This is a genomic window from Uliginosibacterium sp. TH139 (assembly GCF_002855595.1).
In the GTDB taxonomy this organism is placed as follows: Bacteria; Pseudomonadota; Gammaproteobacteria; order Burkholderiales; family Rhodocyclaceae; genus Uliginosibacterium; species Uliginosibacterium aquaticum.
Genome location: NZ_PKRR01000003.1, coordinates 1 through 109,863, shown reverse-complemented (window position 1 = coordinate 109,863; position 109,863 = coordinate 1). Strand labels below are relative to the sequence as shown.

The 109,863-nt window shown below is 61.0% G+C and carries 112 protein-coding genes, 4 tRNA genes and 1 pseudogene (1 of these 117 only partly in view); 82 read left to right on the top strand and 35 right to left on the bottom strand.

Features of this window, described 5'->3' with window-relative positions:
- Positions 1–165, bottom strand: partial view of a hydroxyisourate hydrolase gene (gene uraH / locus C0V76_RS07615; protein ID WP_101941797.1) — the beginning only. The gene continues 183 nt to the left of window position 1, outside the view; the window shows 165 of its 348 coding nt (coding positions 1–165); its start codon is at positions 163–165; its stop codon lies beyond the left edge, outside the window.
- 140 nt (positions 166–305) lie between these two features.
- Here uraH and uraD point away from each other — a divergent pair, with 140 nt between their 5' ends.
- Positions 306–836, top strand: coding sequence for a 2-oxo-4-hydroxy-4-carboxy-5-ureidoimidazoline decarboxylase (uraD, locus tag C0V76_RS07610; protein ID WP_101941796.1), 531 nt, complete (start codon positions 306–308; stop codon positions 834–836).
- Here the strand turns inward: uraD and C0V76_RS07605 are convergent.
- Positions 825–1,820 carry a LysR family transcriptional regulator gene (locus C0V76_RS07605; RefSeq protein WP_101941795.1) on the bottom strand — a complete coding sequence of 332 codons (996 nt, stop codon included), beginning with the start codon at positions 1,818–1,820 and terminating at the stop codon, positions 825–827. The genes uraD and C0V76_RS07605 overlap by 12 nt on opposite strands.
- Before the next feature lie 336 nt (positions 1,821–2,156).
- Here C0V76_RS07605 and C0V76_RS07600 point away from each other — a divergent pair, with 336 nt between their 5' ends.
- From C0V76_RS07600 to C0V76_RS07590, 3 genes are all read left to right on the top strand, one after another.
- Positions 2,157–3,188 carry an ABC transporter substrate-binding protein gene (locus C0V76_RS07600; RefSeq protein ID WP_101941794.1) on the top strand — a complete coding sequence of 344 codons (1,032 nt, stop codon included), beginning with the start codon at positions 2,157–2,159 and terminating at the stop codon, positions 3,186–3,188.
- Between the two features lie 88 nt (positions 3,189–3,276).
- Positions 3,277–4,056 (top strand): ABC transporter ATP-binding protein, encoded by a 780-nt coding sequence (locus tag C0V76_RS07595; protein WP_101941793.1) that lies wholly within the window; start codon positions 3,277–3,279, stop codon positions 4,054–4,056.
- Position 4,057: 1 nt separating this feature from the next.
- Positions 4,058–4,837 carry an ABC transporter permease gene (locus C0V76_RS07590; protein WP_101941792.1) on the top strand — a complete coding sequence of 260 codons (780 nt, stop codon included), beginning with the start codon at positions 4,058–4,060 and terminating at the stop codon, positions 4,835–4,837.
- A 58-nt stretch (positions 4,838–4,895) separates the two neighbouring features.
- Here the strand turns inward: C0V76_RS07590 and C0V76_RS07585 are convergent, their stop codons facing one another.
- The 4 genes from C0V76_RS07585 to C0V76_RS07570 are packed head-to-tail and all read right to left on the bottom strand — an operon-like array spanning position 4,896 to position 9,224.
- Positions 4,896–5,984 carry an FIST N-terminal domain-containing protein gene (locus tag C0V76_RS07585; RefSeq protein WP_101941791.1) on the bottom strand — a complete coding sequence of 363 codons (1,089 nt, stop codon included), beginning with the start codon at positions 5,982–5,984 and terminating at the stop codon, positions 4,896–4,898.
- The gene (locus C0V76_RS07580) at positions 5,981–6,391 is read right to left on the bottom strand and encodes a PhaM family polyhydroxyalkanoate granule multifunctional regulatory protein (RefSeq protein ID WP_101941790.1); all 411 of its coding nucleotides are present in this window, start codon (positions 6,389–6,391) and stop codon (positions 5,981–5,983) included. The genes C0V76_RS07585 and C0V76_RS07580 overlap by 4 nt, the downstream gene beginning before the upstream one ends.
- A gap of 29 nt (positions 6,392–6,420) precedes the next feature.
- Positions 6,421–8,367, bottom strand: a complete 1,947-nt coding sequence (locus C0V76_RS07575) for a response regulator (RefSeq protein ID WP_101941789.1) — start codon at positions 8,365–8,367, stop codon at positions 6,421–6,423.
- Positions 8,364–9,224 (bottom strand): ABC transporter substrate-binding protein, encoded by an 861-nt coding sequence (locus C0V76_RS07570; protein ID WP_101941788.1) that lies wholly within the window; start codon positions 9,222–9,224, stop codon positions 8,364–8,366. Before C0V76_RS07570 ends, C0V76_RS07575 begins: the two co-directional genes overlap by 4 nt.
- Positions 9,225–9,556: 332 nt before the next feature.
- Here C0V76_RS07570 and C0V76_RS07565 point away from each other — a divergent pair, with 332 nt between their 5' ends.
- On the top strand, positions 9,557–10,210 hold the full coding sequence (locus C0V76_RS07565) for a response regulator transcription factor (RefSeq protein ID WP_101941787.1): 654 nt from the start codon (positions 9,557–9,559) through the stop codon (positions 10,208–10,210).
- A 17-nt stretch (positions 10,211–10,227) separates the two neighbouring features.
- On the opposite strand, the gene C0V76_RS07560 is transcribed toward C0V76_RS07565, so the two are convergent.
- Together C0V76_RS07560 and C0V76_RS07555 are read right to left on the bottom strand one after the other, a co-directional pair.
- Entirely contained in the window at positions 10,228–10,926 is a 699-nt protein-coding gene (locus C0V76_RS07560) for a ParA family protein (RefSeq protein ID WP_101941786.1), read from the bottom strand.
- 105 nt (positions 10,927–11,031) lie between these two features.
- Positions 11,032–11,796, bottom strand: a complete 765-nt coding sequence (locus C0V76_RS07555) for a trans-aconitate 2-methyltransferase (protein ID WP_101941785.1) — start codon at positions 11,794–11,796, stop codon at positions 11,032–11,034.
- 138 nt (positions 11,797–11,934) lie between these two features.
- Here C0V76_RS07555 and C0V76_RS07550 point away from each other — a divergent pair.
- From C0V76_RS07550 to rplQ, 46 genes are all read left to right on the top strand, one after another.
- Positions 11,935–12,020, top strand: a tRNA-Tyr gene (locus C0V76_RS07550).
- 73 nt (positions 12,021–12,093) lie between these two features.
- Positions 12,094–12,167: transfer RNA gene (locus tag C0V76_RS07545), tRNA-Gly, on the top strand.
- Positions 12,168–12,187: 20 nt separating this feature from the next.
- Positions 12,188–12,262: transfer RNA gene (locus C0V76_RS07540), tRNA-Thr, on the top strand.
- 42 nt (positions 12,263–12,304) lie between these two features.
- Positions 12,305–13,495, top strand: coding sequence for an elongation factor Tu (tuf, locus tag C0V76_RS07535; RefSeq protein ID WP_101941773.1), 1,191 nt, complete (start codon positions 12,305–12,307; stop codon positions 13,493–13,495).
- Positions 13,496–13,572: 77 nt separating this feature from the next.
- A tRNA-Trp gene (locus tag C0V76_RS07530) sits at positions 13,573–13,648 on the top strand.
- Between the two features lie 24 nt (positions 13,649–13,672).
- Entirely contained in the window at positions 13,673–14,017 is a 345-nt protein-coding gene (secE, locus tag C0V76_RS07525) for a preprotein translocase subunit SecE (protein ID WP_101941784.1), read from the top strand.
- Positions 14,017–14,550 carry a transcription termination/antitermination protein NusG gene (gene nusG, locus C0V76_RS07520; protein WP_101941783.1) on the top strand — a complete coding sequence of 178 codons (534 nt, stop codon included), beginning with the start codon at positions 14,017–14,019 and terminating at the stop codon, positions 14,548–14,550. The genes secE and nusG overlap by 1 nt, the downstream gene beginning before the upstream one ends.
- 97 nt (positions 14,551–14,647) lie before the next feature.
- On the top strand, positions 14,648–15,079 hold the full coding sequence (gene rplK / locus C0V76_RS07515) for a 50S ribosomal protein L11 (protein ID WP_101941782.1): 432 nt from the start codon (positions 14,648–14,650) through the stop codon (positions 15,077–15,079).
- A 1-nt stretch (position 15,080) separates the two neighbouring features.
- Positions 15,081–15,779 (top strand): 50S ribosomal protein L1, encoded by a 699-nt coding sequence (rplA, locus tag C0V76_RS07510; protein ID WP_101941781.1) that lies wholly within the window; start codon positions 15,081–15,083, stop codon positions 15,777–15,779.
- Between the two features lie 264 nt (positions 15,780–16,043).
- Entirely contained in the window at positions 16,044–16,565 is a 522-nt protein-coding gene (gene rplJ, locus C0V76_RS07505; protein WP_216821689.1) for a 50S ribosomal protein L10, read from the top strand.
- Positions 16,566–16,611: 46 nt separating this feature from the next.
- A complete protein-coding gene (gene rplL, locus C0V76_RS07500; RefSeq protein WP_101941779.1) occupies positions 16,612–16,983 on the top strand; it encodes a 50S ribosomal protein L7/L12 in 372 nt (123 codons plus the stop codon).
- 169 nt (positions 16,984–17,152) lie between these two features.
- Positions 17,153–21,286, top strand: a complete 4,134-nt coding sequence (gene rpoB / locus C0V76_RS07495; protein WP_101941778.1) for a DNA-directed RNA polymerase subunit beta — start codon at positions 17,153–17,155, stop codon at positions 21,284–21,286.
- 27 nt (positions 21,287–21,313) lie between these two features.
- A complete protein-coding gene (gene rpoC / locus C0V76_RS07490) occupies positions 21,314–25,525 on the top strand; it encodes a DNA-directed RNA polymerase subunit beta' (RefSeq protein WP_101941777.1) in 4,212 nt (1,403 codons plus the stop codon).
- A 129-nt stretch (positions 25,526–25,654) separates the two neighbouring features.
- Positions 25,655–26,032, top strand: a complete 378-nt coding sequence (gene rpsL, locus C0V76_RS07485) for a 30S ribosomal protein S12 (RefSeq protein ID WP_101941776.1) — start codon at positions 25,655–25,657, stop codon at positions 26,030–26,032.
- A 22-nt stretch (positions 26,033–26,054) separates the two neighbouring features.
- Positions 26,055–26,525, top strand: coding sequence for a 30S ribosomal protein S7 (gene rpsG, locus C0V76_RS07480; RefSeq protein WP_101941775.1), 471 nt, complete (start codon positions 26,055–26,057; stop codon positions 26,523–26,525).
- A gap of 120 nt (positions 26,526–26,645) precedes the next feature.
- On the top strand, positions 26,646–28,742 hold the full coding sequence (fusA, locus tag C0V76_RS07475) for an elongation factor G (RefSeq protein ID WP_101941774.1): 2,097 nt from the start codon (positions 26,646–26,648) through the stop codon (positions 28,740–28,742).
- A 32-nt stretch (positions 28,743–28,774) separates the two neighbouring features.
- The gene (gene tuf, locus C0V76_RS07470) at positions 28,775–29,965 is read left to right on the top strand and encodes an elongation factor Tu (RefSeq protein WP_101941773.1); all 1,191 of its coding nucleotides are present in this window, start codon (positions 28,775–28,777) and stop codon (positions 29,963–29,965) included.
- A 74-nt stretch (positions 29,966–30,039) separates the two neighbouring features.
- Positions 30,040–30,351 carry a 30S ribosomal protein S10 gene (rpsJ, locus tag C0V76_RS07465; RefSeq protein WP_101941772.1) on the top strand — a complete coding sequence of 104 codons (312 nt, stop codon included), beginning with the start codon at positions 30,040–30,042 and terminating at the stop codon, positions 30,349–30,351.
- Between the two features lie 130 nt (positions 30,352–30,481).
- Positions 30,482–31,123: a 50S ribosomal protein L3 gene (gene rplC, locus C0V76_RS07460; RefSeq protein WP_101941771.1), complete on the top strand. Its 642-nt coding sequence runs from the start codon at positions 30,482–30,484 to the stop codon at positions 31,121–31,123.
- An 11-nt stretch (positions 31,124–31,134) separates the two neighbouring features.
- Positions 31,135–31,755: a 50S ribosomal protein L4 gene (rplD, locus tag C0V76_RS07455; protein ID WP_101941770.1), complete on the top strand. Its 621-nt coding sequence runs from the start codon at positions 31,135–31,137 to the stop codon at positions 31,753–31,755.
- Entirely contained in the window at positions 31,752–32,060 is a 309-nt protein-coding gene (rplW, locus tag C0V76_RS07450; protein ID WP_101941769.1) for a 50S ribosomal protein L23, read from the top strand. The genes rplD and rplW overlap by 4 nt, the downstream gene beginning before the upstream one ends.
- On the top strand, positions 32,057–32,884 hold the full coding sequence (gene rplB, locus C0V76_RS07445) for a 50S ribosomal protein L2 (protein WP_101941768.1): 828 nt from the start codon (positions 32,057–32,059) through the stop codon (positions 32,882–32,884). Before rplW ends, rplB begins: the two co-directional genes overlap by 4 nt.
- Positions 32,885–32,893: 9 nt before the next feature.
- A complete protein-coding gene (rpsS, locus tag C0V76_RS07440) occupies positions 32,894–33,169 on the top strand; it encodes a 30S ribosomal protein S19 (protein ID WP_101941767.1) in 276 nt (91 codons plus the stop codon).
- Positions 33,170–33,178: 9 nt separating this feature from the next.
- Positions 33,179–33,508, top strand: coding sequence for a 50S ribosomal protein L22 (gene rplV / locus C0V76_RS07435; protein WP_101941766.1), 330 nt, complete (start codon positions 33,179–33,181; stop codon positions 33,506–33,508).
- A 9-nt stretch (positions 33,509–33,517) separates the two neighbouring features.
- On the top strand, positions 33,518–34,309 hold the full coding sequence (gene rpsC / locus C0V76_RS07430) for a 30S ribosomal protein S3 (protein ID WP_101941765.1): 792 nt from the start codon (positions 33,518–33,520) through the stop codon (positions 34,307–34,309).
- A complete protein-coding gene (gene rplP, locus C0V76_RS07425; protein WP_095524569.1) occupies positions 34,293–34,706 on the top strand; it encodes a 50S ribosomal protein L16 in 414 nt (137 codons plus the stop codon). Before rpsC ends, rplP begins: the two co-directional genes overlap by 17 nt.
- Before the next feature lie 5 nt (positions 34,707–34,711).
- A complete protein-coding gene (gene rpmC / locus C0V76_RS07420; RefSeq protein ID WP_101941764.1) occupies positions 34,712–34,903 on the top strand; it encodes a 50S ribosomal protein L29 in 192 nt (63 codons plus the stop codon).
- A complete protein-coding gene (gene rpsQ / locus C0V76_RS07415) occupies positions 34,903–35,169 on the top strand; it encodes a 30S ribosomal protein S17 (protein WP_101941763.1) in 267 nt (88 codons plus the stop codon). Before rpmC ends, rpsQ begins: the two co-directional genes overlap by 1 nt.
- 146 nt (positions 35,170–35,315) lie before the next feature.
- Complete coding sequence (gene rplN / locus C0V76_RS07410) at positions 35,316–35,684, top strand: 50S ribosomal protein L14 (RefSeq protein WP_101941762.1); 369 nt, start codon at positions 35,316–35,318, stop codon at positions 35,682–35,684.
- A 9-nt stretch (positions 35,685–35,693) separates the two neighbouring features.
- Entirely contained in the window at positions 35,694–36,008 is a 315-nt protein-coding gene (rplX, locus tag C0V76_RS07405) for a 50S ribosomal protein L24 (protein WP_101941761.1), read from the top strand.
- A 9-nt stretch (positions 36,009–36,017) separates the two neighbouring features.
- Complete coding sequence (gene rplE / locus C0V76_RS07400; RefSeq protein ID WP_101941760.1) at positions 36,018–36,557, top strand: 50S ribosomal protein L5; 540 nt, start codon at positions 36,018–36,020, stop codon at positions 36,555–36,557.
- Between the two features lie 7 nt (positions 36,558–36,564).
- Positions 36,565–36,870, top strand: coding sequence for a 30S ribosomal protein S14 (rpsN, locus tag C0V76_RS07395; protein ID WP_101941759.1), 306 nt, complete (start codon positions 36,565–36,567; stop codon positions 36,868–36,870).
- 10 nt (positions 36,871–36,880) lie between these two features.
- Entirely contained in the window at positions 36,881–37,276 is a 396-nt protein-coding gene (gene rpsH / locus C0V76_RS07390; protein WP_101941758.1) for a 30S ribosomal protein S8, read from the top strand.
- A 12-nt stretch (positions 37,277–37,288) separates the two neighbouring features.
- Positions 37,289–37,822: a 50S ribosomal protein L6 gene (rplF, locus tag C0V76_RS07385; protein ID WP_101941757.1), complete on the top strand. Its 534-nt coding sequence runs from the start codon at positions 37,289–37,291 to the stop codon at positions 37,820–37,822.
- 12 nt (positions 37,823–37,834) lie between these two features.
- Positions 37,835–38,188: a 50S ribosomal protein L18 gene (rplR, locus tag C0V76_RS07380; protein ID WP_101941756.1), complete on the top strand. Its 354-nt coding sequence runs from the start codon at positions 37,835–37,837 to the stop codon at positions 38,186–38,188.
- A gap of 11 nt (positions 38,189–38,199) precedes the next feature.
- Positions 38,200–38,724, top strand: coding sequence for a 30S ribosomal protein S5 (gene rpsE / locus C0V76_RS07375; RefSeq protein WP_101941755.1), 525 nt, complete (start codon positions 38,200–38,202; stop codon positions 38,722–38,724).
- Positions 38,725–38,726: 2 nt separating this feature from the next.
- Positions 38,727–38,909 (top strand): 50S ribosomal protein L30, encoded by a 183-nt coding sequence (gene rpmD, locus C0V76_RS07370; protein ID WP_101941754.1) that lies wholly within the window; start codon positions 38,727–38,729, stop codon positions 38,907–38,909.
- Between the two features lie 2 nt (positions 38,910–38,911).
- Complete coding sequence (gene rplO, locus C0V76_RS07365; RefSeq protein ID WP_101941753.1) at positions 38,912–39,346, top strand: 50S ribosomal protein L15; 435 nt, start codon at positions 38,912–38,914, stop codon at positions 39,344–39,346.
- Positions 39,347–39,366: 20 nt separating this feature from the next.
- A complete protein-coding gene (gene secY, locus C0V76_RS07360) occupies positions 39,367–40,692 on the top strand; it encodes a preprotein translocase subunit SecY (protein WP_101941752.1) in 1,326 nt (441 codons plus the stop codon).
- 8 nt (positions 40,693–40,700) lie between these two features.
- Positions 40,701–40,919 (top strand): translation initiation factor IF-1, encoded by a 219-nt coding sequence (infA, locus tag C0V76_RS07355; protein WP_101941751.1) that lies wholly within the window; start codon positions 40,701–40,703, stop codon positions 40,917–40,919.
- Between the two features lie 26 nt (positions 40,920–40,945).
- Positions 40,946–41,059, top strand: coding sequence for a 50S ribosomal protein L36 (gene rpmJ / locus C0V76_RS07350; protein ID WP_083917609.1), 114 nt, complete (start codon positions 40,946–40,948; stop codon positions 41,057–41,059).
- 62 nt (positions 41,060–41,121) lie between these two features.
- On the top strand, positions 41,122–41,484 hold the full coding sequence (gene rpsM / locus C0V76_RS07345) for a 30S ribosomal protein S13 (RefSeq protein ID WP_101941750.1): 363 nt from the start codon (positions 41,122–41,124) through the stop codon (positions 41,482–41,484).
- A gap of 13 nt (positions 41,485–41,497) precedes the next feature.
- Positions 41,498–41,887: a 30S ribosomal protein S11 gene (gene rpsK / locus C0V76_RS07340; protein ID WP_101941749.1), complete on the top strand. Its 390-nt coding sequence runs from the start codon at positions 41,498–41,500 to the stop codon at positions 41,885–41,887.
- 16 nt (positions 41,888–41,903) lie between these two features.
- A complete protein-coding gene (rpsD, locus tag C0V76_RS07335; RefSeq protein ID WP_101941748.1) occupies positions 41,904–42,533 on the top strand; it encodes a 30S ribosomal protein S4 in 630 nt (209 codons plus the stop codon).
- Between the two features lie 38 nt (positions 42,534–42,571).
- Positions 42,572–43,552: a DNA-directed RNA polymerase subunit alpha gene (rpoA, locus tag C0V76_RS07330; RefSeq protein ID WP_101941747.1), complete on the top strand. Its 981-nt coding sequence runs from the start codon at positions 42,572–42,574 to the stop codon at positions 43,550–43,552.
- Between the two features lie 26 nt (positions 43,553–43,578).
- Positions 43,579–43,965, top strand: coding sequence for a 50S ribosomal protein L17 (gene rplQ, locus C0V76_RS07325; RefSeq protein WP_101941746.1), 387 nt, complete (start codon positions 43,579–43,581; stop codon positions 43,963–43,965).
- A 192-nt stretch (positions 43,966–44,157) separates the two neighbouring features.
- Here the strand turns inward: rplQ and uvrA are convergent, their stop codons facing one another.
- Entirely contained in the window at positions 44,158–46,974 is a 2,817-nt protein-coding gene (gene uvrA / locus C0V76_RS07320; RefSeq protein ID WP_101941745.1) for an excinuclease ABC subunit UvrA, read from the bottom strand.
- A 231-nt stretch (positions 46,975–47,205) separates the two neighbouring features.
- Between uvrA and ssb the strand changes: the two genes are divergently transcribed.
- A complete protein-coding gene (gene ssb / locus C0V76_RS07315) occupies positions 47,206–47,709 on the top strand; it encodes a single-stranded DNA-binding protein (protein ID WP_101941744.1) in 504 nt (167 codons plus the stop codon).
- A 171-nt stretch (positions 47,710–47,880) separates the two neighbouring features.
- Positions 47,881–48,729, top strand: coding sequence for an RNA polymerase sigma factor RpoH (gene rpoH / locus C0V76_RS07310; RefSeq protein WP_101941743.1), 849 nt, complete (start codon positions 47,881–47,883; stop codon positions 48,727–48,729).
- Between the two features lie 66 nt (positions 48,730–48,795).
- On the opposite strand, the gene C0V76_RS07305 is transcribed toward rpoH, so the two are convergent.
- Entirely contained in the window at positions 48,796–49,500 is a 705-nt protein-coding gene (locus C0V76_RS07305; protein ID WP_101941742.1) for a mobilization protein, read from the bottom strand.
- Between the two features lie 136 nt (positions 49,501–49,636).
- The gene (locus tag C0V76_RS07300) at positions 49,637–50,542 is read right to left on the bottom strand and encodes a LysR family transcriptional regulator (protein ID WP_101941741.1); all 906 of its coding nucleotides are present in this window, start codon (positions 50,540–50,542) and stop codon (positions 49,637–49,639) included.
- A gap of 117 nt (positions 50,543–50,659) precedes the next feature.
- On the opposite strand from C0V76_RS07300, the gene C0V76_RS07295 reads away from it, so the two are divergent.
- The 3 genes from C0V76_RS07295 to C0V76_RS07285 all read left to right on the top strand — a co-directional run bounded on the left by C0V76_RS07295 (position 50,660) and on the right by C0V76_RS07285 (position 53,986).
- A complete protein-coding gene (locus tag C0V76_RS07295; protein WP_101941740.1) occupies positions 50,660–51,253 on the top strand; it encodes an FMN-dependent NADH-azoreductase in 594 nt (197 codons plus the stop codon).
- 94 nt (positions 51,254–51,347) lie between these two features.
- Positions 51,348–52,241 (top strand): pirin family protein, encoded by an 894-nt coding sequence (locus tag C0V76_RS07290; protein ID WP_101941739.1) that lies wholly within the window; start codon positions 51,348–51,350, stop codon positions 52,239–52,241.
- A gap of 122 nt (positions 52,242–52,363) precedes the next feature.
- Complete coding sequence (locus C0V76_RS07285) at positions 52,364–53,986, top strand: methyl-accepting chemotaxis protein (protein ID WP_101941738.1); 1,623 nt, start codon at positions 52,364–52,366, stop codon at positions 53,984–53,986.
- Positions 53,987–54,280: 294 nt separating this feature from the next.
- On the opposite strand, the gene C0V76_RS07280 is transcribed toward C0V76_RS07285, so the two are convergent.
- From C0V76_RS07280 to folD, 5 genes are read right to left on the bottom strand one after another with little or no spacing between them, the layout of a single operon-like run.
- Complete coding sequence (locus C0V76_RS07280; protein ID WP_101941737.1) at positions 54,281–55,258, bottom strand: L-threonylcarbamoyladenylate synthase; 978 nt, start codon at positions 55,256–55,258, stop codon at positions 54,281–54,283.
- Positions 55,255–56,112 (bottom strand): dienelactone hydrolase family protein, encoded by an 858-nt coding sequence (locus C0V76_RS07275; RefSeq protein ID WP_158239172.1) that lies wholly within the window; start codon positions 56,110–56,112, stop codon positions 55,255–55,257. Before C0V76_RS07275 ends, C0V76_RS07280 begins: the two co-directional genes overlap by 4 nt.
- Position 56,113: 1 nt before the next feature.
- Positions 56,114–57,280 carry a 5-(carboxyamino)imidazole ribonucleotide synthase gene (locus C0V76_RS07270; RefSeq protein WP_101942222.1) on the bottom strand — a complete coding sequence of 389 codons (1,167 nt, stop codon included), beginning with the start codon at positions 57,278–57,280 and terminating at the stop codon, positions 56,114–56,116.
- Positions 57,281–57,285: 5 nt separating this feature from the next.
- Positions 57,286–57,786 carry a 5-(carboxyamino)imidazole ribonucleotide mutase gene (gene purE, locus C0V76_RS07265; RefSeq protein WP_101941735.1) on the bottom strand — a complete coding sequence of 167 codons (501 nt, stop codon included), beginning with the start codon at positions 57,784–57,786 and terminating at the stop codon, positions 57,286–57,288.
- The gene (folD, locus tag C0V76_RS07260) at positions 57,783–58,661 is read right to left on the bottom strand and encodes a bifunctional methylenetetrahydrofolate dehydrogenase/methenyltetrahydrofolate cyclohydrolase FolD (protein WP_101941734.1); all 879 of its coding nucleotides are present in this window, start codon (positions 58,659–58,661) and stop codon (positions 57,783–57,785) included. Before folD ends, purE begins: the two co-directional genes overlap by 4 nt.
- A 266-nt stretch (positions 58,662–58,927) precedes the next feature.
- Here folD and C0V76_RS07255 point away from each other — a divergent pair, with 266 nt between their 5' ends.
- The 3 genes from C0V76_RS07255 (at position 58,928) to C0V76_RS07245 (ending at position 65,831) form a co-directional block, all read left to right on the top strand.
- Positions 58,928–62,263 (top strand): DUF2126 domain-containing protein, encoded by a 3,336-nt coding sequence (locus tag C0V76_RS07255; RefSeq protein ID WP_101941733.1) that lies wholly within the window; start codon positions 58,928–58,930, stop codon positions 62,261–62,263.
- Between the two features lie 131 nt (positions 62,264–62,394).
- Positions 62,395–64,863: a circularly permuted type 2 ATP-grasp protein gene (locus C0V76_RS07250; protein WP_101941732.1), complete on the top strand. Its 2,469-nt coding sequence runs from the start codon at positions 62,395–62,397 to the stop codon at positions 64,861–64,863.
- Entirely contained in the window at positions 64,860–65,831 is a 972-nt protein-coding gene (locus tag C0V76_RS07245) for a transglutaminase family protein (protein ID WP_101941731.1), read from the top strand. The genes C0V76_RS07250 and C0V76_RS07245 overlap by 4 nt, the downstream gene beginning before the upstream one ends.
- 90 nt (positions 65,832–65,921) lie before the next feature.
- Here the strand turns inward: C0V76_RS07245 and C0V76_RS07240 are convergent, their stop codons facing one another.
- On the bottom strand, positions 65,922–66,794 hold the full coding sequence (locus C0V76_RS07240; RefSeq protein WP_101941730.1) for an NAD(P)-dependent oxidoreductase: 873 nt from the start codon (positions 66,792–66,794) through the stop codon (positions 65,922–65,924).
- Positions 66,795–67,037: 243 nt separating this feature from the next.
- Between C0V76_RS07240 and C0V76_RS19885 the strand changes: the two genes are divergently transcribed.
- Positions 67,038–67,184 carry a hypothetical protein gene (locus tag C0V76_RS19885; RefSeq protein ID WP_158239171.1) on the top strand — a complete coding sequence of 49 codons (147 nt, stop codon included), beginning with the start codon at positions 67,038–67,040 and terminating at the stop codon, positions 67,182–67,184.
- An 11-nt stretch (positions 67,185–67,195) separates the two neighbouring features.
- Here C0V76_RS19885 and C0V76_RS07235 read toward each other — a convergent pair whose 3' ends face one another.
- The 4 genes from C0V76_RS07235 to C0V76_RS07220 form a co-directional block, all read right to left on the bottom strand.
- Positions 67,196–67,984 (bottom strand): YbaY family lipoprotein, encoded by a 789-nt coding sequence (locus C0V76_RS07235; RefSeq protein ID WP_101941729.1) that lies wholly within the window; start codon positions 67,982–67,984, stop codon positions 67,196–67,198.
- 104 nt (positions 67,985–68,088) lie between these two features.
- Complete coding sequence (locus C0V76_RS07230; protein ID WP_101941728.1) at positions 68,089–68,874, bottom strand: transglutaminase family protein; 786 nt, start codon at positions 68,872–68,874, stop codon at positions 68,089–68,091.
- A 52-nt stretch (positions 68,875–68,926) separates the two neighbouring features.
- Complete coding sequence (locus tag C0V76_RS07225) at positions 68,927–69,874, bottom strand: alpha-E domain-containing protein (protein WP_101942221.1); 948 nt, start codon at positions 69,872–69,874, stop codon at positions 68,927–68,929.
- 15 nt (positions 69,875–69,889) lie between these two features.
- Positions 69,890–71,281 (bottom strand): circularly permuted type 2 ATP-grasp protein, encoded by a 1,392-nt coding sequence (locus tag C0V76_RS07220; RefSeq protein ID WP_101942220.1) that lies wholly within the window; start codon positions 71,279–71,281, stop codon positions 69,890–69,892.
- Positions 71,282–71,785: 504 nt separating this feature from the next.
- On the opposite strand from C0V76_RS07220, the gene C0V76_RS07215 reads away from it, so the two are divergent.
- Positions 71,786–73,126 carry a GGDEF domain-containing phosphodiesterase gene (locus C0V76_RS07215; RefSeq protein WP_101941727.1) on the top strand — a complete coding sequence of 447 codons (1,341 nt, stop codon included), beginning with the start codon at positions 71,786–71,788 and terminating at the stop codon, positions 73,124–73,126.
- 56 nt (positions 73,127–73,182) lie between these two features.
- Complete coding sequence (locus C0V76_RS07210) at positions 73,183–73,599, top strand: hypothetical protein (RefSeq protein ID WP_101941726.1); 417 nt, start codon at positions 73,183–73,185, stop codon at positions 73,597–73,599.
- A 178-nt stretch (positions 73,600–73,777) separates the two neighbouring features.
- On the opposite strand, the gene C0V76_RS07205 is transcribed toward C0V76_RS07210, so the two are convergent.
- Positions 73,778–74,212, bottom strand: a complete 435-nt coding sequence (locus C0V76_RS07205; RefSeq protein ID WP_101941725.1) for a helix-turn-helix domain-containing protein — start codon at positions 74,210–74,212, stop codon at positions 73,778–73,780.
- An 87-nt stretch (positions 74,213–74,299) separates the two neighbouring features.
- On the opposite strand from C0V76_RS07205, the gene C0V76_RS07200 reads away from it, so the two are divergent.
- Positions 74,300–75,151 carry an SDR family oxidoreductase gene (locus tag C0V76_RS07200; RefSeq protein ID WP_101941724.1) on the top strand — a complete coding sequence of 284 codons (852 nt, stop codon included), beginning with the start codon at positions 74,300–74,302 and terminating at the stop codon, positions 75,149–75,151.
- A gap of 122 nt (positions 75,152–75,273) precedes the next feature.
- Here C0V76_RS07200 and C0V76_RS07195 read toward each other — a convergent pair whose 3' ends face one another.
- A complete protein-coding gene (locus C0V76_RS07195; RefSeq protein ID WP_101941723.1) occupies positions 75,274–76,890 on the bottom strand; it encodes a methyl-accepting chemotaxis protein in 1,617 nt (538 codons plus the stop codon).
- 157 nt (positions 76,891–77,047) lie between these two features.
- Here C0V76_RS07195 and C0V76_RS07190 point away from each other — a divergent pair.
- The 4 genes and pseudogenes from C0V76_RS07190 (at position 77,048) to C0V76_RS07180 (ending at position 80,514) form a co-directional block, all read left to right on the top strand.
- Positions 77,048–77,662 (top strand): annotated as a pseudogene (locus tag C0V76_RS07190) (IS5/IS1182 family transposase).
- A gap of 130 nt (positions 77,663–77,792) precedes the next feature.
- A complete protein-coding gene (locus tag C0V76_RS19880; RefSeq protein WP_158239170.1) occupies positions 77,793–77,957 on the top strand; it encodes a hypothetical protein in 165 nt (54 codons plus the stop codon).
- A gap of 165 nt (positions 77,958–78,122) precedes the next feature.
- Positions 78,123–79,760, top strand: a complete 1,638-nt coding sequence (locus tag C0V76_RS07185; protein WP_254048208.1) for a right-handed parallel beta-helix repeat-containing protein — start codon at positions 78,123–78,125, stop codon at positions 79,758–79,760.
- Between the two features lie 151 nt (positions 79,761–79,911).
- A complete protein-coding gene (locus C0V76_RS07180) occupies positions 79,912–80,514 on the top strand; it encodes a YigZ family protein (protein ID WP_101941722.1) in 603 nt (200 codons plus the stop codon).
- Here the strand turns inward: C0V76_RS07180 and C0V76_RS07175 are convergent.
- From C0V76_RS07175 to C0V76_RS07165, 3 genes are read right to left on the bottom strand one after another with little or no spacing between them, the layout of a single operon-like run.
- The gene (locus C0V76_RS07175) at positions 80,503–80,868 is read right to left on the bottom strand and encodes a hypothetical protein (protein WP_101941721.1); all 366 of its coding nucleotides are present in this window, start codon (positions 80,866–80,868) and stop codon (positions 80,503–80,505) included. The two genes, C0V76_RS07180 and C0V76_RS07175, sit on opposite strands and share 12 nt — an antisense overlap.
- 53 nt (positions 80,869–80,921) lie before the next feature.
- Entirely contained in the window at positions 80,922–82,340 is a 1,419-nt protein-coding gene (locus tag C0V76_RS07170; RefSeq protein WP_101941720.1) for a cell wall metabolism sensor histidine kinase WalK, read from the bottom strand.
- Positions 82,337–83,047, bottom strand: a complete 711-nt coding sequence (locus C0V76_RS07165; protein WP_101942218.1) for a response regulator — start codon at positions 83,045–83,047, stop codon at positions 82,337–82,339. Before C0V76_RS07165 ends, C0V76_RS07170 begins: the two co-directional genes overlap by 4 nt.
- Positions 83,048–83,235: 188 nt before the next feature.
- Here C0V76_RS07165 and C0V76_RS07160 point away from each other — a divergent pair, with 188 nt between their 5' ends.
- The 5 genes from C0V76_RS07160 to C0V76_RS07140 are packed head-to-tail and all read left to right on the top strand — an operon-like array spanning position 83,236 to position 87,855.
- Positions 83,236–84,132 (top strand): PepSY-associated TM helix domain-containing protein, encoded by an 897-nt coding sequence (locus C0V76_RS07160; RefSeq protein WP_158239169.1) that lies wholly within the window; start codon positions 83,236–83,238, stop codon positions 84,130–84,132.
- Positions 84,133–84,162: 30 nt separating this feature from the next.
- Positions 84,163–84,837 (top strand): PepSY-associated TM helix domain-containing protein, encoded by a 675-nt coding sequence (locus C0V76_RS07155; protein ID WP_101941718.1) that lies wholly within the window; start codon positions 84,163–84,165, stop codon positions 84,835–84,837.
- Positions 84,838–84,867: 30 nt separating this feature from the next.
- Positions 84,868–85,395 (top strand): DUF2271 domain-containing protein, encoded by a 528-nt coding sequence (locus C0V76_RS07150; protein WP_101941717.1) that lies wholly within the window; start codon positions 84,868–84,870, stop codon positions 85,393–85,395.
- Between the two features lie 10 nt (positions 85,396–85,405).
- Positions 85,406–86,413: an FAD:protein FMN transferase gene (locus C0V76_RS07145; RefSeq protein ID WP_101941716.1), complete on the top strand. Its 1,008-nt coding sequence runs from the start codon at positions 85,406–85,408 to the stop codon at positions 86,411–86,413.
- Between the two features lie 26 nt (positions 86,414–86,439).
- Positions 86,440–87,855 carry a sulfite reductase subunit alpha gene (locus C0V76_RS07140; RefSeq protein ID WP_101941715.1) on the top strand — a complete coding sequence of 472 codons (1,416 nt, stop codon included), beginning with the start codon at positions 86,440–86,442 and terminating at the stop codon, positions 87,853–87,855.
- A gap of 46 nt (positions 87,856–87,901) precedes the next feature.
- Here the strand turns inward: C0V76_RS07140 and C0V76_RS07135 are convergent, their stop codons facing one another.
- The gene (locus tag C0V76_RS07135; protein WP_158239168.1) at positions 87,902–88,249 is read right to left on the bottom strand and encodes a NirD/YgiW/YdeI family stress tolerance protein; all 348 of its coding nucleotides are present in this window, start codon (positions 88,247–88,249) and stop codon (positions 87,902–87,904) included.
- Positions 88,250–88,476: 227 nt separating this feature from the next.
- On the opposite strand from C0V76_RS07135, the gene C0V76_RS07130 reads away from it, so the two are divergent.
- The 6 genes from C0V76_RS07130 (at position 88,477) to C0V76_RS07105 (ending at position 96,360) form a co-directional block, all read left to right on the top strand.
- Positions 88,477–88,809, top strand: a complete 333-nt coding sequence (locus C0V76_RS07130; RefSeq protein ID WP_101941713.1) for a PepSY domain-containing protein — start codon at positions 88,477–88,479, stop codon at positions 88,807–88,809.
- Positions 88,810–88,821: 12 nt separating this feature from the next.
- Complete coding sequence (locus C0V76_RS07125; RefSeq protein ID WP_101941712.1) at positions 88,822–89,493, top strand: response regulator transcription factor; 672 nt, start codon at positions 88,822–88,824, stop codon at positions 89,491–89,493.
- A complete protein-coding gene (locus C0V76_RS07120) occupies positions 89,477–90,904 on the top strand; it encodes a sensor histidine kinase (protein WP_101941711.1) in 1,428 nt (475 codons plus the stop codon). The genes C0V76_RS07125 and C0V76_RS07120 overlap by 17 nt, the downstream gene beginning before the upstream one ends.
- 124 nt (positions 90,905–91,028) lie before the next feature.
- Entirely contained in the window at positions 91,029–92,714 is a 1,686-nt protein-coding gene (locus C0V76_RS07115) for a tannase/feruloyl esterase family alpha/beta hydrolase (RefSeq protein ID WP_101941710.1), read from the top strand.
- A gap of 639 nt (positions 92,715–93,353) precedes the next feature.
- The gene (locus tag C0V76_RS07110) at positions 93,354–94,148 is read left to right on the top strand and encodes a pectate lyase (RefSeq protein ID WP_158239167.1); all 795 of its coding nucleotides are present in this window, start codon (positions 93,354–93,356) and stop codon (positions 94,146–94,148) included.
- A 91-nt stretch (positions 94,149–94,239) separates the two neighbouring features.
- Positions 94,240–96,360, top strand: a complete 2,121-nt coding sequence (locus tag C0V76_RS07105; RefSeq protein ID WP_143707372.1) for a YCF48-related protein — start codon at positions 94,240–94,242, stop codon at positions 96,358–96,360.
- A gap of 4 nt (positions 96,361–96,364) precedes the next feature.
- Here the strand turns inward: C0V76_RS07105 and C0V76_RS07100 are convergent, their stop codons facing one another.
- On the bottom strand, positions 96,365–96,637 hold the full coding sequence (locus C0V76_RS07100) for a hypothetical protein (RefSeq protein ID WP_101941707.1): 273 nt from the start codon (positions 96,635–96,637) through the stop codon (positions 96,365–96,367).
- Between the two features lie 109 nt (positions 96,638–96,746).
- Between C0V76_RS07100 and C0V76_RS07095 the strand changes: the two genes are divergently transcribed.
- On the top strand, positions 96,747–97,631 hold the full coding sequence (locus C0V76_RS07095) for a LysR substrate-binding domain-containing protein (RefSeq protein ID WP_101941706.1): 885 nt from the start codon (positions 96,747–96,749) through the stop codon (positions 97,629–97,631).
- Between the two features lie 384 nt (positions 97,632–98,015).
- Here C0V76_RS07095 and C0V76_RS19875 read toward each other — a convergent pair whose 3' ends face one another.
- Positions 98,016–98,678 carry a TetR/AcrR family transcriptional regulator gene (locus tag C0V76_RS19875; protein WP_101941705.1) on the bottom strand — a complete coding sequence of 221 codons (663 nt, stop codon included), beginning with the start codon at positions 98,676–98,678 and terminating at the stop codon, positions 98,016–98,018.
- An 81-nt stretch (positions 98,679–98,759) separates the two neighbouring features.
- Between C0V76_RS19875 and C0V76_RS07085 the strand changes: the two genes are divergently transcribed.
- Positions 98,760–99,701, top strand: a complete 942-nt coding sequence (locus tag C0V76_RS07085; RefSeq protein ID WP_101941704.1) for an NmrA/HSCARG family protein — start codon at positions 98,760–98,762, stop codon at positions 99,699–99,701.
- Positions 99,702–99,884: 183 nt separating this feature from the next.
- Here C0V76_RS07085 and C0V76_RS07080 read toward each other — a convergent pair whose 3' ends face one another.
- The gene (locus C0V76_RS07080) at positions 99,885–100,808 is read right to left on the bottom strand and encodes an AraC family transcriptional regulator (protein WP_101941703.1); all 924 of its coding nucleotides are present in this window, start codon (positions 100,806–100,808) and stop codon (positions 99,885–99,887) included.
- A gap of 219 nt (positions 100,809–101,027) precedes the next feature.
- Between C0V76_RS07080 and C0V76_RS07075 the strand changes: the two genes are divergently transcribed.
- Positions 101,028–102,182, top strand: coding sequence for an NADH-dependent flavin oxidoreductase (locus C0V76_RS07075; protein ID WP_101941702.1), 1,155 nt, complete (start codon positions 101,028–101,030; stop codon positions 102,180–102,182).
- Positions 102,183–102,421: 239 nt separating this feature from the next.
- Here C0V76_RS07075 and C0V76_RS07070 read toward each other — a convergent pair whose 3' ends face one another.
- The 3 genes from C0V76_RS07070 to C0V76_RS07060 all read right to left on the bottom strand — a co-directional run bounded on the left by C0V76_RS07070 (position 102,422) and on the right by C0V76_RS07060 (position 105,808).
- Positions 102,422–102,772: a TfoX/Sxy family protein gene (locus tag C0V76_RS07070; RefSeq protein ID WP_101942217.1), complete on the bottom strand. Its 351-nt coding sequence runs from the start codon at positions 102,770–102,772 to the stop codon at positions 102,422–102,424.
- A 699-nt stretch (positions 102,773–103,471) separates the two neighbouring features.
- The gene (locus C0V76_RS07065; RefSeq protein ID WP_101941701.1) at positions 103,472–104,989 is read right to left on the bottom strand and encodes a methyl-accepting chemotaxis protein; all 1,518 of its coding nucleotides are present in this window, start codon (positions 104,987–104,989) and stop codon (positions 103,472–103,474) included.
- Positions 104,990–105,034: 45 nt separating this feature from the next.
- Positions 105,035–105,808, bottom strand: a complete 774-nt coding sequence (locus tag C0V76_RS07060) for an ABC transporter substrate-binding protein (protein WP_101941700.1) — start codon at positions 105,806–105,808, stop codon at positions 105,035–105,037.
- Positions 105,809–107,002: 1,194 nt separating this feature from the next.
- On the opposite strand from C0V76_RS07060, the gene C0V76_RS07050 reads away from it, so the two are divergent.
- Positions 107,003–107,677, top strand: coding sequence for a hypothetical protein (locus C0V76_RS07050; protein ID WP_101941698.1), 675 nt, complete (start codon positions 107,003–107,005; stop codon positions 107,675–107,677).
- A 413-nt stretch (positions 107,678–108,090) separates the two neighbouring features.
- On the opposite strand, the gene C0V76_RS19550 is transcribed toward C0V76_RS07050, so the two are convergent.
- The gene (locus C0V76_RS19550) at positions 108,091–108,477 is read right to left on the bottom strand and encodes a hypothetical protein (RefSeq protein ID WP_143707371.1); all 387 of its coding nucleotides are present in this window, start codon (positions 108,475–108,477) and stop codon (positions 108,091–108,093) included.
- A 714-nt stretch (positions 108,478–109,191) separates the two neighbouring features.
- Positions 109,192–109,764 carry a tyrosine-type recombinase/integrase gene (locus C0V76_RS07045; RefSeq protein ID WP_256376401.1) on the bottom strand — a complete coding sequence of 191 codons (573 nt, stop codon included), beginning with the start codon at positions 109,762–109,764 and terminating at the stop codon, positions 109,192–109,194.
- Positions 109,765–109,863: the final 99 nt, after the last annotated feature.

Here is a 109,863-nt window from a genome sequence, read left to right as displayed (position 1 = left end):
CTGCAGCGCGTCGCCGCTGAGCAGGGGCGAGTCACAGCGGCCATCACTGTTGGTCATGCTGGTGAATAGCGGGCTGGGGTCACCGGCCTTGTGCAGGCTGAAAGCCACGCCGGCGGCTGGGCAGCCGTGGGCAGTGTCGAGTACGTGGGTGCTGAGGCGGCCCATGGGCATGCTCCGTAATATTTGCAGTCGATTATAGGAAGGAGGCCGGAGCGAACGGTCGCATACCGGGTATTCACGCCGGCACATTGCCGCAGCGTTTCCCTGCCGCATAAGCTGGAAGTGAACTCTTGTGTGATGACGCCATGCCGACGCTCAGCCTTTCTGCCCTCTCCGCGCTCGACCAACCCGCCTTCGTGGCGGCGCTGGAGGGCATCTTTGAACACACGCCTTGGATCGCCGCCCGTGCCTGGCAACAGCGCCCCTTCACCAGTCTGGTGGCGCTGGAGAAAAGCCTCGCGGCCGTGCTGCTTGCAGCCAGCGAAGCGGAGCAGCTGGCGCTGATCCGTGCCCACCCGGAGCTGGCCGGCAGGGCTGCGATTGCCGGTGAGCTGACGGCCGAATCGACGCGCGAGCAGGCAGGGGCCCGGCTCGACGCCTGCAGCCCCGAAGAGTTTGCCCGGCTGCAGGCGCTCAACGCTACCTACAACGCCCAGTTCGGCTTTCCCTTCATCCTCGCCGTGCGAGGCTTTGATCGCGCCGCGATCATCGAGCGTTTTGCTGCGCGGGTGCTGCACAGCCGCGAAGATGAGTTCGCTGAAGCCTTGCGACAGATCCTGAGGATTGCCTCGCTGCGCCTGCAGGAGCGGTTTCCAGCGCACCGTTCAGACCAGTGAGGGCAGGCGCTGCGGCGCCGTCGGGATGCTCGGCAGGGCACGCGAGGGCGGCTGACCGGCGTAGTTGCTGCGGATCAGGCTGACCAGCTGTTCGCGGAACCAGCGGCATTCTTCGGCCTGGTGGCTGCGTTCGTGCCATAGCAGCGAGAAGGCCATCAGCGGGTACTCCATCGGCGCGCGGGCGAGGGCCAGCGGCAGCCGACGCGCGAAGTGCTCGGCAAAGCTGCGCGGGCAGGTGAACAGCATGTCGGACTCCAGCAGCATGTAAGGCGCAAAGCTGAAGTAGGGCACCCAGGCCACCACGTTGCGCTTGAGCCGCTCGCGGGCCAGATAGGTATCGATCACACCACGCTGGCCCACCGAGTAGGGTGTGGGCGCCAGATGCTCGGCCTCCAGGTAGCCCTTGGCCGTGAGCGGGCGGGCGGCCAGCGGATGGTCCTCGCGCATCATGCATACCACTTCATCTTCAAACAGCGGGGCGAGGCGCAGCTGCTCGGGCGGATGCGGCCAGTTGCCGATCACCACATCCAGCCGGCCTTCGGCCAGCGAGCTGGCGAAATCCTGCTCCGGGCTGAAGGAGTGGAACACGACCTGGGCTTGCGGGGCGAGGGTGTGAAAGCGCGAGAGGATGTGGCCCAGCAGGGTCGGGTCGAGGTAGTCGGGCGTGGCCACATTGAACGTGCGGCGGGTGCTGGCCGGATCGAAACGGTCCGGGTTGGTGGCGATCTGCTCGATGCTGGCGAGGGCCTGACGCACCGGTTCGAGCAGCGCTGCACCACGTTCGGTCGGTGTCATACCGTTCTTGCTGCGCACCAGCAGCGGATCGCCGGTCAGATCACGCAGGCGGCGCAGGGCCGTGCTGACGGCGGGCTGGGACTGGTTCAGGCGCCGTGCAGCCTGAGAAACGCTGCATTCGGTGAGCAAGAGATGCAGCACGCGCAGCAGATGAACGTCGATGGAATCCCACAGATGGGTGTTGGACATGAGCTTTCTCCTTGGCTATGCCCTCACCAAGGCAATCTGCGTGCCATGTTCCGCACAGACTTGGCTTGAACCCGCGCTTTCGGGCACCCGGCGCAGCTTCTGGCGCTATAAAGGCTGCCGCATAGGGTTCATGTCCCTGCGCGCATCCCGCCCTCGGATTGCGCCGGGCTGGCACCAGTCTGGCACGCAGGCAGGCCTGTTTGCGCGGGGATACGCTGCCGCATGCACCAAGTTGGTGTGTGTGTCCGGCGCTAAAGCCCCGCAGCCTGCGGCTCGGGCGTGGCACAGCGATTGCTGAAGGAGTGGTGTTGTCTTTTCAATCCACCGGAGTGCCCCATGAACAAGTCTTTTTCCCGCCTGGCCCGTCACGCTGTCGTGGCTCTGGCTCTCGGCTGTGTGGCCGGCAGTGCCCTTGCCCAGGATCTCACCAAGCTCAAATTCACGCTCGACTGGCGCTTTGAAGGTCCGGCAGCGCCCTTCCTGCTGGCCAAGGCCAAGGGTTACTTCGCCGCTGAAGGCCTGGACGTGACCATTGATGCCGGCGCGGGCTCCGCCGGGGCGTTCACTCGCGTGGCAACGGGCGCGTACGACATGGGCTTCACCGATTTCAATGCCCTGGTCGAGTACGACGCCAAGAACCCGGAGTCGAAGCTGCAGGCGTTGTACATGGTGTACAACTACACGCCGGCGGCCGTGGTGACGCTCAAGAAGTCCGGCATCACCAAGCCCGCCGATCTGGTTGGCAAGACGCTGGCCGCACCGGTTTTTGACGCTGGCCGCAAGGCTTTCCCGGCGTTCGCCAAGTCCAACAAGTTCGATCCGGCCAGTGTGAAGTGGCAGACCGTGGATCCGGCGATCCGCGAAACCCTGCTGGCCAAGGGCGAGGTGGATGGCATCACCGGCTTCTCCTTCACCAGCGTGCTGAACATGGAAGCGCGCGGCGTGAAGGAATCGGACCTGTCCGTGATGCTCTACAACGATTACGGCGTGGAACTGTACGGCAACGCCATCATCGCTTCGCCGAAGTTCCTGGCCGAGAAGCCCAAGGCGGTCGAAGGCTTCCTGCGTGCTTTCAACAAGGCGCTCAAGGAAGCCATCGCCAACCCGGATGAGGCAGCTACTTACGTCAAGAAGCAGGATGCCCTGGTTGATCTGGCGCTCGAGACGCGTCGCCTGAAAATGGCGCTGAACTCGGTGGTGGTGACGCCCGAAGCCAAGGCTAATGGTCTGGGCAGCGTGACCGAGGAGCGCATGCGCAAGTCGGTGGCCGAGACGGTTGCTGCATATGACCTCAAGACCACGCCGGATGCCAAGGAACTCTTCAACCCCGCTTTCCTGCCGGCCAAGGCCGAGCGCATGGTGAAGTAAGGCAGTACCCGCAAGACCTCATCACAACAAGGGCGGGGCGCGCTGCAACGTGACCCGCCCATCTATCCAGAATACAGAGAGCCCGATCATGAGTTTCGTGGAGTTCGAGAATGTCAGCCTGCGCTACAGCGAAGGCGGTCCGAAGGCCATCGAGGATGTCAGCCTGCAGATCGAGGAGGGTGAGTTCGTTGCCGTCGTCGGTCCCTCCGGTTGCGGCAAGTCCACCCTGATGAAGTTGATTTCGGGGCTCAAACCGCCCTCCGAGGGCTATGTGTACGTGAATGGCCGCCAGGTCGGTGGCCCGCTGGGCATCGTCGGCATGGCCTTTCAGGCGGCCAATCTGCTTCCCTGGCGCACCACGCTCGAGAACGTGATGTTGCCGATGGAAATTGTTGAGCCCTATCGTGGCCAGCTGCGCGCTCGCCGCAAGGAATTCGAGGAAATGGCCCGCGAGCAGCTCAAACGCGTGGGCCTGGGGGGCTTCGAGGACAAATATCCGTGGGAGCTCTCCGGCGGCATGCAACAGCGCGCCTCGATCTGCCGCGCATTGATCCACAAGCCGCGCCTCTTGATGCTCGATGAGCCCTTTGGCGCGCTGGACGCCTTCACCCGTGAAGAGCTGTGGTGCATGTTGCGTGATCTGTGGCAGCAGCAGCCCTTCACCGTGATCCTGGTGACTCACGATTTGCGCGAGGCGGTGTTCCTGGCTGACACCGTGTACGTGATGAGCAAGCGCCCGGGGCGCATCCTGGTCAAACGCCAGATCGACCTGCCCCGCCCGCGGGAGCTTGAAGTGACCTATACCGACGCTTTTTCGGCCCACGTCCATGTGCTGCGCGAGGCTATCGGCCGCGTGCGGGAGAGCTGAGATGAAAAAACTATCCCCCAAGACCATCAGCCGTCTGGCCCCCTGGCTGCTGACCCTTTTCGTGTTGGTGTGCTGGGAAGCCATCTGCCGCGGTTTCTCTATCCCGACCTATCTGATGCCGGCACCGAGCCAGATCTATACCACTGGGATTGAGCTCGCCGGACCGATCATGGAGCACGCCACCCATACCCTGCTGACCACGCTGGCGGGCTTTGCCGTGGCCGTGGTGGTAGGGGCCGTGCTGGGCATGATCGTCGGCTCCTCGCCGGTTATCTACAAGGCGGTTTATCCGATGCTGGTGGGCTTCAACAGCGTGCCCAAGGTAGCCTTCGTGCCGGTGCTGGTGGTGTGGTTCGGCATTGGCACCGTGCCGGCCATCCTGACGGCCTTTCTGATCTCTTTCTTCCCGGTGGTAGTGAACGTCGCCGCTGGTCTGTCCACCTTGGAGCCCGAGCTGGAAGATGTGCTGCGCTCGCTGGGTGCCTCGCGCCTGGACATCTTGCGCAAGGTCGGCCTGCCACGCTCGATGCCCTTCTTTTTTGCGTCCTTGAAGGTGGCGATTACGCTGGCCTTCGTTGGCTCGGTGATGTCCGAAACCGTGGCCTCCAACGTCGGCGTCGGCTACCTGATGATGAGCGCCAGCTCGTCGATGAACATGCCCTTGGTGTTTGCTGGCCTGATCGTGATCGGCATCATGGGCGTGATCATGTACGAGCTGTTTGCACGTCTGGAGCGGCGCCTCACCGGCTGGGCCAATCGCGGCCAGAACGCTGCCCACTGAAGTCGGCTCAGCCCACAAAAAAGCCGCCCTTGGGCGGCTTTTTTGTGGGCCTGCGGTTTCATACGAACAGGGTCAGGCTGCCGGTCTGGCCGTAGAGTCGGCTGCCGGCAATCTCGCCGGCGGCAAAGAATCCGGCCAGCGGGATATCGCCGAACACTTCTCGGATGGCGCGGATCTCGGTTTCATCGTCGTCGAACATGATGCCGCCGCGCCCGGCACAGCTGACGTAGATGCCGCCGGCAGGCGGACGCGGGCAGGCGTCGCGCAACTCCTGCAGCATGTGCTGCAGATCCTCGCGCGCGGCGGCTTCGTCGCGCTTGAGAAAGACCATGTGCTGCCCCGCATCGACCGATTCGGTGATGGCCAGGCGGCCGGTGCGGACATCCAGTGCCACGATGCGTCGGGCGGCGAACTGGCGGCGATCCGAATCATCGTCGGTGAGGCCTACCAGCAGGGTACTCACGGCGCGGCGCAGATCGGCGCCAAGGGCCGGGCCGGCGGCTTCGCGGAACACCTCAACTGCCGGGCGACCATCGATGCGCTCGATCAGGGTGTCCTGCGCGGCGGTGATGCGCCAGTTGCCTGCCAGTGGCAAGCAGCCCTGGCTCACGCCGGTGAGGGTCTGGATGTCCTTGCTGAAGGCCACGCCGGATAGGCCGCCCGTGAGCGGCTCCTCGGCGATCTGCCAAGCTTGCTGGCGCGCGCTGGCCAGACCACCGGCGAGCTGGCCGCCACGTACCTTGAGACTCATGTCCGCGACCAGCTCACCCATGTCCGGCGTTAGCGGGTCGCCATGAACCAGTGCCGCATAGGCCGCGAAATCACGCGGCAGCGGCTTGCGGCCGGAGAACACGCGGAAGGAGTCGAGCGGGAAGGCGCCTAGCATCACCGAAATGCCGGGCGCATCCAGTGCCGCGCCTTGCGTGCCCAGAACGCCAACGCCGGTGGCGCCGACCCATTCAAGCACTCCAGTGTGCTGGCGCAGGCGCGACAGGATGGGCTCCAGCGCGAAGGCGAAATGATCCGAGACGTAGAGAAAGCCAAGATTGGCCTGAGCCAGCCGGGGCAGGGCAGCGATGACGGCATGCAGCGCGTCTTCCCAGCCAGCGGCATTCGCCCAAGCACTGGCGAAACGCGGTGAATTCATGGTTTGCCGGGTTTAGCAGGTTTGGCGGTCTTTTCCGGAGTGTCTGCCGGAGCCGCTGTGGTGGAGGAGGGGGCTGCCGGGGTGGGTGTTTCGCTGTTGGCGAAAGGCCAGGACCACAGCGCCGGATTGGCGAAAGGATTGGCATTGCCCTCACCTTCGCCGGCCTTGCTCATGGCCTGCATGGCGACCAGGGTGGAACGCTGCACTTCGAGCCCCTGGATGCTCATCTGGAGCATGCCCAGATTCATCTTGAGCCAGCCTTCGACCGCCTGCAGATCCTTGATGCGGCGCTCCAGTTCATCCACGTCCAGAGTGGGGGTGACCATGCCAGGCAGACCGACGCCCATGTTGCCCCACATCTTGCGGATGAATTCGAAACCGTCTTCCTGACTGCTGTTCGTGGACATGAATATCCTCCAGGCGATCTAGCGGACGATCATAGCGCTTCGTTGCGGACTGCGGGCGTCGTGGTCTGCGTGTTGCGCGAATTGAGGAGGTGGGCGAGGGCTGCGCGCAGCTTGGCCGGGCGGACCGGCTTGTGCAGCAGCGGTACGCCGCGCGAGGTGGCTTCCTGCAGGGTTTCCGGGCCGGTATCGCCAGACAGCAGCAGGGCCGGCAGATGGGCGCCAAAGCGGGCGCGCATGTTGGCGATGATGTCCAGCCCGGTGTGCTCGCCAGGCAAACGGTAGTCGCTGACCACCACTTCCGGTTCCAGCTCCATTTCTTCCAGTGCGTCCAGAATGCCTTGCAGGCTGTCGCTGGCGACCACGAAGCAGCCCCAGGCACGCAGCAGGCCGGCCAGGCTCTCCTGGGCCAGTGCGTCGTCATCGACCATGGCGATGATGCGGCCGAGGAAGTCCTGCTCCGGCAGCGGCTGGCTGTGATAGCTGGCTTCGGCCGGCACCAGCGGGGCTACCACACCGAACACCGAGCCGCGCCCGGGCTCCGAGCGCAGGGTGATCGGGTGGTAGAGCAGGTCCGCCAGACGCCGTACGATGGCCAGACCCAGGCCGAGGCCTTTGCTGCGGTCACGCGCTGGGTTATCGAGCTGCACGAACTCCACGAAGATGCTGGCCTGATTTTCGGGTGCGATGCCCAGGCCGCTGTCGCGGACCTCGATCAGCACATGGTCGCCGCGTTTGCGGGCTGCCAGCATGATCGACCCCTTGGGCGTGTAGCGCAGGGCATTGCCGACAAGGTTGATCAGGATGCGTTCAAAGAGCAGCGGGTCGCTGTGGATCCACAGTTGAGTGGAGCGCACGCGCAGGCGCAGGCCGCGTTCCTGGGCGGCATGGGTGTAGTCATTGCCGATGCGCTCGAACAGCGGGCCGAGCGCGAAGCTGCGCGGTGCCGAACTGACCACACCGGCATCGAGCTTGGAGATGTCGAGCAGGCTGTCGAGCAGGTTCTCCATGGCTTCGGCCGAGGCCGCAATGCGCTCGATTAGCAGACGGGTGTCCGGGGTGTGTTCCTTGCGCGAGAGGTCGGCAATGAACAAGCCCAGCGCGTGCATTGGCTGGCGCAAGTCATGGCTGGCTGCTGCCAGGAAGCGGGATTTGGCCATGTTGGCGCGTTCTGCTTCCTCGGTGCGCTCGCGCAACTGCAGGGTGGCGGCAGAGATGCGCTGCTCCATGTTGCCGCGCGCCACCGCGAGGTGGCCAGCCATCTCGTTGACTCCTTCCGCCAAGCGCCGCAGCGAGCCGCGGCCCTCGATCGGCACCCTTGTGGTGAGGTTGCCGCGACCGATATCCGCCATGGCCTGGGCAATGCGCTGGATGGGCGTGCTCACTGAGCTGCTCATCAGCACTGACAGGGCGATGCTGCCCGCCAGCACCAGCACCAGCGTGGTGAACGCGGTGGCAATCTGGCTGAGCTTGCGGTTCTCCAGGGTCTCGCGCGAGATCAGCACCACCACTTCGCCGAGTGCCCGGTCCTCTGCGGGTAGCACGCCGGTCAGGGTGTAGGGATCATCCTCCAGCGAATGGCTATGGCGCACGGGTTCGGCAATCCGCAGCATCTGGCTGCTGATGGCCTGCACATCGGCTTGGCTGGGCTGTGTCGAGCTGCCTGCCGGATGGGTCTGTAGTCCGGAAACCGCCATCAGGCTGCCGTCACTGTCGTAGATCGCCACACCGTAGAGGTCGGCCGCATTGAGTGCCGAGGCGGCGAGACGCTGCAAGGCATCGCGGTTGCCGGAGAAAAGCCCGTATTCCGCGGTTGCGGCGAGCTGGCGAGCCAGCGCCTGGCCGCGCTGGGTCAGCGCCTCTTCAAGGTCGGAGATGCGCGAGAAGGTCAGCAGCGCGGTGAGCAGCACGCCCAGTACCAGTGTCGGCACGAGCGCAACGATCAGGACGCGGGTCCGGATATCCCAGTTCAGCTTCATGGCTGGCGCTCCAGTTTTTCCAGTCTTTCGCGAAGGGCGGTACTGCTGTCGAGGTTTAGCCCGAGGGAGCGGGCCACCCGGTCATTGATCCCGATGCTGAACTGGCGTGGGTATTGGGCGGGCAGTGCGGTCGAGCCGTTCAGCAGGTTGCGGGCGATGTCGGCACACTGACTGGCGAGCTGCTCGGGCGAGGAGTACAGCGAGAGCACTGCGCCTGCGCTGACGTAGGCTGCAGAGAAGCCAATTACCGGCACCTTGCGCCGGAAAGCGCCGAGTAGGATGCCGGGCAGAGTGTGGGCGTTGAAGATCGAGCTGTCCGGCGTGGCGAGCAGCACACCACCGTCCGGGAAGAGCTTCTGCAGCGCCGGCATGATGTCACTTTCGTCCGCGATCAACTCGTTGTGCCCGCGCAGGTGTTGCTCGCGTGCTGCCTGCATCAGACGCGCTACGCCATCCTGGCTGTCGCGGCTGCTGAGCATGCCGACACGCTCAAGTTCCGGCAGCGCCAGGCGGATCAGGCTGATGTAGCGTGCTGGCGGCTGGTCAATGAAAACGGCACCAACGCGTGTGCGCTGGCCGCGCAAGCGTTCGAAACTCTCGCGCGGCAGCATGCTCAGAAGTAGTGGCGGAGTGCTTTCCAAAGCGAGCAAGGCAGCAGCGGCCCGACTGCCAACGCCGACGACCAGACTGGCCTCGCTGAGTGCGTTGGCCGCCAGTTGGGCGACTTCGATCACTGAGATCTGCATACCGGGCTGGCTGCGCAATACCTGGTTGCTGAAAGTCTGGGCAAATTCCTGATGAACGTGCCCTGATTCGCTGAGCACTACTACGATTGAGGCCGCATGGGCGGCACTCATGAGCGCGCTGCACGCAAGGCAAGCAAGCAGCAGAAGGACGCGCCAGAGGCTCTTCAAGCGCAACGTGCGCACTCCCGGAGCAGACTTTTCGCAGCAGGGGGTGATACGTTGAATGGGGCGGGCATCAGCGTGGATGCCTGGATTTTGGTGGGTGTCATATTCAGTCCCGAAGGATACAAGAGTGGGGCTTGTCTGATGCTGCCGCAGAGCCGGAAATCCCTCTTCAATACCCTGCCCACTCGGGTAGTCCCGGACAAGCGGATCAGCGCGAAGTGAGGTGGGAGCGTAAGATTTGCGGTCGAACAAAATTCGCGGCCTTGCAGGGAATTGTCATGGAGTCATGTCGGGTACTGGTGATCGAAGACCATGCGCTGGTGCGCGAAGCCTTGGTGCGGGCGCTGGATCAGCTCGGCATGCCGTGCGAGCAGGCTCAGGCCGCCTGCGCGGCCGAAGCCATGGCACTGATCGAATCCGGGCAGGAGTTCGATCTGGTTCTGACCGATCTGATGCTCCCGGATATGAGTGGTTTTTCGTTGGTATCAGTGCTGGCGCACCGCTTTCCGACCATTCCGGTGGTGGTGGTTTCGGCGCTGGCGGATGAAGCGTCGGTCAAGCGCGCACTGAAAGCCGGTGCTGCCGGCTTCATTTCCAAGGCCTTGTCATCCGACAAACTGGTGGAGTCGATTCGTGCCGTGCTTGAGGGTGGAATGGTAACGCCCGAATTCCAGCAGGCTCCAGCTACCGTGCAGCGCTCCCCGCGTCGGCGTGGCATCGATTCGCTTTCCGAACAGTATGGACTTACCTCTGCGCAGACGCGGGTGATGGAGCTGATGGTCGAGGGACGGACCAATCGCGAGATAGCTGATTTGCTGGGGCTCGCCGAGGGCACCATCAAGGTGCACTGTTCGGCCATCCTGCGGGCGCTGGGCGTTCCGAATCGGGCCCAGGCACTCGTGGTGCTGGCCCGTCAGGGGCTGCGCGCCTGATTCTTGCATCCGGTCGTTCAGGCGTGGGCGGCCTGGCTTTCCCGCTGGTCGACCATGCGCTGCAGGCGGCGTGAAGCGCCAATGGCAGTCTGTGCTTCTGGCAGGGCCGCTCCCCCGTTTTCAAGGATTCCCAGTGTGTAGCGTGCGATCGCACGGCAGGCATTGTTGAGCGGCGTTGGCAGATTGTCCGCTGGCGGTTGCTGTAGGAGCAGCTTGGACGAAGAAATCGAGAATACCGGCGCCAGCACTCGACCGCGGAACTCCGCCGGGATGGATTCGAGTAGGCGTACCGACGCTTTGTATTGCCAGGGGTTTGTTGGCCATTGCGAGGGCAGGGCGTAAGCGTTCGGCAGGCGTGCCAAGTCGGCACAGACTACGCGTAGATCCTCAGCTGAGTCCCGAAAGGGGAGCAGAACCAGATCCGCCTCGGCGTGAAGGGCTGAGTCTGTATCCAGGCTGTTGGCGCCACCATCAATGACTCCAACCCAGTTATCGCGCTCGCGCAGTGTGGCAAGAATCCGGTTGCGTGCTGTGGCTGAACGTCCGTCGGCATACACATAAGGCAGGCTGTGGGCGGGCGGAGGTTCGCGGCAGATATCGGTCATCACGCAGGCTGCGCGTCGGCCAATCAGGCCAAGTCCATAACACAGCATATGGGATAGCGTGGTTTTGCCACTTCCGCCCTTACTGCCGATGATGCAGATGATGTCAGCCATATTGCTTCTCCATAGCCTGCTTAAGGCGCAGGTTTAATCAGTCTGGATCATGCCCGCCCGATGTCTAGCTCGAAGCGCCAAGCAGCGACCATTTCTTCCGCCTGATCAGGGCTTTGTGGGCTTTGCTCCTGGGATCCGGTAGCAGTAGAGGCGGGTTTGGCGTCGATCGTCGATCTTGATGATGGACTCTGGTTTGACGTCCGGGATGGCAAAGCTGTTGCTGACCAGTAGGCTGCCAGCCTTCATCTCCTTGCGCGCCTTGCGCCAAAGTGCGGGCATTGGTACGGGCGAAAGAAAGGCGTACACCAAGTCGTACTCGCCGAAGGGGTGGGCCCATATGTCGCCACGTAGCAACTGCGCTGCCGGTGTTTTGCGCGCAAGCCAGCGCGATAGCCACAGGGGGGCTGGTGCTGATTCCAGCCCACGGATTTTCCAGTCCGGTCGCAGTCGGGCCAGATGGCGCACAAAGGAGCCTGTGCCACTGCCGGCATCCAGGACCTTCAGGCTATTGCTAGAGGGGAGGCTTGCAGCCAATCGATGTACGGTGGAGCGATTGGATAGGAATAGGGGGACTTGCGTGCGGAAGCTACTCCAGTAGATCAGGCACAGGGCAAGGAAGATGATTCCATATAGCCAGGTAGGCAGGCCTGATGCAGACGCTAGAACCAAGGCTGGGCAGAAAAGAAAATGAATCGGCAGCCACCAGCGTGGTGATCTGAGTAGCAGCGCAGCGCTTGCGGCCAGCACGCCTTGCAGTAGTGCGAGGCCGATCGCAGGCAGAGCCGCAAGCCAGCCATTTTGGCCTAGCGTATAGACCAGAATCAGGCCGGCGGCCTGGGCGGCCAGCGCCTTCACGATGTGGGTCGGCATTGCCAGTTCCCCGGTTTGAGCTTGGAAAAACTACTGTAGCCGTAAGCCTGAATCAGCAAGTGCGAACAAAGAGTGGGGAATTGTTCGCAAGAAGTGCTTGACTTGCCTGAATCGGTTCTCTATAGTCTCGACCTCTCCGGAGGGGTGCCCGAGTGGCTAAAGGGGGCAGACTGTAAATCTGTTGGCTTACGCCTACGTTGGTTCGAATCCAACCTCCTCCACCAGATTCAAGTTGTGTGATGAAGTCTGTCATGCGATGGGTGATGGGCGAGTCAAGTGGTGTGATTCGTTTGTTGGGCGGGTGTAGCTCAATGGTAGAGCTGAAGCCTTCCAAGCTTAAGACGAGGGTTCGATTCCCTTCACCCGCTCCAGTTTTTGTTGTTTTTGCAGTGCCCTTGTAGCTCAGTGGTAGAGCACTCCCTTGGTAAGGGAGAGGCCACGTGTTCAATCCACGTCAAGGGCACCATCCTTTTTGTTCTTAACGCTTTGCTCGGTATTGGGGTAGATCATGGCTAAGGAAAAGTTTGAACGTACGAAGCCGCACGTGAACGTCGGCACGATTGGTCACGTTGACCACGGCAAGACCACGCTGACTGCAGCCATCACTACCGTGCTGGCCTCGAAGTTCGGTGGTTCGGCCAAGGCCTACGACCAGATCGACGCAGCGCCGGAAGAAAAGGCGCGTGGTATTACGATTAATACCGCTCACGTCGAGTACGAAACCGCGAACCGTCACTACGCCCACGTGGATTGCCCGGGTCACGCTGACTACGTGAAGAACATGATTACCGGTGCTGCCCAAATGGACGGCGCCATCCTGGTGTGTTCCGCCGCTGACGGCCCCATGCCCCAGACCCGCGAGCACATCCTGCTGGCTCGTCAAGTGGGCGTGCCTTACATCATCGTGTTCCTGAACAAGTGCGACATGGTGGATGACGCCGAGCTGCTGGAACTGGTCGAAATGGAAGTGCGCGAGCTGCTCTCCAAGTACGACTTCCCGGGCGACGACGTGCCTATCGTCAAGGGCTCTGCCCTGAAGGCGCTGGAAGGCGACAAGGGTGAGCTGGGTGAAGGCGCCATCATGGCCCTGGCTGATGCGCTGGACAGCTACATCCCGACGCCTGAGCGCGCCATCGACAAGCCCTTTCTGATGCCGATCGAAGACGTGTTCTCGATCTCGGGTCGCGGCACCGTGGTGACCGGTCGCGTTGAGCGCGGCATTGTCAAGGTCGGCGAAGAAATCGAAATCGTCGGCATTAAGGACACCGTCAAGACCACCTGTACCGGCGTGGAAATGTTCCGCAAGCTGCTGGATCAGGGTCAGGCTGGCGACAACGTGGGCGTGCTGCTGCGTGGCACCAAGCGTGAAGACGTCGAGCGCGGCCAAGTGCTGTGCAAGCCGGGTTCGATCAAGCCACACACCCACTTCACGGGCGAAGTGTACGTGCTGTCGAAGGACGAAGGTGGTCGTCACACCCCGTTCTTCAACAACTACCGTCCGCAGTTCTACTTCCGTACCACCGATGTGACGGGCGCAATCTCGCTGCCGGAAGGTGTGGAAATGGTGATGCCGGGTGACAACATCCAGATGACCGTGAAGCTGATTGCTCCGATCGCCATGGAAGAAGGTCTGCGCTTCGCAATCCGCGAAGGTGGCCGTACCGTTGGCGCCGGCGTCGTCGCCAAGATCATCGAGTAATCGATCCGAGCCCGGTTCGCCGGGTTTGAAAGGCGCCTCGAAACCGCGTTTCGGGGCGCTTTTGTAGTCTCTGCTGCAGGGGCATAGCTCAATTGGCAGAGCGTCGGTCTCCAAAACCGAAGGTTGGGGGTTCGAGACCCTCTGCCCCTGCCATTTCAATGCAAAGGCAATTTTCCCATGGCGGATAAACTGAAGTTTGTGCTCGCGCTGCTCTTGTTGGTTGCGGGCCTGACTGGTTATTACCTGCTCGCCGGTCAGCCGGTGTTCTTCCGCGTGCTGTGCGTGCTGGGTGGCTTGGCTGCTGGTGTGGCGGTGGGTTGGTTTACTGAGCCAGGGCAGCGTTTGGCGGCCTTTGGTGGTGAAGCCATCGTGGAAGCCAAGAAGGTTGTCTGGCCTACTCGCAAGGAGACCGTGCAGACCACCGGCGCTGTGTTCGCGTTTGTGGTTGTGATGGCGGTTGTGCTGTGGGTGGTTGACCTCGTGGTTGGCAAGTTGATTGGCGCACTTCTGGGGTGGAATTGATGAACAAACGCTGGTACGTCGTCCACGCCTATTCTGGTTTCGAAAAGTCGGTTCAGCGCGCTCTGGTTGAGCGCGTTGCGCGTTCCGGCATGCAGGACAAGTTCGGCCAGATTCTGGTTCCAGTTGAGGAAGTGGTTGAAATGAAGGGCGGTCAGAAGAGCGTGACTGAGCGCAAGTTCTTCCCTGGCTATGTTCTTGTTGAGATGGATATGGATGATGACTCTTGGCACTTGGTCAAGAGCACCCCGAAAGTGACTGGTTTTGTTGGCGGTACTGCCAACAAGCCCACGCCGATCTCCGAGAAGGAAGTCGACAAAATCTTGCATCAGATGCAAGAAGGGGTCGAAAAGCCGAAGCCCAAGATTCTCTTTGAGGTGGGTGAGTTCGTACGCGTCAAGGAAGGCCCTTTCACCGATTTCAATGGCTCGGTGGAGAGCGTGAACTACGAAAAGAGCCGTCTACATGTGTCTGTGACTATTTTTGGTCGCGCGACGCCAGTGGAGCTTGAGTTCAGTCAGGTTGAGAAGACCTGATCAAGTTGTGGGCGTAGCCGGAGCGCCCTTTCAAATCTCCGGTTCGAGGAGCAAGGCGCGCAAGCGCATGCGCTAACACTCATTTCAAGGAGCCATCATGGCAAAGAAAATCGTCGGCTATATCAAGCTGCAAGTGCCGGCGGGCAAGGCTAATCCCTCGCCCCCTATCGGTCCCGCTCTCGGTCAGCGCGGCCTGAACATCATGGAGTTCTGCAAAGCTTTCAATGCGCAGACTCAAGGTATGGAGCCGGGGCTGCCGATTCCGGTCGTGATTACCGCCTTTGCGGACAAGTCTTTCACGTTCATCATGAAGACCCCGCCGGCAACCGTGCTGATCAAGAAGGCCGCCGGCGTCCAAAAGGGTTCCGCCAAGCCGCATACCGACAAGGTTGGCAAGGTGACCCGTGCCCAGTTGGAAGAAATCGCCAAGACCAAGATGAAGGATCTGACTGCTGCCGACCTCGACGCAGCCGTTCGCACCATCGCCGGCTCCGCCCGCAGCATGGGCATCACCACGGAGGGTGTGTGACATGGCAAAGATTTCCAAGCGACTGAATGCGCTGCGTTCTTCTGTTGATCGCAACAAGCTCTACGCGGCTGATGAAGCTCTGAACCTGGTGAAGCAGAATGCGACCGCCAAGTTCGACGAATCGGTTGATGTGTCTGTAAACCTTGGCGTTGACGCCAAGAAGTCTGACCAAGTTGTGCGTGGTTCGGTTGTGCTGCCTGCTGGTACCGGCAAGAGCGTTCGCGTGGCTGTGTTCTGCCAAGGCCCCAAGGCTGAAGAAGCCAAGGCCGCAGGCGCCGATATCGTCGGCTTCGACGATCTGGCTGAGCAGGTCAAGGCCGGCAACATCGATTTCGATCTGTGTATCGCCACTCCCGACGCCATGCGTGTTGTGGGCGCTCTGGGTCAGATTCTTGGCCCGCGTGGTTTGATGCCGAACCCGAAGGTGGGGACCGTGACCATGGACGTGACCACTGCTGTGAAGAACGCCAAGGCTGGTCAGGTGCAGTACCGTACCGACAAGGCCGGCATTATTCACGCCACCATCGGCCGTGCTTCCTTCTCCGTCGAGGCTCTGCAGCAAAACCTGAATGCACTGGTTGGCGCTCTGGTCAAGGCCAAGCCCGCTTCGTCGAAGGGTGTGTACCTGAAGAAGGTTGCGCTGTCTTCGACCCAAGGTGCGGGTGTCCGCATTGAGCCGACGACGCTCAACGCGCAATAAGACAGATGTATGGGGAGGTCCGCAAGGGCTTCCCCTTTTGAACTTTGGGCCCGCGGCCGGAGTAGTGGTAGCGGGGTTGTCAAAGACCGTTGGGGTTTTCGCCATCCGGTGAAAGCTTAATCAGGATTCATTCCACCCAGCGCAGATGGCGTTGCCCGAAAACAGGATCCTGGCTGTTTCGCAAGAAGCAGTCCCTGAATTTGAGGTCGCCGTGGTTGGATGTGCGGAGAGATCCGCGACATTCTTTTGAGTAAGGAGCTGACCTTGAGTCTCAATCTTGATGACAAGAAGGCTGTAGTAGCCGAGGTGTCTGCACAGGTTGCGAACGCTCAAACGATCGTGGTTGCCGAGTACCGTGGCATTGAGGTGGGACACCTCACCGTGCTGCGTGCCAAGGCCCGCGAACAGGGCGTTTACCTGCGTGTGCTGAAGAACACCCTGGCAAAGCGCGCGGTGGCTGACACTGCGTTTGCTGGCCTCGCCGATCAGATGACCGGCCCGCTGATCTATTCGATCGGTGTGGACGCGGTTGCCCCGGCGCGTGTGCTGAGCGACTTCGCTAAGACCAACGACAAGTTGGTTCTGCGTGCAGGTTCGTACGGTGGCAAGGTGCTGGATAAGGCAGGCGTGCAAGCGCTGGCCTCGATCCCGAGCCGCGAAGTGCTGCTGGCACAACTGCTGGGCGTCATGCAGGCCCCGATCTCTGGCTTCGCGCGCGTTCTCGCCGCTGTTGCCGAGCAAAAGGGTGGCCCTGCTGTTGCCGCTGAAGCCGAAGCCGCTGCTTAACTGCAAGCTGAATCAAATCAATCACTTTCAAATTTAGGAAATCAAAATGGCATTCGATAAAGACGCATTCCTGGCGGCCCTCGACACCATGTCCGTGATGGAACTCAACGACCTGGTGAAGGCTGTTGAAGAGAAGTTCGGCGTGTCCGCCGCTGCTATGGCCGCTCCGGCTGCTGGTGGCGCTGCTGCTGCTGCTGTTGAAGAGCAGACCGAGTTCACCGTCATCCTGGCTGGTGCCGGCGACAAGAAGGTTGAAGTCATTAAGGTTGTCCGCGCCGTGACCGGCCTGGGCCTGAAGGAAGCCAAGGACCTCGTTGATGGTGCTCCGAAGCCCGTCAAGGAAGGCATTGCCAAGGCTGATGCAGAAGCTCTGAAGAAGCAGCTGGAAGAAGCTGGCGCAAAGGTCGAGATCAAGTAATCTCGCTTTTCGCAAGCAGGGTTGGTGGCCACGGCCGCCAACCCTTTTGTCGTTTTGTGGCATCGCCGTGAAAACGGTACGGTGCCGGCCTGCAGAGGCCAGAAGACAGCGGGTGATTTAATCCGTTTTCTTGTGTCCTCTGTTGTTGGACTCTTGACCCGGAGCTTCCATGGCGTACTCCTACACCGAGAAAAAACGCATTCGCAAGAGCTTTGCCAAGCGCGCAGCTGTTCTGGATGTGCCCTTCCTTTTGGCCACCCAATTGGAATCCTATACTTCGTTCCTGCAGACCGATCTGCTTGTAGAGGAACGGCGCAACGAAGGCCTTCAAGCCGCCTTCACTTCCATTTTTCCGATCAGCTCGCATTCAGGTAATGCGCGCCTCGAATTCGTTCACTACATTCTCGGTGAGCCCGCATTCGATGTGAAGGAGTGCCAGCAGCGCGGCCTGACCTTCGCTTCGCCTTTGCGTGCTCGCGTGCGTCTGGTGATTCTTGATCGCGAAGCGTCCAAGGAAACCATCAAGGAAGTGAAGGAGCAGGAAGTGTATATGGGCGAAATTCCGCTCATGACCACGACCGGTTCTTTCGTCATCAATGGCACCGAGCGTGTCATCGTGTCGCAGTTGCACCGCTCTCCTGGCGTGTTCTTCGAGCACGACCGTGGCAAGACCCATAGCTCGGGCAAGCTGCTGTTCTCGGCGCGTATCATTCCGTACCGCGGCTCCTGGCTGGACTTCGAGTTCGACCCCAAGGACTTCCTGTTCTTCCGCGTTGACCGTCGTCGCAAGATGCCGGTCACCATCCTGCTCAAGGCGATCGGGATGAACAACGAGGAAATCCTCTCCACTTTCCACGATTTCGAGTCTTTCGAACTGGCGGGAGAAGAGATCCGTTTCGAAGTGCTGCCCGAGCGCCTGCGTGGCGAAGTGGCCCGCTTTGACATTTTCGACCCCAAGGGCAATCTGATTGTCGGCAAGGACAAGCGCATCAATGCCAAGCATGTGCGCGACATCGCCACGGCGGGCGTGACCTCGGTTGCGGTGCCGGAAGACTTTCTGCTGGGCCGTGCCTTGGCGCATGATGTTGCTGATCCGGAAACCGGTGAAGTGCTGGCGCGTGCCAATGATGAGCTGACTGAAGACCTGCTGGCGAAGCTGTCCACTGCCGGTGTAAAGGGCTTCAAGACCCTCTACATTAACGACCTGGACCGTGGTGGTTACATCTCGCAGACCCTGCGCTCGGATGAAACCCTCGACCAGTGGCAAGCACGCGTGGCCATCTATCGCATGATGCGCCCGGGCGAGCCGCCCACCGAAGATGCCGTCGAGTCGCTTTTCAATAGCCTGTTCTACTCCGAAGACCGTTACGACCTGTCGGCCGTGGGCCGCATGAAGTTCAATCGCCGCGCCTACCCGGAAAAGATGGACGACAAGTCGCCGGAATGGCTCAAGCGCTTCTATGAGCGCGTCGGCCCGCAAGGCGAAGAGGGCTCTGGCGTTCTGGCCAACGACGACATCATGGCCGTGATCGGCGTGCTGCTCGAGTTGCGTAACGGCCGTGGCGAAATCGACGATATCGATCACCTCGGTAACCGCCGTGTGCGTTGCGTGGGCGAACTGGCCGAGAACCAGTTCCGTGCCGGTTTGGTGCGCGTAGAGCGCGCCGTCAAGGAACGCCTCGGCCAAGCCGAGAGCGACAACCTGATGCCGCACGACCTGATCAATGCCAAGCCGATTTCGGCCGCGATCAAGGAGTTCTTCGGTTCGTCCCAGCTGTCGCAGTTCATGGACCAGACCAATCCGCTGTCGGAAATTACCCACAAGCGCCGCGTGTCGGCTCTTGGCCCGGGCGGTCTGACGCGTGAGCGTGCCGGCTTTGAAGTGCGCGACGTGCACCCGACCCACTATGGTCGTGTGTGCCCGATCGAAACGCCTGAAGGTCCGAACATCGGCCTGATCAACTCGCTGGCCGTGTATGGCACGACCAACCGTCACGGCTTCCTCGAGACGCCGTATCGCCGCGTGATCGACAACAAGGTGACCGACCAGATCGATTACCTGTCGGCCATCGAAGAAGGCCAGTACATCATTGCCCAGGCCAACGCCCAGATGGGTGACGATGGCAGCTTGCAAGGCGATCTGGTTTCCGCCCGCTACAAGGGTGAAGCCATGCTGGTCGAGCCGGGTCAGGTTCAGTACATGGACGTGTCGCCGTCGCAGATCGTGTCTGTTGCGGCTTCGCTGATCCCGTTCCTTGAGCATGACGATGCGAACCGCGCCTTGATGGGTGCGAACATGCAACGTCAGGCGGTGCCTTGCCTGCGTCCGGAAAAGCCGCTGGTCGGTACCGGCATCGAGCGTACCGTGGCGGTCGACTCGGGCACGACCGTGCAGGCCTTGCGTGGCGGCGTAGTGGATTACATCGATGCCAATCGCGTGGTGATTCGTGTCAATGACGACGAAACCGTGCCGGGCGAAGTCGGTGTCGATATCTACAACCTGATCAAGTACACCCGCTCGAACCAGAACACCAACATCAACCAGCGCCCGATCGTGAAGATTGGCGATCGTCTGGCAAAGGGTGACGTGATTGCTGACGGTGCATCGACTGACCTCGGCGAACTCGCTCTGGGTCAGAACATGCTGGTCGCCTTCATGACCTGGAACGGTTACAACTTCGAAGATTCGATCCTGATCTCCGAACGCGTCGTGGCCGATGACCGCTTCACTTCGATCCATATCGAAGAGCTGACTGTCGTTGCGCGTGACACCAAGCTTGGGCCGGAAGACATTACCCGCGATATCGCTTCGCTGGGTGAGGCGCAGTTGGGTCGTCTGGATGAGTCCGGCATCGTGTACATCGGCGCGGAAGTGGAAGCCGGTGACGTGCTGGTCGGCAAGGTTACGCCTAAGGGCGAGACCCAGCTGACGCCGGAAGAGAAGCTGCTGCGCGCGATTTTCGGCGAGAAGGCTTCCGATGTGAAGGACACCTCGCTGCGCGTGCCTTCGGGCATGAATGGCACCGTCATTGACGTGCAGGTCTTCACTCGCGAAGGCATCGAGCGCGACAAGCGTGCCCAGTCCATCATCGACGACATGCTCAAGAGCTTCCGTCTTGATCTGGCGGACCAGATGCGTATCGTGGAACGCGATACCTTTGAGCGTATCGAGCGCCTGATCATTGGCCAGGCCGCCAATGGCGGCCCGAAGAAGCTTGCCAAGGGTACCAAGATCGACAAGGCCTATCTGGAAACCCTCGAGCAGTACAACTGGTTTGACATCCGCATGGCCGACGACGCCGTGGCTGTCCAGCTGGAACAACTGCGCGAAGGCCTGGAAAAGACCCGCAAGGATTTCGATCTTGCGTTCGAAGCTAAGCGCAAGAAGCTCACCCAGGGCGATGAACTGCCCCCGGGCGTGCAGAAGATGGTCAAGGTCTATCTTGCTGTAAAGCGCCGCCTGCAGCCGGGCGACAAGATGGCGGGTCGTCACGGTAACAAGGGTGTGGTTTCCAAGATCCTGCCGGTTGAAGACATGCCCTACATGGAAAACGGTCTGCCGGTTGATATCGTGCTGAACCCGCTGGGTGTGCCGTCACGGATGAACATCGGTCAGATTCTTGAGACCCACTTGGGCTGGGCTGCCAAGGGCTTGGGCGACAAGATCAGCGCCATGCTGCGTGCTGAAGCGACAGCCAAGGAAGTGCGCGCCCTGCTCGAAGAGATCTACAACAGCAGTGGCAAGGCTGAAGACATCAAGGGCCTCAAGGACGCAGAAGTCTTCGATCTGGCCGGTAATCTGCGCAAGGGCGTGCCCTTCGCAACGCCGGTGTTCGACGGTGCGACCGAAGAAGACATCGTGGGCATGCTCAAGCTGGCTGGCATGGATGCTGGCGGCCAAGTGTCGCTGTTTGATGGCCGCACGGGCGAATCCTTCGAGCGCAAGGTCACTGTCGGCTACAAGCATGTGCTGAAGCTGCATCACTTGGTGGATGACAAGATGCACGCCCGTTCGACCGGTCCGTACTCGCTTGTGACTCAGCAGCCGCTGGGTGGTAAGGCGCAGTTCGGTGGTCAGCGCTTCGGTGAAATGGAAGTGTGGGCACTGGAAGCCTACGGCGCGGCTTACACCCTGCAGGAAATGCTGACGGTGAAGTCCGATGACGTGACCGGCCGTACCAAGGTCTACGAAAACATCGTCAAGGGTGAGCACAAGATTGATGCCGGCATGCCGGAATCCTTCAACGTGCTGGTGAAGGAAATCCGTTCGCTGGCGATCGACATCGACCTCGAGCGTTACTGAACCGCGACTGGAATGGAGTAAAGATAGATGAAAAGCCTGCTCGCTGACCTGTTCAAGCAAAGCCTGCCGAACGAAGAAGAGTTCGATGCGATTACCATCGGACTCGCTTCGCCGGACAAGATCCGCTCCTGGTCCTACGGTGAAGTCAAGAAGCCCGAGACCATCAACTACCGTACCTTCAAGCCAGAGCGTGATGGTCTGTTCTGCGCCAAGATCTTCGGCCCGGTGAAGGACTATGAGTGCCTGTGCGGTAAGTACAAGCGCCTTAAGCACCGTGGCGTGATCTGCGAGAAGTGTGGCGTTGAAGTCACCCTCTCTAAGGTTCGCCGTGAGCGTATGGGCCACATCGAGCTGGCCTCGGTGGTGGCGCACATCTGGTTCCTGAAGAGCCTGCCGAGCCGTCTCGGCATGGTGCTCGACATGACCCTGCGCGATATCGAACGCGTGCTGTACTTCGAAGCCTTTGTGGTGGTCGAGCCGGGCATGACCCCGCTGACCCGCGGTCAGTTGTTGACCGAAGACGACTTCATTGCCAAGACCGAAGAGTACGGTGATGAATTCGTAGCCGTGATGGGTGCCGAAGGCATCCGTGGTCTGCTGCGCAACATCGATATCCACAAGGAAATCGAGCGTCTGCGTTCGGAGCTGGAAACCACCGGTTCGGAAGCCAAGATCAAGAAGATCGTCAAGCGCCTGAAGGTGCTGGAAGCCTTCACTCAGTCCGGTATCAAGCCGGACTGGATGATCATGGAAGTGCTGCCGGTGCTGCCGCCGGACCTGCGTCCGCTGGTGCCGCTGGACGGTGGCCGCTTCGCCACCTCCGACCTGAACGATCTGTATCGTCGCGTCATCAACCGTAACAACCGTCTGAAGCGCCTGCTGGAGCTGAAGGCCCCTGAAATCATCGTACGCAATGAAAAGCGCATGCTTCAGGAAGCCGTCGACTCGCTGCTCGACAACGGTCGTCGCGGCAAGGCCATGACCGGCGCCAACAAGCGTCCGCTGAAGTCGCTGGCCGACATGATCAAGGGTAAGGGCGGTCGTTTCCGTCAGAACCTGCTCGGTAAGCGCGTCGACTACTCCGGTCGTTCCGTGATTACCGTGGGCCCGCAGCTCAAGCTGCACCAGTGCGGCCTGCCGAAGCTGATGGCCCTTGAATTGTTCAAGCCCTTCATCTTCAACAAGCTCGAACTGATGGGCTTGGCTACCACGATCAAGCAAGCCAAGAAGCTGGTTGAATCGCAAGAGCCGGTGGTGTGGGACATCCTTGAAGAGGTGATTCGCGAGCATCCGGTGATGCTCAACCGCGCACCGACCCTGCACCGTCTGGGTATCCAGGCTTTCGAACCGACCCTGATCGAAGGCAAGGCAATCCAGTTGCATCCGCTGGTTTGTGCTGCCTTTAACGCCGACTTCGACGGTGACCAGATGGCCGTTCACGTGCCGCTGTCGCTCGAAGCACAAATGGAATGTCGCACCCTGATGCTGGCTTCCAACAACGTGCTGTCGCCCGCCAACGGCGAGCCGATCATCGTTCCGTCGCAAGACGTGGTGCTGGGCCTGTATTACGCTACTCGTGCCGGCGTGAATAGCGCTGGCGAAGGCATGCTGTTTACAGACGTGTCGGAAGTCAAGCGCGCCTACGAATCCGGTCAGATCTCGCTGCACGCCAAGATCACCGTGCGTATTCGCGAAGTGGAAGTGGATGCAGATGGCAACAAGACCGAAACGGTCAAGCGCTATCACACCACGGCTGGCCGCTCCCTGTTGTCCGAAATCCTGCCGGCAGGCCTGCCGTTCTCGGTGATCGACAAGGCGCTGAAGAAGAAAGAGATTTCTCGTCTGATCAACACCTCCTTCCGCCGCTGTGGCCTGCGCGAAACAGTGATCTTCGCCGACAAGCTGATGCAGTTCGGTTTCCGTCTGGCCACGCGTGCTGGTATTTCCATTGCGGTGAAGGACATGCTCGTCCCCGCCGAGAAGGAAACAATCATTGGCGCTGCTGAAGCTGAAGTGAAGGAAATTGCCCAGCAGTATTCGTCTGGTCTGGTGACTGACGGCGAGCGCTATAACAAGGTTGTGGATATCTGGGGCCGCACGGGTGACCAGGTGGCCAAGGCCATGATGGATCACCTGGGCAAGGAGCCGGTGGTTGACCGCGAGGGCAACAACACCAAGCAGGAGTCCTTCAACTCGATTTACATGATGGCCGACTCCGGCGCGCGCGGTTCTGCCGCGCAGATTCGTCAGCTCGCCGGCATGCGTGGCCTGATGGCCAAGCCGGATGGCTCCATCATCGAGACGCCGATCACCACGAACTTCCGTGAAGGTCTGAACGTTCTGCAGTACTTCATCTCGACCCACGGCGCACGTAAGGGCCTCGCGGATACCGCGCTGAAGACGGCTAACTCAGGCTATCTGACACGTCGCCTGGTCGATGTGACCCAGGATCTGGTCGTGACCGAGGACGATTGCGAAACCACTAACGGTTTCGTGATGAAGGCCATGATCGAAGGCGGTGAAGTGGTTGAGCCGTTGCGTGAGCGCATTCTTGGCCGCGTGGCTGCCGATGATGTGGTCAGCCCGGAAAGCCAGGAAACCGTCATCTACGCCGGCTCGCTGCTGGACGAAGATGCGTGTGACCTGATTGATGCGCTGGGGATTGACGAAGTGCGCGTGCGCGCTCCGCTGACCTGCGAAACCCGCTACGGTTTGTGCGCCAAGTGTTACGGCCGCGACCTCGGTCGTGGCAATCTGGTGAACGTCGGTGAAGCGGTGGGTGTGATCGCGGCTCAGTCGATCGGCGAGCCGGGCACCCAGCTGACCATGCGTACCTTCCACGTGGGTGGTGCCGCATCGCGAGCTGCGGTTGCAAGTTCGGTTGAAGCCAAGTCGGCGGGTATCGTGCGTTTCGCTGGCAACATGCGCTACGTCACCAATGCCAAGGGCGAGAAGATTGTTATCTCGCGTTCGGCTGAAGTCGTGGTGGCCGATGATGCAGGGCGCGAGCGTGAGCGTCACAAGCTCACCTACGGTGGCACGCTGCTGGTTGATGACGGTCAGACCGTCAAGGCCGGCGTCCAGCTGGCCGTGTGGGATCCGCACACCCGTCCGATCATCACCGAGTACTCGGGCACGATCAAGTTCGAGAATGTCGAAGAAGGCGCCACGGTTGCCAAGCAGATCGATGAAGTGACCGGTCTGTCGACCCTGGTCGTCATTGATGCCAAGCGCCGCAGTGCCAGCACCAAGGGCGTGCGCCCGCAGGTCAAGCTGATCAACGATTCTGGCGAAGAAGTGAAGATCGCCGGTACTGATCATGCGGTGACCATCACCTTCCAGGTCGGTTCGCTGATCACGGTGAAGGATGGTCAGCAGGTGTCGGTGGGTGACGTTCTGGCCAAGATCCCGCAAGAGTCTGCCAAGACCCGTGACATTACCGGTGGTCTGCCGCGCGTTGCTGAGCTGTTTGAAGCCCGTGCGCCGAAGGATGCTGGTGTGCTGGCCGAAGTGACGGGCACCCTGTCCTTCGGTAAGGACACCAAGGGCAAGCAGCGCCTGGTGATCACCGAGCCTGATGGCACGGTGCATGAGTCGCTGATTCCGAAGGACAAGCATGTGCTGGTGCACGATGGTCAGGTGGTGCAGCGCGGCGAGTTGATCGTCGATGGCCCGGCTGATCCGCACGACATCCTGCGTCTGCAGGGCGTGGAGGCGCTGGCCCGCTACATCATCGACGAAGTGCAGGATGTGTATCGACTGCAAGGTGTGAAGATCAACGACAAGCACATTGAGGTGATCGTCCGCCAGATGCTGCGCCGCGTGATCGTGAGCGAACCGGCAGAAAGCCGTTTCATTCGCGAAGAGCAAGTCGAGCGTTCCGAAGTGCTGGACGAAAACGACAAGCTCATTGCCGAAGGCAAGCTGCCTGCCAGCTACGAATATATGCTGCTGGGTATCACCAAGGCTTCGCTTTCCACCGATTCGTTCATCTCGGCGGCTTCCTTCCAGGAAACCACCCGTGTGCTGACCGAAGCGGCGATCATGGGCAAGAAGGATGATCTGCGCGGCCTGAAGGAAAACGTCATTGTCGGTCGTTTGATCCCGGCTGGTACCGGTCTGGCTTACCACCGCAACCGCCGCAATCAGACCCCGGGTCTGGATGCTGCGAATGCCTTGTTTGCTTCGCCGGAGGAAATTGCCGCAGTGGCTGAAGGCGAATCGCCCGACGTTGCTTGACGGAGTTTGCGGGAGTCGTATAGACTCCCGCGTCTTGGGATGGGCCGGCCAATCGCAGCCGGCCCTGTATTGTTTGATCGCGGCCCGTGTCGGAATTTTCCGGCTGGTGGTGAGATCCGAGGAAAAGTAATGCCAACTATCAATCAACTCGTTCGCAAGGGCCGCGAGGCTCAAGTGACGAAAAGCAAGGTGCCTGCTCTGGAAGCTTGTCCCCAGAAGCGTGGCGTATGTACCCGTGTTTACACCACGACCCCGAAGAAGCCGAACTCGGCTCTGCGTAAGGTTGCCAAGGTGCGTCTGACCAACGGTTTTGAGGTTATTTCCTACATCGGCGGTGAAGGCCACAACCTGCAGGAACACTCGGTTGTGCTGATTCGCGGTGGTCGTGTGAAGGATTTGCCGGGTGTGCGTTATCACATCGTGCGCGGCTCTCTTGACCTGCAAGGCGTCAAGGATCGCAAGCAATCCCGCTCCAAGTACGGCGCTAAGCGCCCGAAAAAATCCTGATCATTGACGAAAGGAGATAGACATGCCCCGTCGTCGCGAAGTACCGAAGCGTGAAATTCTGCCGGATCCGAAGTTTGGCTCCCAGGATGTTTCCAAGTTCATCAACGTCATCATGGATAGCGGCAAGAAGTCGGTTGCCGAAGGTATCGTGTATGGCGCCTTTGCTGTGATCTCCAGCAAGTCCAGCAAGGACCCTCTGGAGATCTTTTCCACTGCAATCGCCAACGTCAAGCCGGTGGTTGAGGTGAAGAGCCGTCGCGTGGGTGGTGCAAACTACCAGGTGCCGGTTGAAGTTCGTCCGAGCCGTCGTATGGCTCTGTCGATGCGCTGGCTGCGTGAAGCTGCCCGCAAGCGCTCCGAGAAGACCATGGCTCAGCGCCTGGCCGGCGAGCTGCTTGAGGCTTCTGAAGGCCGTGGCGCCGCCATGAAGAAGCGTGACGAAGTGCACCGTATGGCTGATGCCAACAAGGCGTTCTCGCACTTCCGCTTCTGATGACCGCGTGACAGGCAAGAGTCGGGCCCTGCAAAGGGCTCGATTTCTTTTAACGAAAGCCTGTTTGCATCTGCAAGATTTTGTTATTCAACCTGCTTCATTTGACTAGAGGCTGAAACCGTGGCACGCACTACCCCCATCGAGAGATATCGCAATATCGGTATCTCGGCACACATCGACGCCGGCAAGACCACCACCACCGAGCGTATCCTTTTCTACACCGGTGTTAATCACAAGATCGGCGAAGTGCATGATGGCGCTGCCACCATGGACTGGATGGAGCAGGAGCAGGAGCGTGGTATCACCATCACCTCTGCTGCCACCACCTGTTTCTGGAAGGGTATGGCCGGCAATTTCGCCGATCACCGCATCAACATTATCGACACCCCGGGGCACGTTGACTTCACGATTGAAGTCGAGCGCTCCATGCGTGTGCTGGATGGTGCTTGCATGGTTTATTGTGCTGTGGGTGGTGTTCAGCCCCAGTCTGAAACCGTGTGGCGCCAGGCCAATAAGTACAAGGTTCCGCGTCTGTCGTTCGTTAACAAGATGGACCGCACCGGCGCCAATTTTTTCAAAGTGTACGACCAGCTGCGTACCCGCCTGAGTGCCAATCCGGTTCCGGTTGTGTTGCCGATCGGTGCTGAGGAGAACTTCACCGGCGTTATCGACCTGATCAAGATGAAAGCGATCATCTGGGATGAGGCCAGCCAGGGCACCAAGTTCAGCTACGAAGAGATTCCGGCTGATATGGCTGATACGGCTGCCGAGTGGCGCGAGAAGATGGTTGAGGCTGCTGCCGAATCGTCTGAATCCATGATGGATAAGTATCTTGAGGCGGGCGATCTGTCTGAGGAAGAAATCATCAAGGGCTTGCGTGATCGCACCATCGCCTGTGAGATCCAGCCGATGCTGTGTGGTACTGCGTTCAAGAACAAGGGCGTGCAGCGTATGCTGGATGCTGTCATTGAATTTATGCCTTCGCCGGTGGATATCCCTCCGGTCAAGGGTTTGGATGAAGATGACAAGGAAACCGAGCGTCGGGCCGCTGATGACGAAAAGTTCTCGGCCTTGGCATTCAAGCTGATGACCGATAAGTATGTGGGTCAGCTGACCTTCATTCGTGTGTACTCCGGCGTGCTGAAGTCGGGCGACTCCGTGTATAACCCGATCAAGGGCAAGAAGGAACGTATTGGCCGTCTGGTGCAGATGCACGCCAATGACCGAAAGGAAATTGACGAAGTGCGCGCGGGCGACATTGCTGCCGCCATCGGCCTGTCTTCCGTGACCACGGGTGAAACCCTGTGTCCGCCCGATAGCATCGTGACCCTCGAGCGCATGGTGTTCCCGGATCCGGTGATTCACGTTGCTGTTGAGCCGAAGACCAAGGGCGACCAGGAAAAGATGGGTATCGCTCTGGGGCGTCTGGCTCAGGAAGATCCGTCCTTCCGCGTGCGTACTGATGAGGAGTCTGGTCAGACCATCATCTCCGGTATGGGCGAGTTGCACCTGGAAATTCTGGTGGACCGTATGAAGCGCGAGTTCGGTGTTGAAGCCAATGTGGGCGCACCGCAGGTGGCTTATCGCGAAACCATCCGCAAGGTTGTCGAAGATGCTGAAGGCAAGTTCGTCAAGCAGTCTGGTGGCCGTGGTCAGTATGGTCACGTCGTGATCAAGATCGAGCCGAACGAGCCGGGCAAGGGCTTTACTTTCGTGGATGCCATCAAGGGTGGTGTTGTGCCGCGCGAGTTCATTCCTGCTGTTGAAAAGGGCTTGATCGACAGCATTCCGAATGGTGTGCTGGCCGGTTTTCCGGTGGTGGATGTGAAGTGCACGCTGCACTTTGGTTCCTACCATGATGTGGACTCGAACGAAAACGCCTTCAAGATGGCCGCCTCGATGGCCTTCAAGGAGGGTTGTCGTCGCGCCAGTCCGGTGATTCTCGAGCCGATGATGGCTGTTGAGGTGGAAACGCCGGAAGACTTCATGGGCAACATCATGGGCGATCTTTCGGGTCGTCGCGGCATCGTGCTGGGCATGGAAGACCTGCCTGGCCAGATCAAGGCGATCAAGGCTGAAGTGCCGCTCGCTGAAATGTTTGGCTACTCGACCACGATGCGTTCGCTGTCGCAGGGTCGTGCTACGTACTCCATGGAGTTCAAGCACTACACCGAAGCGCCGAAGAACGTCGCTGACGCCATCATCAACAAGAAGTAATCCCATCCAATTCAAGATCGAAGGAGCTAGAAATGGCAAAGGAAAAGTTTGAACGTACGAAGCCGCACGTGAACGTCGGCACGATTGGTCACGTTGACCACGGCAAGACCACGCTGACTGCAGCCATCACTACCGTGCTGGCCTCGAAGTTCGGTGGTTCGGCCAAGGCCTACGACCAGATCGACGCAGCGCCGGAAGAAAAGGCGCGTGGTATTACGATTAATACCGCTCACGTCGAGTACGAAACCGCGAACCGTCACTACGCCCACGTGGATTGCCCGGGTCACGCTGACTACGTGAAGAACATGATTACCGGTGCTGCCCAAATGGACGGCGCCATCCTGGTGTGTTCCGCCGCTGACGGCCCCATGCCCCAGACCCGCGAGCACATCCTGCTGGCTCGTCAAGTGGGCGTGCCTTACATCATCGTGTTCCTGAACAAGTGCGACATGGTGGATGACGCCGAGCTGCTGGAACTGGTCGAAATGGAAGTGCGCGAGCTGCTCTCCAAGTACGACTTCCCGGGCGACGACGTGCCTATCGTCAAGGGCTCTGCCCTGAAGGCGCTGGAAGGCGACAAGGGTGAGCTGGGTGAAGGCGCCATCATGGCCCTGGCTGATGCGCTGGACAGCTACATCCCGACGCCTGAGCGCGCCATCGACAAGCCCTTTCTGATGCCGATCGAAGACGTGTTCTCGATCTCGGGTCGCGGCACCGTGGTGACCGGTCGCGTTGAGCGCGGCATTGTCAAGGTCGGCGAAGAAATCGAAATCGTCGGCATTAAGGACACCGTCAAGACCACCTGTACCGGCGTGGAAATGTTCCGCAAGCTGCTGGATCAGGGTCAGGCTGGCGACAACGTGGGCGTGCTGCTGCGTGGCACCAAGCGTGAAGACGTCGAGCGCGGCCAAGTGCTGTGCAAGCCGGGTTCGATCAAGCCACACACCCACTTCACGGGCGAAGTGTACGTGCTGTCGAAGGACGAAGGTGGTCGTCACACCCCGTTCTTCAACAACTACCGTCCGCAGTTCTACTTCCGTACCACCGATGTGACGGGCGCAATCTCGCTGCCGGAAGGTGTGGAAATGGTGATGCCGGGTGACAACATCCAGATGACCGTGAAGCTGATTGCTCCGATCGCCATGGAAGAAGGTCTGCGCTTCGCAATCCGCGAAGGTGGCCGTACCGTTGGCGCCGGCGTCGTCGCCAAGATCATCGAGTAATTCATGTTTGAGCGGCGCGCCTGAGTGGCGCGCCGTTTGTTCTTTGTGCTCTTTATCGCTCTTTTGGAAACATCATGGCAAATCAAAAAATCCGCATCCGTCTGAAGGCATTTGACTATCGCCTGATTGATCAGTCCGCCCAGGAAATCGTTGAAACCGCTAAGCGCACTGGCGCTGTGGTTCGTGGCCCCGTTCCCATGCCGACCAAGATTGAGCGCTTTGACATCCTGCGCTCGCCGCACGTGAACAAGTCTTCGCGTGACCAGTTCGAAATCCGTACCCATCTGCGCTTGATGGATATCATCGACCCGACCGACAAGACGGTTGACGCGCTGATGAAGCTGGATCTGCCGGCTGGCGTGGATGTTGAAATCAAGCTGCAATAACACTGCTGCTTGCGTAGTCGATCTGTTCTGAGTTAAACTCCCGCGCTTCGCGTTCAAATGGGCGCGTGAGTTTTCATTGCAGCACCAATTGCGATCCAGTCAATCGAAACTGGATCATAGGAGAAAAAACATGAGTCTAGGCCTTGTCGGTCGCAAGGTCGGCATGACTCGCATTTTTGCTGAGGACGGTGCTTCCGTTCCGGTGACAGTGCTTGACGTGTCGAACAATCGCGTGACCCAGATCAAGACCCCTGAGGTGGATGGTTATTCCGCTATTCAGGTTGCCTTTGGTGAGCGCCGCGCAAGCCGCGTAACCAAGGCGCTCGCCGGTCATATGGCTAAGGCGGGTGTTGAGGCGGGTAGCGTTATGCGCGAATTCCGTCTTTCCGCCGAGCAGATTGCCAGCTACAAGGCGGGTGATGTGATCAGCGTTGAAATCTTTGCTGTGGGTCAAAAGGTCGATGTTGTCGGCACTTCCATTGGTAAGGGTTTTGCTGGCGCCATCAAGCGTCACAACTTCAGCTCCCAGCGTGCGTCGCACGGCAACTCAGTCAGCCACAACGCTCCGGGTTCGATCGGTATGGCGCAAGATCCGGGTCGTGTTTTCCCGGGTAAGCGCATGGCTGGTCATCTGGGTGCGGCTAAGTCGACCGTCCAGAATCTGGAAGTGGTGCGTGTGGATGTCGAGCGTGGTCTGCTGCTCATCAAGGGCGCAGTTCCGGGGCATGATGGCGGAGACGTGATTGTGCGTCCGGCTGTCAAGGCTAACTGATCGGGGGCGTCATGGAACTCAAGCTGGTTAATGATCAGGGCCAGGCTTCCGCTACGGTGCAGGCTTCGGACGCGGTGTTTGCCCGCGAATACAACGAAGCGCTAGTGCATCAGCTGGTTGTGGCCTATCAAGCGAATGCCCGTTCTGGCAATCGCGCTCAAAAGGATCGTGGTGAAGTCAAGCACACTACGCACAAGCCTTTCAAGCAAAAGGGTACGGGTAATGCTCGTGCCGGTATGTCGTCTTCGCCGTTGTGGCGTGGTGGTGGTCGGATTTTCCCGAATCGCCCGGATGAAAACTTTACTCAGAAGGTGAACCGCAAGCAGTTCCGCGCAGGTATCGCATCGATCCTGTCGCAACTGGTTCGCGAGGATCGTTTGGTGGTGGTTGAGAGCTTCTCTGTTGATGCTCCCAAGACGCGTCTGCTGGCCCAGAAGCTCAAGGGCTTTGGTGCTGAGTCTGCGCTGGTCATTACTGACGAAATCGATGAAAACCTGTGGCTGTCTTCGCGCAACCTGCATAACGTGCTGGTGCTCGAAGCTCACGAAGCTGACCCGGTGTCGCTGGTGCGCTATCCGCGCGTTATCGTGACGCGCGCTGCGGTCGCCAAGATCGAGGAGATGTGGCAATGAGCTATAGCCAGGAACGACTCCTGCAGGTGCTGCTCGCCCCGCAGATTTCCGAGAAGGCGACCTCGGTTGCTGAAAAGCACGAGCAAGTGGTTTTCCGTGTGGCATCGGATGCCACCAAGCCGGAAATCAAGGCCGCTGTTGAGCTGCTCTTTAAGGTTCAGGTGGATTCCGTACAGGTTCTGAACGTTAAGGGTAAGGTAAAGCGCTTTGGCCGTTCGATCGGTCAGCGCAAGGGCTGGAAGAAGGCGTTTGTCTGCCTGAAGCCAGGCCAGGAGATCAATTTCGTTGAGGGAGGGGCCGCATAATGTTGGTCAAGGTCAAACCCACCTCTGCGGGTCGCCGCGGTCTGGTCAAGGTGGTGAATCCTGGTCTTCACAAGGGCAAGCCGTTGGCTAGCCTGGTGGAAAGCCAGTCGAAGAACGCCGGTCGCAATAACAATGGTCGCGTTACTGTTCGCCATCAGGGCGGCGGTCACAAGCAACACTACCGTTTGGTTGACTTCAAGCGCAACAAGGACGGCATTCCGGCCAAGGTTGAGCGTATTGAATACGATCCGAACCGTACTGCCAATATTGCTTTGCTGTGTTATGCAGATGGCGAGCGTCGTTACATCATCGCCCCGAAGGGCTTGGTGGTTGGTCAGGAAATCCTGAGCGGCTCCGAGGCTCCGATCAAGGCGGGTAACACTCTGCCGATTCGCAATATCCCGGTTGGTAGCACGATCCACTGCGTTGAAATGCTGCCTGGCAAGGGGGCTCAACTGGCTCGCGCTGCTGGTACTTCGGTTCAGCTGTTGGCTCGCGAAGGTATCTATGCTCAGCTGCGCCTGCGTTCCGGTGAAATCCGCCGCGTGCACATCGAGTGTCGCGCGACCATCGGCGAAGTGGGTAACGAAGAGAACAACCTGCGCAAGATCGGTAAGGCTGGTGCTCAGCGTTGGCGTGGTATTCGCCCGACCGTTCGCGGTACGGCGATGAACCCGGTGGATCACCCGCACGGTGGTGGTGAAGGCAAGACCGGCGAAGGCCGCGTGCCTGTCAGCCCGTGGGGTACTCCTGCCAAGGGCTATCGTACGCGTAACAACAAGCGTACTGACAGCATGATCGTTCAGCGTCGTCACAAGCGATAAGAGGTAGTCATGGCACGTTCCATTAAAAAAGGGCCGTTTGTAGACGACCATCTGATCAAGAAGGTTGAAGCTGCAGCGAATTCCACCGACAAGCGTCCGATCAAGACCTGGTCGCGTCGCTCGACGATTCTGCCCGAGTTCATCGGTCTGACCATCGCGGTGCATAACGGCAAGCAACATATTCCGGTGTTTGTGACTGAAAACATGGTCGGTCACAAACTTGGCGAGTTCGCGCTGACGCGTACCTTCAAGGGTCACGCCGCCAGCAAGAAGGCTAAGAGGTAAGGGGGGATCATGGAAACCAATGCAAGTTTGCGCGGTGTCCGCCTCTCCGCCCAGAAGGGTCGCCTTGTGGCTGACCTGGTTCGCGGCAAGCCGGTGGATCAAGCGCTGAACATTCTGACTTTCTGCCCGAAGAAGGGTGCTGGCATCATCAAAAAGGTGCTCGAGTCCGCTATTGCGAACGCCGAACACAATGATGGTGCTGACATTGATTCGCTGAAGGTCACGACGATTCACGTGGAAAAAGGTATGTCCCTCAAGCGTTTCACTGCCCGTGCTAAGGGCCGTGGTAACCGCATTGAGAAGCAGACCTGCCACATCTACCTGTCTGTTGGGGAATAAGGGGAGCACATGGGACAGAAAATCCACCCGACCGGTTTCCGCCTTGCGGTAACCCGGAACTGGAGCTCTCGCTGGTTCGCCAACAGCAAGAGTTTCGCGACGATGCTTCACGAAGACATCAAGGTTCGTGAGCATCTGAAGAAGAAGCTGGCGCACGCCTCTGTTGGCCGTGTGTTGATCGAGCGTCCGGCAAAGAATGCCCGCATCACCGTTTACAGCGCCCGTCCGGGTGTTGTGATTGGTAAGAAGGGTGAGGACATTGAGCAGCTGAAGGCTGATCTGCAGAAGATCATGGGCGTGCCTGTGCATGTCAATATCGAAGAGATTCGCAAGCCCGAGACGGATGCTCAGCTGATTGCTGATTCGATTGCGCAACAGCTCGAAAAGCGCATCATGTTCCGCCGCGCCATGAAGCGTGCGATGCAAAACGCCATGCGTCTGGGTGCTCAAGGCATCAAGATCATGAGCTCGGGTCGTCTGAACGGCGCCGAAATTGCCCGTACCGAGTGGTATCGCGAAGGCCGCGTGCCGCTGCATACCCTGCGTGCCGATATCGATTATGGCTTCTCTGAAGCCAGCACGACCTACGGCATTATCGGTATCAAGGTCTGGGTTTATAAGGGTGAAATGGTTGGCAAGGGCGAACAGCCGGCCGTCGTTGAAGCCAATGAAAATGAAGGTCGCAAGGCCCGTCGTCCCGCACGTAACGAAGGTGATGCCAAGCCGGCAGCCCGTCGTCCCGCTGCGCGCAAGACAGGCGCTGTGAAGAACGCAGGAGCTAGCGATGCTGCAGCCGAATAGAAGGAAGTACCGTAAGGAGCAGAAGGGTCGCAACACGGGTGTTGCTACCCGTGGCGCCAAAGTAAGCTTCGGCGAGTACGGCCTGAAGGCCATCGGCCGTGGTCGACTGACGGCTCGTCAAATCGAGTCTGCTCGTCGTGCCATGACCCGTCACATCAAGCGTGGCGGCCGTATCTGGATCCGTATTTTCCCGGACAAACCCATCTCCAAGAAGCCTGCCGAAGTTCGTATGGGTAACGGCAAGGGTAATCCGGAGTATTGGGTTGCCGAGATTCAACCGGGTAAGGTGCTGTACGAGATGGATGGTGTGGACGAGACTCTGGCTCGTGAAGCTTTCCGCCTGGCAGCTGCCAAGCTTCCGATTGAGACCGCGTTTGTGACGCGGCTTGTGGGGTAAGAAGAATGAAAGCCAATGAGTTGCGCTCCAAGGGTGCTACCGAGCTTCAGGATGAGCTGATCGCGCTGCTCAAGGAGCAGTTCTCCCTGCGCATGCAGATCGCTACGCAGCAGCTGAACAACACGTCCCAGTTGGGGCGTGTGCGTCGCGATATCGCTCGCGTTCGTACAATCCTGCGTGAAAAGGCGGTGGCGTAATGAGTGAGCAGAAACAAGTAGTGCGCCGTACGCTGAGCGGCCGTGTCGTGAGCGATAAGATGGACAAGACCGTTACCGTCTTGGTCGAGCGTCGCGTCAAGCATCCGCTGTACGGCAAGGTGATGGTGCAATCCAAGAAGTATCATGCTGACGTTGCTAACGACGTTGCCGCCGAAGGCGACCTGGTTGAGATTGAGGAGTGCGCTCCGATTTCCAAAACTAAAGCATGGCGTGTGACGCGAGTGCTTGAAAAAGCCCAAGGCTAATTCAAGTTTTTTCGCAAAACACTTGCATCCAGATCTCGAGCTAAGCTAGAATGCTTGGCTCGACTTCCTGCTAACCGCAGGGCCTTTTTCCCGGACGGGATCCAAGACTGAATGCCTTTGGTGTTCAAGTTGGATGGAGTAAAAAAATGATCCAAATGCAGACGATTCTTGACGTCGCCGACAACACGGGTGCGCGCGCAGTTATGTGCATCAAGGTGTTGGGTGGTTCCAAGCGCCGCTATGCCGGCGTTGGCGACATCATCAAGGTGAGTATCAAGGACGCAGCCCCGCGTGGCCGCGTGAAGAAGGGCGATGTCTATAACGCCGTGGTGGTTCGTACTGCCAAGGGTGTTCGTCGCAACGATGGTTCGTTGATTAAGTTTGACAAGAATGCAGCTGTGCTGCTGAACGCCAAGCTCGAGCCGATCGGTACGCGTATTTTCGGGCCGGTGACGCGTGAGTTGCGTACCGAGCGTTTTATGAAGATTGTTTCGCTGGCCCCTGAGGTCCTCTAAGGAGCGAAGATGAACAAGATTCGCAAAGGGGACGAAGTTATCGTCCTGGCGGGCAAAGACAAAGGCAAGCGCGGCACTGTGGTTCGTTGCGTAGATGCTGAGCGGGTGTTGGTTGAGGGTGTGAATCGCGTCAAGAAGCACACTAAGCCGAATCCGGTGAAGGGTCAGGTTGGCGGTATCGTCGAAAAAGAGATGCCGATCCAAATTTCCAATGTGGCGCTGTTTAATCCGGCGACGCAAAAGGCTGACCGTGTTGGCTTTAGGATCGAAGATGGTAAGAAGCTTCGTATCTTCAAGTCCAGCGGTGCTGTGGTCGGAGCGTAAGGAACTGTCATGGCTCGTCTTCAAGAATTCTATAAGTCTGAAGTGGTGGCTCAGTTGGGTCAGCGCTTTGGCTACAAGTCCATCATGGAAGTGCCGCGCATCACTAAAATCACTCTGAATATGGGGGTGGGTGAGGCTGTGGGCGACAAGAAGGTTTTGGATCATGCTGTGGGTGATATGACCAAAATTGCTGGTCAGCGTCCGGTGGTGACCAAGGCCAAAAAGTCGATCGCGGGTTTCAAAATTCGTGATGGTTATCCGATTGGCTGCATGGTTACCCTGCGTGGTCCGCGCATGTTCGAATTCCTGGATCGTCTGATTACTGTGGCTATGCCGCGTATTCGTGACTTCCGTGGCATCGTTGGCAAGGGTTTCGATGGTCGTGGCAACTACAATCTTGGTGTGAAAGAGCAGATTATTTTCCCAGAGATTGAGTACGACAAGATCGACGCACTTCGCGGTATGAACATCAGCATTACCACGACCGCCAAGACGGACGAAGAGGCGCGTGCGCTTCTCGTGGCGTTCAAATTCCCGTTCAAGAACTGAGGCTGACATGGCTAAACTGGCTCTTATCAACCGCGAAGACAAGCGTCGCAAGACGGTAGAGAAGTTCGCTGCCAAGCGCGCTGCTCTGCAAGCGGTGATTGAAGATGCGTCGCGTTCCGACGAGGAGCGCATGGAAGCGCGTCTGAAACTGCAGAAGCTGCCGCGTAATGCCAGCCCGAGCCGTCTTCGCAATCGTTGCGAACTGACTGGGCGTCCCCGTGGTGTGTTCCGTAAATTTGGTCTGTGCCGTAATAAGCTGCGTGAAGTGGCTTTCAAGGGCGAAGTGCCCGGCATGACCAAGGCTAGCTGGTAAGGAGATCGAGATGAGTATGTCTGATCCGGTCGCCGATATGCTGACGCGCATTCGTAATGCTCAGCAAGCTCAGAAGGGTGCTGTTTCCATGCCCTCCTCGAAGCTGAAAGTTGCGATCGCCCAAGTGTTGAAGGACGAAGGTTATATCGAGGATTTCGTGGTTCGCGGCGAAGCTGCTTCGCGTGAGCTTACCATTGGACTCAAGTATTACGCTGGTCGCCCTGTTATCGAGCGCATCGAGCGTGTGAGCAAGCCTGGTTTGCGCGTGTACCGCGGTTGCGATGAGCTGCCGAAGGTCATGAACGGTCTGGGTGTGGCTATCGTTTCCACCCCTGCTGGCGTGATGACTGATCGTCGTGCGCGTGCCGGCAAGGTTGGCGGCGAAGTTCTGTGCCTCGTGGCTTAAGGAGGAACGGAAATGTCGCGCGTAGCCAAGAATCCGATCGCATTGCCTGCTGGCGTTGAACTGACGCTGGCCTCCGGCGAAGTTACTGTCAAGGGCCCTCTGGGGTCGCTCAAGCAGCGTCTGCATCCGTCTGTCAGCCTTGTGCGTGATGGTGGTGTGGTCACGGTTGCTGCTGTTGAAGGTGCCGTGAATGCTGGCGCCATGTCGGGTACTACCCGCGCTCTGCTCAACAACATGGTTGTGGGTGTGAGCAAGGGTTTCGAGCGTAAGCTCACTTTGGTTGGCGTGGGCTATCGTGCCCAGGCTCAAGGTGACAAGCTGAACCTGACGCTGGGTTTCTCCCATCCGGTGGTGCATCAGATGCCTGCTGGAGTGAAGGTTGAGACCCCGACCCAGACGGAAATCGTCATTAAGGGTGTCGATAAGCAACAGGTTGGTCAGGTGGCCGCTGAAGTTCGCGCTTACCGCGCTCCTGAGCCCTACAAGGGCAAGGGTGTGCGCTACGCCGACGAGGTGGTAAGCCTGAAGGAAACCAAGAAGAAGTAAAGGCGGACGAATATGAACAAGAAAGAAGCGCGTTTGCGCAGGGCTCGCAAAACTCGGGCCCGCATCGCGGAGCAAAAAGTCGCTCGACTGACTGTGTTCCGTTCGAACTGCCACATTTATGCGCAAATCATCTCCGGTTGCGGTTCGCGCGTGCTGGCTGCTGCTTCCACTGTCGAAGCTTCCGTGAAGGGCGATCAGCCCAACGGTGGCAACGTGAGTGCAGCCGTGGTCGTCGGCAAGTTGATTGCCGAGCGCGCAGTTGCAGCAGGTATCCAGTCGGTAGCGTTCGATCGCGCCGGCTACCAGTATCACGGTCGCGTCAAGGCTCTTGCCGAGGCTGCCCGTGAAAATGGTCTCCAGTTCTGAGCGAGAGAGTCATGGCTAAGCAACAGACGAAAAAGGTTCAGGCTCAGGAAGAGCGTGACGATGGCCTGCGCGAGAAGATGGTGTCGGTCAATCGCGTGACCAAGGTTGTGAAGGGCGGTCGTATTCTTGGCTTCGCCGCTCTGACCGTGGTTGGCGACGGCGACGGTGGTATCGGCATGGGCAAGGGCAAGTCCCGCGAAGTGCCGGTGGCCGTGCAGAAGGCCATGAACGAAGCCCGCGCCAAGATGGCCAAGGTTTCGCTCCGCAACGGCACTCTACAGCACTCGGTGGTTGGCAAGCACGGCGCAGCTGTTGTGCTGATGCAACCGGCCCCGAGCGGTACGGGCATCATTGCTGGTGGCGCAATGCGCGCTGTCTTCGAGGTGATGGGCGTTACCGACGTGATCTGCAAGTGCCTGGGCTCCACCAATCCGTACAACGTTGTGCGCGCTACGCTGAATGGCCTCTTTGCCACCAGCACTGCCGCTGAAATTGCCGCCAAGCGTGGCAAGCGCGTTGAAGAAATTCTGGGGTAATCATGGCTGACAAGAAAATTCGCGTCACGCTCATCAAGAGCTTGATCGGCACGAAGCAGCCGCACCGCGCCACTGTACGTGGCCTCGGTCTGCGTCGTATCAATCACACCGTGGAACTTGAAGATACGCCCGCTGTACGCGGCATGATCAACAAGGTTTCCTACCTGGTTAAGAGCGAGGGGTAATCATGGAACTCAATAAGCTGCAACCCGCTGAGGGTTCCAAGAAGGCTCGTCGTCGCGTTGGTCGTGGTATCGGTAGCGGCTTGGGCAAAACTTGTGGCCGTGGTCACAAAGGCCAGAAATCTCGTGCGGGCGGTTTTCACAAAGTCGGTTTCGAAGGCGGCCAGATGCCTATGCAGCGTCGTCTGCCGAAGCGCGGCTTCGTGTCGCTGACGGCTTCGCGTAACGTCGAAGTGCGTCTGAGTGAGCTCGCTGCGCTGCCGATTGATGATATCGATCTGCTGTCGCTGAAGCAGGCTGGCATTGTGGCAATCGAAGCCTTGTCTGCAAAGGTGATCCTTTCAGGTTCCATCGAGCGCAAGGTTACTCTGCGTGGCGTTGGTGCCACCAAGGGTGCGCGCGCTGCGATTGAAGCTGCTGGCGGTTCGGTCGCTGAGTAATCACGGGACGGGATAGCTACGTGGCCACTCAATCGCCAGTGCTGGGCAAGTCGGGAAAGTTCGCCGATCTGAAGCGTCGTCTGTGGTTCCTTCTGGGGGCCCTGGTGGTGTATCGCGTCGGTGCGCATATTCCTGTCCCCGGAATTGATCCGGTCGAACTCGCCAAGTTGTTTGAAACCCAGAAAAACGGGATTCTTGGTGTCTTCAACCTGTTTTCCGGCGGTGCGTTATCTCGTTTTACGATCTTTGCGCTGGGCATAATGCCTTACATTTCCGCGTCCATCATCATGCAGTTGATGGCGATTGCGTCGCCTCAGCTCGAGGCGCTGAAAAAGGAAGGTGAGGCAGGGCGTCGTAAGATTACGCAGTACACCCGCTACGGAACCGTCGCATTGGCGATTTTCCAGTCCGTCGGTATTTCGATGATGCTGGAGCAGCAGCCGAATCTGGTTATTGATCCAGGTTTGTTGTTCCGTCTCACCGCGGTTTCGACCCTGGTGACTGGCACGATGTTCATGATGTGGCTGGGTGAGCAGATTACTGAGCGTGGTATCGGCAATGGCATCTCGATTCTGATTTTTGCTGGTATAGCGTCGGGCTTGCCTACTTCAATTGGCGGCTTGCTGGAATTGGTTCGCACAGGGGCACTGCATTCGGTCTGGGCGCTGTTCATCTGTGTGCTGGTTGTGCTGGTTACAGCTTTCGTTGTGTATGTCGAACGCGGTCAGCGCAAGATTTTGGTGAATTACGCCAAACGCCAGGTTGGTAACAAGATTTATGGTGGTCAGAGTTCGCATCTCCCGTTGAAGCTGAACATGTCGGGTGTGATACCGCCGATCTTCGCGTCGTCGATCATTCTGTTCCCGGCTACTGCAGCCCAGTGGTTTGGATCTTCTGACAGCATGCGCTGGCTCAAGGATATTGCAGCGACCCTTTCACCGGGGCAGCCTATTTACATCCTGTTGTACTGCGCAGCAATTGTGTTCTTCTGCTTCTTCTATACTGCGCTGGTCTTTAATTCGAAAGAGACTGCCGACAATCTGAAGAAGAGTGGTGCTTTCGTTCCAGGGATTCGTCCTGGTGAGCAGACTGCTCGTTACATTGACAAGATCCTGATGCGTCTGACGCTGATTGGTGCTGCTTATGTGACGCTTGTTTGCTTGCTGCCTGAATTCTTGATTTTGAAGTGGCAGGTGCCGTTCTACTTCGGTGGAACGTCGCTGCTGATCATTGTGGTGGTGACGATGGATTTTATGGCTCAAGTTCAGGCCTACGTCATGTCCCACCAGTACGAAAGCCTCCTTAAAAAGGCGAATTTCAAGGGTAGTCCAGGATTGCCCCGGTAAATAGCGTCATGTCGAAGGAAGATGCCATCGAGTTCCAGGGCGAAGTCATCGAAACTTTGCCCAACGCAACTTTCAGGGTGAAACTGGAAAATGGTCATATCGTCCTGGGCCATATTTCAGGAAAGATGCGGATGCACTATATCCGTATCCTCCCTGGCGACAAGGTCACCGTACAGCTGACGCCGTACGACCTGAGCAAGGGACGTATCACATTCCGCTCGAAGTAAGACGGAACGGTTATTAGGAGTAAGAAATGAGAGTACAAGCTTCTGTTAAGCGGATCTGCCGCAAGTGCAAGATCATCCGTCGCAAGGGCGTGGTTCGCGTTATCTGTGAAGATCCGCGTCACAAACAGCGTCAGGGTTGATTTTGAGCCCCGTTTTCTTTAAACTTATGCGTTTCGCTTTTCCGCGATAAAAGGGTAAGTTCATGGCCCGTATTGCTGGTGTCAATATTCCGAATCACAAGCACGCCGAGATCGCGCTGACTGCCATTTATGGCATCGGCCGTAACCGTGCCCAGAAGATCTGTGATGCTGCAGGTGTTACCCGCAGCGCCAAGATGAAAGACCTTACCGAAGAGCAGATGGATCGTCTGCGCGAAGAGGTAGGCAAGTTCACCGTAGAAGGTGATCTTCGCCGCGAGGTCACCATGAATATCAAGCGTCTTATGGACCTTGGTTGCTATCGTGGTGTTCGTCATCGTCGTGGTTTGCCGGTTCGCGGTCAGCGTACCCGCACCAATGCTCGTACCCGCAAGGGCCCGCGCAAGACGATGGCTGGCAAGAAGTAATCTGGGGTAGATCATGGCAAAGACCGTTGCGAAGATTCGCAAAAAAGTAAAAAAGAACGTTGCTGAAGGGATTGCGCATATCCATGCATCCTTCAACAACACCATCGTGACGATCACTGATCGTCAAGGCAACGCACTGTCGTGGGCGACCTCTGGCGGTGCTGGCTTCAAGGGCTCCCGCAAGAGCACGCCTTTTGCTGCCCAGGTGGCTGCTGAGGCTGCTGGCAAGGCAGCTCAAGAGTGCGGTGTGAAGAATCTGGAAGTGCGCATCAAGGGGCCGGGTCCGGGTCGTGAGTCTGCAGTGCGGGCATTGAACGCGCTGGGCCTCAAGATCACGTCGATTACCGACATTACCCCTGTGCCGCATAACGGTTGCCGTCCGCCGAAGCGTCGCCGCATCTAATTAGGAGCAAAAGAACGTGGCTCGCAATCTCGATCCGAAGTGCCGTCAGTGCCGCCGTGAAGGTGAAAAGCTGTTCCTGAAGGCCGAAAAATGTTTTACCGACAAGTGTGCAATCGAACGTCGTTCGTATGCGCCGGGTCAGCATGGTCAGAAGTCTGGCCAGCGTTTGTCTGGTTATGGCCAGCAACTGCGTGAAAAGCAGAAGATCCGTCGCATCTACGGTGTGCTTGAGCGCCAGTTCCGCAAGGTTTATGCCGAAGCTGATCGCCGCAAGGGACAGACCGGTGAAAACATGCTGCAGTTGCTCGAAGGCCGTCTGGATGCTGTTGCCTACCGCATGGGTTTTGGCGGTTCGCGCGCTGAAGCTCGTCAGGTTGTGCGTCACAACGGTGTGCTGGTTAACGGTAAGCGTGTGAATATCCCGTCCTACACCATGCGTCCCGGTGACGTGGTTCAGCTGACCGATGCCGCCCGTGCCCATCTGCGCACCAAGGCTGCACTCGAGGCTGCTGAAGGCCGTGGCTTCCCGGAGTGGCTCGAAGTGGATGCTAAGGCTGCCAAGGGCACCTTTAAGGCTTTCCCGCAGCGCGCCGAACTGCCTTCGACCATCAATGAAAGCCTGGTTGTCGAACTCTACTCGCGTTAATGCGGGCTCAAGCAGTTCATAACTGACAAGGATAGGACATGCAGAGTAATAGCCTCCTGAAACCCCGCATCATCGATGTGCAGAGCATCTCCCCGGTTCATGCCGTTGTGGTGATGGAGCCCTTCGAGCGTGGTTACGGGCATACCCTTGGTAACGCGCTGCGCCGCATCCTGCTCTCTTCGTTGCCGGGTTACGCCCCGACAGAAGTCTCCATCGATGGCGTGCTCCATGAGTACTCCACGCTGGATGGCGTGCGCGAAGACGTGGTCGACATCCTGCTTAATTTGAAGGGTGTCGTGCTGAAGCTGCATAACCGTGCTGAAGTGACGCTGCGTCTTTCCAAGTCCGGCGAAGGCGTGGTGAAGGCCAGCGATATCGAAGTCAGCCATGACGTCGAAATCATCAACCCGGATCATGTGATTGCTCACTTGGCTCCGGGCGGCAAGCTGGATATGCAGATCAAGGTCGAGCAAGGCCGCGGCTACGTGCCGGGTAATGTGCGTCCGCTCAATGGCGACAACAAGGTGATCGGCCGCATCGTTCTGGACGCATCGTTCAGTCCGGTTCGCCGTGTCAGCTATCAGGTCGAAAGCGCTCGCGTCGAGCAGCGCACCGATCTGGACCGTCTGGTGATCGATATCGAGACCAACGGCGCTGTGGATCCGGAAGAGTCGATCCGGTTTGCTGCTCGCGTGCTGATGGATCAGCTGTCCGTGTTTGCTGATCTGGAAGGTACTCCGGTTGCCAAGGAAGAAGCCAAGGCTCCTCAGATCGATCCGATCCTGATGCGCCCGGTTGATGACCTTGAACTGACGGTTCGTTCCGCCAATTGCCTCAAGGCTGAAAACATTTACTACATCGGCGATCTCATTCAGCGTACTGAAACTGAGCTGCTCAAGACCCCGAATCTGGGTCGCAAGTCGCTCAACGAGATCAAGGATGTGCTCGCTTCGCGTGGTCTCACGCTGGGCATGAAACTGGAAAACTGGCCGCCGGCCGGTCTTGAAAAGACCGCCTGAGCTGCAAGCAATAGGGAATAACGAAAATGCGTCACGGTAACGGCCTCCGCAAGCTCAACCGCACCAGCGCCCACCGCAAGGCTCTGCTGCAAAACCTTTCGAACGCGCTGCTGCGTCACGAAGTGATCAAGACCACTTTGCCCAAAGCAAAGGAACTTCGTCGTGTGGTGGAGCCGCTGATCACCCTCGGCAAGACTCCGTCTCTCGCCAATCACCGCTTGGCGTTTGCCCGCCTGCGTGATCGCGAAATGGTGCTGAAGGTGTTCAACGAACTGGGCCCGCGTTTTGCCAGCCGTAACGGTGGCTATCTGCGCATCCTGAAGTGCGGCTTCCGCGTCGGTGACAATGCACCGATGGCTTACGTCGAACTGCTGGATCGTCCGGAAGGTACCGAGGCTGTTGCCGCTGAGTAATCAGCTTCGCCAGTTTCATCGAAAAGCCCGCTCTTGAGCGGGCTTTTTGTTTGTGGTGCACTGAATATTCTTTGCGATAGAGCTTGTGCTTGTCTTGGGGGCTATTGCGTGAGGCGGCTAATTTGCCTGTCTGGCGCTGGCTAGGGAGCAATGCTGGAGCCGCACTTTCGGCAGAAAGCGCGGCTCCCCGTCTCAGCGCAATAATGGGGCCAGGTAGTGGCCGGTATGGCTATCTGGGTGAGCGGCGACGATTTCTGGCGTGCCGGAGACCAGGATCCGGCCGCCGCCCGCACCACCTTCCGGGCCCAGGTCGACCAGCCAGTCAGCCGTCTTGATCACATCCAGGTTGTGTTCGATCACGACGATGGTATTGCCTTGCTCGCGCAGGCGGGTAAGTACCTTCAGCAGCAGTTCGATGTCGTGAAAGTGCAGGCCGGTGGTGGGTTCGTCTAGGATATAGAGCGTGCGCCCGGTGTCGCGCTTGGAGAGCTCGAGTGCGAGTTTTACCCGCTGAGCCTCACCCCCGGAGAGCGTGGTCGCACTCTGACCAAGGCGGATGTAGCCGAGGCCAACTTCCGTCAAGGTGTCGAGCTTGCGAGCCACGGTTGGGACGGCATCAAAGAAGCGCTGGGCTTCTTCTACTGTCATTCCGAGGACTTCGGCAATATTGCGCCCCTTGTAGCGGACTTCGAGGGTTTCGCGGTTGTAGCGCTTGCCGTGGCACACGTCGCAGGGCACGAATACGTCTGGCAGGAAGTGCATTTCGACGCGCAACATGCCGTCGCCCTGACAGGCTTCGCAGCGCCCACCCTTGACGTTGAAAGAGAATCGGCCGGCGCCGTAACCGCGCGCGCGGGACTCCGGCACGCCTGCGAAGAGTTCGCGGATCGGGGTGAGCAGACCGGTGTAGGTGGCTGGGTTGGAGCGTGGAGTGCGCCCGATCGGAGCCTGATCCACGCTGATGATCTTGTCGAATTGCTCGAGGCCTTCAATCGATCGATAGGGCGCTGCTTCGATTGAACTGCCGTGAATTTCGCGCGCGACGATTGCGTAGAGGGTGTCGTTGATCAGGGTCGACTTGCCCGAGCCGGATACGCCCGTTACACAGGTCATCAGGCCGACCGGGATTTCCAGTGTGACGTCCTTGAGGTTGTTGCCTGTGGCGCCCTCCAGACGCACAAGGCGTGTGGGGTCTGGCTGGAACCGCTTCCTCGGAACCTCTATGCCGCGTCGTCCAGAAAGAAAGGCGCCGGTGATCGAGGCTTCAGCTGCGATGATATCGGCCGGGCTGCCGTGGGCGATGACTTCACCACCGTGCTCTCCGGCACCCAGACCCATGTCGACTACATGGTCGGCCATCCGGATGGCGTCTTCGTCGTGTTCGACAACGATGACGGTGTTGCCAATATCACGAAGGCGGCGCAGGGTGCCCAGGAGGCGATCGTTGTCGCGCTGGTGCAGGCCGATCGAGGGCTCATCCAACACATACATGACGCCGGTGAGCCCGGAGCCAATCTGCGAAGCGAGGCGGATACGCTGGGCTTCGCCGCCTGAAAGTGTGTCGGCCGAGCGGTTCAGGCTCAGGTAGTCCAGCCCGACGTCGATGAGGAACTGCAGGCGGGAGGCCACTTCACGCATGACCTTGTCGGCGACCTGGGCCTTGTTGCCTGCGAGTTTGGTTGTGGCGAAGTAGTGCTGACAGTCGCGGATCGAAAGGGCCCCTATTTCCGGCAGTGAACGGGTGCCAATGCGCACATAGCGTGCCTCTTTGCGCAGGCGGCTACCGGCGCAATCCGGGCAGGGGCGGGTCGAGCGGAATTTGCCGAGCTCTTCGCGCACGACGACCGAGTCTGTTTCTCGGAAGCGCCGCTCCAGATTTGGCAGGATGCCCTCGAAGCTGTGCTCCTTGCTGACCATGCGGCCCGATTCCGAGAGGTACTTGAACGGGATCTTGCGACTCCCTGAGCCGTGAAGCACCACTTCGCGGATCTCCGCGGGCAACTCATTGAAAGCGGTGTCCGTATCGAATTCGTAGAATGCCGCGAGGCTTTGCAGCATCTGAAAGTAAAACTGGTTGCGCCGATCCCAGCCGCGAATGGCCCCCGAAGCCAGCGAGAGCTCGGGATGAGCGACAACGCGGGCGGGGTCGAAGAAGTCGTGGTTGCCGAGGCCGTCGCAGCTCGGGCAAGCACCAACCGGATTGTTGAAGGAGAACAGTCGAGGTTCCAGTTCCTGCACCGCGAAGCCGCAGACGGGGCAGGCGTAGCGCGCCGAGAAGGGGTGCTCCCGGCCGCTCTCCATCTCGATGGCGATGGCACGTCCTTCGGCATGTGCCAGGGCGGTTTCGAAACTTTCGGCAAGGCGCTGACGCGAATCTGGGCGGATCTTGATGCGATCCACCACCAGATCGATGCTGTGCTTGCTCGTTTTGGAGAGTGGCGGCACCGAGTCGATCTCGCAGATCTGGCCGTTGACGCGCAGGCGTACAAAGCCCTGAGCACGCAGTTCGGCAACCAGCTCTTCGTGGCTGCCCTTGCGTTCGGTGATCAGCGGGGCGGCGATCATCAGCGGCGTGCCTTCAGGCAAGGCCAATACGTGATCAACCATCTGCGACACGGTCTGCGCTTCGAGCGGCAGTTCGTGATCAGGGCAGTGCGGCGTGCCGGCACGGGCGTAGAGCAGGCGCAGGTAGTCGTGGATCTCGGTGACGGTGCCGACTGTCGAGCGTGGGTTATGGCTGGTGGCCTTCTGTTCGATGGAGATGGCTGGCGAAAGGCCTTCGATGAGATCGACGTCCGGCTTTTCCATCAGCTGCAGGAACTGGCGTGCGTAGGCTGACAAGCTTTCCACGTAGCGCCGCTGGCCTTCCGCATAGAGCGTGTCGAAGGCCAGCGAGCTCTTGCCGGAGCCAGACAGGCCGGTAATCACGGTGAGTTTGTTACGCGGGATGTCGAGACTGATGTTCTTCAGGTTGTGGGTACGTGCCCCACGGATCTGGATCCATTCCATAGCCTGTGCCGCCAGCAAGAAAACCAACCAATATACGGGGCGGACCCTGCCCGGCCAAGTGTTTTCGCGCTGTGGCGGGTGAGGATGTGTGGCGGGAGCCTTACGTAAAGTTCTCGCTCAGGGTAGGATCGCGGGCTGTCACGCGCTCAGTGCCGCGCGGCAGAACAGACCCGAATCGGCGCCGAATGAATCGTGAATGCGGCGCCGCAACTTTATCGAAGGAGTAATCGCATGGCCTCAGTCAACAAAGTCATCATCGTCGGCAATCTGGGCAAGGACCCGGAAACGCGTTATGCCCCGAGCGGTGATGCTTTCTGCACCATTACCGTTGCCACGACGGATACCTGGAAGGACAAGCAGACCGGCGAGAAGAAGGAAGCCACCGAGTGGCACCGCGTGGTGTTCAACGGCCGCCTCGCCGAGATCGCCGGCCAGTATCTGAAGAAGGGCCGCCCGGTGTATATCGAAGGTAGCCTGCGCACCCGTAAGTGGACCAACAAGGAAGGTGTGGAGCAATACACCACCGAGATCCGCGCCGACCAGATGCAGATGCTCGGTTCGCGTGAAGATGGCGGTGCTTCCCGTGGCGGAAACGATTATGACCAGCGCGGTGGTGACGACTTCCAGCAGGCGCCACGCGCTCGTCCGGCGGCTGCGCCGGCGGCCCGTCCGGCGCCGGCAGCAGCGCCTGCGGCGGGTGGCTTTGGCGATTTCGACGACGATATCCCGTTCTGAGAACGCCTTTAAGTGAGCCCGAAGCCCCGCCTAAACAATTGTTTAGGCGGGGCTTTTGATTTTCTATGGACATGTTCATGGAACTCTCTTGCGCATTTAGCACTCAATGAGGCAGAGTGCTAACATTGAGTTGGGCGAAATGCCCGCTGAAGATTTGTGGAGGTGACAGGTATGACGCAAGCGCTGGCTTTTCCGGTTCCGAACGCTCTGGGCAACATCGACCAGTACGTGCAGGCCGTCAATCGCTACCCGCTGCTGACCGAGGAGCAGGAACACGCCTTGGCTCTGCGCCTGAAGGAAGAGAACGATCTGGACGCCGCGCGCCAACTGGTGCTGTCGCATCTGCGTTTGGTGGTGTCCATTGCCCGCAATTACCTCGGTTACGGTCTGCCGCATGCGGATCTGATCCAGGAAGGCAACATTGGCCTGATGAAGGCGGTGAAGCGTTTCGATCCGGAGCGTGGGGTGCGGCTGGTGTCTTTTGCCATGCACTGGATCAAGGCCGAGATCCACGAATACATCGTCAAGAACTGGCGTCTGGTGAAGATTGCGACCACCAAGGCCCAGCGCAAGCTGTTCTTCAACCTGCGCAGCATGCGCGGTGACAGTGCTTCACTGAGTCCTGAGGATGTACGCGGTATTGCGAGCAAGCTGGGCGTGAAGCCGGAAGAAGTGATCGAGATGGAAACGCGCTTTGCCGGTGGCGAAGTAGCGATTGATCGCGGTTCGGATGACGACGACGAGCGCATGGCGCCGATCGACTGGCTGGCAGACGAATCGGCCGAGCCGGTGGAAGTGCTGGCTACTGCGCAGAGCGAGCGCCTGGCAGACGAAGGCCTGAAGGGCGCACTGGCAAGCCTGGACGAGCGCAGCCGCGCCATCGTGCAGCGCCGCTGGCTGGTGGAGGATGATCCGGCCACCCTGCATGAGCTGGCCGCTGAGTACGGCGTGTCAGCCGAGCGGATCCGCCAGATCGAGGCCAAAGCCATGCAGAAGATGCGACTGGCCTTGTCGGCATGAAAAACTGACGTCCAGCACAGCGCCCGGCTCTTGCGAGACCGGGCGTTTTGTTTTGGGGCTGCGGGTTCAGAGTGGCAGGGTGTCGAAGATCGCGTAGTGGTTACGCAGCCAGGTCTTGACGCGCTGGCGCTCCATCATGCCCAGCACGGCATCGCCCTCACGGTTGTTGATGGCAGCCCAGAAGCTCGCATTCTGCCGATCGATTTTGTTCATGCTGGCTTCGTGCAATTCGCTCAGCGTGATCAGCTTCCCGCCCAGCTCCAGTGCCCGGCTGAGGGCTGCGGACTTTTCCAACAGTGAAAAGTCTGTGCCGCGACCTTCGTTCTTCACCACGAAGTAGTTGGGGCCCTGGCCATAGGTGTCGAGCAGGCGATTGAGCAAGTCCGTGGAGTCCTTGCCCGAATCGGCGAGGTGCCAGAAATTGACCGTCACACCCATCTCGGCCAGCAAGGACAGCAGATCAGAATCCTTGATCCAGCGCGCCAGCGGGGCCGCGGTTTGGGCGGCCAGATCGACGATGACACTGTTTTGTTGTCCGTCGGCCGTTTGTGCTTCCAGGCTGTTGGCGATCAGGTCCAGGCCTGCATAGCTGTCGACGATCACCGGCGCAGCATAGTCCGCATAGAAGCGGGTGAAGGAGGTGTGCGAGCGATCGGTATCGAAGCCAGTAAAGGCTTGGCCGCGATCTATGAAGTATTGGGCCAGCAGGCGGGCGGTGACAGACTTGCCGACGCCGCCTTTTTCGCCGCCGATGAAATTGAGAGAGCTCATGGAGTGATTCCGGGTCGTGTTGAGGTAATCAGAGGCTTGCCCGAATGATTAGCAATAAATACGCCCGGGCTCTACTCACGACATGCTCACTGGGCCACATTGCGTGGCCGTGACTCGCCGGAAGTTTCTTGCAGGCTCAGGAGGAGACTAGTCCCAGCGCGTCTTCCAGGGCGCCGAGAAAGGCCCGGGTGCGTGCCGGCAGCAGGCGGCGCCCGGGCATGACCGCCCAGACTGTCATGCTCGGCAGTTTCCAGTCGGGCAGTACACGCAGCAGCAGGCCATTCGCTACCGCGTCGGCGACGAAGCGTTCGGAGAGTGCAGCGACGCCCAGACCGTGCGAGGCCAGCAAGCGCATCAGGCTCACCGAGTTGGCGGCCAGTGGCCCGCTGGGCAAGTCCTCCCACACCTCCTGGTCGCGTGTGAGTCGCCAGCGCTGGGCTTCACCGTTGCTGCCGACCAGTTGCAGAGCGGTGTGGCGCATCAGCTCGTCTGGCCGGGTGGGGGTGCCGAAGCGCTTCAGATAAGCCGGGCTGGCGTAGAGGCCGCTTTCCAGGGTGCACAGCCGGCGCGCCACCAGGGTGGCGTCATCCGGCAGGCGGGCGGCCACGCGCAGCGCGAGATCGAACTGCTCGCCGATCAGATCGACCCGGCGCGGCGAAAGATCCAGCTCCAGCTTGACCTCGGGATAACTCGCAGCGAACTGCAGGAACAGCGGGCCGAGAATCCATTCGCCGAAGTCGGCTGGCATCGACACGCGCAGGCGCCCGCGAACGGCCGTCTGGCGGTGCAGGGCGTAGGCGCTGACTGCGTCAGCCTCTTCCTGCAGGCGGCGAGCGTGTTCAAGGATGCCCAGGCCGAACTCGGTAATCAGCAGGCGGCGTGTGCTGCGGGTGAGCAGGCGTTCGCCCAGGCGCGTTTCCAGCGCCGCAATCCGGCGCGAGACGGTGGACTTGGGCAGGCCGCTGCGCTCGGCAGCAGCGGAGAAGCTGCCGGCTTCCATGACGCGGGCGAAGAGCAGCAAGTCGTTGGCGTCCAGGTCCATGCAGCCTCCTATTGTTCCAATGGTGGAACAATGCTATCCGTTTTGAAGGCTTCCGGTGCTTGAGCTGCAGGAATAAAGTGGCGTCACTCCCTCCCCCTAACCCCAAGGAGAAACACCATGAACATCCTGCAAATCAACTCCAGCGTCCGCGGCGACGCTTCGGCTTCCACCCGTCTGGCCAACAGCATCGTGAGCCGCCTGCGTGCGCTCGATCCCTCGGCCAGCCTTACCGTGCGCGAAGCCGGCTCCCAGCCGATTCTGGATGAGGCTGCACTGGGCGCCATCTTCACCCCGGCTGAAGCACGTACGCCTGAGCAGGCTGCGCGTGCGGCGATTGATTTTGCGGCGATTGCGGAAGTGCAGGCTGCTGATGTGATCGTGATTGGCGTTCCGATGTACAACTTCGGCGTGCCGGTTCAACTGAAGGCCTGGATCGATGCGATCGCCAAAGCTGGTGTGACCTTCCAGTACACCGCCAACGGCCCGGAAGGCCTGCTCAAGGGCAAGAAGGTGTATCTGGCGCTGGCACGTGGTGGCCTCTACCGCGACACCCCGGCTGATTCGCAGACCCCGTATCTGAAGAGCGTGCTGGGCTTCCTCGGTTTGAACGACGTGAGCCTCATTCACGCCGAAGGCCTGTCGATGGGCGAAGAGGCGGCCGCCAAGGCTTTTGCCGAGGCCGAAGCGGAAATCGCAGCACTGACGGTGTAAGCATGGCGGCCGGTGGCCGCCTGCTCGATTTGCGCAGACCCGCGAGGCTGTGCGGCCAGGCGCCGCATGGCCTCGATTCATCAAGGAGTGCCTCATGAGCCAAGTCCCGCAAGTTTCTGCCCTCACTCCCGCCGCTTCGCGAGGCGTGGAGCGCCTGGTGGCCGGGCGTGCCACCTCGGATGGGGCAGGGGTTAAGCTGACCCGCGTCCTGACCCAGGATCTGCAGCGGCGTCTCGACCCCTTCCTGATGCTCGACGCTTTCCGCAACGAGAATCCGGATGACTACATCGGTGGTTTTCCCGATCATCCGCACCGCGGCTTCGAAACCGTCACCTACATGCTTGCCGGTCGCATGCGTCATCACGACAGTGCCGGCAATGCCGGCCTGCTGGGCCCTGGTGGTGCGCAGTGGATGACGGCGGGTTCCGGCCTGATCCACTCCGAACTTCCCGAGCAGGAAGAGGGCCTCATGGAAGGCTTTCAGCTGTGGGTGAATCTGCCGGCGAAGAACAAGATGATTGCGCCTTATTACCGTGACATCCCGAGCGAAGCCATCCCCGAATTCACCACGCCAGAGGGCGTGACGGTGCGCGTGATTGCTGGCGAGAGCCAGAACACGGCCGGGGCGGTACAGCGTCCGGACACCGCGCCGCTGTACCTGGATGTGCATCTGCCTGCCGGCACGCGCTTTGCGCAGGCCATTCCGGCCGGACACAACGCCTTTCTGTACACCTATCGTGGCGAAGTGACGGTAGCCGGGCGTGCGGTCGCCGATCGGTTCATGGCTATTCTGGCTAATGACGGCGCAGCCGGGGTCGTCATCGAGGCGGCTCAGGATGCGCGTGTGATCCTGGTGGCCGGGGCTCCGCTGAATGAGCCGATCGCGCAGTACGGCCCCTTCGTGATGAACACAGGCGAAGAAATCCAGCAGACCCTGAGGGATTATCGCGACGGCTTTTTCGAGGCGGCGCACGTCAAGTCCATCTGAAACAGGGGCTTGCACGGAGCTTCAAGTTCAGCCGGGGCCACGCCGTTAATTAACGGAGTGGCCTTGGGGTTTCAGGCCGACATGATTTTGATCATGAGTGGATTCTGAACGAGGAGCGCAGCATGAATTTGACGATTTCAAAGCGCCTGTGGGCAATGATCATTGCCTCCGCGCTGGCCTTGCTGGTGGTGGGGGGCGCGGGACTGGTCACGATCTCCCGATTGGTAGCAGCGGTTGACGAGGTCAACAACAATTCGATTCCCAGCTTAGGTGTCATTGATGATGCCGAGCTTTCCTTGCTGCGGGTGCGGCTGGGCATCACTCAGCACGTGATGGCGCTGGACGAGACGCGCCGGGCCGCGATCGAGAAGTCGATTGCCGCAGCGCGCGCCGATTGGAATGCGCATCTGAAAATGTATGCGAATGAGCTTGTCAGCAACGATGAAGATCGCAGGCTGCTGGATGCCGTACAAAACGCTCTGAAGCTCTACGAGACCGAGCTGGACAAAGTCCTCGATTTCTCACGTCAGAACCGGACCGACGAAGCTTTTGCGGCTTTGGGGGGCGTATTGGCTCCCGCAGGCGAAACGGCGATCAAGGCTTTGGAGGATATGGCCAGCTTCAACGAACAGAATGCCAAGGCAGCAGGAGAGGCGGCAGGGCGCTTGGGCCATACGGGCCTGGCGGTGTCAGCGGGGGTGGCCGTGCTGGCGATCATCGTGATCGGAGGCATGGGTTTCATGCTGGTAAAAAGCATCGGCGGTGCTCTGCAGGCTGTACAGGGCACGGTTTCGCGGATCCAGCGCGATCTGGATTTCACCCTGCGGATTCCGGTTCGCAGTCGTGATGAACTGGGCTTGACCTCTGAAGCGCTCAACCAGTTGCTGGTCACCATGCAGACCAATCTCAAGAGCATTGCTCAGGGGGTTCGTTCGGTGGCTGCGGCTTCCAATCGCATGGCCTCAACTTCCGATCAGGTTGCACATGCCTCGCAGGAGCAGAGTTCGGCGGCTTCAGCGATGGCGGCGGCGATGGAGGAAATGACGGTCAGCATCACCCATGTGAGCGATAGGGCCGGCGAAGCGAATGAGCTCTCGAAAGAGTCGGGTCGGCTGGCCTCATCAGGCGAAACAGTGATCACCCAGACCGTGGCGGACATCAACGAGATTGCCGGCAGCGTGGATCAGGCTTCGGGGAGTATTCGCGAACTGGGCGAGCAGACCGACCGGATTTCCTCGGTGGTTGGCGTGATTCGCGAAGTGGCGGACCAGACCAATCTGCTGGCATTGAATGCAGCGATCGAGGCCGCACGTGCCGGTGAGCAGGGGCGTGGCTTTGCGGTGGTGGCTGACGAGGTGCGCAAGCTGGCCGAGCGTACGGCGCAATCAACTCAGGAGATCTCGGCCATGGTCGAATCCGTGCGTCATGGCGCGCGCGCTGCGGTTGAGCGCATGGAGCAGGCCGTGGAGAAGGTCAGCAGTGGCGTAGGCCGGGCTCAGGGCGCCAGCGAATCGATTCGCCATATCGGCGAAGCCAACCGCAATGCGGTACAGATGGTGACGGAGATCAGTGACGCCATCCGTGAGCAGGGTACGACCAGTACCAGCATCGCGCAGCAGGTCGAGCGGATTGCCCAGATGGCAGAGGAGTCCAGCTCTGCGGCCATTGAAGGCGCGGGTTCCGCACGCGAACTGGATCGGCTGGCCGAGTCCATGCAGAGCGTGGTGGCGACTTACCGTTTGTAAGTGGCAGGCGTCGCCCGCATTGTCGGGCGCCAGATGACAAGGGCTGGGTGAGGCGGGATGGCTTGTGCAGCTCGTCATCCCCGCGAAGGCGGGAGGTCAGTGACTTTCCGCCTGTGTCTTGCTATGTCTCTGGATTCCCGCCTTCGCGGGGATGACGAATTTCCTTCTCGTTACTGCGTGATGCGGCCCTTGGCCCGTGCGCTGCAAGTGTTGTGGGCGCGGTGCTACGCGGCCTTTGCGATGTGCGATGCTTGCCTCGCTTCCATGCAAGGCCGCTTGCAGCGGATGCGGCGCCTAGGTTTCGTCGTCTTCGGCGCCGGAGCCGACCACGGCACGCCCGAGCCGATCGTGCACCGCATCCCAGGCGCTGTCATCCGGCAGGTTTTCGACGAGAATCTCGCGCGCGCCAGCGGCATCCAGCGCACGAAGGTTGGCGTAGAGATCATGGGCGTAGCCCTCTGCGTCAAAGGGCGCGTCGATGCTCATGGCGTAACGGCCGGGGTCGCTCTCACCGGCGTGGCTGAGTATTGCGCAGTCGGCCGATGCTGCGGCGATTTCTTCGCGCGAGGCCAGGCGCATCGGTGTGCGTGGCGCGTAGTGGGCGGCGAGCGCACCGGATACGCGGGGTGCCGTTTCCGTTTCCGACTTCAGCCGCACCGGGCGGCCGATGACCGCAGCCATGGCCGCGCGGCTGATCATGCCGGGTCGCAATATCACCGGCTCGCCGCGTGAGAGATCGAGAATGGTCGATTCGATTCCTACATCACAGGCGCCGCCTTCTAGGATCATCGCCACGGATTCGCCCAGTTCTTCCTGCACGTGTTGCGCGGTGGTCGGGCTGATGCGGCCGAAACGGTTGGCTGAGGGCGCCGCCACGCCGCCGCCGAAGGCGCGCAAAAGCGCCAGTGCCACCGGATGATCCGGCACGCGCAGGCCGACCGTGTCCTGCCCGCCAGTGACCACTTCGGAGACGTCTGCCTCCTTCTTCAGGATCAGGGTCAGCGGGCCCGGCCAGAAGGCGCGCGCCAGCGCGATGGCTTCCCTGGGGATCTCGCGGGCCCAGTCGGTGAGTTGCTCGCGGTCGGCCAGATGCACGATCAGCGGGTGATCGGCCGGGCGGCCCTTGGCAGCGAAGATCTGGCGCACCGCGTCGGGGTTGGCGGCATCGGCCCCAAGGCCGTAGACCGTTTCGGTGGGCAGGGCCACGAGCTTGCCGGCACGCAGCAGTTCGGTGGCGCGGGCGATGTTGTCCGGCGTGTCAGCGCAGATCATTTCAACTCTTGTGCAAAAAAAGCGAGTACGCGCTGCTGGGCGTCTTCGCGGGCTTCGGGGTTCGGCGCGGTGGTGGTGCCTTGGCCGGGATTCACGCCATTCGGCACATCCTTGCGGACGCGTTTCTGCGTCAGTGCCGGGTTGTCGAAGTCGTGATAAGTGTCGGGGTAAGTCACGATCTGCATGGCCTCCCCGCGTGCCGTCACGGCCGCCGCCAATACCTTGCAGGGTGCCGCAGGCGTCCAGTCGTCGGCCTCACCGATGAGCAGCAGCAGTGGAGCATAGGGCTTGAAGGCTTCGGCTTTTTTCGCTTTGCTGCTGCAGCCAGGATAGAAGGACACGGCCGCTGCAAAGCCGCTGCCGGCTCGGGGCGCGTGCGTGATGGTGTCGAGCGTCACGCCCCCGCCGTGAGACCAGCCCAGCAGGCCGATGCGCTGGCCATCCACATCGCTGCGGCCGCGCAGATACGCGAGGGCGGCATAGGCGTCGCCGCGTCGGTCGGCTTCCTTGAGGCTGCGCTCGGAGAATTTCTGCGTGCACAACTCCTTGATGCCGCGCGCGCCCAGGCTGTCCAGCATCAGGGCGAGATAGCCGTGGGCGGCAAGAAACTCGCCCCACATCCGGTGCCGCGCGTTGAGCGTGCCATCCTTGGCGTAGGCGCCACCGCAACCGTGCAGCATGACCACCGCCGGGTGCGGGCCGGGGCTTGCCGGCTGGAACACAAAGCCGGCAAGCGGCGCAGGGGCAGACGATAAGCCAGCCGTGGGCAGGGTGACCGGTACTGGCGCGGTGGCCTGTGCCGGGCTGCTCAGGAGCTCCAGCGTCAGCCACAGGCCTGCCAGCGCCGCGCGCACCTCACTCGTCCTTGATGCCGACGGCGGCGCGGGCGGCCAGCGCGACGGCCAGCGCCTTGGCCGGATCGGCGTCGAGTACCGTGAAGTGGCCCATCTTGCGGCCTGGGCGGGCGTGGTGCTTGCCGTAGAGGTGCAGCTTCAGGTTGGGCACGGCGTAGAGCTTCGACCAGTCCGGCTCGCGATAGGCGCCGTGCGCATCGGGGCCCGGCTGGCTGGCGTCATACCAGATGTCGCCCAAGAGGTTCACCATCACCGCAGCCGAGTGTGCGCGTGCATCGCCCAACGGCAGGCCGCACAGGGCACGTACCTGTTGCTCGTACTGGCTGGTGACGCAGGCGTCCACCGTGTAGTGGCCGCTGTTGTGCGGGCGTGGCGCCATCTCGTTTACATACAGCTCGCCGTGGGAAACGAAGAACTCCACGCCGAGGGTGCCGATGTAACCGAGCTTGGCGGCGATGTGTTCGGCGATTTCTTGCGCGCTGTCGCGTTGGCAGGCCGAGCTGCGCGCCGGCGCGATGGAAACATCAAGAATGCCGCCGGAATGCTGGTTCTCGGCGACCGGAAAACATTTCGTGTGGCCCTGCTCATCGCGCGCCAGCACGACGGAAACCTCGTAGTCCAGCTTGAGCATCTGTTCCAGCACGCAGGGCTCGTTCTTGAAGGCCTGGAAGGCGGCGATGGCTTCTTCGCGGCTGCTGACACGGGCCTGACCCTTGCCGTCGTAACCAAAGCGGGCGACCTTCAGGATGCCGGGGAAGAGCTCGGCGCCGGCCACTTCCAGATCGGCCACGCTGTTGATCGCGGCGAAGGCTGCGTGCGGAATGCCGTTGGCGCGCAGAAAGCTCTTCTCGGCAACGCGGTTCTGGCAGATGCCGACGGCATCGGCATTGGGGCGCACCGGGATGAACTTGGCAAGGTATTCGAGGGTGCCGGCTGGCACGTTCTCGAACTCGGTGGTCACCGCAGCGCAGCCGGCGGCGAACTGGTCAAGCGCCGCGAAATCGTCGTACTCCGCGCACAGATGGCGGTCGGCGGCCTTGCCGGCCGGGCTGTTGGGGTCCGGATCGAGTACCCAGACCTTGTAGCCCAGCTCATGGGCGGCGAGCACGAAGAAGCGGCCGAGCTGGCCGCCGCCGAGCATGCCCAGCGTGGCGGGCGGGAGAATCATGGTGCTCACGCGATGTCGTCCAGTTTCATGTCCAGCACGCTCTGGGTCTGGCGTGCGCGGAAGGCATCGAGCTGCGCGGCGATTTGCGGATTCTCGTTGGCCAGCATGGCCACTGCGAAGAGGCCGGCATTGGCCGCGCCGGCTTCACCGATGGCGAAGGTGGCCACCGGGATGCCCTTGGGCATCTGCACGATGGAGTGCAGCGAATCGACGCCCGAAAGCGCTTTGCTTTGCACCGGTACGCCCAGCACCGGCACGCTGGTCTTCGCGGCCAGCATGCCGGGCAGGTGGGCGGCGCCGCCGGCACCGGCGATGATGGCCTTGAGACCGCGGCCACGCGCGGCTTCGGCGTATTCGAACATCAGGTCCGGGGTGCGGTGGGCAGACACCACGCGGGCTTCATAGGGGATGCCGAATTCCTTGAGGACTTTGGCGGCAGCCTGCATGGTGGGCCAATCGGAGTTGGAGCCCATGACGATGCCGATAACAGGGGTCTGTTCGCTCATTGTGCGTTCTTTGCTTCAAGGGCGCGCTGGGCCGACTCCACGGTGTTGGCCAGCAGCATGGTGATGGTCATCGGGCCGACGCCGCCGGGCACCGGGGTGATCAGTGAGGCCACTTCACGAGCTGTGTCGAACTCCACATCGCCGCACAGCTTGCCGGCGTTGGGGCCTTCGGTGAGGCGGTTGATGCCCACGTCGATCACCACCGCGCCGGGCTTGATCATGTCGCCCTTGAGGAAGTTCGGGCGGCCCACGGCGGCGACAACGATGTCGGCACGTTTGGTGTGGAAAGCCAGATCCTTGGTCTGCGAGTGGCACACGGTGACGGTGGCGCCGCGTGAGAGCAGCATCACCGCCATCGGCTTGCCGACGATGTTGGAGCGGCCGATGACGACGGCTTCCGCGCCCTTGATCTGGACGTTTTCGGAGTCCAGCATCTTCATCACGCCCCAGGGCGTGCACGGGTAGAAACTCTTGCGGCCTTGCAGCAGCAGGCCGAAGTTCTCGGCATGGAAACCATCCACGTCTTTTTCCGGCGAGATGGCTTCGAGCACCTTGTCTTCGTCAAACTGCTTGGGCAGCGGCAGTTGCACCAGGATGCCGTGCACCGAGGCGTCGGCATTGAGTTCGGCAATCTTGGCGAAGACTTCTTCCGGAGCCACGTCGGCCGGGTATTCGAACTTGAGCGAACGGATGCCAGCCTTTTCGCAGCCGGCCACCTTGTTGCGCACATACACGGCCGAGGCCGGGTCGCCGCCGACGAGGATCACGGCGAGGCTGGGCTGCACGCCCTGGGCAGTGAGTTCAGCGGCGCGCTGGGCGATTTCACCGCGCACTTGCGCCGAGAGAGCGACGCCATCGATGTTGCGAGCAGTCATGGTGGGCCTAAGCTTTTGAAAAACCGGCAATTATAGCGCCGAGGTGGAGTTCGCGGAATGTGCCGGGGCGGATCCGGGGCGTGATTTTCTGCAACAAGGCCTTGGCAGGATTCATGCGCTGCTTTGGTGCCATGCAGCATGCCGGGTTGGATGTGTGCCCGTGCTTGGTGCCGGCACTGTGTGCAAAGGCCTGCAATTCCCATGAATAGGGCATTGCACGCTAATTGCTAAGATCTCTCAGCCCCGATCCCAACAGAAAGAAACCGATGTCGATCCATGTTGCGCTGAATCACGTCACGCATTACCGCTACGACAAGCCGATCAGCCTTGGCCCGCAGATCGTGCGTTTGCGCCCGGCGCCGCATTCGCGCACGCGGGTGTTGTCGTATTCGCTGCGGGTGACCCCCGAGGGCCACTTCATCAACTGGCAGCAGGATCCGCAATCGAACTATCTGGCGCGCCTGGTGTTCCCGGAGAAAACCCGTGAGTTCCGCGTCGAGGTGGATCTGGTCGTCGAGATGGCGGTGCTGAACCCCTTCGATTTCTTCCTCGAGCCCGAGGCAATGGCCTATCCCTTTGCCTACAACCCAGGCCTCGAGACCGAGCTGGCGCCCTATCTACTCAAACTGCCACTCGAAAAACGCTTCAAGACGCTGCTGGACTCGGTGCCGCGCGAGAAGACGCCAACCATCGATTTTCTCGTTGCGCTGAACCAGCGTCTGCAGAGTGACATCAAGTATCTGGTGCGCATGGAGCCCGGCGTGCAGACACCGGAAGAGACGCTGGCGAAGGCTTCTGGCTCCTGCCGTGACTCGGCCTGGCTGCTGGTGCAGCTCTTGCGCCACCTGGGCCTTGCCGCGCGTTTTGTGTCCGGCTACCTGATCCAGCTGAAGCCGGATGTGAAGTCGCTCGATGGGCCTTCCGGCACGGAAGTGGACTTCACCGACCTGCATGCCTGGTGCGAGGTTTATCTGCCCGGTGCGGGCTGGATCGGTTTTGACCCGACCTCGGGCCTGCTTGCCGGAGAGGGCCACATCCCGCTGGCCTGCTCGCCGGAGCCTTCGTCCGCCGCGCCGATCGAGGGCGGACTGGAAAAGTGCAAGGTCGAGTTCGAGCACCACATGCGCGTTGATCGCATCTGGGAAGCGCCGCGGGTCACCAAGCCTTATACCGAGGACGAGTGGGCGGCCATCGTCGCGCTGGGCGAGCGCATCGACGACGATCTGCTGGCCCATGACGTGCGCCTCACCCAGGGCGGCGAGCCGACCTTCGTGTCGGTGGATGACCGCGATGGCGCCGAGTGGAATACCGATGCGATGGGCCCGACCAAGCGTGGCCTGTCTGCCGAGCTGCTGGCCAAGCTGAAGGCGAAGTACGCGCCGCATGGGTTGCAGCACTTTGGCCAGGGCAAGTGGTATCCGGGTGAGCAGCTCCCGCGCTGGTCGCTGAACCTTTACTGGCGCAAGGATGGTGAGCCGCTGTGGACCAATCCGGCACTGTTTGCCGATGAGCAGCAAGACCACGCCGTCACTGACGCTCAGGCGGGCGACTTCCTGCGCGGTGTGGCCGAGCGGCTCGGGCTGGCGCCGAAGTTCGCTTTCCCGGCCTTCGAAGATGTCTGGTACTACCTGTGGCGTGAGCGCAAGCTGCCAGCCAACGTCGATCCCTTCGATGCGCGTCTGGAGGATCCGCTCGAGCGTGAGCGCCTGCGCAAGGTATTCAGCCAGGGCCTGGACAAGACGGTGGGCTGGGTGCTGCCGATCGCGCGCAACTCGGCCGGTACACACTGGCAGAGCGGGCCGTGGTTCCTGCGCGATGAGCGCTGCTACCTGATCCCCGGCGATTCACCGCTGGGTTATCGCCTGCCGCTGGATGGCCAGCCGTGGACCCGTGCGGCGGATTATCCCTGGCTGCACCAGTCTGACCCCTTGCAACGCCAGCCTCCCTTGCCCTCGTATGCTGCCCTGCGCCATCAGGAACTGGTGCGGCGCGAGATTGCTCCGGTCGGTCTGGCCGGTGCCGGCGGGCGTGGCAATGGTGACGCGGCCTGCGAGCGCCACCCGGAGGCCTTCGAGTCTGCCGGCTGGGTCACCCGCACCGCCATGTGCGCCCAGCCACGCGAGGGCAAGCTCTATCTCTTCATGCCGCCCACCGCCTTGCTGGAGGATTATCTGGAAGTGGTGGCCGCCATCGAAGCCACTGCCGAGGCGATGCAGTTGCCGGTGGTGCTGGAGGGGTACGAGCCGCCCAGGGATGCCCGTCTGCAGGTGCTGCGGGTGACGCCGGATCCGGGCGTGATCGAGGTCAATGTGCATCCGGTGGCCTCCTGGGGCGAGCTGGTCGAGCAGACCACCCATCTCTATGACGCGGCCCACCACACCCGCTTGTCTACCGAAAAGTTCATGCTCGATGGGCGCCACACCGGCACCGGCGGCGGCAACCACTTTGTGCTGGGCGGTGCCACGCCGGCCGATTCGCCCTTCCTGCGGCGGCCGGATCTGCTCGCCAGCATGGTGAGCTACTGGCACAACCATCCCTCTCTGTCCTACCTGTTCTCGGGCTTGTTCATCGGCCCGACCAGCCAGGCCCCGCGTGTCGATGAGGCACGTAACGATTCGGTCTATGAGATCGAGGTGGCGCTGCAGGAGATGCGTCGCCAGAGTGCGCAATTCGGGAACTGCCCGCCGTGGCTGATCGACCGCCTGATGCGCAATCTGCTCATTGACGTGACGGGCAATACCCACCGGGCCGAGTTCTGCATCGACAAGCTGTACTCGCCGGACGGCTCTGCCGGCCGCCTCGGCCTGCTCGAAATGCGTGGTTTCGAGATGCCGCCGCATGCCGAGATGAGTCTCGCCCAGCAACTGCTGATGCGCGCGCTGCTGTCGCGTTTCTGGCAGCAGCCCTATGAGCCGTCGCGCCTGAAGCGCTGGGGGACCGAGCTGCATGATCGATTCATGCTGCCGCACTTTGTGGAAGACGATTTCCGGGATGTGATCGAAGAGCTGCAGGATTTCGGCTACCCGCTGGAGGCGCATTGGTTTGCGCCCCATCTGGAGTTCCGCTTTCCGAAAATCGGCGATTTCGTCGCCAAGAACGTAGAGGTCGAGCTGCGCCTCGCACTGGAGCCCTGGCATGTGATGGGCGAGGAGGGGGGGGGCGGCGGCACGGTTCGCTTTGTTGATTCCTCGGTCGAGCGTCTGCAGGTGAAGGTGCGCGGCTGGGGGGATGAGCGTCATGTGCTGACTTGTAATGGCCGCGCGGTGCCCTTGCAGCCCACCGGTACGGTTGGCGAGTTCGTGGGCGGGGTGCGCTATCGTGCCTGGCAGCCACCCTCCTGCCTGCACCCGACGATTGCGCCGCATGTGCCGCTCAGCTTCGATCTGGTGGATGGCTGGATGCAGCGCTCGCTGGGAGGCTGTCAGTACCACGTGGCCCATCCGGGCGGACGCAATTACGCCACCTTCCCGGTCAATGCCTACGAGGCCGAGGCGCGGCGCTTGGCACGCTTCTTCCGCTTTGGCCATACTCCGGGGCGGATCGCGCCTGCGCTGGAAGAGCGCAACCCGGACTTCCCCTTCACGCTCGATTTACGCAAATGAGGCATCACTGAGCAGCCCGCCACGGGCATCCGTCAGCGCAGCCGGCACGCGCGCCAGTCGTGTCCGGCCGCCCCTGCTGGTGGCCGTGGCACTCTACAATGCCGGGACGCCCTCAATAACAAGAAATCCTCATGCCCCGACAATTCCTCGCCGAGTATCCGGACGATAGCGCCCGTTTCGACGAAATGTTCTCCACGCCCGGCGTGCCGCGCGCGCATTACGCTGCGCTCTATCAGCGCCTGCTGGGGCAAACCGCGCCGCAGTTGCGCGAGCTGTTCAACGATACCGATCGCCAGATTCGCGACAACGGGGTGACCTACAACGTCTATGACGACGAGGAAGGTAGCGGTCGCCCTTGGGCTATGGACCCCTTGCCGCTGATCATCCCGGCGGACGAGTGGGCCGGGATCGAGCGTGGCGTACAGCAGCGCGCACGCCTCTTCAACAGCATCCTGGCCGACCTGTATGGCCCGCAGCAGCTTTTCCACGAAGGGCGCCTGCCGCCTGCGCTGGTGCTGGGCCACCCCGGCTTCCAGCGCCCTGCGCATGGCATCCAGCCGCCGGGCGGGGTTTTCCTTCACATTCTGGCGGTGGATCTGGCGCGCTCGCCGGACGGGCAGTGGTGGGTCGTCAATGACCGTAGCCAGTCACCCTCGGGCATGGGCTACGCACTGGAAAACCGCATCATCACCGCGCGCCTGCTCCCCGAATTGTTCCGCGAGCTGCGCGTGACGCGCCTGGCCAGTTTCTTCGCTGCCCTGCGCGACTCCATCGCCAGCTATGCGCCGCATGACAATGGCCTGGTCAATACGGTGGTGCTGACGCCCGGGCCTTACAACGAAACCTATTTTGAACACGCTTACCTTGCGCGCTATCTCGGCTTTCCGCTTGTCGAGGGGCAGGATCTCACCGTGCGCGATGGCTGTGTGTGGCTCAAGACCCTGTCCGGCTTGCGCCGCGTCCACGCCATCATCCGCCGCATGGATGACGATTTCTGTGACCCACTTGAGCTGCGCGCCGATTCAGCCTTGGGTGTGCCGGGGCTGATGGATGTGGTGCGCAGAGGCAATGTGCTGTTGGCCAATGGCATCGGCGCCAGCGTGATCGAAACCGGGGCGCTGGCGGGTTTTCTGCCGGGTCTTAGCCAGCACCTGCTGGGCGAGGAGCTGGCCATGCCTGGGGTGGCCACCTGGTGGTGCGGCGAAACCTCGGCGATGGAAGATGCGCTGGAGAAAGTCGATCACCTTGTCTTCAAGAGCGCCGTGCCGCATCCGCAGGGGCGGCGCATCGAACCGGTGTTCGGCGAGGATCTGGATGAGGACGGGCGCGCCCGCCTGGCTGCTCGCGTGCGTGCCAATCCGCGCGATTATTACGCCCAGGAACTGGTCTCGATCTCGCGTGCACCGCTGCTCGATCGCAGCCACGGCCGCAAACTGTTGGCTCGCCCGGTGGGTCTGCGCGTGTTTGCAGTGGCCACGCCAGAGGGCTATATGGTGATGCCGGGTGGCCTGGCCCGTAGCGCCAGTGATCATGACACGCGAATCCTTTCGAACCAGCGTGGCGGCGGCAGCAAGGACGTATGGGTGTGCGGCGAGACGGCCGGTGCGCCCATCTCGCTGCTGCGCCGGCCGGTCGAAGCGGCCGACCTGGTGCGCAGCGGCGCCGGCCTTTCCAGCCGGGTGGTGGAAAATCTATTCTGGTTCGGCCGCTACTCCGAGCGCTGCGACAATCTCGCGCGCTATCTGCGCGTGGCACTTACCCGCGTGACCGACAACGTCGACAATCCCGGTGAGTGGAAGGCGCTCGCCGCGCTGGGCAAATCCATCGGTGTGCTGCCGGCAGACTGCAAGGAGAGCGAAGCCGTGCGCCCCTTGCTGCGCGCCACCTTTGATTCCCAGCACCACGGCGGGCTGGCCTCGCATATCCTGCATCTGTCGCGCACCGGCTTCCAGCTGCGTGAGCGCCTGTCTTCCGACAACTGGCGCACCCTCAATGCGCTGGCCCAGAAGATCGGCACGAAGCCGCATGAGCGGGTTGGAATCTTCGAGGCACTGGCGCAGATCGATGAATACATCACCAGCTTCATGACCCTGGCTGGCTTTGCGCTTGATGGCATGACGCGCGACCATGGCTGGCGATTTCTGTCGCTGGGACGGCGTATCGAGCGTTTGCAGTTCCAGACCGAAGCCATCGAGGCGGCGATGAAGATGGGCGTCAAGGGCAACCCGGAATGGCTGCTCGACGTGTCGGATTCCATCGTGACCTATCGCTCGCGCTACATGGCGCGCCCCGAGTGGATTGCGGTGTTGGATCTCCTGATCGCGGACGACACCAACCCGCGCGGCATCGTATTCCAGACCGCCGGCCTGTGCGATTACGTGGAGCGCCTCAACGCCTCGCTTGGCGACATGCCGGATAGCGGCCTGGATGCTCTGCACCGGCGCCTGCTGGCACTGGATCCGGGGTTGGACTTCCATCCCGGCTCACGCGCCCTGGGCGAGGCCATGGTCACCCTGCGCGCGGCCTCGGCCAGCCTCTCCGACCAGATCAGCCAGCACTATTTCAGTCATGCCGAAGAGCAGGCGAGGGTGATCGCATGAGCGAACATGAAGCCGAAGCGCCGATCCGCTACCACGTCATCCACGAAACGCTGTATCGCTATGCCGCGCCGGTGAGCCTGTCGCAGCATTTGCTGCACATGGTGCCGCGCGAATGTGCGTTCCAGCATGTCGAACAGAATCTGCTTGAGGTGACGCCCAGCGCCAATCGCTGTGAGCCGCTGATTGACTGGTTCGGCAATCCCGGCAGCTGGCTGGCGCTGCGCCAGCCGCATAGCATGCTGCGCCTGATTGCGGCCAGCACGGTGGAGGTTTCCCCACGCCCGCAGTGCTGGCGCGAAGTCCCGGGCCGGCCCTGGGACGAAGTAGCGGCGATGCTCTCGGCCTTCCCATCCATTGCGCCGCTGGATGCGCAGGAATGCGCGTTGGCCTCGGTGCAGGTGCCGCTGCTGGAAGAAGTGCGCGAATGGGCGCTGGCCAGTTTTACGCCGGGGCGCCCCTTGCTGGAGGCCTGCCGCCACCTGATGGGGCGTATTCACAAGGAATTCGAGTTCGACGCCAAGGCCAGCACGGTCGCTACGCCGGTGGCCGAAACCTTCCACAAGCGCCGTGGCGTGTGCCAGGACTTCGCCCAGCTGATGCTCTGTGCATTGCGCTCTCTGGGCCTGTCAGCACGCTACATGAGCGGTTACATCCTGACTCACCCAGCGCCGGGCAAGCCGCGCCTGATCGGAGCCGACGCTTCGCATGCCTGGATTGCGGTGTGGTGCCCCGACAATGACTGGGTGGGCTTTGACCCGACCAACAACCTGCAGCCGCATCTGGAGCATGTGATCCTCGGCTGGGGGCGCGACTTCAACGATGTGAGCCCGATGCGCGGGGTCATTCTCGGTGGCGCCTCCCATGAGGTGGAAGTGCAGGTCACCATGATGCCGGCCGAGACGCGCGATTTCGATGCCTTGCTGGGCGAGGTGCGCGGGCGCTCGCTGAAGAAGAAGGCGGCGGAGTAGGTCAGAAAAGCCGCAGGCGCCTTCCGACTGGGCGGCGTGGTGAGCCGTTATATTGTTGGCGTGCGTTGCGCTTTTCCGACCTACGCAGACCTACGCCGGCTTGCGCAGGCGCGGGTCGAGGTCGAAGCTGGCTGGGTTGCGGTAGTCATTGAGCATTACGCGCACGCCGCCTTGCAATGCCGGCCCTGACCCGGGCCCGGGCGGCGGGGTGGCGGCGAGTTCAGCGGCGAAGCGCGCCGAACTGTCGCGTGGCTGGTAGCCGATGCGTTCGGCATCGTCGCCGCGCCACCAGCACCCTGGGTTGTCGGACACGCCATATACCACGGCGCAGCCTGGTGCATCGGCCAGCAGCGCACAGCGCACCAGTTCGACAAAATCTCCCGGGCTCAGCCAAACCGCCATGCCGCGCATATCGGATGGGCGCTCCCGACAGGCTCCGATCCGCAGGCACACTGATTCGAGCCCATGACGATCGTGGTAGTAGGAGGCCAGCAGCTCGCCGTAGCCCTTGCTCACGGCATACAGGCTATCCGGGCGCATCGGCATGGAGGGGCTCACTGTTTCGCCGCAGGGATAGAAGCCGGTGACGTGATTGGAGCTGGCGAGTATGACTCGACTCAGACCCACTGCCAGCGCTGCATCGTAGATGTTGTACTGGCCCACGATGTTGGCGGGCAACAAGGTGTCGAAATCGCGTTCGAGCGGAATACCGCCCATATGCACCACCATCTGGGCGCCGTGCAGCAAGCGACCTAGTGCAGCGCGATCAGCGAGATCGCATGGTTGGAGGGTTTCATTGCCCGTGGGGGCCTCAGTCAGGGGAACGATGTCGCTGAGAACCAGCTCGTCGCACAGCGCACGTAGTGGTGCTCGCAGCAGGCGACCTAGGCGCCCGGCAGCGCCGGTGAGCACGATGCGCCGGAAGGGGTGCGGGTTTGCAGCAAGAGTGGCTGTCTTCAGCATGATGGCAGGGGGGCGGGACTGGGGCCGCCGCAGGAGGTTGTGTGGAGTTTGTGCTGCAGGGCACGACAATCCGTCCCCGGGCGGGGCAGCACCGTGCTGGATGCGCAGTGGCGATAGCCCGGGCACGGCAGGCGTGTTGGCAGACTCTGCAAATGGATGTGGCAGGGCGGGCGAATGTCGGCAGGGTGGACCGCTTGATGCTTGAGATTCATGTGGCCACTCCGGCCCTGCAAGGAGAACATCATGCTGATCGAACGTGACATGAGCGAATTTTCCTGGTCGCACGAAGAGCCGCAGGAAGACGCCAGCCCGGCTGCGCTGGCTGCTGTACCGGAGCCGCTTGCAGCCCTGCTGGCGCTGCAGTTGCTGACGGTGACGCCACTGGCCTGAGTGCTTCGGCCCTATTGCATGTAGCGGGCTTCGAACTCCGCCAGCAGCTTGCCCTCCGCGTCCAGCAGACTCAGCTTCTGGCCGCTCACGCGCCAGCTGCTGACCTTGCCGAGGGCGGCAAGGAAGGCCTGTTCGGGGTCGCCGTCGGCTACGCAGGCCATCATGGTGGCAGCCACCTTGCTGAATTTCAGCTGCCTGTCTTCAAGGCTGTAGGCACCCATGAAGCGATTGCAACCGGCAAAGCCACTGACGCCGGGCTCGGCCTTGTCGTTCAGCACGAAATAGGCTTCGCGGGTGCCTTCATGGCTCACGACGGCCTCGCCGTTGAGGCTGAGCAGTTTCCAGTAGGTATTGACCAGACTGGCGTCTGAGGACACGGCTGCAGGCTGGCTGCGGGCCACGCGCTTGAGCAGCAGCTCTACCGTGTCGGCATGGCCACGGGTGAGGACCGGCGCAATCGTGTCGGTGGTGAACAGCAGTTGGCCATCAAGCGTGATGCGCGCGCGCACCGTATAGCTGTGAGCGGGATTGAGGCGGCTCGGGTCGTAACGGATGGAAAAACGGAAAGGGGGCTGGCCAGCGGGGTCCAGCTTGCTGCTGCCCAGCAGTTCAGCGGGTGCGCCGACGCGGGAAATATCTTCCAGCGTGGCTTCAAAGATCGCATTGGGTGGCAGGGCGATGCGCTCGCGGTAGGTGGCGCTGCCGCTGAGGCTGGCTTCCGCCGCATGGGTGCTGACGGAAAAAAGGCTGCCAATGAGCAGCAGGGCGCCGGTCAATCGGCGCGAACATGAATTCAGCATGCGAGGACTCCTGTGCGAGGGAATGCAGATTGTATGACTCCCTCTGCCGCAGAAGTTCCATCGCGCCCGTGAGCCTGTAGGGCCCAGCGCGTACGTGCGTTGGTTCAGGCAGCGTGCACCGAGACGCGTACTTCCTCATGGCCGCCGCCGTGGTGAGCCGCACGCATCGGGCAGGCGTCGAGGTAATCGCGGCCCACCGCCAGACGGATCTGGCGACCGCTGGCGAGCTGGGCGCGGCGTGCATCGAAACTGACCCAGCCGCCCTCCTGCTCCAGCCATACATCGGCCCAGGCGTACTCGCCAACGCGCTCGCCGAGCTGGTAACCGCTCACGAAGCGAGCCGGCAGGCCGATCGAGCGGCAGGCGGCAAGGAGGATATGTACCTGGTCCGGCAGGGTGGCGGCGCCGCGCGTGAAACTGCTCTCGGCACCCCGCACCGCTTCGCCGCCGGAGGGGGCCGGCAGGAGTTGCTCGCGCAGGGCCTGCAGCAGGGTCAGCACGTCGTCGATATCCTGCGGTGGCTGGCTGAGGTGTTTGTGAGCCAGTGCGGCCAGGGCCGCTCCGGGAGTCGTGAGCTGGGTGCTGGCAAGATAGATCTGCGGAGCCAGCGGGCTTTGCTCGAGGCCGATCAGGGCCGGACTGCTGTCCGGCACGTCGACCACGCCGGTGACGACGATGCGCACGTTTTCATGCGGTTCGGTCAGGGTCAGCAGATGGGTAGTGTTGCCCCAGGCATCGACGCTGCGGCTGCTGCGCACCGGGGTGTTGACCTGCCATTGCGCGACGCGCACACCGGCTTCCTCTCGTGGGGTGATGCGCAACTGGCGGATGCTGTAACTGGCAGGGCTGTCAAAGTGGCAGCGGGTTTCGTGGCGGATGGTGTACTGCATCGTCAAAACCTCCTGTTTTTTGCAGGAGCGGTCTCCGGCCGCTCCTGGTGCGTCACGCTGTCACGGGCATCAGGAAATCGGTCGCGATGCGGTTGCCGACGTCATTGATGCGGGTAATGAATTTCGTCAGGTACTGATGCAGGCCACCTTCGAGTACGTCTTCGATGCGCCCGTAGCGCAGGCTGGCAGCGAGCTCGCCGGCACGGCGCTGCGTTTCCTGCGAGCGGGTATTGGCCACCTGCTCGAGGAAAACCAGCATTTCGTCAGTGCAATAGGCCAGCGAGCGCGGCATGTCGTTTCTCAAGACGAGCAACTCGGCCACACGCGAGGGCGTGATCTGGTCGCGATAGACCTTGCGGTAGATCTCGAAGGCCGACACCGAGTGCAGCAGCGCACTCCATTGGTAGTACTCGCCGGCATCATCGCGGCGCGGGGCTTCTGCAATGAAGTTGTACTTCACGTCGAGGATGCGGGCGGTGTTGTCGGCGCGTTCGATGAAGGTGCCCAGACGCAGGAAGCAGTTGGCTTCGTCGCGCATCATGGTGGCGAAACTCACGCCGCGGAACTGGTGCGAGCGCAGCTTCACCCACTCGAAGAAGGCGTCCAGCTCGTCGGCGCCCATCTGGCCGATGTCATAGCTCTGCAGGCTGAGCCAGGTGGCGTTGATGGTTTCCCATAGCTCGGAAGTCAGGGTGCCGCGTACGGCATGGGCATTCTCGCGGGCGCTGCGCAGGCAGGAGTAGATGCTGCCGGGATTGTTGCGGTCGAGGGCCATGAAGTGCACGACTTCGGCCGGCACTAGCTTCTCGCCATGGGTGTTGAAGTAGCTCTCCAGCACACCCACGGAATCAAGGGTTTCGCGCCACAGGCGCTCGACTTCGCGTTCGCTCTGCGGCAGCAGTTGCATGCGGTTGTTCACGTCCAGCATGCGGGCGAGATTTTCGGCGCGCTCGATGTAGCGGGCCATCCAGTACAGGTGATCGGCGGTGCGGCTGAGCATGCTCATTGTTCTCCCTCAGTTTTCCATCACCCAGGTGTCTTTCGTGCCCCCGCCTTGCGAGGAGTTCACGACCAGCGAGCCTTCCTTCAATGCCACGCGGGTGAGGCCGCCGGGCACGAAACGCACTTCGTTGCCAGAGAGCACGAAGGGGCGCAGATCGATGTGGCGCGGCGCAATGCCAGCATCCACGAAGGTTGGGCAGGTGGACAGCGACAGGGTGGGTTGGGCGATGTATTTCTCGGGTGAGGCGAGGATGCGCAGGCGGAAGTCCTCGATCTCGGCCTTGGTGGAGGCCGGGCCGACCAGCATGCCGTAGCCGCCAGCGCCATGGACTTCCTTCACCACCAGTTCGGGCAGGTGTTCGAGGGTGTAGGCGAGATCCTCGGGCTTCCTGAGCATGTAGGTGGGCACATTGTTGAGAATGGGCTCTTCACCGAGGTAGAAGCGCACCATCTCGCCAACATACGGGTAGATCGATTTGTCATCGGCCACGCCGGTGCCGACGGCATTTGAGATCGTTACGTTGCCGGCGCGGTAGGCGGAGAGGATGCCGGGGACGCCAAGCATCGAATCCGGCCGGAAGGCGAGCGGATCGAGGAAGTCGTCATCGATGCGGCGGTAGATCACGTCAACGCGTTGCGGCCCCTGCGTGGTGCGCATGAAAACCTGCTCGTCGCGCACGAAGAGATCCTGCCCTTCGACCAGCTCGACGCCCATCTGCTGGGCGAGGAAGGCGTGCTCGAAGTAGGCGCTGTTGAAGCTGCCTGGGGTGAGTACCACCACCACCGGGTCGAGCACGCCCTTGGGCGCCACGGCACGCAGGGTGTCGAGCAAGAGATCCGGGTAGTGTTCGACCGGGGCGACGCGATTCCTGGCGAAGAGTTCGGGGAAGAGCCGCATCATCATCTTGCGGTTCTCGACCATGTAGGAGACGCCGGAGGGCACGCGCAGATTGTCTTCCAGCACGTAGAACTCACCGGCGCCGGCACGCACGATATCCACCCCGGCAATCGCCGCGTAGATGTTGTTGGGCACGTCCACGCCCTGCATCTCGGGGCGGTACTGGGCATTGGAGATGACCTGCTCGGCCGGGATGCGTCCGGCCTTGAGGATTTCCTGGCCGTGGTAGATGTCGTGAATGAAGGCGTTGAGTGCTTTGACGCGCTGGCGCAGGCCGTCGGCGAGGGCCAGCCATTCGTGCGAAGGGATGATGCGCGGGATCACGTCGAAGGGGATCAGGCGCTCGGCGCCCGCCTCATCGCCATACACTGCAAAGGTGATGCCGGAGCGGCGGAACAGTGCATCGGCTTCCTGGCGCTTGCGCGTCATGCGTTCCGCACTCATCCCGTCGAACCAGTCCACATAGCCCTGGTAGTGCGTGCGCAGCTCTCCACTGGCGCTGTTCATTTCATCGTAAAACCGGGCTTGCGCCGGGCTTGCTTGGGTTTGAGCCTGAATCGGGGCCACGCGTGTCTCCTGCTGGAGCTGTTATGTCGGCACCATTGCCATTGCGAGAAGCGTGCCATGCGTGCAAAGCGCCTGTTTGCGTAAGCAGACATATAGCCATGAGCCAGATTGGTGCATGCAATCCGGGCCGTGTTCAGGCTGGTGCGTTGCAGCATGCCGGAGTGTGCCCAGAGGGTGTTGCGGCGTTGTGAAGCCTGGCCGGTGCTACTGAGCGGGAGCGTGGCGGGTTGATGGCCGCGTCCGCCTGCGGTGTCGCTGCTGCGGTGAGAAAACCGCGCTGCCGGCGAGGCTGTTGTACCCCGTAGGGAGGAGCTTGCCGTCTGGCGCGCGGGGCGGTTCATGCAGGTAAGTCCTGCTTGAAGAGATCTATCACTTTGGATTAGGGTGGCCAGTCGAATTGGCGGGATCCTGCAGCACCCGCATCAACCCTCACGCGAGTCTGAAATGATGCTCAATGCTGCCAGCGACACCGATCTGCGCAAACGCCTGCTCGACGAAGCACCACGCGCTTTCGCACCCAACCCCGCCGGGGTGCCCAGCTTGCCGGATCGCGAGGCCTTCCTGCGGCGTCTCGACATGTCGATCCGGATGGCCGAGCGCCAGCGCTCCAGTTTCGCCGTCATGCTGCTGGACCTCGGCCCCACCGAAGATCCGCTCTCCGGCCTGGCTGCCGCGGCCGCCGCACTGCGCATCACGGTACGCCTGACAGACACCGTGGCTTGGCTGGAAGGGCGCCAGTTCGCTGTGCTGCTGAATGTGGCCAATGAAGAAGGCGCGACGCGTGTCGGCGGCAAGATTTTCGAGGCGCTGAGCGAGGCGCTGGGCGAGGCCGCCGGGCGCGAGGTGCGCGCCGGCATGGCGCTCTACCCTGGCCATGGCAAGAGCGGCGATCAACTGCTGCGGGTGGTAAATAGCGCTTTGTATCAGGCCAGCCGTGGCCGCAAAGGCATCGTCATGGCGGTGCTGGCCGAGGGGGTGTTACCCGAGGTGCGCGAAACGCTGGGGCAGCGCTTTGGCATGGCCATCGAGCAGAACGAGTTCGTACTGTGCTTCCTGCCGGTGGTGAACCTCGTGAGTGGTTTGCCGGTGGGGGTCGAGGCGCTGGCGCGTTGGCGCCATCCTGATCTGGGTCTGTTGCCGCCGGCAGAATTCATGCATCTGGCCACCAATGAGTCGGCCCTTGAAGGCCTCAGCCTGCGCCTGCTCGATCAGGCCTTGCTGCAGATCCGCAACTGGCGTGAGCGGGGCGTGGCACTCAGTCTGTCCTTGAACTTTGCGCCGGTTCTGCTGGCGCGCGAGGGCCTCGATCAGCTGATTCTGGCCCGCCTGCAGGCGCAGGGCCTGTCGCCGGAATGCCTGACGTTGGAGCTGCGGGACGAAGGCTTGGCGGTGCTACCGGCCAGTGCGCTGCGCGTGCTCTTCAGCCTGGCCTCGGCTGGCGTGTGTCTGACGATCGATGATTTTGGGCGCGGTAACGGCTCCCTGCTGGCGCTGCGGGATCTGCCGGTGCAGGAATTCAAGATCGATGCAGCGTTCGTGAGCAAGGTCTGCCACAGCGAAGCGGATGCCGCCATTGTCGCGACCCTGGTCAGCCTTGGGCGGCGCCTGGGCAAAACGGTGATCGCCAAGGGAATCGAAACCGAAGAGGTACGCCAGAAACTGCGCAGCCTAGGCTGCGAATATGGCCAGGGCTTCTGTTTCGCCCAGGCCTTGCCGGCTCAGGAGCTGGAGGACTGGCGCGATCAGCGCATGGCCGCGGACGGTGCGCGCCAGACAGTGATCTGAGCGGGACGAGCCAGGCTCGACCGCGCTATGCTGCAGGAAATACTTGCGAGGATTGCATGAAATTTCCAGCCCATGGTTCGGCGCATATTCACAGGGAAGGGCAGTTCTTGATCGCCGAAATCGGTGGTCCCTGGAATGCCGAGCTGATTCATTACTACCGCGAGCTGATGGCCGAACAGGTGCCGGCCGTGGCCGCGCAAGGCCCGTGGGGGCTGATCCTCGAAATCCGCGGTGCAGCGCTGTGTCCGCCCGAGGCAGTGGAGGGCATCCGGCGCGGAGTGGTGGAGCATGCCAGCAATTGGCGGCGGATCTGCACGGCCTATGTAATTGCCCCGGATGTTGAAGGCTATGGCGTGACCGATCGCGTCTGGCGTGGCATTTACGCCGGCATCATGCCTTTCGATATTTTTGAACACATGGCGGACGCCCGCGAGTGGACCCAGCGTCATCTGGATGCACCGCCGCCCGCATGAAAAAGTCTGCTTGCCTCTGGTGCAAGGGCACGCGCCTGAGGGCCGCCAGGCGACGCTCAGCGCATACCGCCCGACTAGTGCTTGCGTCAGATTGGCGAGATGACCGGGCCGGATCTCGAGAAGACTGACGACCGTTTCCTGCGCTACGTGGCCTTGCGGCTGGAGTAGTCCGCAAGCGCTAGTCCGCGGAGGCCTGCGTGGTTTGCTTGGTTTGCTTGGTTTGGCGGGCACTGAGGATTTCGCCCAGGTTCAGTTCGATCCAGTCGGCCAGCGCCTCGACCCGCTGGCCGACCTCCAGCCCCAGCGGGGTGAGGCGGTATTCCACATGTGGTGGCACCACCGGGTAGGCGATCCGGTCGACGAAACCATCTCCTTCGAGCGATTGCAGGGTCTGCGCCAGCATCTTTTCGCTGATGCCGCGTACTTTGCGGCGCAGCTCGCTGAAGCGGTGGGTGCCGCCCAGCAGGGCGACCAGCAACAGCACGCCCCAGCGGCTGGTCACATGATTGAGCACTTCGCGCGAAGGACACAGATCGGCGAACACGTCGCCGCGCTGCATGGCTTCGGCGAGCCGGCCGCCCGCGCTGGCTGGCAATGGATCCTGTTGGTGCATCTTGCACTTACCTTTCTGTGCGTACTTACAAATAGTTAGTGTGTTGGCTATTCTGCCGCTTCCCCTCAACAAAAGGAAGTAAAGATCATGATTGCCATTACCGGAGCCTCCGGCCAGCTTGGCCGCCTCGTCATCGAATCCCTGCTGGGCAAGCTGCCGGCCGGCCAGATCGTCGCGCTTGTGCGTGATCCGGCCAAGGTGGCGGATTTCGCTGCGCGCGGCGTGGTGGTACGCCAGGCTGATTACACCCGCCCGGAAAGCTTGCTGCCGGCGCTGAGCGGCGTGGAGCGACTGCTGCTGATTTCCGGCAATGAGATCGGTCAGCGTGTGCCGCAGCACCGCGCCGTGATCGAAGCCGCCAAACAGGCCGGCATCCAGTTGCTGGCCTATACCAGCATCCTGCACGCGGATGTGTCGCCGCTGCCATTGGCCTCCGAGCACAAGGAAACCGAAGCCCTGATCCGCCATTCCGGCCTGCCTTATGCGTTCCTGCGCAATGGTTGGTACACCGAGAACTATCTCGCCAGCGCGCCGGCGGCGATCGAGCATGGGGTGCTGCTGGGCTGCGCCGGTGAGGGCCGCATTGCTTCCGCCGCGCGTGTCGACTATGCAGAGGCGGCAGCGGAAGTGCTGACGCGTGAGCATCAGGCCGGCCGTATCTATGAACTGGCGGGGGATGAGGCTTATACCCTGGGCCAGCTGGCGGCCGAGCTGGCGCGGCAGTCGGACAAGCCGGTGGTGTATCTGAATCAGTCCGAGGCGGATTTCAAGGCTGCACTGACCGGCTTTGGTTTGCCCGAGGGGCTGGCCCAATTGCTTGCCGAATCGGATACCGGCGCCTCGCGCAATGGCCTGTTCGATGCGGGCAAGCAGCTGAGCCGGCTGATCGGCCGGCCGACCACGGCCTGGACCGAGCAGGTCAAGGCGCTCGTGCGCTGAAGACCGGACCTCCCCAGCCCTGGCCTCCAGGACGGGGGCGGAGAAATGGAGAAGGCCGGCCTCAGCCGGCCATGTGACCAGATCCTTTCTTCAGCCATGCCTCGCATGGCCTCCGCCGGGGTTCAGGTGCTGAAGCGCGCTGCCGCCGTGTTCAGCTCGGTGGCGAGCGCGGCTAGCTGGCGGGCTGTATCGCTGGCGCTGCGGACGGCGGAGTCCGAGTCCTCCACCATGCGGGCGATGCGCTCCACATTGGTGGCAATGCTGTTGCTGGCTGCGGTTTGCTCCGAAGTCGCGTGCGCCACATCGTGGATCTTGGCCAAGGTCTCGCCGGTTTCGCGGTTGATGCCGTCGAGTGCCTCGGCTGCTTCAGTTGCAAGCGTCACGCCCTTCTCGACCAGAGGGCGCACGGTGTTCATGCTGTGCACCACAGAGTCAGTGTCAGCCTGCACCGCCGCGATAGTCTGGGTGATTTCGGCTGTGGCCTTGGTGGTGCGCTCGGCCAGTTTGCGCACCTCATCGGCCACTACGGCAAAGCCGCGCCCCTGCTCACCGGCGCGGGCGGCTTCGATGGCGGCATTGAGGGCCAGCAGATTGGTCTGCTCGGCGATTTCCTTGATAGTGTTGGCGATGCCGTCGATCTGCCGCGTGCGATCCGCCAGACCAACGATCTTGTCCGAGGCGTCGGCCACGGTCCCTGACACTGCATGGATCGCTTCGGCGGCGGCCGCTACACGCTGGCTACCGCTCGCCGCCAGCTCGGCCGAGCGGCCGGAGCTGCGTTCGGTTTCGTGAGCGCTGTCTGCTATCTGCCCCACGCTGACGGTCATTTCCTCGATGGCGGCGGCGGTGGCGGAGGTCGCTTCAGAAGAGTGACCGGAGGACTCACGGATCACATCCATGCGTGAAGCGATGTCATTGGCCGCCGAGTTCAGCGACTGGGCGCTGTGCTTGATGCTGGCGATCATGCTTTGCAGATTGGTCTGCATGCTTTTGAGCGCATTGAGCAGGCTGCCCTCATGGCTGTCTGGCAGATGTTGCCCAAGGTGGCCGGTCGCGATCTGGTTGGCCGCGGCGGTAGCCATGTCCGGTTCGCCACCAAGTTGGCGGTAAATGTTGCGCGCCATCACGACGGCCAGGCTGGCACTGACCGCAATGATGACCAGGCCCGCCACCAGCAGCAGCAGGGCGTAGCGCCGGAAGGCCGCATCAATATCGTCCATGAAGAAGCCGGTGCCCACTGTCCAGCTCCACGGTGCGAAGCGTGTGACGCCATTCAGCTTGGGTAGCTGTGCAGCCTTGCTGTCGCTGCCCGGGCGGGTGGTGTAGATAGTGACGAAAGCGGGGTCTGCCTTGGTGAGCGCATCACGGTAGACCTCTACCGTGGTGCGGCCATCAGGAACCTTGGAGCCGAGATCCACCTTGCCGATCCGGTCTGTTTTGACGTGTGCCACGAGCACATTCTCGTCTGTACGCGCGAACACATAGTCATTTTCGTGCTTGAGACCCTGCAGGGCCTGGCTGGCGCGGGCCTGTGCTTCCTCGCGCGAAAGCTTGCCGCTGGTTTCCATCTCATGAAAGTGCTTGAGGATCCCAACCGACAGGTTGAGCAGGGTGCGTGTCTGGTTCTCGCGCTCTGTAGCCATGGTGCTGCGGATGATCTGCAAGGCGATGCCTGCGATCAGGAGCAACCCGATGAGGGCACTGCCGATGATCAGTACCAGTCTGCTGGAGAGTTTCATGATGTATTCCTGGGCGACGGTTCGGGGGCGTGGGCCAAAAGTAGACCTCTCTGCCTGTTAGCGTCGCAAACAGCGTGAAACTTAAGCGCTATAAGCCTTTTTAGGGTTCTCCCCTTGGAGGCTGTTCACTTTTTTTTGAAACTCGTAGACCGGATGGTTGAGGAAAAGATACCTGATCGACATCAGCAAAGAGGCGTTTAAGCAGATAAAGCCGATTCTGGAGGGGGCGCAAACGGACGAAGCCGCGAGAGGTCGATCTGTACGAGGTGTTCTGTGGCGGATGCTCCCGAGCGAATCCCCAAAGTGGCGTATCGTGCATTCGTACTTTTCCAAGTGGGGTGAGCCCGGTCCTGATGGGGTGAGCGCTTTGGAGCGCGCTTTAAAAAATCAGGTTGGCGCGGCCCCTACCAGACGGGGTCGCAACGCAAAGACGAGCTTCTTGATTATTGATGCGCAAAGCTTCAAGAAACGGCGGAGCTCACGGATCGGGCAGGAGCGCTGCGCTCCCTGGTTGGATAAGGTTCGCAGCGTGCTGGTCGAGGGTAGTTACAGTGGGGCTCCGTTTGCCAGCGCCGTATAGGAGAAATTGGGGGTGGCCGTCGAGGTGGTGAAGCGCAATCAATTGCACACCTTTGCGGTTATGCCTCAGCACTGGATCGTGGAGCGCTCGTGTGCGTGGCTTGAGCAGTTTCGCCGACTCTGGAGAAACGCGGCGCGTCAGCTCAATACCAGTCTCCCGTTAGTGCTTATGGCATTCTTTCCTTGCTGCTGAAAAGACCGTGAACAGCTTCTGAGGCGGCCGGCCTCATGAAGAAACACATGAAGCACCTGCTCGAACACATTTCTTTCGAGCGTGAGCCGGTGCCGAGTCCGTCATCATCGGTGGCGCCGCGCTGGCCGGCATGGGGGAGGCGCTGGCCCGGCGCCTGCCTTTCGCGGTGATCGACAATGTGTCGGCCGCGGCCCGCGCCATCCGTACTGCGGCCTCGCGTCCGGCCGCTGCCGGCCCGGACGGGGCCGGTTATCACGGCCTCAGCCCCGAACTGCTAGCCCGCCTGCAAGCCTGATCCTTCCTCTTCGGCCTCACCCGGCACGCCTTCGGGTTGCCTTGACAGGCCTTCCCCGGGGCGACTAGATTCCGCCTTTGTTACCGATTCGTAGCAAATTTGCCTACGACGATAGTCATAGCCCTGCAGCCCCGGCGGCAGACATAAAAAAGACGAGGAGACAGAATGTTCGGCAAATTTCTGATCGGCGCAGCCGCCCTGATGCTGGGGGCCAATGCACACGCTGCGGCGGACTATCCCAGCGGCTACACGAAGTGTGCCCAGGTTGGCAGCAGTTGCAGCATGAGCGGCAGCCACACAGTGGCACTGGGCAAGTCCGGCAGCTTTGTGTACGCCACGCTGACGGGCAATTTCACCTGTGCCCAGTCGCTGTTTACCGGCGGCAGCGCCTACACCGCCTCGGCCTGGTGCTCGGTGGGGCCGGTGGTGACGGCTGCTTCGTCCTCCTCCGCTTCATCATCTTCTGCGGCAGCGTCATCGGTCGCCGCCTCCAGTGCGGCCCGTTCCAGCGTGGCAGCCAGTGTGGCCTCGAGCGCGGCTTCGAGCGCTGCGCTGTCCAGCAGTGCCGCAGTCTCCAGCAGCGCCAGCAGCAATCCCTATGTGACTGGCTGTGGCACCGAGACCAGCAATCTGGTGGCCTCCAAGGTCTATTACGTCACGCCGACGGCCGCCAGCACCGGCGCCGGCACCAGCTTCTCGGCGCCGATGAGCTTCACGGCCGCACTGTCGGCGGTCAGTGCCGGGCAGATGATCCTGCTGCAACCCGGCACCTACAGCGTGCCCTATACCGCAGGGGCTAAAAATACCCTCACCCTGGCGAAGTCTGGCAGCGCCAGCGCTCGCATCTACATGGTGGCGGCCAACTGCGGCAAGGCCGTGATCGACTTTTCCTTCCCGGAAAACACCTATGTCCAGGACTCCTACGGTTTCTACCTGACCGGCAGCTACTGGTACTTCAAGGGCATCGAGATCACCCGGGCCGGCTACCAGGGCGTCTATGTGACCGGTGGCTACAACACCTTCGAGAACGTCGCCTTCCACAACAACCGGAACAGTGGTCTCGAAATCAACAAGGGCGGCCATCACACCACCGTGATCAACTCGGATGCCTACCGTAACTACGACCCGAAGAAGAACGGCAGCATGGCCGATGGCTTTGCCTCCAAGCAGACCCAGGGGGCGGGCAATTTCTTCTACGGCTGCCGTGCCTGGGAGAACTCGGATGATGGCTGGGACACCTTTGACAGTGCCGAAACGGTGACCATCGAGAATAGCTGGACCTTCCGCAATGGCGTGGATGTGTGGGGCTATGGCAACTTTGCGGGGAACGGCAACGGCTTCAAGCTGGGTGGCAACTACAAGCTGCAGCGCAACCGGATCATCAACTCGGTTTCCTTTGGCCATCCCAACAAGGGTTTCGACCAGAACAACAATGTTGGCGGCGTCACGGTCATCAACAACACCTCCTTCCAGAACGGCATCAACTACGGCTTTGGCGGTGCGCTGACGGCGGGTGAGCAGAATGTCTTCACCAACAACGTGTCGCTCTCCGGCAAGGCTGCTGACAGCATCGCCAACGCGACTTCAAAGACCAATACCTGGAACGGTATTGCAGTGAGCAGTGCGGACTTCCTGAGCGTGGACACCAACCTCGCCAGCCGCAGCCGCAACCCGGATGGTTCGCTGGTCTACACCACCCTGTTCCGCCTGGTTGCCGGCAGCAAGCTGATCAATGCCGGCAGCAACGCAGGCCTGCCTTATCTGGGCAGCGCCCCGGATCTGGGGGCTTTCGAGCGCGAGTGATCTGCCGGCTCCGGGCGGTGCTCCGCCCGGTAACCGAGAAAAACCCACGGTCCGCGACCGTGGGTTTTTGTTCTGGCGCCCTCGGGCGTGCCCTGCAGCGCGCTGAAGGCGCGGCGTAGAATCCCTCCGCCTGCTTTCGTGTCGCCCATTCATGCCTTTCAGCATTGCCGCCCCGGTTCATAGCGAACTCCTGATCAAGAAGAGCCGTTTCATCGGCTGCGTGCAGCCGGTGGCTGATCGTGCGGCGGCGCAGAAGATCGTGGCGGCCTTGTGGGCCGAGCATCCGGGCGCTTCGCATGTCTGCTGGGCGTTGATGGCAGGCGGGCAGTCCGCTGCGGTGGATGATGGTGAGCCCAGCGGCACGGCCGGGCGGCCGATGCTCGATGTGCTGCGGCATCAGGATCTGGAAGGCGTGCTGGCGACCACCGTGCGCTATTACGGCGGCATCATGCTGGGCGCGGGTGGCCTAGTGCGGGCCTATACCGATAGCGTGGCGCAGGCTCTGCGCGGCGCGCAGAAGACGCCCATCATCCGCTTGCGCACCCTGCGCTGTGTGGCGCCCTATGCGCTGGAAGGCCTGGTGCGGCGCGCGATCGAAGCGGGTGGCGCGCAGCTGGGCGAGGTGCGCCATGGCGCGCTGGTGGAGTTCCTGATCCGCTTGCCCGAAGCGCAGGCCGAGGGCTTTGTTGCCGCGCTCGGCGAATCCGGCCAGGGGAAGATCAGCTGGTTCAAGGACGCTGCTTCAGCGCTGTGAATCTTTCAGCAGGCGCACGCACTCATCCATGATGGAGGCGCCGAGTTCGGAGACGTGGCGCGGATCGAGCGATTCCATCAGCTCATGGGCGGTGTATAGCCCGGCCTCGCGCGACAGGCTGTCCCGGATCTGGCTGGCGATCTGATCGCTCAGATCTGCCAGCAGCTTGCGCTCGGACAGCGGCAGACTCTGCTGTGCACGCGCGAGCCAGTCGCTGCACAGCGCAGCGGCCTGAGCCTGGGTGATCCAGTACTGGTGATCGTAGAAAGCGGCGAGGCGATGGGCGACCAGCGCGTAAATGGCGGCGGCGCGGGTGCCGGTGTCCGGTTCGCGGCGCGAGTCTGTTGCGGTCATGGTGGTTCCTGAAATGCCGGGCGCTGCTTCCGCCCGGCCGCCAGCATACCGAATCAGGCCGCGCGCCGGGGCAGGCGGATGCAGGCCGTGACGCCCTCGCCGGGCTTTGACTCGAGGCTCAGGCTGCCGCCGTGGGCCTCGGCAATGGCCTTGGCGATCGGCAGGCCCAGGCCGGTGCCGCCGGTATGCCGGGCACGCGAGGACTCGAGACGGAAGTAGGGCTCGAAGACTTTCTCCAGCTCGCTCTCGGGAATCCCTGGGCCCTGATCGGTGATGCGGATGCGCACCTCCGTGCCGGTGTCCTCCACGCTGACCCGGATGCCGTCACCGCCGTAGAAGCGTGCGTTGTCGAGCAGGTTGGCGATGCAGCGGCGCAGGTCGTGTGGGCGGGCCTTGAGCGGCTGGCTGCAGCGGCCCTCGCGCGTGATGCGGGCCCCCAGCTCTTCCATGTCCTCGATCACGCTGTCGAGCAGGGCATCGAGATTCACTGCTACCAGAGCTTCGGTGTCGGAGCCGGCGCGCAGGAAGTCCAGAGTGTGGCCGATCATGGCGTCCATTTCACCCAGATCGCGCTGCATCTTCTCGCGCAGCTCGGGCGCGACCTCGCCTTCCAGGCGCAGGCGCATCCGCGTGATCGGCAGGCGCAGGTCGTGCGACACGGCGGACAGGGCTTGGGCGCGCGTATCGACGAGTCGCCGGACGTCGCGCTGCATGGTGTTGAAGGCCTGCACGGCCTGGCGCACATCCTGCGGGCCGACTTCCGGCATGGGCGCCTGGTTGAGGTTCTTGGCCAGGCCCGAGGCGGCTTGTGTGAAGCGGGCCAACGGGCGGGTGAGGCGGCGCACGGCCCAGATCGAAAGGCCGGTGGTGGCGCCCCCGAGCAGCACCAGAAGCGCGATCAGGCGATAAGGTAGATCGCCGGAGGGCATTGGCAGCAGGTGATGGAATGTGACTACGACGCCGTCATGCAGCCGGATCTGCGCGACGTAGGTGCGTGCAAAGAATTTGCCGCGGGCGGACTTGCTCTCATCCTTGTCATCGTCATCATGGTCCCGCTTGTCGCGGTGGGCGAGCGGCGGCGGATGCAGGCTTAGCAGCAGCGGGTCGACGCGCTCCAGCGCCAGCATCTGCACCTGCAGGCCTGCCGCCAGCTGGCGCCGGGCCTCGCTGGCAAAGTTCTGCGCATCGATCGAGCCATCGATATTTTCGGTGGCCCATGGCAGGCTCAGCGTGAGCATGGTGGGCTGCACGCTGAGCGCCTTCACCAGCAGGGGGCGTTCGGCCGGCTCGGCCAGATCCAGCACGGTGGCGATGCCGGCCATGCGCTGGGCGGAATACTCGGCGAGCAGCTTGTAGTTGAGGCGGCCGCGGTCATCCAGCAGCAGCCACAGCCCGAGCAGCTGCACCACGACCAGCACCACGAAGAGCGCCAGCGCGATCTGGCCGAAGAGGGTGCGCGGCAGCCACTTCATGCGCGCGCCTCCACCTTTGTGGCGAGCATGTAGCCTTCGCTGCGTACCGTTTTGATCAGCTGTGGATCGCGCGCATCGTCGTTCAGGCGGCGGCGCAGGCGCGAGATCATCACGTCGATAGTGCGATCAAAGGGGCCGGCATCGCGTCCGGCGATGGCATCGGTGAGCTGATCGCGCGAGAACACGCAGTTGGGCGTTTCGGCCAGCATGTGCAGGAGGCGGAATTCGCCGGTCGACAGGGCAATGACAATGCCATCCTTGTCGAGCAGATTGTGGGCCGAGAGATCCAGCGTCCAGCCAGCAAAATGCAGGGTGCGGGCCGGGCGTTCCGCCGGGCCGTGCTCCTCGGCGCGGCGCATGATGCTGCGGATGCGGGCGAGCAGCTCACGCGGATTGAAGGGCTTGGGCAGGTAGTCGTCCGCGCCCATTTCGAGGCCGATGATGCGATCCATGTCGTCGCCGCGCGCGGTGAGCATCAGGATCGGCAGGCGCGAGCCGGCGCGCAGGTTGCGGCACAGGCTCAGGCCATCTTCGCCGGGCAGCATCAGATCGAGGATCAGCAGGTCGGGCGAGAATGCCGGAAGCATGGCGTGCATGGCTTTGCCATCATGGGCCGTCTCGACCTGGAAGCCGTTGTTGCCCAGATAGCTGCGTAGAAGTTCGGTGAGTTCCGGGTCGTCGTCGACCACCAGGATTTTCTTGCTCATGTCGGTCTGGATGAAATTCGTGTTTTTCAGCATAGCCCGGAAGCGTGTTTGGGCGTGCGGCTTTTTTGCATACGGAACATGCAGTTACAGGCATTTACACGCCATTTACAAAACCCCGCGAAAAGCCCATATCCGGTTCACACGCCGGTCGTTCAATGCAGGCATTCCCAAACCCCGGATGCTTCGACATGCGCTCCCTGATTCCCTTTCTCACCCAAGCTCACCGCTGGCTGGCCCTGCTGACCGCACCCGTGCTGCTGCTGATCATCCTCTCCGGCCTGGTGCTGGCTTTCAAGCCGGTGGTGGAGTCCGGGGCGCGGCCGCCGGTGGATGTGGCCAGCCTGAGCCGCGCACTCGAGCAGGCCGATCCGGGCCACAAGGCCGGCGTGATGAGTCTCTCCAGCGATGGCACGCGCTTCGTGCTGAGCGCGCGCGGCACCGGCGCCATGGGTGAGTTCGATGCGCAAAGCGGCGCACGGGTGGGCGCGGCTGGTTTCGATCTCTTCGGCCTGGCGCGCAATCTGCACACCAATCTGCTGGTGGGCGCAGGCTGGCTGGTGACGCTGACCACCAGCGTCACGGTGATTCTCTTCCTCTCGGGCTTCCTGCTCGGCTGGCGTCGCCTGCGCAACACCCTCAGTGGCTGGCATGCAGGGCTGGGCTGGCTAGCCTGGCCGTTGGCCGCGCTCACGCCGGTGACCGGCCTGATGATGGCTTTCCATCTGGGTACCGCCTCCCTGCCGTATTACGAAGCGGGCCGCCCCTTGCCGCTGGTGAAGGTGATCGAGATCGCGAGTCAGCAGGTGGATCTCTCCAAGCTCGCGCAAGTGCGCACCTTCCGCGGCGGAGCCGTGATGCTGACCGTGCAGGATGAGCCGCGCGCCGCCCTCTATCTCGTGACCAGTGCTGGCGAGCTGCTGCGTAGCGGCGGGCCGGGCTGGGTGCGCATGCTCCACGAAGGCACCTGGGCCGGCGCTTTCTCCGGGCTGTTCACCTTCATGTCGACGCTGCCGCTGCTGGGCTTGCTGCTCACCGGCCTGCTGACCTGGTGGCGACGCCATCGCCTGCTCAACGCCGCACTGTGAGCCTTTCCAAAGCATGACAGGAGCCTGAGCATGAACGCACGCAGCGAATTTCTGGATCAGCAAGCGCTGACCGCGAGCAGCGAAATCAAGGCCGCAAGCCGCCGTGCGGCATGGCTGAAAGTGTTGATGCAATGGCACTGGATCAGCTCGGCGGTGAGCCTGATCGGCATGCTGTTCTTTGCCGCCAGTGGCATCACGCTCAACAACGCCGATGTGTTCGAAAGCGCCAGCGCCAAAGTCACCCGGCATGCTGCCGTGCTGCCGCCTGCGCTACTCGCGGAGCTCAACGCGCAACCGGGCGCCGCCGGAGACCCAACGCCCGCCGCACTCAAGCGCTGGCTGAGTGAAAACTGGCAACTGGCGATCTATCCGAAGGCCAGCGAATGGTCAGCGGATGAAGTCTTCATCGACCTGAAGAGCCCCGGTGTGGAGGCCTGGCTGAGCGTGGATCGCCACAGCGGCGCCATCCAGTACGAAGCCAGCGATCGCGGTTGGGTGGCCTACTTCAACGATCTGCACAAGGGCAAGAACGCCGGCCGCGTGTGGGGCCGCTTCATCACCGTGTTCGGCGTGGCCTGCGTGATCTTCAGCATCACCGGCCTGCTGATCCTGCAGGTACATGCCCGCTCGCGCTGGAAGGTGTGGCCGCTGACCGGCCTGGGGCTGGTGATTCCCCTGTTGTTGATGCTGCTCTTCGTGCACTAGAAGCCCTGACCCATTTTGAAAGGAAGCAACATGAAAACTCGTCTCCTCACTTCCGCACTCTCCCTCCTCGGCCTGGGCCTGAGCTTACCGGCCCAGGCCGTGGAGGCCCAGCTCGATATCACCCTGCCGGTTATCCAGGGCGCAAAGGTGCGCCGTCCGTATGTTGCGGTGTGGCTTGAGAAGGCCGCCAGTCATGACTTCGCCGGCAATATCGCGGTCTGGTATGACATGAAGAAACCCAACAACGTGGGCGCCACCAAATGGCTGCCGGATCTGCGCAGCTGGTGGAAGGCCAGCGGCAGCCAGGCGAGCTTCCCGATTGATGGTGTATCGGGGGCAACGCGCCCGGCCGGTGAGCATGTAATCAACCTCGGTGCGAGCGAGGCGGTGAAGAAACTCGCTGCCGGCGAGTATGAGGTGGTGGTGGAAGTGGCGCGCGAGCACGGCAGCCGCGAGCTGTTGCGCCTGCCGCTGCAATGGCCGCCGCGCAGCGCCGCCAAGGCCGAGGCTACAGGGACGAGCGAGCTCGGGCTGGTGCGCCTGACGAGCAAACCCTGAGCGTGCGGCCATGAATGCACCTGCCTTCCGTGCCCTGATTCCGGCCCGCATCGATCAGCCCGCAGGCCTGCCTGAGGGGGACGTTTATAAACTTGCCGGCAACTGCATGGGCACCACCTGGAGCGTGCGCGTGGTGGTGCGCGATTGCCTCTCGCCCCGCCAGCTGCAGGCCGATATCGCGGCCCTGCTGGAAGGGCTCGAAGCGCAGATGAGTCACTTTCGCGCCAGCTCGCCGCTGCGCCGCTTTGCCACGCTGCCACCGGGTTGCTGGATGGATCTGCCGGCGGCGTTTGCGCAGGTCATGCGTACCGCATTGAAAGTGGCGCATCTCAGCGAAGGCGCTTTCGACCCCGCGCTGGGCTCGGTCATCGATGCCTGGGGCTTTGGCGCTGCGCAGCGCTTCAGCGAGGCCGGCTTCGCGCCGCCCGCTGCGCCGCTGCTGCCGGGCAGGCGCTGGCAGGCCCTGGAGCTGGACGACGCCGGTCGCCTGCGCCAGCCGGGCGGTATTGCGCTGAACCTGGCAGCCATCGCCAAGGGCTTTGCGGTGGACGCGGTGGCGGCCTTCCTGACAGGTCGGGGGCTCGACCATCATCTGGTCGAAGTCGGAGGCGAGCTGCGCGGCAGTGGCATCAAGCCCGATGGCCAGCCCTGGTGGGTGGCGCTGGAGTCCCCGGCGCAGGATTGCCCCTTGCCCGCTACGCGGGTGGCCTTGCATGGGCTGGCGGTGGCGACCTCCGGTAACTACCGGCGCTGCTATCTGCTGGATGAACGCCTGATCCAGCACACCCTCGATCCGCGCAGCGGTGAGCCGGTGACGCATGGTCTCGCCTCGGTGACGGTGATCCATGAGGAATGCATGCAGGCGGACGCCTGGGCTACCGCGCTGATGGTACTGGGCCCGCAGGCCGGCTTGCAGCGGGCCGCAGCTCAGGGCCTGCGGGCCTTGCTGCAGTGGCGGGATGAGCGTGGCGAGTGGCATGAGGCAGCGAGCCCGGCATTCGAGGCTTTGCTTGTCTGAAAATGATCTGATCCGGAAATGACAAAATGATGGACAACCTTTCCCCGGAAATCTGGCGTCTGCAGGCCGCTGTGGGCTTGATCCTGGCCTATGCGCTGATGTGCTGGCGCATGTATCGCAAGGCCGCACTGGCCGGCTTGCCGGCACCTGGGCCACAGCCCGCTGCAGCGCCGGCGGCGGCGCGGGGAAAGCCGGTGTGGATCATTCATGCCAGCCAGACCGGGCAGGCCGAAGCGCTCGCCCGCCAGGCGGCGCGGGCGCTTGAAAAGGAGGGCGTGGCGGTGATCCAGCGGCGTATCGATCAGCCCTGGCTGGAAGAGGTAAGCGCCGCCCGGCATGTGCTGTTCGTGGTCAGTACCTATGGCGAGGGCAATCCGCCCGACCATGCCATCAGCTTTGCGCGGACCCGGCTGGCGGCGGGCCCCTGCGCGGCCTTGCGCGGCCTGAGCTATGGCGTGCTGGCGCTGGGTGATCGCAGCTATCCGCAGTTCTGCGCCTTTGGCCGCCAGCTCGATCAGTGGCTGCAGCAATCCGGCGCCAGCGCCTACTTTCCGCGCATTGATGCGGATCGCCTCGATGCGCTCAGCCTCAAGCACTGGCAACAGGCCTTGCAGGGGCTCGGCGTGCACACCCCGCTGCTCACGCCGCCGCTGGATGCCGGCTATACCGAATGGCGCTTCATCCGCCGTCGTTGCCTCAACAGCGGCAGCCCCGGTGCGCCCTTGTTCAAGCTTGAATTGCAACCGCAGGCGGGCCTGCCGCCGCACTGGCAGGCGGGTGACCTGATTGATCTGATTCCCCCCGGGGGCGATGGCCGGCCGCGCAGCTATTCGATTGCCAACCTGCCGGAGGACGGTCATCTGGAGCTCATCGTGCGCAGCGTGAGTCGCGCCGATGGGCTGCCCGGCTTAGCCTCCGGCTGGCTCAACGAAACGGCCTGGGCCAATGATCGGGTGTCGCTGCGGATCCGCCGCAACCCCGGCTTCAATCTGGAGTGTGGCGCGGATACGCCGCTGATCCTGATCGGCGCCGGCAGCGGCCTCGCCGGTTTGCGCAGTCACCTGCAGGCGCGCGCCCGGGCCATTGCCGATTCGGGGCAGCCGGCGCCCGAGCGTAGTGCCTGGCTGATCTTTGGTGAGCGCTCGGAGCGCCATGACCGGCCCTGCCACAGCGAGCTCGAGGCCTGGCGCCGCAGCCGCGTGCTGAGTCGTCTCGATCTGACTTTTTCGCACGATGATCCGATCCGCGCCTATGTTCAGCACGCCCTGCTGGAAGAAGCCCAGGCTTTCCGGCAGTGGATCACCGCCGGCGCCCAGATCCTCATCTGCGGCAGTGCGCAAGGCATGGCGCAGGGCGTGGAGCAGGCTATGCGCGAGATCCTGGGAGACGAAGGCCTGGAGCAGCTGAGGGCCGCTGGGCGCATCCGGCGCGATGTGTATTGAGCCATGAGGCCATCACGGCTGGCGTCATGGCTCTGCGGCCGGCGTTTCAATTCACCGCCCGGATCGAAAGCACCTTGATCTTGGAGTAGCCGAGGATCTCGCGGTCGTATTTGCCAGCGATCTCGACGCGGGTCTTGTCGTCGATCTTCAGACCGAGCGGCCAGCGCTTGTGATCGATCTTCACCAGTACCGTGGCGCTGCCATCGGTGAATTGATAAAGATCGTCATAGGCGATACGGCCGGTGATATGCCCCTGCAGAACGACGTGGTCATGGTCGTAAGCCTGATCAAGCAGTTGTTTGACTGTCGCAGGGGCACCATTCGGGCCGAGGTACTGAGCCGAGGCGGCCGTGCAGGCAAGGGCAAGGGCGGTGGCGAGAAAGAGGGATTTCATTTTCATTCCTTTGTGATTAAAACGATGAAGGTGTCGCTCGTTTGATGTAGCGAGGAGGAGCGATGGAATGCAGTCTGAACAGGCTTGGGTGAACGGCGGCTGAACGCCCGTGGGCCGGTGCTTCGAAGTGCGCGGCCTTGTTCATCTGGCGTTCAGAAAGGGCTTGCCACACTGCGCAGCGCATTCTCCGCAGCGCCGCTGCAATTGATGTCAGGAAGTGGTTCCGCATGAAAACCAGGTGTGTCCGGCCCATTCTTCTCGCTGCTGCACTGGCCCTTGGCTGGCCGGCCGGGGCCCGTGCGGGCGACAAGTTCGAGCAGGATCGCGCGCGCGCGGCTCTGCAGTCTGGTCAGGCGATATCTTTTGCCGCCGTGCAGGAGCGTTTGCACAAGGCCTGCGACTGCCAGGTGCTGGAGGCCAAGTTGCATCCGGAGAAGGACAGTAGCGGGCTGATCTACGAGATCAAGGCGCTGCGGCCGGACGGCCAGATCCTCAAGCTCGAGATGAATGCGGCTTCCGGCGAAATCCTGCGCATGAAGAACAAGGGCTGGAAAGACTGAGCGGAGAGCGCAATGCGGATCCTGATTGCGGAAGATGAACCCCGGCTGCAACAGCAGCTCGTGAGCCTCGTCGAGGAGGCGGGCTATGTGGCCGAGGCCAGCAGCGACGGGCAGGACGCCCACTATCGCGGCAGCACCGAGGCCTTTGATGCGGTGGTGCTGGATCTGGGCCTGCCCTTGCTGGACGGGCTCAGCGTGCTCAAGCGCTGGCGCGAGGCCGGTCTGAGCCTGCCGGTGCTCGTGCTCACTGCGCGTGGCAACTGGCACGAAAAGGTCATCGGCATTGATGCCGGCGCCGATGATTACCTCGCCAAGCCCTTTCACGGGCCGGAGCTCGTGGCACGCCTGCGCGCCCTGATCCGGCGCAGCGCCGGCCTGGCCTCGGCAATCCTGCGCAGCGGCGCGTTGAGCCTGGATACCCGCAATGCCACAGTCAGTTTCGGGGGCGCGCCGGTCGCGCTGACCAGCCATGAGTACAAGCTGCTCGAATACCTGATGCATCGACAGGGCGTGATCGTTTCGCGGGCCGAACTCACCGAGCATATCTACGCGCAGGACTTCGATCGCGATTCAAACACCATCGAAGTCTTTGTCGGCCGCCTGCGCAAGAAACTTGAACCCGGCGTGATCCAGACCGTGCGTGGCCTCGGCTACCGCATCGCGAGCCATGAGCAAGTCAGCTGAGCACGCCCAACCGCCCACCCGGGCGCCGCGCTCCTTGCGGGTGCGCCTGCTGTGGGGCACCCTGGGCGGACTCACCCTGGCCCTGTTGCTCACCGGGGTTGCGCTGACGACCCTGTTCAAGGATCACGTGGTCAACCAGTTCCAGGCCGCACTGGAGCGCCAGCTCGATCAGTTGATCGTCGAGCTCGAGTTCGGGCCGGATGGCCAGCTCACGGTGGATGACGCAGCCATGCTCGATCCGCGTCTGCAGAAGCCTTACTCCGGTCTCTACTGGCAGATCGACGAACTCGCGGCCGGCAAACCAATCACCCTCGGGCTGCTGCGCTCGCGCTCCCTGTGGGATCAGAACCTGGCGCTGAGCGGCGCCGGGGCGACGAATCCCGGCGCCTTGCAGGTCAGCGAGCTGCGCGGGCCAGCTCAGGAGTCTTTGCTGGTGCTGCAAAGAGTCGTGAGCTCGGCGGATGCGCCCGGGCGCAGCTTCCGCCTCACGGTGGCGGGCGATCTGCGTTTCAATCTCGAAGCCACGCATCGTTTCGGCCGCGCTCTGGCGCTGGCCTTGCTGCTCCTGCTGGGGCTGCTGGCGCTGGCTGCCTGGGCCCAGGTCAGTGTCGGCCTGCGTCCGCTGCGTGATCTGCAGCAGGCGCTCAAGGCCGTGCGCGACGGGCGCAGCGCGCAGCTTGCCGGTGCCTTTCCGCAGGAAGTGCAGCCGCTGGTGGATGACTTCAATCAGGTATTGCTGGCCAATGCCAGCGTCGTGGAGCGGGCACGCACCCAGGCCGGCAACCTGGCCCATGCCCTCAAGACTCCGCTGGCCGTGCTGGAGAACGAGGCCGAGCAGGCGCGTGCGCACGATGCCGCCCTTCCGGTGGCGCTGGTGAAAGAGCAGCTGGCCCAGGTGCGTCGCCATGTGGATTGGCATCTGCTGCGTGCACGCGCCGCAGCCGCACACCGCCTGCCCGGTCGGCATACTGAGGTGAATGCCGCGGTGGCCGGCCTGCTGCGGGTGATGGCGCGGGTGTTTGCCGATAAGCCGCTGACGACGCACATCAAAGCGCCGGGACAAGCGCTGCTGTTTGCCGGTGAAGAACAGGATCTGCAGGAGATCCTCGGAAATTTGCTGGAAAACGCCTTCAAGTGGGCCACTTCCAGTGTGCAGGTGTGGCTGGAGGCGCAGCCGGGCGGCTTGTGCGTGCACATCGAAGATGACGGGCCGGGCATTGCCGCCTCACAGCTCCAGCTGGTTCGCCAGCGCGGTGTGCGCCTCGACGAGAACACGCCGGGTTCCGGCCTTGGGCTCGCCATCGTGCAGGATCTGGTGCAGCTCTATGGTGGCCACCTGGAGCTGGAAAACCTGCCGCAAGGGCAAGGCCTGCGGGCCAGCGTATCCCTGCCGGGAGGCTATGCCGCATGAGCCCATGCGCGGGCGGGTGCCTTTACCTGCGCAGATATTCCTGTACGAGAACTTACCTTGTAGCCACTTGATGCCGCTGCGCGCGCAGCCAGAATCAGGTCTGTGCAATCAAAAAGGAAATCCTATGTTCAAACGAGATGCCCTGAGAGTCCTGCTGGCATTGACGGCCAGTCTTCTGTTGTGTCCCGGTGTGCAGGCCGCTACGCCGGAGGTGGTGAAACCTGTCCAGTCCTGCTCCGGGTTATTGGCAACCGCGCTGAGCGATATCGGTGGCGAGGGCAGTCAGGTGCTCAGCGCCCGTGAAAGCGTGAAGGAGGGTGTGGCGATGTGCGTGCTGGAAGGCCGCCTCGCACCCGCCATCGGGTTCCGGGTCAGCCTGCCCGTTGAGGGCTGGACTCAGCGCTACCTGCAGATCGGTTGTGGCGGCCTGTGTGGCCGCATCCCCGAAGAGGTCGGAGCCGCCGAGGGCTGTGTGCCGCTCAAGGCGGGGGGCTTCGTCATCGCCTCCACCGACATGGGGCATCAGGGCATGGGCGGCGAGTTCGGCCGCGACGAAGCCTTGCGCATCGATTTTGCCCATCGCGCCGTGCATCTGACTGCCGTGGCCGCAAAGAAACTCATCCGCGCCTATTACGGCCGTGCCGAGGCCTATGCCTATTTCACCGGCTGCTCGGATGGCGGGCGCGAAGCCTTGATGGAAGCCCAGCGCTACCCGGAGGATTTCGACGGCATCATTGCGGGCGCGGCGGCCATGAATTTCCAGGTCCAGAACGGCCTCTACCATGCCTGGCAAGCCCGTGCGAACACCGGAGCGGATGGCCAGGCCATCTTGCAGGCGGCGCGCCTGCCCTTGTTGCATCAGGCCGTGCTCGCGCAGTGCGATGTACTCGACGGGCTGCAGGACGGCCTGCTCAGCGATCCGCGCCTGTGCCATTTTGATCCGGCCAGCCTGCAGTGCCCTGTCGGAGCCACATCGCCCCGCAACGATTGCCTGAGCGCTGCCGAAGTTGATGCGGTGCGCAAGCTCTACGCCGGCCCGCGCGATCCGCGCAGCGGCGAGCGGCTGATCATCGGTGGCCCGCAATATGGTTCTGAACTCGCCTGGGCCGGCGTATTCGTGCCGCGTGCAGCGGGGCAGCCGATCTTCAGCGGGCAGATCGCGCTGGATGCGCTGCGCAACCTGAGCTTCGAGCGCAATCCGCCGGAAAGCTTTTCCCTGGCCGACGTCCATTTCGATCAGGCCATGCTGGAGCAGCTCATGCTCCTGCATCCGCTTTACGACGCGACCAACCCCGATCTGCGCGCCTTCGCCGCTGCGGGCGGCAAACTGATCCTGTGGCATGGCTGGGCCGATCCGCATATCTCGCCCCTCAATACCCTCGCCTATCACGAGGCCCTCGAGCAGTTCATGGGCAAACAGGAGGTCGCAGCGTTCGAGCGCCTCTATCTGTTGCCCGGTGTCTATCACTGTGCTGACGGAGAAGGCCCGAGTCTGGTTGATTTCCTCACCCCGATGCTGGCCTGGGTAGAGCAGGGGCAGGTGCCGCAGGCCGTCCTGGCCAAGCAGGCCGCCAGTCGCCCGCGCAGTAGCTTCGGCCAGCCCGGCGCACTGTCGCCGGCGGTGGAGGTATCACCGGCGCCGGCCAAAACCAGGGCCCGCCCGCTCTATCCCTACCCGGCGCTGGCTGCACTCAAGCCCGGCGCCGATCCGGATCAGGCTGCCAGTTACACGGCTGCGCCGGCCCGTTTCACGGCACCGACGCCGGTTTGGAGCGGCAGCAGTTTATTCACGCCTTATCGCGCCAGATAAATCCGCAGGAAGTTTTGTTCCAAAAAAAGCCCACGGAAATCGTGGGCTTTTTGCTGTCTCGCAGCAATTTTGATAAATCCTTGTTTTTATTATTGATGTTTATAAAAACAAAAAATTCTGTCTTCTGCGCGCCCTTCGATTCCGTCTTGTGCATGCGGATGATTGCTCCGACGCGCAAAAACGAAGGTCTGGATGGCTACTACTTTGGTGGTGTGTGACAAATTTCTCGGATATCACTAAGTATTTGTCAAAACAAATAAATTGTACGTTTTCGAACTAATTTAGCTTTTTGATTTTAAAGGAATTGTTTGCTCTCCTATGGAAGTGTGTTGGGGTTTACCTAAGTGTCGCCGTTCCGGCTTTTATAGTTTTATTGCCTCGCCGGCTGTGGTTGAGCGTAAAGCTTGTGTCCGACACGATCAGTGGCATTCGTCGTGGTGTGAGTGGAGTGATTTGTCATCTCCGGATAGGACACAATTTTTTACAGACAACGATCCTCGAGCGAGGTCGCTGGCTGGTTGTATATAGGATGTATTTCGGAGACGTAGCCATATTTTTTTATTGTTAAATCAATAAAAAACAAAAAAGGAGTTGTTTATGAACAAGTTCAGCCGGTTGTTTTTGGTTCTTTCCGCAGCAATGGCATTTAGTGCAGGCGCTCAGGCAGCAGGCAGCTGCACCGCAGGCAGCACCATCAGCGACGCAACGGTTGATTGCGGCGGCGCGGAAATCGGCCTTTCGTGCGATGGTGATAGCGACAAGCAGTCGCCGGTGTTGATCCTCAAGAACGCCACCGTCAAGAACGTGACGATCTCCGCAAAGGGCGGCTCTGATGGCATCCATTGCGCGGGCGGCACCTGCAACCTGATCAATGTGACCTGGAAAGAAGTCTGCGAAGACGCCGCTTCGGTCATCGCTGACAACGCCAAGCTGGTGGTTTCCGGCGGCTCGGCCACCAACACCAACTCCAGCACGGCCAGCCTCGGTGGCAAGCCGGACAAGTTCTTCCAGGTGAACAACAAGAACACCTCGCTGACCGTGAAGGACAACTTCACCGCCATCATCGCCAAGGGCAACCTGAGCGCTTCTGCTGGCAAGCTGGCCCGTACCTGCGGCAACTGCACCACCAACATCGGCCCGCGTACCATCGTGGTGAATAACGTCACCACCAAGGGCGCGCTGCTGACCGTTGTCGGCGTGAACTCCAGCTATCTGGATGCCAACAGCAAGACGGTTTCTGGCGTGTATGACACGGCCACCATCACTAACCTGACGGTTGAGGGCTACAAGCTCAGCGGCACCAAGAGCACTCCGGTGATCTGTGAAGAATTCACCGGCCTGCCCAAGAGCCTCGGCAAGGAGAGCCCGAGCCAGGGCCAGAAGTGGGGCACCAAGTCCTGCGTGGTCAGCACGAGCAACGTGAAGGCGCTGTAATTCCTTCCTGTTGCATGCAGTTCAAGACCCCGGGCATGGCCCGGGGTTTTTCATTGTCCTTCCCGATCCGCCGTGTAACTGGAGTCTGAGCATGCGACTGACGCTTTGTCGTGCTGCCGAAAAATGTGTTGGCTTTATTGTCCTGTGTCTTGTCTGTGTGCCGGCGCTGGCTGGCCAGGTTTCCAATCCGGACTGGATTTTCGGTGCGCAATCCTCTGGCCTTGAAATCCTGACGGGGGGCGATGGTCTGCTGCGCTGGCGCAGCAGCGCCGATTCAGGCTGGCACGAGGAGAAGCTGGGCGACGCGACGGTGGACATGGCTGTCGCCGACCCTTCCGGCCAGCGATTTCTGGCACTGAGCAATGGCCGCGCCTGGCACGGCGAACGCAGCGCTGCGGACATGCGCTGGACGCCCGCGCTGGAGGGCTGGAAGCTCAGCAAGATCGGCTTTGATAGCGAGCGCTCGGCCTGGCTCGCCTGGGCCTGCCGCAGCGAACGGAGCAGCGAATGCGCCGTGCTGACGGCAGCGATTTCCGAGCCAGCTGGCCAGGGCTGGCAGGTGGTCGGCCAAGGCGCCACGCCTGAGCTGCGGCTCGTGGGCGTGGATAGTGATAATCGGGCGATTGCGTCGGCCATGAATGGCCGTCTGTGGATCAGTGAAACCCGGCTTGGCGAGTGGCAATCCGTGCCCGTGCCGAAAAAATTCATGCTCAGCGAAGTCGTCTACTGGAAGCGCGCCGGGCCCTGGTGGGCCGGCATGACGCGTGACCAGCGTGTTCTGCTGGTTGACGCTGCCCGCGCCAAGGCTTTTGCGGTGGCGATGCCTACCGGGAAACCGGGCGGCCAGGGCAGTGGCTGGACCGCTGCTGCCTACGACGCGCAGAGCGCGACACTGATGCTGGGCGGGGCGGACGGGCGCATCGCCTTGCTGGCCGCTGCCGGGCGCAGCAGCCAACCCGCGTTCAGCCTGCGCGCAGCAAGGCTGCCCTATGTCGAGCAACTGGCTTTCGACGCGGTGCGCCGGCAATGGCTCGCGCTCAGCAATGACGGGCAGCTGTTTGCCTCCATCAATGCCGGCCTTGAATGGACGCTCGAAAAGCGCTTTGGCCAGGTGCGCCCGAATGGCCTCGCACAGGCCGCAGACGGGCGCCTGCTGATGTGGGGCGATGGCGGCTTCATCGCACACCGCAGCCCTGCCGAGGGCTGGGTGCTCGAGCAGCCGGACCTGAGCCGCTACATCAACCATATTCTCGTGAGCCCGGCCGGCAGCCTGTTGGCGGTGGGGGTTCAGGGCCTGATCGCGCGCGCGGCCGCTCCCTCCGGCAGGCCTGCGGACTGGCGTGTGATTGACGCCGGCCTTGGCTACGGCCAATACCTGAGCCATGCGCTCGCCTATCCCGGCAGCCAGACCCTGCTGGCGGCGGGCTCCAGCGCCACCATCGTCCGCTCCACGGATGACGGCGCCAGCTGGCAAACCGTGTTCAAACATGCGGACGGCGCCCTTGGCAACTTCCAGCGCATCGCCATTCACCCGCAAAGCCGGGTGGCCCTGGTGGTGGCCAATCCGGGCTGGGTGATGCGCTCTGCAGACGAGGGCGCGACCTGGCAAAACACCGCCGAGGGCGCCGTGCTGCAGCTCAAGGATGTGCTCGCCTTGCCCGGGGCCGGTTTTGTGGCGGTTGGCGAGGGGGGCTCTGTGCTTTTCTTTGATGCCCAGGGCCGGCTCCAGCGCCAGCTAGCGATTGCCGCCAGCCCTGTCTGGTATCAGATCCGCGAAGCGGCGGGCGCCCTGTGGGTCATGGGCGATGGTAACAAGCTGCTGCGGATCAGCCTGGATGGTCAGCAGGTGGAAGAGATCGGGCTCGGCCAGCACTTCCTGGCGCGGGACATCATCAGCCCCGCCCCGGATGTGTTGATCGTTGCGGGCGCCCGGGGCGCCCTGCTGCGCTCGGCCGATGGCGGCCAGCACTGGCAGGTGGTCAATGCCGGCGTGCAGGCCAATCTTCGCCGTCTTCTGCAGGATGAAAAGGGCCACCTGTGGGTGACCGGGCGAGAGGGCGTGCTGCTGCGCTCGCAGGATGCCGGCCTCAGCTGGCAGGCCCTACCTTCCGGCACGATTCGCCATTTCAAGGACGGGCTCCTGCTACCCGGCACACACACCCTGCTGCTCTACGGCGAGCGCCTGCTGGCGCTGCCTGCTGCGCACCGGTGAGGCATCAGAGAATCAGCCGGCGGTCGTTCTGGGCCTGGAAGTGATGCAGGGAAATTTCTGAAACCTGGTATTGGGAGGCCTCGTGCGCATCCAGAGCGAGGTCAAACTCGAGTGTTTCCGGCGGTTTTGCGGCCGTTTTTTTTCCTGCCGCGTCGCTGCTTGATCGGGTGCTGCTCTGCAACCCGATCCGGCGTTCGCAATAGCTGTTGTAGGCATCAAACAAGTAGCCGCTCGCAGCAATGATTACCAGCGCAAGGGCTACGGCGATGATGGGCATTTGGGCTCTCCTGGGGAATGGCTCGGAATCAAGCTATGTATGCATCCTGGCTATCTTGAGTTAATAAGTAAAACAACTAATATGTATTAAATTAATCAGTCTTACTGATATGAGAATCACCCTGCGTCAGCTGGATGTTTTCTGTGCGATTGCCCGCCATGGCCAGGTCACCAGGGCTGCGCAGGCCGTGGCGATGACGCAGGCCGCCGCCAGCATGGCGCTGGCGGATCTGGAGCGGCAGCTGGGATGCACCTTGTTTGACCGGGTCGGGCGCCAGCTCGTCCTGAACGCCTCCGGCCGCTTGCTGGCCGGCCGTGCGCGTGAAGTGCTCGATCGGGTTGCTGAAATTGAATACCTGGCGCAGGAGCGCGAGCCGGTATTTGATCTGCATGTCGGAGCCAGCGTCACGATTGGCAATCAGCTGTTGCCCGGGCTGGTCGCGCAGATGCGCAAGCGCTGGCCCAAGGCCCATGTGCAGATCTCGCGCCTCAGCAGCCGGGATCTGATCGCCCATCTCAAAGCCCACCAGATCGACCTGGGTTTCCTTGAAGGCTCATTCAGCGATGACGCGATCCAGCGCTATCCCTGGCGGCAAGGCCGGCTCTGCGTGTTTGCCGCACCCGATCACCCGCTGGCCGGCCGTGCACTCTGTGCCGAAGATTTTCACGGCGTTCCCTGGGTCGTCCGGGAGCAAGGCTCCGGCACCCGCGACGTGATGACCCAAGCCTGCGAAGAGGCGGGTTTTACGGCACTGATTGATCTCGAGCTGGAGCAGCCCGAAGCGATTCGCCAGTGCGTCAAAGCCGGGCTGGGCGTGGGCTGCCTCTCGGAGCTTGAATTGGCCGACGCCTTTCAGGCCGGTTCACTGAAGCGTCTCGACACCCCTTTTCTCGACATGCCCAGCCGGCTGGATATCGTTACCCTCAGGGATCGTTACCTCAGCGCCGGCCCGAGAGCCTTGCTCGAGCTGTGCGGCATCCATCCTGAAGCCTAGGGTCTGTAGCAGTGCGGCGATGGCCGCCGTTGCTTGGCTGAAACCCCCTGAGCGTTGGCCGCCCGACACGGTGTGATCAAGATCACGGCTAGGTCTGGCCTATCCGTAGGCTTGCGAGCGGGGCTGGGGTGTTGCTGTGAAGTGCTGGGGCGCTTGGAGGCCAGGAGCGGTCTGTCACTCTCGCCGTAATGCAGTCATCTGAATGGCCGCTGTGCTTTGAAACCGGTCAGGTGAGCAAGCGACGCTATTCGGCCATAGAGGACCGCCAGTGCGTCGCCCCTGTACGGCTGCTCCTGACCAAGAGCAGGCAATCAAAATACCCGTCAAGTGCAGTCTCCCAGAGCGAGAGATGTGGTCAGATGTTCATGAGTGCGGAATCTATAGTCAGTGACTTCCAAGCCTGCGTCTTTCTCCGGTAATTAAGACCAGCAGGACGTTCTCCACAAGATTCTCCAGTCGCGCCAGTTCGCCGGCTCGATCAGCACTGTTTGATACGTAAATCAACAATGCCGCTGTCGTATCTGTCAATGCCGTCAGCTCACATGCAGTAAGCGGGGCGTTCCCATCCTCAACAGCTCGCTGGGCGATCCCCTCAATCTCGTGCTGGAGGAACGCGACAAAGCGAGCACGCAGAACAGCTCCCAGCGCAGGAGAGGATCTTGCCGCTTCCGTCGCCACCCTCAACAAGTGAGGCCGATCTGCGCACGCACTGGCCTGCGTGACTAGGGCGAACAAATCATCTCGTAGTGACGTACCTGGGTAGCTTGGTGAGAGCCCAAACCCGATGGTCGAAACGGCATCCGCCACTAGTTCAGGCTTAGCGGCCCAGCGTCGATAGAGGGTTGCCTTCGAAACCCCGGCGCGAACGGCCACTTCTGACATCGTCAAAGCGTCGTACCCGAGCTCGCCCAGCAGCGCCAGGGTGGCCGCAACGATGAGCTCGTCCCGGCCAACATCCTGCTGCCGCCCACGCTCAGCCCCGGCCTTTCTGTAAAGAGGGGGCGTTTCCTGCCCATCTGATGCTCCTGCCCGTATCGCGGTTGCCATTCATTAGCTCCATGTTTATTACGAAACCATGTGGTTTCGGAACGTGCTAGTATCGTATCTTGTTTTGCTATTGGAGGCCTTATGACTAACACGATTTCAGGACCAATCCTCGTGACGGGAGCGACCGGTACGCAAGGTGGAGCGGTGGTCAGGGGGTTAGTAAGCGCGGGGTTTTCCGTGCGCGCATTCGTCCGCGACCCCAGCACTAAGGAGGCCCAGGCATTCGCTAGACTGGGGGTCGAGTTGATGAAAGGCGACTACGACAACATTCAAAGCCTCGAAGCCGCAATGGACGGGGTTCAGGGCGTTTTTTCCGTACAAATGCCTCCACACCCAGACGATCAGGAGCGCGAGGTTCGCACCGGTCTTCGACTTCTCGAAGCAGCGTACCGAGCCGATGTCAGGATGTATGTCCACAGCTCCGTTGCCAGGGCTGGCGACGAAAAGAACTTCATTGACTGGGATTCGGATCGTTGGTGGAAGCGCTACTGGGAGAGCAAGACAGAGGTCAATAACGGGATCGCTGAGCGGGGCCTGCAAAGCTGGGTGATTTTGAAACCCGCGATGATCATGGAGAACTTCCTGCCGCCCAAAGTGCGAGGGATGTACCCCACGCTCGCGCAAGGCAAGATCGCAACGGCTATCCTTCCTGAAACCCGGCTCGATATGATTGCCGCCGATGACATTGGCGCATTCGCCGTTGCGGCATTTCTCGATCCCGCTCGTTTCAATGGACACTCCATTGATCTAGCTGCCGAATCCTTAACGATGGAAGAGGTCGCTTCAGCACTTAGCGCCGGAACAGGACGTTTGGTGTTAGCGCAGTCACTGACCGAAGAAGAGGCTGTGGCGCAAGGGAACAGTCCAGGCTTGGTGTCGAGTCAAGTCTGGGACAATTTGGAAGGGTATAAAGTGGACATCCAAGCGGCCAAAAACTGGGGAATTCCATTGACGCCTTTTTATCAATGGGTTGTCACACATCGCGAAGCGCTCCAAGGAGCGATCGGGGAACCATCCAACTGAGTGTGAGCGTGAAACCGACATCCGCTTGCAGCCGACTAAAAACCGCTTCTGCGGCCTGCGTCGGCTGTAGGGGCGAGCGGCTTGATTGCACGGCATAGCATGCGGGGGCAATTGGGATGATCTCCAGAGCATCCAGGCCGCAGCAGGCATCAGCGAAGCTTGTCCTACGAGGGCTAGCCGCTCTTAATGGCTGTGTCCATCTCTCGCCCAAGTAGATTCCCGCATCCGCTTGATATCGCGATTCGGGGGATTTCCGAATAATCGACTGTACTCACGGCTGAACTGGGAGGCGCTCTCGTACCCGACACGCGTCGCTGCGCTGCCCGCATCCAGATTTTCATTGAGCATCAGTTGTCGGGCATCGAGGAGGCGCAGGTTCTTCAGGTACTGCAAGGGGCTCACGCCGACTACGGCACGAAAGTGCTGCCGAAAAGTTGAAGGGCTCATGTGAGCTTTGGCAGCGAGCTCATCTATCAGCACATTCTCTGTGTAGTGCTGTTTCAGCCATGTCACCACCTTGGCAATTTGCTGGCTCGGCGAGCCGATCGCAACGAGACGGCGCAGGTTGGGGCCATGCCCCCCGTGCAGCAGGCGAACGACGACCTCCTGCTGGATCAGGGGGGCGAGAAGAGGAATCAGCGACGGTTCGGCGAGCAGGCGGAGCAGCCGGGTCAGCGCATCCTGCAAGCCTGGATCCACTGCCACAAGAGAGATTCCTCGCGTCGTTGAAGTCTGGAGCGGGGTCGCAAACTCCATCTCCGCCGCCATCTGGGCGATAAGACGAGCATCGAGTTCCAGCCAAATCCCGAGAAAAGGCTCTGCGGCACTGGCACGCGTGACATACGCCACCACAGGCATATCCACGGTCGTTATAAGAGACTGTCCGGCCCCGTAGTCGAAGATCTCGTCGCCCAGTGTGATCCGCTTGCCTCCCTGCACGATCAGCGCAAGACCCAGGCCATAAATGCAGGGCATCGGATCGGTGGTGGAACTGCAGCGACGAAGTTTCAGCGCTGCAATCGGCGTGTCGTAGTCTCCATCGTTTTGTGCAATGCTGCCCACCAGACTGACAAGTTCTCCGGTGCCAGGTTTTGCTTCAATGGCCATTGGGCGACTCCGTTTGGTCAGGGTTTGCCTTCATGTTTAGTGCTTAAAGCTTAGCATTGCCAAATTCAAAGCAACCCGATCATTGATCGAATCTCATCATTTCAGGCAAGAAGCGCGACGGTTTTGGCAAACGTACCCCAGGTGCTCAGGGACACACTAGGTGCCATGGGAGCGCAACTCGCCGCAGAGCTCCTTTTTCAACAATGGAGATTCAATTCAATGACCTCAACCAAATCGAGGCTGTTTCAGCCCCTGGCATTCAAGAACGGCCTGACCCTGCGTAACCGCGCCGTGATGGCACCGATGACGACATGGTCGGCAAACCCTGACGGCAGCATCTCTGACCAAGAAGTGGCCTACTATCGCGCTCGTGTGCACGGTGTCGGCATGGTGGTGACAGGTTGCACGCACGTAACGCCGGACGGTATCGGCTTCACGGACGAGTTCGCCAGCGATGATGATCGCTATATTCCCAGCCTGCGTCGCCTCTCGGAAGCGGCCAAGAGCGGCGGAGCCCCGGCCATCTTGCAGATTTTCCACGCCGGCAATAAAGCCCTGCCACACCTCGTGCCGGAGGGGCGCGTTGTCAGTGCCAGTGCGCTCAAGGTGCCGCCCAGCCCGTTCAATAGCGCCGAAGTAACCAGTCACGCGCTGAGCGGGGAAGAAATCGAAGAGATCATCAAGGCGTTCGGCGAAACGACTCGTCGCGCCATTGAGGCGGGTTTCGATGGCGTTGAGCTACATGGCGCTCATGGCTTCCTCATCCAGAACTTCTTTTCGCCCATGTTCAATCAGCGCGACGATGAATGGGGAGGCTCGCTCGAAAACCGCATGCGCTTTCCCATGGCCGTGGTGCGCGAGGCGCAGCGAGTCATCGCCGAACACGCCAAGCGACCATTCCTGCTGGGCTACCGTATCTCCCCGGACGAGCCAGGGGAAGGAGCACTGCGCATCAGCGATAGCTACGTGCTGATTGACCGGCTGATCGAGGCGGGCATCGATTACCTTCATGCATCGCTCTTTAACATTCCGAATGCCAAGCCCACTGATTACACTGGCGAGCATACGACAGCCGAGTTGATCGTTGAGCACGTTGCCGACCGCATCCCCTTGATTGCCGCAGGCCTTATCCGGACGCCCGAGGACGCCGAAAAAGCACTAACGACAGGCCTGGAGTTGGTCGCAATCGGACAAGGTTTGGTGATGAATCCCAAATGGGTTGAACTCGCCACGGAAGGCCGGGAGTCTGAGATTGCCACCGCGCTCGACCCCAAGCACGTACCGCAACTGACGATCCCCGACAAGCTGTGGGGTGTCATTCAAGTGGCCAAGGGTTGGTTCCCACTCGTTGAGACAACACTACCTGCCGCTTGATGATTCCTTAATGCAACCAAGCGCTCAGCCAGCCTGGGGCCAACTGCCTTCGGTTTCCTGCGTCCGACCACCGTAGTTGGTCGGGCTGACTGAGTTCTTCAAGCGCCGTCATCAAATCGGTTCTGCACGCAGTGATGGCCGAACTGATCAATACACAACGGGAAGGCTCTGCCACAGAGACGCAAAATCGAAAGTCGGCAAGATTCAAGCACGCTTGATTCAGCAAACTTTTGGGGCAATTAATCGCGCCGCCTTTTTTTTGACTTTGACGCATCCGCACGAAGAGCCGCTTCAAATGAACGCCGCGCCCAGATGGCCGCTTCGTTCTGATCCTCGAGAACAATATCCGGGGCTTGGTAGTAGGAAAGAGCGATGAGCCTCCCTTGCCGGGCATACTCGAACTGCTTGAGATTCAAACGCTGAAAATAGATTGCGTTTTCAGCATCGGCTTTCAAATAGAGGGTTTCATCGTACACGAGACCAAACATAATTCCGTCCCGGAACAGTCCGCGCCCGGCAAACATTCGACGCAGGGTAATTCGACCAAATAGTCGAAATAAGTCCAGCATGTATTCCGAAAACTCATCCATGAAGAGCATCCTCTAACTGGGAAGTCGCTGAGTGATTTTTGATACATCCCCTCTGGCTGGGGTATCTAGCCAAGTCTAAGTGAATCGCCCTGGTTTCATGGAGCCCTGATGGTTCAAATCAGGCATGACGAGAGTCTGCCTAGCGACAGATAAGAGCTGGATGCGGTCACTGGGAAGTGTCCGCTGACCGACCGATTTGGCCGAGATAGAGACACTCAGACACAGCTATTGCGCAACAGTCTGCCGATAACGCAACAGACACGCCAATTTCATCCGAGCAACGTCTTTAAGGCCACAAGTGCCGAGTCTCGTATATCTGGTGAGGGTTTGGGCTACGCAATCGGGGCCGAGCCTGCCCGCTTTCGAATTTTCGGTGGCGCAAAATGTCCGCCCGGCCTCGATAGTGGGAGGTCCCACCCGACAAAAGCAAGCAACGGCCAGCAGCAGCGCGGCGGCGCTATTCCTGAGGATGGCCTTCGCTTTTCCCCACGCTGTACGCGTGGCTTCGTATATTGCTCGTTCGATTTCCAGGTCGGCGATTGCTTCTGCCCATGACAGCCCTGAGGCTTCCACCAGCATTCGTGCGTGGTTGTTGCTCGTTCAGCCTGCACGGCTATCGGCTACATGCAGGCGAGCAGCCGATTTGTGCAACAAAGCCCTTCTGACCAATGCCGCCTATGCCAACGCCGACGAACAAGCTCAGATAGTGAAGCCACCCACCGCAGACTTCAACTGTGCAGAAAGCGTACTGACCTGGACGGCCGTGCCCACCACACGTTTCATCGTTGTACCAGACTCCTCCGCGATGCGACTGATGTCTTCTATCTGCTGGGCAACTTCCGTACTAGCGGAGTTTTGCTCCTCGATTGAGCTGACAATTTCGCTCACCGCGCTGGACAACTCCCCGGAACTCTTCGCGATATCCTGAATGGCGCCTTCTGCCTGCCGAGCACAGTCGAGTACCTGCCGTACCAGATCGACACCGCCACGCATGCGCTCCACGCTGGCCAGCACTCCGTTCTGCACCACGCCGATGGTCTCGCCGATTTCCACGGTCGAACGGGTGGTTCGTTCCGCGAGCTTGCGAACCTCGTCCGCAACCACCGCGAAGCCACGCCCCTGATCACCCGCGCGGGCGGCTTCAATCGCGGCATTGAGCGCCAGCAGATTGGTCTGATCGGCGATTTCCTTGATGACACCGATCACCGCACCGATTTTCTCGGATTCCTCGCCAAGGGATTCAACCGTGCGCGACGCATTGACCACGGTGTCACTGACAACACCCATTCCCGCAATCAGCTCAACGATCACCTCACGACCACGCGACGACAACTGCTCGCTGCGTGACGACACCTCGCGCACATCACCCGAGAAACGGGCAATGTGATTGATGCTCACGGTCATTTCCTCGGTGGCGGCGGCAATCGCCGCGATCGCGTCATTCTCGCGAGCGGTGCGATGTGCCATGTCGTCCGATTCCTCGCTCATGCTGGAGGACGAGGTCTGAAGGTGATGTGCGCCGTCGACCACCTGCCGCACGATGCCTTGCAGGTTTTCGACGAAGCGGTTGAAGAGCATTGCGACCTCGCCGATTTCATCCTCGCGTGACACATGCAGGCGCCGGGTCAGGTCCGCGCGCCCGGTGGCGATTTCGTGCAACGCATCGCGAACCCGGCGTAAGGGCCGCAACACGACCGACCGCAGCATCGTGATCAGCACCAGGATGATTACAGCATTGAGTACCACGACTTCAACCAGCGCGGTGACGATCGCGTTGGCCTGCGCCTTTTCGGCGCGGGCACGCGAAATGTAGATGTCGACCGTTCCCGCCGGCTTGCCGGAGTAAGTCAGCTCCGCGCTGTATTTCTCTCCGGCAGGCGTGGCCGTTTCCTTCAGAGGAACGGCTTTGCCTCCGTCATTGCTGCGCGCAACAAGGACTTTGTCACTCTTGCGCACCACAATGGCCGACACGTCGGCAGCGATCACTTCCGAGTCGAGCAGGGCGCCAGCGATTTCGTAATCCATGTTCCACAGGAGTGTGGGCAGCCCTGCCTGCATCCGCACCTGCATGGCATTGGCCAGATCCGCCAGTTGAGCCTCTCCCTGTCTTTGCTCCTCGATCACCACATAGGTGCCGAAGGCGCCCAGCAATACTGTGACGATCAATGCGAAAAGCAGAATGAAACGCAACTCAATACTCTTGGTCAGCTTGCTCATGTGCCCTCCCAGGACAGGATCACGACGGTCGGCGGCCAGGGCCGATCACTTGTATTTCGCCAGGATCTTGCCCATCTCGCCGGAGTCCACCAGCTTCTTGACTGCGGCCTCGAGCTTGTCGAACACTGGTTTGCTCACCGCATTGGATACCGAGATGTACTGACCCGTGTCGTCACCTGCCACCGGTACGACCTTGACCTGCTTGGTCACACCGTCCTGCTTGGCTTCGTAGAGACCGGACAGTTCTGATGCGTAGAAGAAGCGGCCCTTGCCGTCGATCAGCTTCTTGAGGTTGTCGCTGTTGGTCTTGGCGCCATCATCGACCTTCAGACCGGAAACGGCCTTGGCGGTCGTCGCCTGGACATAGCCATTGTTGGCCAGCACCAGGTTGTCACCAGAGAGCTTGGCGATATCCTCCAGACTGGAGATCTTGACGTCGTCATTGGCTCGGACGAAGACCACGTTTTTCACCGAGTAGATCATCGTGCTGACATAGCGATACTTCTTTTCGCGCTCGGGCGTTTTCGCCATCCCCACGAACAGATCGAGATGCTCCGGTCCACTCGCGACCTCCGCGAGTAGGCCGTTCTCGATGCGCTTCATCGGCCAGAAGCCCTCTTCACCGCTGAACTTCAGATCAGGGTCGATCTTCTCGAGGGCGCGTAGCACGTCCACTGCGATGCCGCCCATCTTGCCGCCCTGGGTAACGAATTTCGGCGAGTTGTCCTGTGCCGCGGTGGTCAGCGACGTCGGCGCAGCCTGCACAGCAAAAGCACCGACACTCAGAACGACGGCGCAAAATCGGGTCGAAAAATTCATGCTTGCCTCCTTGGGTTTGGTTATCGACGGAATCCCTTCACGCAGTGCGTCGCTGGATCTACCTTGCGGTAGGTTCGTTAACCTTGCTTATCCACGCGAGGAAACCAAACTGGCTTTACGACGGGGCGGATAAGATCTTGATATGCCTTGTGCAAACAAATGAAACTCGCGGACTCATGGCAAAGATGCTCTCCCCGTCGATATCGGGCATCAGTGCGCATTCCGGGACATTGATGTCATCCTGTTGCACACAAGGGCAGGCTTGTCGGCGCCGAAATAAACAGACCCGTGCCCCGACCGAAATGTGAGCAGGGGATGGCAAACCAGCCGCCATGCACGGAGCCCATCGAGGTGTAATAGCGGGCCTGCGGGACACCCTGAAGCGCGGCCGGGCCGTCCTCCACTTCCTCATGTTCATGGTGCCGTCCATCAACACCAGAAACTCCGCAATGCTGGCTACCCAGAACACAGACCACGGCGCAGTGGCGCTGAAATCGGAGCCCGGTGAGGCCAGTCTCCGAGTGCGGGCGTGGACTGGGTGGTTGGGCTGCCCGGGGCCGTCATGAAGTACTTTCTTCAACACCGGATATGAAGCTCAGATTTCCGCCATCGGTAAGTTCGTGGATGCGCTTGTTTGGAGGTTGCCGACGGCGACCTGGTGCGGTAGCGGACGTAAGCACCTACGGCTGGGGTAGTCAGTTTTTGCGGCAATCCCACCTGAAGCCTTGGCTTTAAGCGAAACAATTAAGGCAACGCCAAACGAAAAGCCCTCGGCACAGATGCTGAGGGCTTTTTTGGGGGGTAAAGTCCAATGGACTTTATTCCGACCTAAGAAATTAAAATAAACAATTAATTCTGTCGGAGGCGTCGCCTGCAATTAATTGATTTGTCAGTGTTCATGGATTGGCGCTCTTTGCGCAACGTCTGCCGGGGGCGTCTTCTATTGGGGATTTGGCGCGGCAACTTACACAAAAGTCTGTCGGGCACATAATTAGCAAGCGTTTCGCGGAATTGGGTGTGTGAGCCGTGACGCCGTCAGGGGGCGCGAACGGAGCGAAAAGCCTTACTAACCGCGCCGTGGTCGCGTGCCTGCCGCCCATGCCCACTCTGTTGAGTGCTCAGAATGGCTTTGGCGCCAAAGGTTGTCTTCAAACGCCATCCAAGACATTGTAATCTGGGTAGGCGATTTTATTTATGGACGGGAAGTTTGTAAAGTTAGAAACGGCCTGTTTTTATCAATCATTAATCATCTGGCGGCAATGCTCTGACATGATAAAAATTACACTGAAAAATATTAGCACAACAAAAAGTATGTTCAAAGTTTGCGCGGTTTTGGTTGTTTCTTTATTTGCGATTTGTTTTGTTTTTCTAAGCCCTGGCGAAGACGTGGCTGATGAGTTTGCTGATGTAGCCACAGTCGCTGCAACCTCAATGGACTTGTATCCCGTTAATAGCAAAGGCTTGCCAAGTGACGAGCTGGCGGCGGAACAGTTGAAAATAAAAGCCGCTCATTTCGAAAATTTGCAGCCAGCCAAGAAGGCGCCATCTCATGAGCAAGCTCAGACGGCTTTGGTGCAATTTACTCAGGGGGAATTAATTGATGTGATTATTAATCAGAAATTGAATATAAAGGTCGGGAAGTGCTATACAAACCCAAACGCAGATGGCAACTACAGTTGCGTTAGCTGTATGGTTTTGCTGTACAACAGGGATAAAAAAGACTGGCAGGAGGCACCAGAGGGTGAAAATTTCATGAAGAATGCCTATGATTTTTATCAGGCCTCTGAAGGTGATTTTTGGCAGGCCAAAGACTTGTCGATGATGATTCCTTATGATTATGATCTTTTCGAAAAATACGAATTAAAATAAATTTTTGTTTTGTGGCGGATCGATGGCTGCGCATTTTCGGTTGCACACAATTCGCCCTCACATCGCTTCAGTTGAAGAGCGCAAAAATCCGAGGCTGAGTGGGCGCACCACCCATACCGACGGGCACCATCCAGCGCAAATGAAAACGGGGGGAGAAGACACTCGATTGCTTGAAAGTGGTCGGCGGCTTCAGGAAGGAGCGATTTGCCGAAAGACAAGGGTGTCGAGGGCTGCTTCGTTTCAGTGGTGGCCTAAATCTGTTTAGAGCCTCAAAAAATAGTCCAAGCGATGGTGAGCGGGTAAAAAATGGGGGGCGAGTGGTTTTCCCCGAATACACCCAGCAACGGGGGTATTTTGATCGATCTGATATTCCTGACTCGAAGTCGCCCGGCAAAAGTCGGACAAGTCTGAGCTCATAGTGCTGGATCAGGGAACGGAAGTTTGTCTTGTGAAGTACTTGGCTGCGAGACCCAGCCAGCGCCTTTGCGGTAGAAATCAGCTTGCGTCTCAGACGTGCTGGCCCCCAGCCTCACGGCAATTGTGCAAGCGACTTGCCCAGGATGATTCGCGTCTATCGCTGGTATGCAAGTACCAAGCTTGACGGAGGCAGATACTTGCATTTGTGCCAGCGTATCTGCCAAATCCATCATTTTTATAATTGAAGCTGTGGCTTCGTTTTCATTTGGTAGCGTCATCCCAGAAGCGGCAATGTCATTTTTTTGTATTTTCTCTGGCGGTTCTGCAGTACATGCCACGCCTGACGCTGCGAAAAGTAGAACTAGTATTAAGTTGAATGGCATCAATGTCTCCCAAGGTCTAACAGCAGCCGGAGCGAAGTATAGTGCGAATTCGGTACGGAACTTGCGCGGCACAGATGACATAGGCGTGGTTCTTAAATCCATCCTCAGGAAGTAGTCCGGTGTATCTTGTTGCTACAGAGCAAGCGTTCGTTGGAGCTGCTGAGATGTTGGGCGAACGAAATTTGGCTGTAGGGGAGGAGATGATCGCACCGCAGCCTAAGGTTGAGTAAGGCAGGAGTCGAGCGAAGAGTTGTCGCCGTACTTGGCGCTGAAATGCAAAAAAGGGGCTTTCGCCCCTTTTTCGTGTCTCTGTCCGACAGATTTAATTGTCGCCCGACAGACTTAATTGTTTGCTTTTGATAACGAAGAATAAAGTCTGTCGGACTATGTTTTTATAAGTGTCTGATTTTACATGATCTGAGGTTTTTGAAAACCGCTTGAAAAGTCTGTTGGGCCGGTCTTTTTATGTCTTTGGTATTTTCAGGGTGGCTATAAAGTCTGTCGAGGCCTTGCTGTAACAGACACAAGGGTCGAACCAAGAGCCTCGGGGGGCTCTGAAACAAAGCCGTTATTCAAGACATGGGGCGAGTGAGTGCTACTCGGCCAAAGCGGTCTTTGTTGTTGATAAACAGAATGACTGCCACGTGACGCGAAGCAGCCATTCCTACAGCGAAGCCCGGTGGTTCTAGCACGCCGACAATGGTTGCCGGCGCCTCAAAGTGTGTCGAGCGGGCTCTTCACAAAGCGCGTTTCCTGAAGTACATGGGTATAGATCATGGTGGTCTGCAGATTGTTGTGACCCAGCAACAGTTGAATGGTCCGGACGTCCGTACCACTAGCCAACAGATGGGTTGCAAACGAATGCCGCAGCGTATGCACGCTTGCATGCTTATGGATGCCGGCATCGTTCAAAGCGGTTTTGAAGCTGCGCTGAATGGTAGAGGGAGAAGCAAACCAGCGTACCTGCTGTCCGCTTTTGCCCCAAGGTCGCATCACCGCTGAAGGGAACACAAACTGCCACGCTAAGGAGCATGCCGCGTTCGGATATTTTTTCTCGAGTGCGTTCGGAAGGGGAGCAAGGCCGCCACCGCGCAGGCGATCGTCGGTGTGCAACTTCGTCACTCGCATCAACTGATCTGTCATGGGGTCTCGCAATCGTTCGGGCAGCATTGATGTCCGATCCTTACTCCCTTTCGCCGCGCGGACATGGATTGCACCCGCATCAAAATCCACATCCTTGACGCGTAAGGTACAGCACTCATTGACACGCCATCCCGTTCCATAGATTATGAATCGCCCCGGCCTTCCTAGACACTTCGTAGCCTTAAACTGGCGACCAAGTCGAGGTGTCTATGAGCAGCAAGCGGTACACGGAAGAGTTCAAGA

What these genes read in the sequence shown, in the direction of transcription:
- C0V76_RS07235 (WP_101941729.1), bottom strand. Translation starts at nt 67,984, where the DNA reads ATGCTGAATTCATGTTCGCGCCGATTGACCGGCGCCCTGCTGCTCATT.
- C0V76_RS07110 (WP_158239167.1), top strand. Translation starts at nt 93,354, where the DNA reads ATGGCATTTAGTGCAGGCGCTCAGGCAGCAGGCAGCTGCACCGCAGGC.
- C0V76_RS07125 (WP_101941712.1), top strand. Translation starts at nt 88,822, where the DNA reads ATGCGGATCCTGATTGCGGAAGATGAACCCCGGCTGCAACAGCAGCTC.
- rpoA (WP_101941747.1), top strand. Translation starts at nt 42,572, where the DNA reads ATGCAGAGTAATAGCCTCCTGAAACCCCGCATCATCGATGTGCAGAGC.
- C0V76_RS07210 (WP_101941726.1), top strand. Translation starts at nt 73,183, where the DNA reads ATGAAATTTCCAGCCCATGGTTCGGCGCATATTCACAGGGAAGGGCAG.
- C0V76_RS07250 (WP_101941732.1), top strand. Translation starts at nt 62,395, where the DNA reads ATGCCCCGACAATTCCTCGCCGAGTATCCGGACGATAGCGCCCGTTTC.
- rplF (WP_101941757.1), top strand. Translation starts at nt 37,289, where the DNA reads ATGTCGCGCGTAGCCAAGAATCCGATCGCATTGCCTGCTGGCGTTGAA.
- C0V76_RS07205 (WP_101941725.1), bottom strand. Translation starts at nt 74,212, where the DNA reads ATGCACCAACAGGATCCATTGCCAGCCAGCGCGGGCGGCCGGCTCGCC.
- C0V76_RS07595 (WP_101941793.1), top strand. Translation starts at nt 3,277, where the DNA reads ATGAGTTTCGTGGAGTTCGAGAATGTCAGCCTGCGCTACAGCGAAGGC.
- rpsL (WP_101941776.1), top strand. Translation starts at nt 25,655, where the DNA reads ATGCCAACTATCAATCAACTCGTTCGCAAGGGCCGCGAGGCTCAAGTG.
- C0V76_RS07160 (WP_158239169.1), top strand. Translation starts at nt 83,236, where the DNA reads ATGCGCTCCCTGATTCCCTTTCTCACCCAAGCTCACCGCTGGCTGGCC.
- C0V76_RS07555 (WP_101941785.1), bottom strand. Translation starts at nt 11,796, where the DNA reads ATGCCGACCCACATCGTGAAGGCGCTGGCCGCCCAGGCCGCCGGCCTG.
- rpsE (WP_101941755.1), top strand. Translation starts at nt 38,200, where the DNA reads ATGGCTAAGCAACAGACGAAAAAGGTTCAGGCTCAGGAAGAGCGTGAC.
- rpsK (WP_101941749.1), top strand. Translation starts at nt 41,498, where the DNA reads ATGGCAAAGACCGTTGCGAAGATTCGCAAAAAAGTAAAAAAGAACGTT.
- rpoB (WP_101941778.1), top strand. Translation starts at nt 17,153, where the DNA reads ATGGCGTACTCCTACACCGAGAAAAAACGCATTCGCAAGAGCTTTGCC.
- C0V76_RS07565 (WP_101941787.1), top strand. Translation starts at nt 9,557, where the DNA reads ATGGAGTCATGTCGGGTACTGGTGATCGAAGACCATGCGCTGGTGCGC.
- C0V76_RS19875 (WP_101941705.1), bottom strand. Translation starts at nt 98,678, where the DNA reads ATGGCAACCGCGATACGGGCAGGAGCATCAGATGGGCAGGAAACGCCC.
- C0V76_RS07270 (WP_101942222.1), bottom strand. Translation starts at nt 57,280, where the DNA reads ATGATTCTCCCGCCCGCCACGCTGGGCATGCTCGGCGGCGGCCAGCTC.
- rplE (WP_101941760.1), top strand. Translation starts at nt 36,018, where the DNA reads ATGGCTCGTCTTCAAGAATTCTATAAGTCTGAAGTGGTGGCTCAGTTG.
- C0V76_RS07070 (WP_101942217.1), bottom strand. Translation starts at nt 102,772, where the DNA reads ATGGATGAGTTTTCGGAATACATGCTGGACTTATTTCGACTATTTGGT.
- C0V76_RS07080 (WP_101941703.1), bottom strand. Translation starts at nt 100,808, where the DNA reads ATGGCCATTGAAGCAAAACCTGGCACCGGAGAACTTGTCAGTCTGGTG.
- rplL (WP_101941779.1), top strand. Translation starts at nt 16,612, where the DNA reads ATGGCATTCGATAAAGACGCATTCCTGGCGGCCCTCGACACCATGTCC.
- rpsH (WP_101941758.1), top strand. Translation starts at nt 36,881, where the DNA reads ATGAGTATGTCTGATCCGGTCGCCGATATGCTGACGCGCATTCGTAAT.
- tuf (WP_101941773.1), top strand. Translation starts at nt 12,305, where the DNA reads ATGGCTAAGGAAAAGTTTGAACGTACGAAGCCGCACGTGAACGTCGGC.
- C0V76_RS19550 (WP_143707371.1), bottom strand. Translation starts at nt 108,477, where the DNA reads ATGCCATTCAACTTAATACTAGTTCTACTTTTCGCAGCGTCAGGCGTG.
- C0V76_RS07255 (WP_101941733.1), top strand. Translation starts at nt 58,928, where the DNA reads ATGTCGATCCATGTTGCGCTGAATCACGTCACGCATTACCGCTACGAC.
- C0V76_RS07145 (WP_101941716.1), top strand. Translation starts at nt 85,406, where the DNA reads ATGAATGCACCTGCCTTCCGTGCCCTGATTCCGGCCCGCATCGATCAG.
- rpsQ (WP_101941763.1), top strand. Translation starts at nt 34,903, where the DNA reads ATGAGTGAGCAGAAACAAGTAGTGCGCCGTACGCTGAGCGGCCGTGTC.
- C0V76_RS07605 (WP_101941795.1), bottom strand. Translation starts at nt 1,820, where the DNA reads ATGTCCAACACCCATCTGTGGGATTCCATCGACGTTCATCTGCTGCGC.
- C0V76_RS07570 (WP_101941788.1), bottom strand. Translation starts at nt 9,224, where the DNA reads ATGAGTGCCGCCCATGCGGCCTCAATCGTAGTAGTGCTCAGCGAATCA.
- rpmJ (WP_083917609.1), top strand. Translation starts at nt 40,946, where the DNA reads ATGAGAGTACAAGCTTCTGTTAAGCGGATCTGCCGCAAGTGCAAGATC.
- tuf (WP_101941773.1), top strand. Translation starts at nt 28,775, where the DNA reads ATGGCAAAGGAAAAGTTTGAACGTACGAAGCCGCACGTGAACGTCGGC.
- C0V76_RS07130 (WP_101941713.1), top strand. Translation starts at nt 88,477, where the DNA reads ATGAAAACCAGGTGTGTCCGGCCCATTCTTCTCGCTGCTGCACTGGCC.
- purE (WP_101941735.1), bottom strand. Translation starts at nt 57,786, where the DNA reads ATGAGCGAACAGACCCCTGTTATCGGCATCGTCATGGGCTCCAACTCC.
- C0V76_RS07215 (WP_101941727.1), top strand. Translation starts at nt 71,786, where the DNA reads ATGATGCTCAATGCTGCCAGCGACACCGATCTGCGCAAACGCCTGCTC.
- C0V76_RS07185 (WP_254048208.1), top strand. Translation starts at nt 78,123, where the DNA reads ATGTTCGGCAAATTTCTGATCGGCGCAGCCGCCCTGATGCTGGGGGCC.
- C0V76_RS07240 (WP_101941730.1), bottom strand. Translation starts at nt 66,794, where the DNA reads ATGCTGAAGACAGCCACTCTTGCTGCAAACCCGCACCCCTTCCGGCGC.
- C0V76_RS07140 (WP_101941715.1), top strand. Translation starts at nt 86,440, where the DNA reads ATGATGGACAACCTTTCCCCGGAAATCTGGCGTCTGCAGGCCGCTGTG.
- C0V76_RS07600 (WP_101941794.1), top strand. Translation starts at nt 2,157, where the DNA reads ATGAACAAGTCTTTTTCCCGCCTGGCCCGTCACGCTGTCGTGGCTCTG.
- rpoC (WP_101941777.1), top strand. Translation starts at nt 21,314, where the DNA reads ATGAAAAGCCTGCTCGCTGACCTGTTCAAGCAAAGCCTGCCGAACGAA.
- C0V76_RS07295 (WP_101941740.1), top strand. Translation starts at nt 50,660, where the DNA reads ATGAACATCCTGCAAATCAACTCCAGCGTCCGCGGCGACGCTTCGGCT.
- C0V76_RS07305 (WP_101941742.1), bottom strand. Translation starts at nt 49,500, where the DNA reads ATGAGCTCTCTCAATTTCATCGGCGGCGAAAAAGGCGGCGTCGGCAAG.
- C0V76_RS07200 (WP_101941724.1), top strand. Translation starts at nt 74,300, where the DNA reads ATGATTGCCATTACCGGAGCCTCCGGCCAGCTTGGCCGCCTCGTCATC.
- C0V76_RS07105 (WP_143707372.1), top strand. Translation starts at nt 94,240, where the DNA reads ATGCGACTGACGCTTTGTCGTGCTGCCGAAAAATGTGTTGGCTTTATT.
- C0V76_RS07575 (WP_101941789.1), bottom strand. Translation starts at nt 8,367, where the DNA reads ATGAAGCTGAACTGGGATATCCGGACCCGCGTCCTGATCGTTGCGCTC.
- rplD (WP_101941770.1), top strand. Translation starts at nt 31,135, where the DNA reads ATGGAACTCAAGCTGGTTAATGATCAGGGCCAGGCTTCCGCTACGGTG.
- C0V76_RS07100 (WP_101941707.1), bottom strand. Translation starts at nt 96,637, where the DNA reads ATGCCCATCATCGCCGTAGCCCTTGCGCTGGTAATCATTGCTGCGAGC.
- nusG (WP_101941783.1), top strand. Translation starts at nt 14,017, where the DNA reads ATGAACAAACGCTGGTACGTCGTCCACGCCTATTCTGGTTTCGAAAAG.
- rpsG (WP_101941775.1), top strand. Translation starts at nt 26,055, where the DNA reads ATGCCCCGTCGTCGCGAAGTACCGAAGCGTGAAATTCTGCCGGATCCG.
- rpmC (WP_101941764.1), top strand. Translation starts at nt 34,712, where the DNA reads ATGAAAGCCAATGAGTTGCGCTCCAAGGGTGCTACCGAGCTTCAGGAT.
- folD (WP_101941734.1), bottom strand. Translation starts at nt 58,661, where the DNA reads ATGACTGCTCGCAACATCGATGGCGTCGCTCTCTCGGCGCAAGTGCGC.
- C0V76_RS19880 (WP_158239170.1), top strand. Translation starts at nt 77,793, where the DNA reads ATGGGGGAGGCGCTGGCCCGGCGCCTGCCTTTCGCGGTGATCGACAAT.
- C0V76_RS07120 (WP_101941711.1), top strand. Translation starts at nt 89,477, where the DNA reads ATGAGCAAGTCAGCTGAGCACGCCCAACCGCCCACCCGGGCGCCGCGC.
- C0V76_RS07280 (WP_101941737.1), bottom strand. Translation starts at nt 55,258, where the DNA reads ATGATCTGCGCTGACACGCCGGACAACATCGCCCGCGCCACCGAACTG.
- C0V76_RS07290 (WP_101941739.1), top strand. Translation starts at nt 51,348, where the DNA reads ATGAGCCAAGTCCCGCAAGTTTCTGCCCTCACTCCCGCCGCTTCGCGA.
- C0V76_RS07245 (WP_101941731.1), top strand. Translation starts at nt 64,860, where the DNA reads ATGAGCGAACATGAAGCCGAAGCGCCGATCCGCTACCACGTCATCCAC.
- rplW (WP_101941769.1), top strand. Translation starts at nt 31,752, where the DNA reads ATGAGCTATAGCCAGGAACGACTCCTGCAGGTGCTGCTCGCCCCGCAG.
- rplQ (WP_101941746.1), top strand. Translation starts at nt 43,579, where the DNA reads ATGCGTCACGGTAACGGCCTCCGCAAGCTCAACCGCACCAGCGCCCAC.
- rplC (WP_101941771.1), top strand. Translation starts at nt 30,482, where the DNA reads ATGAGTCTAGGCCTTGTCGGTCGCAAGGTCGGCATGACTCGCATTTTT.
- C0V76_RS07085 (WP_101941704.1), top strand. Translation starts at nt 98,760, where the DNA reads ATGACTAACACGATTTCAGGACCAATCCTCGTGACGGGAGCGACCGGT.
- C0V76_RS07580 (WP_101941790.1), bottom strand. Translation starts at nt 6,391, where the DNA reads ATGTCCACGAACAGCAGTCAGGAAGACGGTTTCGAATTCATCCGCAAG.
- C0V76_RS07150 (WP_101941717.1), top strand. Translation starts at nt 84,868, where the DNA reads ATGAAAACTCGTCTCCTCACTTCCGCACTCTCCCTCCTCGGCCTGGGC.
- C0V76_RS07590 (WP_101941792.1), top strand. Translation starts at nt 4,058, where the DNA reads ATGAAAAAACTATCCCCCAAGACCATCAGCCGTCTGGCCCCCTGGCTG.
- rplN (WP_101941762.1), top strand. Translation starts at nt 35,316, where the DNA reads ATGATCCAAATGCAGACGATTCTTGACGTCGCCGACAACACGGGTGCG.
- rpsM (WP_101941750.1), top strand. Translation starts at nt 41,122, where the DNA reads ATGGCCCGTATTGCTGGTGTCAATATTCCGAATCACAAGCACGCCGAG.
- secE (WP_101941784.1), top strand. Translation starts at nt 13,673, where the DNA reads ATGGCGGATAAACTGAAGTTTGTGCTCGCGCTGCTCTTGTTGGTTGCG.
- C0V76_RS07135 (WP_158239168.1), bottom strand. Translation starts at nt 88,249, where the DNA reads ATGAAATCCCTCTTTCTCGCCACCGCCCTTGCCCTTGCCTGCACGGCC.
- C0V76_RS19885 (WP_158239171.1), top strand. Translation starts at nt 67,038, where the DNA reads ATGCTGATCGAACGTGACATGAGCGAATTTTCCTGGTCGCACGAAGAG.
- C0V76_RS07180 (WP_101941722.1), top strand. Translation starts at nt 79,912, where the DNA reads ATGCCTTTCAGCATTGCCGCCCCGGTTCATAGCGAACTCCTGATCAAG.
- rpsN (WP_101941759.1), top strand. Translation starts at nt 36,565, where the DNA reads ATGGCTAAACTGGCTCTTATCAACCGCGAAGACAAGCGTCGCAAGACG.
- rplO (WP_101941753.1), top strand. Translation starts at nt 38,912, where the DNA reads ATGGAACTCAATAAGCTGCAACCCGCTGAGGGTTCCAAGAAGGCTCGT.
- rpsS (WP_101941767.1), top strand. Translation starts at nt 32,894, where the DNA reads ATGGCACGTTCCATTAAAAAAGGGCCGTTTGTAGACGACCATCTGATC.
- C0V76_RS07220 (WP_101942220.1), bottom strand. Translation starts at nt 71,281, where the DNA reads ATGAACAGCGCCAGTGGAGAGCTGCGCACGCACTACCAGGGCTATGTG.
- C0V76_RS07230 (WP_101941728.1), bottom strand. Translation starts at nt 68,874, where the DNA reads ATGCAGTACACCATCCGCCACGAAACCCGCTGCCACTTTGACAGCCCT.
- rplV (WP_101941766.1), top strand. Translation starts at nt 33,179, where the DNA reads ATGGAAACCAATGCAAGTTTGCGCGGTGTCCGCCTCTCCGCCCAGAAG.
- rplR (WP_101941756.1), top strand. Translation starts at nt 37,835, where the DNA reads ATGAACAAGAAAGAAGCGCGTTTGCGCAGGGCTCGCAAAACTCGGGCC.
- C0V76_RS07300 (WP_101941741.1), bottom strand. Translation starts at nt 50,542, where the DNA reads ATGGACCTGGACGCCAACGACTTGCTGCTCTTCGCCCGCGTCATGGAA.
- rpmD (WP_101941754.1), top strand. Translation starts at nt 38,727, where the DNA reads ATGGCTGACAAGAAAATTCGCGTCACGCTCATCAAGAGCTTGATCGGC.
- uvrA (WP_101941745.1), bottom strand. Translation starts at nt 46,974, where the DNA reads ATGGAATGGATCCAGATCCGTGGGGCACGTACCCACAACCTGAAGAAC.
- C0V76_RS07225 (WP_101942221.1), bottom strand. Translation starts at nt 69,874, where the DNA reads ATGCTCAGCCGCACCGCCGATCACCTGTACTGGATGGCCCGCTACATC.
- C0V76_RS07285 (WP_101941738.1), top strand. Translation starts at nt 52,364, where the DNA reads ATGAATTTGACGATTTCAAAGCGCCTGTGGGCAATGATCATTGCCTCC.
- C0V76_RS07050 (WP_101941698.1), top strand. Translation starts at nt 107,003, where the DNA reads ATGGACGGGAAGTTTGTAAAGTTAGAAACGGCCTGTTTTTATCAATCA.
- C0V76_RS07060 (WP_101941700.1), bottom strand. Translation starts at nt 105,808, where the DNA reads ATGAATTTTTCGACCCGATTTTGCGCCGTCGTTCTGAGTGTCGGTGCT.
- rplK (WP_101941782.1), top strand. Translation starts at nt 14,648, where the DNA reads ATGGCAAAGAAAATCGTCGGCTATATCAAGCTGCAAGTGCCGGCGGGC.
- C0V76_RS07560 (WP_101941786.1), bottom strand. Translation starts at nt 10,926, where the DNA reads ATGGCTGACATCATCTGCATCATCGGCAGTAAGGGCGGAAGTGGCAAA.
- C0V76_RS07195 (WP_101941723.1), bottom strand. Translation starts at nt 76,890, where the DNA reads ATGAAACTCTCCAGCAGACTGGTACTGATCATCGGCAGTGCCCTCATC.
- C0V76_RS07585 (WP_101941791.1), bottom strand. Translation starts at nt 5,984, where the DNA reads ATGAATTCACCGCGTTTCGCCAGTGCTTGGGCGAATGCCGCTGGCTGG.
- C0V76_RS07175 (WP_101941721.1), bottom strand. Translation starts at nt 80,868, where the DNA reads ATGACCGCAACAGACTCGCGCCGCGAACCGGACACCGGCACCCGCGCC.
- rpoH (WP_101941743.1), top strand. Translation starts at nt 47,881, where the DNA reads ATGACGCAAGCGCTGGCTTTTCCGGTTCCGAACGCTCTGGGCAACATC.
- rpsC (WP_101941765.1), top strand. Translation starts at nt 33,518, where the DNA reads ATGGGACAGAAAATCCACCCGACCGGTTTCCGCCTTGCGGTAACCCGG.
- infA (WP_101941751.1), top strand. Translation starts at nt 40,701, where the DNA reads ATGTCGAAGGAAGATGCCATCGAGTTCCAGGGCGAAGTCATCGAAACT.
- rplA (WP_101941781.1), top strand. Translation starts at nt 15,081, where the DNA reads ATGGCAAAGATTTCCAAGCGACTGAATGCGCTGCGTTCTTCTGTTGAT.
- uraD (WP_101941796.1), top strand. Translation starts at nt 306, where the DNA reads ATGCCGACGCTCAGCCTTTCTGCCCTCTCCGCGCTCGACCAACCCGCC.
- C0V76_RS07065 (WP_101941701.1), bottom strand. Translation starts at nt 104,989, where the DNA reads ATGAGCAAGCTGACCAAGAGTATTGAGTTGCGTTTCATTCTGCTTTTC.
- C0V76_RS07170 (WP_101941720.1), bottom strand. Translation starts at nt 82,340, where the DNA reads ATGAAGTGGCTGCCGCGCACCCTCTTCGGCCAGATCGCGCTGGCGCTC.
- rplX (WP_101941761.1), top strand. Translation starts at nt 35,694, where the DNA reads ATGAACAAGATTCGCAAAGGGGACGAAGTTATCGTCCTGGCGGGCAAA.
- C0V76_RS07165 (WP_101942218.1), bottom strand. Translation starts at nt 83,047, where the DNA reads ATGAGCAAGAAAATCCTGGTGGTCGACGACGACCCGGAACTCACCGAA.
- rplP (WP_095524569.1), top strand. Translation starts at nt 34,293, where the DNA reads ATGCTGCAGCCGAATAGAAGGAAGTACCGTAAGGAGCAGAAGGGTCGC.
- C0V76_RS07075 (WP_101941702.1), top strand. Translation starts at nt 101,028, where the DNA reads ATGACCTCAACCAAATCGAGGCTGTTTCAGCCCCTGGCATTCAAGAAC.
- rpsJ (WP_101941772.1), top strand. Translation starts at nt 30,040, where the DNA reads ATGGCAAATCAAAAAATCCGCATCCGTCTGAAGGCATTTGACTATCGC.
- C0V76_RS07095 (WP_101941706.1), top strand. Translation starts at nt 96,747, where the DNA reads ATGAGAATCACCCTGCGTCAGCTGGATGTTTTCTGTGCGATTGCCCGC.
- ssb (WP_101941744.1), top strand. Translation starts at nt 47,206, where the DNA reads ATGGCCTCAGTCAACAAAGTCATCATCGTCGGCAATCTGGGCAAGGAC.
- C0V76_RS07155 (WP_101941718.1), top strand. Translation starts at nt 84,163, where the DNA reads ATGAACGCACGCAGCGAATTTCTGGATCAGCAAGCGCTGACCGCGAGC.
- C0V76_RS07115 (WP_101941710.1), top strand. Translation starts at nt 91,029, where the DNA reads ATGTTCAAACGAGATGCCCTGAGAGTCCTGCTGGCATTGACGGCCAGT.